Annotated in this window: 121 protein-coding genes, 3 tRNA genes and 6 pseudogenes; 74 read left to right on the top strand and 56 right to left on the bottom strand. The window is 43.5% G+C overall.

Annotation, left to right across the window (positions count from 1 at the left end; translation table 11 throughout):
- Positions 1-6 precede the first annotated feature (6 nt).
- Complete coding sequence (locus tag C9889_RS04220) at positions 7-1,026, bottom strand: S-methyl-5-thioribose-1-phosphate isomerase (RefSeq protein ID WP_129597412.1); 1,020 nt, start codon at positions 1,024-1,026, stop codon at positions 7-9.
- Positions 1,027-1,110: 84 nt separating this feature from the next.
- Between C9889_RS04220 and C9889_RS04215 the strand changes: the two genes are divergently transcribed.
- From C9889_RS04215 to C9889_RS04175, 9 genes are all read left to right on the top strand, one after another.
- Complete coding sequence (locus C9889_RS04215; protein ID WP_129597410.1) at positions 1,111-2,934, top strand: HD domain-containing protein; 1,824 nt, start codon at positions 1,111-1,113, stop codon at positions 2,932-2,934.
- A gap of 9 nt (positions 2,935-2,943) precedes the next feature.
- Complete coding sequence (locus C9889_RS04210; protein ID WP_129597409.1) at positions 2,944-3,696, top strand: tRNA (adenine-N1)-methyltransferase; 753 nt, start codon at positions 2,944-2,946, stop codon at positions 3,694-3,696.
- A gap of 122 nt (positions 3,697-3,818) precedes the next feature.
- Entirely contained in the window at positions 3,819-5,297 is a 1,479-nt protein-coding gene (locus C9889_RS04205) for an aminotransferase class I/II-fold pyridoxal phosphate-dependent enzyme (protein ID WP_129597407.1), read from the top strand.
- Complete coding sequence (locus C9889_RS04200; protein WP_129597406.1) at positions 5,294-6,292, top strand: cobalamin biosynthesis protein; 999 nt, start codon at positions 5,294-5,296, stop codon at positions 6,290-6,292. Before C9889_RS04205 ends, C9889_RS04200 begins: the two co-directional genes overlap by 4 nt.
- 18 nt (positions 6,293-6,310) lie before the next feature.
- Entirely contained in the window at positions 6,311-6,895 is a 585-nt protein-coding gene (cobZ, locus tag C9889_RS04195) for an alpha-ribazole phosphatase CobZ (protein WP_129597404.1), read from the top strand.
- On the top strand, positions 6,892-7,719 hold the full coding sequence (gene cobS, locus C9889_RS04190; RefSeq protein WP_129597402.1) for an adenosylcobinamide-GDP ribazoletransferase: 828 nt from the start codon (positions 6,892-6,894) through the stop codon (positions 7,717-7,719). Before cobZ ends, cobS begins: the two co-directional genes overlap by 4 nt.
- The gene (locus C9889_RS04185; protein ID WP_129597400.1) at positions 7,704-8,321 is read left to right on the top strand and encodes an NTP transferase domain-containing protein; all 618 of its coding nucleotides are present in this window, start codon (positions 7,704-7,706) and stop codon (positions 8,319-8,321) included. Before cobS ends, C9889_RS04185 begins: the two co-directional genes overlap by 16 nt.
- A 13-nt stretch (positions 8,322-8,334) precedes the next feature.
- Complete coding sequence (locus tag C9889_RS04180; RefSeq protein WP_129597398.1) at positions 8,335-8,730, top strand: hypothetical protein; 396 nt, start codon at positions 8,335-8,337, stop codon at positions 8,728-8,730.
- A 346-nt stretch (positions 8,731-9,076) separates the two neighbouring features.
- The gene (locus C9889_RS04175) at positions 9,077-9,805 is read left to right on the top strand and encodes an RAD55 family ATPase (RefSeq protein WP_129597396.1); all 729 of its coding nucleotides are present in this window, start codon (positions 9,077-9,079) and stop codon (positions 9,803-9,805) included.
- An 11-nt stretch (positions 9,806-9,816) separates the two neighbouring features.
- Here the strand turns inward: C9889_RS04175 and radB are convergent, their stop codons facing one another.
- A complete protein-coding gene (gene radB / locus C9889_RS04170; protein ID WP_129597394.1) occupies positions 9,817-10,494 on the bottom strand; it encodes a DNA repair and recombination protein RadB in 678 nt (225 codons plus the stop codon).
- Positions 10,495-10,823: 329 nt separating this feature from the next.
- Between radB and C9889_RS04165 the strand changes: the two genes are divergently transcribed.
- The 5 genes from C9889_RS04165 (at position 10,824) to C9889_RS04145 (ending at position 18,724) form a co-directional block, all read left to right on the top strand.
- Positions 10,824-11,078 (top strand): glutaredoxin family protein, encoded by a 255-nt coding sequence (locus C9889_RS04165; RefSeq protein WP_129597392.1) that lies wholly within the window; start codon positions 10,824-10,826, stop codon positions 11,076-11,078.
- A gap of 166 nt (positions 11,079-11,244) precedes the next feature.
- Positions 11,245-13,473: an anaerobic ribonucleoside-triphosphate reductase gene (nrdD, locus tag C9889_RS04160; RefSeq protein WP_225420096.1), complete on the top strand. Its 2,229-nt coding sequence runs from the start codon at positions 11,245-11,247 to the stop codon at positions 13,471-13,473.
- The gene (locus C9889_RS04155) at positions 13,451-14,269 is read left to right on the top strand and encodes an anaerobic ribonucleoside-triphosphate reductase activating protein (protein WP_129597388.1); all 819 of its coding nucleotides are present in this window, start codon (positions 13,451-13,453) and stop codon (positions 14,267-14,269) included. The genes nrdD and C9889_RS04155 overlap by 23 nt, the downstream gene beginning before the upstream one ends.
- Before the next feature lie 204 nt (positions 14,270-14,473).
- Positions 14,474-15,463, top strand: coding sequence for a thiamine-phosphate kinase (gene thiL / locus C9889_RS04150; RefSeq protein ID WP_129597386.1), 990 nt, complete (start codon positions 14,474-14,476; stop codon positions 15,461-15,463).
- Positions 15,464-15,484: 21 nt separating this feature from the next.
- Positions 15,485-18,724 carry an S-layer protein domain-containing protein gene (locus C9889_RS04145; RefSeq protein ID WP_225419982.1) on the top strand — a complete coding sequence of 1,080 codons (3,240 nt, stop codon included), beginning with the start codon at positions 15,485-15,487 and terminating at the stop codon, positions 18,722-18,724.
- A gap of 43 nt (positions 18,725-18,767) precedes the next feature.
- On the opposite strand, the pseudogene C9889_RS04140 reads toward C9889_RS04145, so the two are convergent.
- A pseudogene (locus C9889_RS04140) lies at positions 18,768-19,294 on the bottom strand (helix-turn-helix domain-containing protein).
- 170 nt (positions 19,295-19,464) lie between these two features.
- Here C9889_RS04140 and C9889_RS04135 point away from each other — a divergent pair.
- From C9889_RS04135 to C9889_RS04125, 3 genes are all read left to right on the top strand, one after another.
- Positions 19,465-20,475: an ABC transporter substrate-binding protein gene (locus C9889_RS04135; RefSeq protein WP_129599405.1), complete on the top strand. Its 1,011-nt coding sequence runs from the start codon at positions 19,465-19,467 to the stop codon at positions 20,473-20,475.
- A gap of 115 nt (positions 20,476-20,590) precedes the next feature.
- Positions 20,591-21,340 (top strand): ABC transporter permease, encoded by a 750-nt coding sequence (locus C9889_RS04130; protein WP_129597384.1) that lies wholly within the window; start codon positions 20,591-20,593, stop codon positions 21,338-21,340.
- Positions 21,341-22,096, top strand: coding sequence for an ABC transporter ATP-binding protein (locus tag C9889_RS04125; RefSeq protein ID WP_129597382.1), 756 nt, complete (start codon positions 21,341-21,343; stop codon positions 22,094-22,096).
- A 1-nt stretch (position 22,097) separates the two neighbouring features.
- On the opposite strand, the gene C9889_RS10360 is transcribed toward C9889_RS04125, so the two are convergent.
- The 6 genes from C9889_RS10360 to C9889_RS04100 are packed head-to-tail and all read right to left on the bottom strand — an operon-like array spanning position 22,098 to position 25,176.
- The gene (locus C9889_RS10360) at positions 22,098-22,328 is read right to left on the bottom strand and encodes a hypothetical protein (RefSeq protein ID WP_225419981.1); all 231 of its coding nucleotides are present in this window, start codon (positions 22,326-22,328) and stop codon (positions 22,098-22,100) included.
- Between the two features lie 47 nt (positions 22,329-22,375).
- The gene (locus tag C9889_RS10355) at positions 22,376-22,537 is read right to left on the bottom strand and encodes a hypothetical protein (RefSeq protein WP_225419980.1); all 162 of its coding nucleotides are present in this window, start codon (positions 22,535-22,537) and stop codon (positions 22,376-22,378) included.
- A 42-nt stretch (positions 22,538-22,579) separates the two neighbouring features.
- A complete protein-coding gene (locus C9889_RS04115; RefSeq protein WP_129597380.1) occupies positions 22,580-23,323 on the bottom strand; it encodes a prenyltransferase/squalene oxidase repeat-containing protein in 744 nt (247 codons plus the stop codon).
- Positions 23,289-23,987, bottom strand: a complete 699-nt coding sequence (locus C9889_RS04110; RefSeq protein WP_129597379.1) for a DUF169 domain-containing protein — start codon at positions 23,985-23,987, stop codon at positions 23,289-23,291. Before C9889_RS04110 ends, C9889_RS04115 begins: the two co-directional genes overlap by 35 nt.
- Positions 23,988-24,022: 35 nt before the next feature.
- A complete protein-coding gene (locus C9889_RS04105; protein ID WP_191985818.1) occupies positions 24,023-24,856 on the bottom strand; it encodes an Mrp/NBP35 family ATP-binding protein in 834 nt (277 codons plus the stop codon).
- Positions 24,857-24,870: 14 nt separating this feature from the next.
- On the bottom strand, positions 24,871-25,176 hold the full coding sequence (locus C9889_RS04100; RefSeq protein WP_129597377.1) for a DUF134 domain-containing protein: 306 nt from the start codon (positions 25,174-25,176) through the stop codon (positions 24,871-24,873).
- A gap of 112 nt (positions 25,177-25,288) precedes the next feature.
- Between C9889_RS04100 and C9889_RS04095 the strand changes: the two genes are divergently transcribed.
- The 12 genes and pseudogenes from C9889_RS04095 (at position 25,289) to C9889_RS04040 (ending at position 35,376) form a co-directional block, all read left to right on the top strand.
- A complete protein-coding gene (locus C9889_RS04095) occupies positions 25,289-26,404 on the top strand; it encodes an ORC1-type DNA replication protein (protein ID WP_072358897.1) in 1,116 nt (371 codons plus the stop codon).
- A gap of 49 nt (positions 26,405-26,453) precedes the next feature.
- Positions 26,454-26,945, top strand: a complete 492-nt coding sequence (locus C9889_RS04090; protein WP_129597376.1) for a LysR family transcriptional regulator — start codon at positions 26,454-26,456, stop codon at positions 26,943-26,945.
- Positions 26,942-27,712, top strand: a complete 771-nt coding sequence (gene xth / locus C9889_RS04085) for an exodeoxyribonuclease III (RefSeq protein ID WP_164999339.1) — start codon at positions 26,942-26,944, stop codon at positions 27,710-27,712. Before C9889_RS04090 ends, xth begins: the two co-directional genes overlap by 4 nt.
- A 316-nt stretch (positions 27,713-28,028) precedes the next feature.
- Entirely contained in the window at positions 28,029-29,171 is a 1,143-nt protein-coding gene (locus C9889_RS04080; RefSeq protein WP_129597374.1) for a C39 family peptidase, read from the top strand.
- Positions 29,172-29,207: 36 nt separating this feature from the next.
- The gene (locus C9889_RS04075) at positions 29,208-30,212 is read left to right on the top strand and encodes a UPF0228 family protein (RefSeq protein ID WP_129597373.1); all 1,005 of its coding nucleotides are present in this window, start codon (positions 29,208-29,210) and stop codon (positions 30,210-30,212) included.
- Positions 30,213-30,829: 617 nt separating this feature from the next.
- Entirely contained in the window at positions 30,830-31,192 is a 363-nt protein-coding gene (locus C9889_RS04070; RefSeq protein WP_129597372.1) for a hypothetical protein, read from the top strand.
- Positions 31,193-31,237: 45 nt separating this feature from the next.
- Positions 31,238-31,576: pseudogene (locus tag C9889_RS04065) on the top strand (DUF6345 domain-containing protein); the annotation flags it as partial.
- Positions 31,577-31,578: 2 nt separating this feature from the next.
- Positions 31,579-32,337 (top strand): hypothetical protein, encoded by a 759-nt coding sequence (locus tag C9889_RS04060; RefSeq protein WP_129597370.1) that lies wholly within the window; start codon positions 31,579-31,581, stop codon positions 32,335-32,337.
- A 30-nt stretch (positions 32,338-32,367) separates the two neighbouring features.
- Entirely contained in the window at positions 32,368-33,027 is a 660-nt protein-coding gene (locus C9889_RS04055; protein WP_129597369.1) for a hypothetical protein, read from the top strand.
- 70 nt (positions 33,028-33,097) lie between these two features.
- On the top strand, positions 33,098-33,529 hold the full coding sequence (locus tag C9889_RS04050; protein ID WP_129597368.1) for a hypothetical protein: 432 nt from the start codon (positions 33,098-33,100) through the stop codon (positions 33,527-33,529).
- A gap of 258 nt (positions 33,530-33,787) precedes the next feature.
- Positions 33,788-34,258: a hypothetical protein gene (locus C9889_RS04045; protein WP_225419979.1), complete on the top strand. Its 471-nt coding sequence runs from the start codon at positions 33,788-33,790 to the stop codon at positions 34,256-34,258.
- Between the two features lie 371 nt (positions 34,259-34,629).
- The gene (locus C9889_RS04040; protein WP_164999273.1) at positions 34,630-35,376 is read left to right on the top strand and encodes a hypothetical protein; all 747 of its coding nucleotides are present in this window, start codon (positions 34,630-34,632) and stop codon (positions 35,374-35,376) included.
- A gap of 167 nt (positions 35,377-35,543) precedes the next feature.
- Here C9889_RS04040 and thsA read toward each other — a convergent pair whose 3' ends face one another.
- From thsA to C9889_RS04020, 5 genes are all read right to left on the bottom strand, one after another.
- Entirely contained in the window at positions 35,544-37,253 is a 1,710-nt protein-coding gene (gene thsA / locus C9889_RS04035; RefSeq protein WP_129597366.1) for a thermosome subunit alpha, read from the bottom strand.
- Positions 37,254-37,414: 161 nt separating this feature from the next.
- Entirely contained in the window at positions 37,415-37,588 is a 174-nt protein-coding gene (locus tag C9889_RS10055; protein ID WP_158008567.1) for a DUF5350 domain-containing protein, read from the bottom strand.
- 202 nt (positions 37,589-37,790) lie between these two features.
- Positions 37,791-38,684: a glycine betaine ABC transporter substrate-binding protein gene (locus tag C9889_RS04030; RefSeq protein WP_129597365.1), complete on the bottom strand. Its 894-nt coding sequence runs from the start codon at positions 38,682-38,684 to the stop codon at positions 37,791-37,793.
- 52 nt (positions 38,685-38,736) lie between these two features.
- Positions 38,737-39,567, bottom strand: a complete 831-nt coding sequence (locus tag C9889_RS04025; protein ID WP_129597364.1) for an ABC transporter permease — start codon at positions 39,565-39,567, stop codon at positions 38,737-38,739.
- Positions 39,564-40,721, bottom strand: a complete 1,158-nt coding sequence (locus C9889_RS04020; protein WP_225419978.1) for a quaternary amine ABC transporter ATP-binding protein — start codon at positions 40,719-40,721, stop codon at positions 39,564-39,566. Before C9889_RS04020 ends, C9889_RS04025 begins: the two co-directional genes overlap by 4 nt.
- 310 nt (positions 40,722-41,031) lie before the next feature.
- Between C9889_RS04020 and C9889_RS04015 the strand changes: the two genes are divergently transcribed.
- Both C9889_RS04015 and C9889_RS04010 read left to right on the top strand, forming a co-directional pair.
- On the top strand, positions 41,032-42,285 hold the full coding sequence (locus tag C9889_RS04015; protein ID WP_129597362.1) for a DNA double-strand break repair nuclease NurA: 1,254 nt from the start codon (positions 41,032-41,034) through the stop codon (positions 42,283-42,285).
- Positions 42,278-44,068 (top strand): ATP-binding protein, encoded by a 1,791-nt coding sequence (locus C9889_RS04010; protein ID WP_129597361.1) that lies wholly within the window; start codon positions 42,278-42,280, stop codon positions 44,066-44,068. The genes C9889_RS04015 and C9889_RS04010 overlap by 8 nt, the downstream gene beginning before the upstream one ends.
- Here the strand turns inward: C9889_RS04010 and C9889_RS04005 are convergent, their stop codons facing one another.
- Both C9889_RS04005 and C9889_RS04000 read right to left on the bottom strand, forming a co-directional pair.
- Positions 44,069-45,001 (bottom strand): PAS domain-containing sensor histidine kinase, encoded by a 933-nt coding sequence (locus C9889_RS04005; RefSeq protein WP_129597360.1) that lies wholly within the window; start codon positions 44,999-45,001, stop codon positions 44,069-44,071.
- Positions 44,998-45,153, bottom strand: coding sequence for a PAS domain-containing protein (locus C9889_RS04000; RefSeq protein WP_225420093.1), 156 nt, complete (start codon positions 45,151-45,153; stop codon positions 44,998-45,000). Before C9889_RS04000 ends, C9889_RS04005 begins: the two co-directional genes overlap by 4 nt.
- 129 nt (positions 45,154-45,282) lie before the next feature.
- Here C9889_RS04000 and C9889_RS03995 point away from each other — a divergent pair.
- Together C9889_RS03995 and C9889_RS03990 are read left to right on the top strand one after the other, a co-directional pair.
- Positions 45,283-45,356, top strand: a tRNA-Lys gene (locus C9889_RS03995).
- 192 nt (positions 45,357-45,548) lie between these two features.
- On the top strand, positions 45,549-45,809 hold the full coding sequence (locus C9889_RS03990; protein ID WP_129597356.1) for a DUF3303 domain-containing protein: 261 nt from the start codon (positions 45,549-45,551) through the stop codon (positions 45,807-45,809).
- 17 nt (positions 45,810-45,826) lie between these two features.
- Here the strand turns inward: C9889_RS03990 and C9889_RS03985 are convergent, their stop codons facing one another.
- The gene (locus C9889_RS03985) at positions 45,827-46,375 is read right to left on the bottom strand and encodes a hypothetical protein (RefSeq protein ID WP_129597354.1); all 549 of its coding nucleotides are present in this window, start codon (positions 46,373-46,375) and stop codon (positions 45,827-45,829) included.
- Between the two features lie 187 nt (positions 46,376-46,562).
- On the opposite strand from C9889_RS03985, the gene C9889_RS03980 reads away from it, so the two are divergent.
- The gene (locus C9889_RS03980; RefSeq protein ID WP_129597352.1) at positions 46,563-46,733 is read left to right on the top strand and encodes a ribbon-helix-helix domain-containing protein; all 171 of its coding nucleotides are present in this window, start codon (positions 46,563-46,565) and stop codon (positions 46,731-46,733) included.
- Here C9889_RS03980 and C9889_RS03975 read toward each other — a convergent pair.
- Genes C9889_RS03975 through C9889_RS03965 form a run of 4 tightly spaced genes read right to left on the bottom strand, consistent with a single transcriptional unit; the run spans position 46,723 to position 48,475 of the window.
- Entirely contained in the window at positions 46,723-47,511 is a 789-nt protein-coding gene (locus tag C9889_RS03975; protein WP_318531521.1) for a sugar phosphate isomerase/epimerase family protein, read from the bottom strand. The two genes, C9889_RS03980 and C9889_RS03975, sit on opposite strands and share 11 nt — an antisense overlap.
- Entirely contained in the window at positions 47,504-47,938 is a 435-nt protein-coding gene (locus C9889_RS03970) for an RNA-binding domain-containing protein (RefSeq protein WP_129597350.1), read from the bottom strand. The genes C9889_RS03975 and C9889_RS03970 overlap by 8 nt, the downstream gene beginning before the upstream one ends.
- A complete protein-coding gene (locus C9889_RS11140; RefSeq protein ID WP_318531520.1) occupies positions 47,925-48,071 on the bottom strand; it encodes a nucleoside/nucleotide kinase family protein in 147 nt (48 codons plus the stop codon). Before C9889_RS11140 ends, C9889_RS03970 begins: the two co-directional genes overlap by 14 nt.
- The gene (locus C9889_RS03965; protein ID WP_318531519.1) at positions 48,068-48,475 is read right to left on the bottom strand and encodes an AAA family ATPase; all 408 of its coding nucleotides are present in this window, start codon (positions 48,473-48,475) and stop codon (positions 48,068-48,070) included. Before C9889_RS03965 ends, C9889_RS11140 begins: the two co-directional genes overlap by 4 nt.
- A 68-nt stretch (positions 48,476-48,543) precedes the next feature.
- Between C9889_RS03965 and dusB the strand changes: the two genes are divergently transcribed.
- From dusB to C9889_RS11130, 9 genes are all read left to right on the top strand, one after another.
- Positions 48,544-49,497, top strand: a complete 954-nt coding sequence (gene dusB / locus C9889_RS03960) for a tRNA dihydrouridine synthase DusB (RefSeq protein ID WP_129597348.1) — start codon at positions 48,544-48,546, stop codon at positions 49,495-49,497.
- 193 nt (positions 49,498-49,690) lie between these two features.
- Positions 49,691-50,236, top strand: a complete 546-nt coding sequence (locus tag C9889_RS03955) for a pyruvate ferredoxin oxidoreductase subunit gamma (protein ID WP_129597346.1) — start codon at positions 49,691-49,693, stop codon at positions 50,234-50,236.
- On the top strand, positions 50,236-50,496 hold the full coding sequence (gene porD / locus C9889_RS03950) for a pyruvate synthase subunit PorD (RefSeq protein ID WP_129597343.1): 261 nt from the start codon (positions 50,236-50,238) through the stop codon (positions 50,494-50,496). The genes C9889_RS03955 and porD overlap by 1 nt, the downstream gene beginning before the upstream one ends.
- The gene (gene porA / locus C9889_RS03945; RefSeq protein ID WP_129597340.1) at positions 50,497-51,711 is read left to right on the top strand and encodes a pyruvate synthase subunit PorA; all 1,215 of its coding nucleotides are present in this window, start codon (positions 50,497-50,499) and stop codon (positions 51,709-51,711) included.
- Entirely contained in the window at positions 51,708-52,586 is an 879-nt protein-coding gene (gene porB / locus C9889_RS03940) for a pyruvate synthase subunit PorB (RefSeq protein WP_129597338.1), read from the top strand. The genes porA and porB overlap by 4 nt, the downstream gene beginning before the upstream one ends.
- Positions 52,587-52,610: 24 nt before the next feature.
- On the top strand, positions 52,611-53,249 hold the full coding sequence (gene nth / locus C9889_RS03935) for an endonuclease III (protein ID WP_129597335.1): 639 nt from the start codon (positions 52,611-52,613) through the stop codon (positions 53,247-53,249).
- Positions 53,250-53,351: 102 nt separating this feature from the next.
- Positions 53,352-53,882, top strand: a complete 531-nt coding sequence (locus tag C9889_RS11135) for a Y-family DNA polymerase (protein WP_318531518.1) — start codon at positions 53,352-53,354, stop codon at positions 53,880-53,882.
- 74 nt (positions 53,883-53,956) lie between these two features.
- On the top strand, positions 53,957-54,037 hold the full coding sequence (locus C9889_RS11420; protein WP_394342248.1) for a hypothetical protein: 81 nt from the start codon (positions 53,957-53,959) through the stop codon (positions 54,035-54,037).
- A gap of 84 nt (positions 54,038-54,121) precedes the next feature.
- Positions 54,122-54,442, top strand: coding sequence for a DinB/UmuC family translesion DNA polymerase (locus C9889_RS11130; protein ID WP_318531517.1), 321 nt, complete (start codon positions 54,122-54,124; stop codon positions 54,440-54,442).
- A gap of 5 nt (positions 54,443-54,447) precedes the next feature.
- Here the strand turns inward: C9889_RS11130 and C9889_RS03925 are convergent, their stop codons facing one another.
- From C9889_RS03925 to C9889_RS03915, 3 genes are all read right to left on the bottom strand, one after another.
- Positions 54,448-54,795 (bottom strand): bifunctional nuclease family protein, encoded by a 348-nt coding sequence (locus tag C9889_RS03925; RefSeq protein ID WP_225419977.1) that lies wholly within the window; start codon positions 54,793-54,795, stop codon positions 54,448-54,450.
- A gap of 156 nt (positions 54,796-54,951) precedes the next feature.
- The gene (locus C9889_RS03920) at positions 54,952-55,491 is read right to left on the bottom strand and encodes a M23 family metallopeptidase (protein WP_129597333.1); all 540 of its coding nucleotides are present in this window, start codon (positions 55,489-55,491) and stop codon (positions 54,952-54,954) included.
- On the bottom strand, positions 55,475-59,083 hold the full coding sequence (locus tag C9889_RS03915) for a hydantoinase B/oxoprolinase family protein (protein ID WP_129597331.1): 3,609 nt from the start codon (positions 59,081-59,083) through the stop codon (positions 55,475-55,477). Before C9889_RS03915 ends, C9889_RS03920 begins: the two co-directional genes overlap by 17 nt.
- Positions 59,084-59,209: 126 nt before the next feature.
- On the opposite strand from C9889_RS03915, the pseudogene C9889_RS11415 reads away from it, so the two are divergent.
- Positions 59,210-59,563 (top strand): annotated as a pseudogene (locus C9889_RS11415) (phosphatase PAP2 family protein); the annotation flags it as partial.
- Here the strand turns inward: C9889_RS11415 and purF are convergent.
- From purF to C9889_RS03895, 3 genes are all read right to left on the bottom strand, one after another.
- Positions 59,480-61,042, bottom strand: coding sequence for an amidophosphoribosyltransferase (purF, locus tag C9889_RS03905; protein WP_225419976.1), 1,563 nt, complete (start codon positions 61,040-61,042; stop codon positions 59,480-59,482). The pseudogene C9889_RS11415 and the gene purF sit on opposite strands and share 84 nt — an antisense overlap.
- 28 nt (positions 61,043-61,070) lie before the next feature.
- A complete protein-coding gene (locus tag C9889_RS03900; RefSeq protein ID WP_072358969.1) occupies positions 61,071-61,241 on the bottom strand; it encodes a 50S ribosomal protein L37e in 171 nt (56 codons plus the stop codon).
- A gap of 79 nt (positions 61,242-61,320) precedes the next feature.
- Positions 61,321-61,539: an LSm family protein gene (locus C9889_RS03895; RefSeq protein ID WP_072358970.1), complete on the bottom strand. Its 219-nt coding sequence runs from the start codon at positions 61,537-61,539 to the stop codon at positions 61,321-61,323.
- Positions 61,540-61,704: 165 nt separating this feature from the next.
- On the opposite strand from C9889_RS03895, the gene thiD reads away from it, so the two are divergent.
- The 3 genes from thiD to C9889_RS03880 all read left to right on the top strand — a co-directional run bounded on the left by thiD (position 61,705) and on the right by C9889_RS03880 (position 65,072).
- On the top strand, positions 61,705-63,033 hold the full coding sequence (thiD, locus tag C9889_RS03890; protein WP_129597327.1) for a bifunctional hydroxymethylpyrimidine kinase/phosphomethylpyrimidine kinase: 1,329 nt from the start codon (positions 61,705-61,707) through the stop codon (positions 63,031-63,033).
- Positions 63,034-63,272: 239 nt separating this feature from the next.
- Positions 63,273-64,379 (top strand): mechanosensitive ion channel family protein, encoded by a 1,107-nt coding sequence (locus C9889_RS03885; RefSeq protein ID WP_129597326.1) that lies wholly within the window; start codon positions 63,273-63,275, stop codon positions 64,377-64,379.
- A gap of 51 nt (positions 64,380-64,430) precedes the next feature.
- Complete coding sequence (locus C9889_RS03880; RefSeq protein ID WP_129597324.1) at positions 64,431-65,072, top strand: MarC family protein; 642 nt, start codon at positions 64,431-64,433, stop codon at positions 65,070-65,072.
- On the opposite strand, the gene C9889_RS03875 is transcribed toward C9889_RS03880, so the two are convergent.
- The 5 genes and pseudogenes from C9889_RS03875 to alaS all read right to left on the bottom strand — a co-directional run bounded on the left by C9889_RS03875 (position 65,065) and on the right by alaS (position 72,746).
- Positions 65,065-65,586: a universal stress protein gene (locus C9889_RS03875; protein ID WP_129597322.1), complete on the bottom strand. Its 522-nt coding sequence runs from the start codon at positions 65,584-65,586 to the stop codon at positions 65,065-65,067. The genes C9889_RS03880 and C9889_RS03875 overlap by 8 nt on opposite strands.
- Before the next feature lie 52 nt (positions 65,587-65,638).
- A complete protein-coding gene (locus tag C9889_RS03870; protein WP_129597320.1) occupies positions 65,639-68,236 on the bottom strand; it encodes a valine--tRNA ligase in 2,598 nt (865 codons plus the stop codon).
- 184 nt (positions 68,237-68,420) lie between these two features.
- Positions 68,421-68,675, bottom strand: coding sequence for a hypothetical protein (locus C9889_RS03865; RefSeq protein WP_129597318.1), 255 nt, complete (start codon positions 68,673-68,675; stop codon positions 68,421-68,423).
- 134 nt (positions 68,676-68,809) lie between these two features.
- Positions 68,810-69,877, bottom strand: a complete 1,068-nt coding sequence (locus C9889_RS03860) for a response regulator transcription factor (RefSeq protein WP_129597316.1) — start codon at positions 69,875-69,877, stop codon at positions 68,810-68,812.
- Between the two features lie 95 nt (positions 69,878-69,972).
- Positions 69,973-72,746 (bottom strand): annotated as a pseudogene (alaS, locus tag C9889_RS03855) (alanine--tRNA ligase).
- A 246-nt stretch (positions 72,747-72,992) separates the two neighbouring features.
- Here alaS and C9889_RS10050 point away from each other — a divergent pair.
- The 4 genes from C9889_RS10050 to surE all read left to right on the top strand — a co-directional run bounded on the left by C9889_RS10050 (position 72,993) and on the right by surE (position 76,273).
- Positions 72,993-73,136, top strand: a complete 144-nt coding sequence (locus tag C9889_RS10050; protein ID WP_164999270.1) for a hypothetical protein — start codon at positions 72,993-72,995, stop codon at positions 73,134-73,136.
- Between the two features lie 239 nt (positions 73,137-73,375).
- On the top strand, positions 73,376-74,959 hold the full coding sequence (locus C9889_RS03850) for a BCCT family transporter (protein ID WP_129597314.1): 1,584 nt from the start codon (positions 73,376-73,378) through the stop codon (positions 74,957-74,959).
- Positions 74,956-75,435, top strand: coding sequence for a hypothetical protein (locus tag C9889_RS03845; RefSeq protein WP_129597312.1), 480 nt, complete (start codon positions 74,956-74,958; stop codon positions 75,433-75,435). The genes C9889_RS03850 and C9889_RS03845 overlap by 4 nt, the downstream gene beginning before the upstream one ends.
- Before the next feature lie 49 nt (positions 75,436-75,484).
- Complete coding sequence (gene surE, locus C9889_RS03840; protein ID WP_394342228.1) at positions 75,485-76,273, top strand: 5'/3'-nucleotidase SurE; 789 nt, start codon at positions 75,485-75,487, stop codon at positions 76,271-76,273.
- Here surE and C9889_RS10045 read toward each other — a convergent pair whose 3' ends face one another.
- Entirely contained in the window at positions 76,274-76,423 is a 150-nt protein-coding gene (locus tag C9889_RS10045) for a hypothetical protein (protein WP_225419975.1), read from the bottom strand.
- A gap of 186 nt (positions 76,424-76,609) precedes the next feature.
- Here C9889_RS10045 and C9889_RS10350 point away from each other — a divergent pair, with 186 nt between their 5' ends.
- Together C9889_RS10350 and C9889_RS03835 are read left to right on the top strand one after the other, a co-directional pair.
- On the top strand, positions 76,610-77,050 hold the full coding sequence (locus C9889_RS10350; RefSeq protein WP_225419974.1) for a hypothetical protein: 441 nt from the start codon (positions 76,610-76,612) through the stop codon (positions 77,048-77,050).
- Positions 77,005-77,898 (top strand): coiled-coil domain-containing protein, encoded by an 894-nt coding sequence (locus tag C9889_RS03835; RefSeq protein WP_225419973.1) that lies wholly within the window; start codon positions 77,005-77,007, stop codon positions 77,896-77,898. Before C9889_RS10350 ends, C9889_RS03835 begins: the two co-directional genes overlap by 46 nt.
- A 23-nt stretch (positions 77,899-77,921) precedes the next feature.
- On the opposite strand, the gene moaA is transcribed toward C9889_RS03835, so the two are convergent.
- Entirely contained in the window at positions 77,922-78,830 is a 909-nt protein-coding gene (gene moaA / locus C9889_RS03830; protein ID WP_129597310.1) for a GTP 3',8-cyclase MoaA, read from the bottom strand.
- Positions 78,831-78,952: 122 nt separating this feature from the next.
- On the opposite strand from moaA, the gene C9889_RS03825 reads away from it, so the two are divergent.
- Complete coding sequence (locus C9889_RS03825) at positions 78,953-80,269, top strand: cobyrinate a,c-diamide synthase (RefSeq protein ID WP_129597308.1); 1,317 nt, start codon at positions 78,953-78,955, stop codon at positions 80,267-80,269.
- A 2-nt stretch (positions 80,270-80,271) separates the two neighbouring features.
- On the opposite strand, the gene larE is transcribed toward C9889_RS03825, so the two are convergent.
- Together larE and C9889_RS03815 are read right to left on the bottom strand one after the other, a co-directional pair.
- On the bottom strand, positions 80,272-81,069 hold the full coding sequence (larE, locus tag C9889_RS03820; protein ID WP_225419972.1) for an ATP-dependent sacrificial sulfur transferase LarE: 798 nt from the start codon (positions 81,067-81,069) through the stop codon (positions 80,272-80,274).
- A gap of 8 nt (positions 81,070-81,077) precedes the next feature.
- Complete coding sequence (locus C9889_RS03815; RefSeq protein ID WP_129597304.1) at positions 81,078-81,803, bottom strand: HesA/MoeB/ThiF family protein; 726 nt, start codon at positions 81,801-81,803, stop codon at positions 81,078-81,080.
- Positions 81,804-81,922: 119 nt separating this feature from the next.
- Between C9889_RS03815 and C9889_RS03810 the strand changes: the two genes are divergently transcribed.
- From C9889_RS03810 to metX, 3 genes are all read left to right on the top strand, one after another.
- The gene (locus tag C9889_RS03810) at positions 81,923-82,258 is read left to right on the top strand and encodes a transcriptional regulator (protein ID WP_129597302.1); all 336 of its coding nucleotides are present in this window, start codon (positions 81,923-81,925) and stop codon (positions 82,256-82,258) included.
- Positions 82,259-82,577: 319 nt separating this feature from the next.
- Entirely contained in the window at positions 82,578-83,882 is a 1,305-nt protein-coding gene (locus tag C9889_RS03805) for an O-acetylhomoserine aminocarboxypropyltransferase/cysteine synthase family protein (RefSeq protein ID WP_129597300.1), read from the top strand.
- Positions 83,879-85,330, top strand: coding sequence for a homoserine O-acetyltransferase MetX (gene metX / locus C9889_RS03800; protein WP_129597298.1), 1,452 nt, complete (start codon positions 83,879-83,881; stop codon positions 85,328-85,330). Before C9889_RS03805 ends, metX begins: the two co-directional genes overlap by 4 nt.
- 24 nt (positions 85,331-85,354) lie before the next feature.
- On the opposite strand, the gene C9889_RS10345 is transcribed toward metX, so the two are convergent.
- The 5 genes from C9889_RS10345 to C9889_RS03780 all read right to left on the bottom strand — a co-directional run bounded on the left by C9889_RS10345 (position 85,355) and on the right by C9889_RS03780 (position 87,944).
- Positions 85,355-85,936, bottom strand: a complete 582-nt coding sequence (locus tag C9889_RS10345; protein WP_225419971.1) for a DNA primase large subunit PriL — start codon at positions 85,934-85,936, stop codon at positions 85,355-85,357.
- Complete coding sequence (locus C9889_RS10340; protein ID WP_225419970.1) at positions 85,917-86,411, bottom strand: hypothetical protein; 495 nt, start codon at positions 86,409-86,411, stop codon at positions 85,917-85,919. Before C9889_RS10340 ends, C9889_RS10345 begins: the two co-directional genes overlap by 20 nt.
- A 3-nt stretch (positions 86,412-86,414) precedes the next feature.
- Positions 86,415-87,152: a DNA polymerase sliding clamp gene (locus tag C9889_RS03790; RefSeq protein ID WP_129597297.1), complete on the bottom strand. Its 738-nt coding sequence runs from the start codon at positions 87,150-87,152 to the stop codon at positions 86,415-86,417.
- 83 nt (positions 87,153-87,235) lie between these two features.
- Positions 87,236-87,550, bottom strand: a complete 315-nt coding sequence (locus C9889_RS03785) for a transcription factor S (RefSeq protein WP_129597295.1) — start codon at positions 87,548-87,550, stop codon at positions 87,236-87,238.
- Positions 87,528-87,944, bottom strand: a complete 417-nt coding sequence (locus C9889_RS03780) for an NUDIX domain-containing protein (protein WP_129597293.1) — start codon at positions 87,942-87,944, stop codon at positions 87,528-87,530. The genes C9889_RS03785 and C9889_RS03780 overlap by 23 nt, the downstream gene beginning before the upstream one ends.
- 65 nt (positions 87,945-88,009) lie before the next feature.
- On the opposite strand from C9889_RS03780, the gene artA reads away from it, so the two are divergent.
- The 3 genes from artA to C9889_RS03765 are packed head-to-tail and all read left to right on the top strand — an operon-like array spanning position 88,010 to position 90,220.
- A complete protein-coding gene (gene artA, locus C9889_RS03775) occupies positions 88,010-88,831 on the top strand; it encodes an archaeosortase A (RefSeq protein WP_129597291.1) in 822 nt (273 codons plus the stop codon).
- A complete protein-coding gene (locus tag C9889_RS03770; RefSeq protein ID WP_129597289.1) occupies positions 88,832-89,533 on the top strand; it encodes a phosphatidylserine decarboxylase in 702 nt (233 codons plus the stop codon).
- A 3-nt stretch (positions 89,534-89,536) separates the two neighbouring features.
- Positions 89,537-90,220: an archaetidylserine synthase gene (locus tag C9889_RS03765; protein WP_129597287.1), complete on the top strand. Its 684-nt coding sequence runs from the start codon at positions 89,537-89,539 to the stop codon at positions 90,218-90,220.
- Positions 90,221-90,245: 25 nt separating this feature from the next.
- Here the strand turns inward: C9889_RS03765 and clpB are convergent, their stop codons facing one another.
- The 3 genes and pseudogenes from clpB to groES all read right to left on the bottom strand — a co-directional run bounded on the left by clpB (position 90,246) and on the right by groES (position 94,892).
- Positions 90,246-92,855 (bottom strand): ATP-dependent chaperone ClpB, encoded by a 2,610-nt coding sequence (gene clpB / locus C9889_RS03760; RefSeq protein ID WP_129597285.1) that lies wholly within the window; start codon positions 92,853-92,855, stop codon positions 90,246-90,248.
- Positions 92,856-92,989: 134 nt separating this feature from the next.
- Positions 92,990-94,599, bottom strand: a pseudogene (groL, locus tag C9889_RS03755) (chaperonin GroEL).
- 17 nt (positions 94,600-94,616) lie between these two features.
- Positions 94,617-94,892 (bottom strand): co-chaperone GroES, encoded by a 276-nt coding sequence (gene groES, locus C9889_RS03750; RefSeq protein ID WP_129597283.1) that lies wholly within the window; start codon positions 94,890-94,892, stop codon positions 94,617-94,619.
- A gap of 167 nt (positions 94,893-95,059) precedes the next feature.
- On the opposite strand from groES, the gene C9889_RS11125 reads away from it, so the two are divergent.
- The 3 genes from C9889_RS11125 to C9889_RS03740 all read left to right on the top strand — a co-directional run bounded on the left by C9889_RS11125 (position 95,060) and on the right by C9889_RS03740 (position 96,327).
- Positions 95,060-95,245, top strand: a complete 186-nt coding sequence (locus C9889_RS11125; RefSeq protein WP_318531515.1) for a hypothetical protein — start codon at positions 95,060-95,062, stop codon at positions 95,243-95,245.
- Positions 95,242-95,466: a winged helix-turn-helix transcriptional regulator gene (locus tag C9889_RS11120; RefSeq protein ID WP_318531514.1), complete on the top strand. Its 225-nt coding sequence runs from the start codon at positions 95,242-95,244 to the stop codon at positions 95,464-95,466. Before C9889_RS11125 ends, C9889_RS11120 begins: the two co-directional genes overlap by 4 nt.
- 66 nt (positions 95,467-95,532) lie before the next feature.
- Positions 95,533-96,327 carry an ABC transporter ATP-binding protein gene (locus C9889_RS03740; RefSeq protein ID WP_129597281.1) on the top strand — a complete coding sequence of 265 codons (795 nt, stop codon included), beginning with the start codon at positions 95,533-95,535 and terminating at the stop codon, positions 96,325-96,327.
- Here the strand turns inward: C9889_RS03740 and C9889_RS03735 are convergent, their stop codons facing one another.
- The 4 genes from C9889_RS03735 to C9889_RS10325 form a co-directional block, all read right to left on the bottom strand.
- Entirely contained in the window at positions 96,328-97,671 is a 1,344-nt protein-coding gene (locus C9889_RS03735; protein WP_129597279.1) for a dihydrolipoyl dehydrogenase family protein, read from the bottom strand. It abuts the gene before it with no gap.
- A 62-nt stretch (positions 97,672-97,733) separates the two neighbouring features.
- Positions 97,734-97,922, bottom strand: coding sequence for a hypothetical protein (locus tag C9889_RS10335; protein ID WP_225419969.1), 189 nt, complete (start codon positions 97,920-97,922; stop codon positions 97,734-97,736).
- Between the two features lie 74 nt (positions 97,923-97,996).
- Positions 97,997-98,548, bottom strand: coding sequence for an ATP-binding protein (locus C9889_RS10330; protein ID WP_225419968.1), 552 nt, complete (start codon positions 98,546-98,548; stop codon positions 97,997-97,999).
- Positions 98,463-99,203, bottom strand: a complete 741-nt coding sequence (locus tag C9889_RS10325; protein ID WP_225419967.1) for an AAA family ATPase — start codon at positions 99,201-99,203, stop codon at positions 98,463-98,465. Before C9889_RS10325 ends, C9889_RS10330 begins: the two co-directional genes overlap by 86 nt.
- A gap of 88 nt (positions 99,204-99,291) precedes the next feature.
- Here C9889_RS10325 and mtxX point away from each other — a divergent pair, with 88 nt between their 5' ends.
- Genes mtxX through C9889_RS03710 form a run of 4 tightly spaced genes read left to right on the top strand, consistent with a single transcriptional unit; the run spans position 99,292 to position 102,282 of the window.
- Positions 99,292-100,134, top strand: coding sequence for a methanogenesis marker protein Mmp4/MtxX (gene mtxX / locus C9889_RS03725; protein ID WP_129597277.1), 843 nt, complete (start codon positions 99,292-99,294; stop codon positions 100,132-100,134).
- A gap of 1 nt (position 100,135) precedes the next feature.
- Positions 100,136-100,720 (top strand): tetrahydromethanopterin S-methyltransferase subunit A, encoded by a 585-nt coding sequence (locus C9889_RS03720; protein WP_129597275.1) that lies wholly within the window; start codon positions 100,136-100,138, stop codon positions 100,718-100,720.
- A gap of 9 nt (positions 100,721-100,729) precedes the next feature.
- Positions 100,730-101,662, top strand: coding sequence for a tetrahydromethanopterin S-methyltransferase subunit H (mtrH, locus tag C9889_RS03715; RefSeq protein WP_129597273.1), 933 nt, complete (start codon positions 100,730-100,732; stop codon positions 101,660-101,662).
- A gap of 50 nt (positions 101,663-101,712) precedes the next feature.
- Positions 101,713-102,282: a hypothetical protein gene (locus C9889_RS03710; RefSeq protein WP_164999269.1), complete on the top strand. Its 570-nt coding sequence runs from the start codon at positions 101,713-101,715 to the stop codon at positions 102,280-102,282.
- Here the strand turns inward: C9889_RS03710 and ilvD are convergent, their stop codons facing one another.
- The gene (ilvD, locus tag C9889_RS03705; protein ID WP_129597269.1) at positions 102,283-103,944 is read right to left on the bottom strand and encodes a dihydroxy-acid dehydratase; all 1,662 of its coding nucleotides are present in this window, start codon (positions 103,942-103,944) and stop codon (positions 102,283-102,285) included.
- Between the two features lie 91 nt (positions 103,945-104,035).
- Here ilvD and C9889_RS03700 point away from each other — a divergent pair, with 91 nt between their 5' ends.
- Both C9889_RS03700 and C9889_RS03695 read left to right on the top strand, forming a co-directional pair.
- A complete protein-coding gene (locus C9889_RS03700) occupies positions 104,036-105,571 on the top strand; it encodes a radical SAM protein (RefSeq protein ID WP_129597267.1) in 1,536 nt (511 codons plus the stop codon).
- Positions 105,572-105,605: 34 nt separating this feature from the next.
- Positions 105,606-106,136 (top strand): FKBP-type peptidyl-prolyl cis-trans isomerase, encoded by a 531-nt coding sequence (locus tag C9889_RS03695; RefSeq protein ID WP_129597265.1) that lies wholly within the window; start codon positions 105,606-105,608, stop codon positions 106,134-106,136.
- Between the two features lie 57 nt (positions 106,137-106,193).
- Here C9889_RS03695 and C9889_RS03690 read toward each other — a convergent pair whose 3' ends face one another.
- The 4 genes from C9889_RS03690 to C9889_RS03680 all read right to left on the bottom strand — a co-directional run bounded on the left by C9889_RS03690 (position 106,194) and on the right by C9889_RS03680 (position 108,750).
- A complete protein-coding gene (locus C9889_RS03690) occupies positions 106,194-107,354 on the bottom strand; it encodes a sugar phosphate nucleotidyltransferase (protein WP_129597264.1) in 1,161 nt (386 codons plus the stop codon).
- A gap of 41 nt (positions 107,355-107,395) precedes the next feature.
- Complete coding sequence (locus C9889_RS03685) at positions 107,396-107,779, bottom strand: OB-fold nucleic acid binding domain-containing protein (RefSeq protein ID WP_129597262.1); 384 nt, start codon at positions 107,777-107,779, stop codon at positions 107,396-107,398.
- A gap of 401 nt (positions 107,780-108,180) precedes the next feature.
- The gene (locus tag C9889_RS10320; protein ID WP_225419966.1) at positions 108,181-108,321 is read right to left on the bottom strand and encodes a hypothetical protein; all 141 of its coding nucleotides are present in this window, start codon (positions 108,319-108,321) and stop codon (positions 108,181-108,183) included.
- Between the two features lie 355 nt (positions 108,322-108,676).
- Positions 108,677-108,750 (bottom strand) — tRNA-Ala (locus C9889_RS03680).
- A gap of 166 nt (positions 108,751-108,916) precedes the next feature.
- Between C9889_RS03680 and C9889_RS03675 the strand changes: the two genes are divergently transcribed.
- From C9889_RS03675 to C9889_RS03655, 5 genes are all read left to right on the top strand, one after another.
- Positions 108,917-108,993 (top strand) — tRNA-Ile (locus C9889_RS03675).
- Between the two features lie 160 nt (positions 108,994-109,153).
- On the top strand, positions 109,154-109,531 hold the full coding sequence (locus C9889_RS03670) for a transcriptional regulator (protein ID WP_129599395.1): 378 nt from the start codon (positions 109,154-109,156) through the stop codon (positions 109,529-109,531).
- A 105-nt stretch (positions 109,532-109,636) separates the two neighbouring features.
- Positions 109,637-109,810 (top strand): hypothetical protein, encoded by a 174-nt coding sequence (locus C9889_RS03665; RefSeq protein WP_225419965.1) that lies wholly within the window; start codon positions 109,637-109,639, stop codon positions 109,808-109,810.
- Between the two features lie 80 nt (positions 109,811-109,890).
- Positions 109,891-111,132, top strand: coding sequence for a 3-isopropylmalate dehydratase large subunit (locus tag C9889_RS03660; RefSeq protein ID WP_129597260.1), 1,242 nt, complete (start codon positions 109,891-109,893; stop codon positions 111,130-111,132).
- Positions 111,133-111,141: 9 nt separating this feature from the next.
- Positions 111,142-111,348: a hypothetical protein gene (locus C9889_RS03655; RefSeq protein ID WP_072560513.1), complete on the top strand. Its 207-nt coding sequence runs from the start codon at positions 111,142-111,144 to the stop codon at positions 111,346-111,348.
- 2 nt (positions 111,349-111,350) lie between these two features.
- Here the strand turns inward: C9889_RS03655 and C9889_RS03650 are convergent, their stop codons facing one another.
- The 3 genes and pseudogenes from C9889_RS03650 to C9889_RS03640 form a co-directional block, all read right to left on the bottom strand.
- Positions 111,351-111,791 carry a universal stress protein gene (locus C9889_RS03650; protein ID WP_129597258.1) on the bottom strand — a complete coding sequence of 147 codons (441 nt, stop codon included), beginning with the start codon at positions 111,789-111,791 and terminating at the stop codon, positions 111,351-111,353.
- A 57-nt stretch (positions 111,792-111,848) separates the two neighbouring features.
- Positions 111,849-112,037 (bottom strand): hypothetical protein, encoded by a 189-nt coding sequence (locus tag C9889_RS10315; RefSeq protein ID WP_129597256.1) that lies wholly within the window; start codon positions 112,035-112,037, stop codon positions 111,849-111,851.
- Between the two features lie 825 nt (positions 112,038-112,862).
- Positions 112,863-113,281: pseudogene (locus C9889_RS03640) on the bottom strand (ISNCY family transposase); the annotation flags it as partial.

Genomic DNA, 113,281 nt, shown 5'->3' with positions numbered 1-113,281 from the left:
GCGCTCTCAGGTCCTTACTTCATCTATCAAAAATGGTGGCCTGAAGATTCCTCTTTCTGTAATTATCGCCTCAATATACTCCATAGGTGTGCTATCAAAAGCAGGATTGATCACCGGTACATCTTCAGGTGCTATCTGTACTCCCTGCATGTAGCGCAATTCATCAGGATCCCGTTCCTCTATCTTCACGCTGTCTTCCCATCCCTTGAAATCAAATGTTGAGGCAGGAGCTGCCACATAGAAAGGAATTTCGTGTTCCATGGCCACGATCGCATGGTTGTAGGTTCCGATCTTGTTGAAAACAGCATCTTCTGTAACGCGGTCTGCTCCGACTATCACCTTGTCCACAAGCTCGTGGCGCATTACATAACCACTCATGGAATCCGATATTAGTTTGACCGGGATGTTGTCCTGCATCAATTCCCAGGTCGTAAGCCGGCCTCCCTGGTTCAAAGGCCGGGTCTCGCATGCGATCACATTGATATCTTTTCCCTGTTCCACAGCGGAGCGTACAACCCCCAGGGCTGTGCCCCAGTCCACACAGGCCAGTCTGCCGGCATTACAGTGGGTCATTACGGTGTCCCCATCTTCCAGCAGGGAAGCACCATGTTTGCCGAGAGTTTTGTTGATCTGTACATCTTCATCTGCAATGGCCTGTGCTTCGTTGAGAGCTATATCCCGTATGCCTGCGGTGTCGTAGGCTTCAGAGACCGCTTTGATCACCCGGTGTACTCCCCATCCCAAGTTTATAGCTGTGGGTCGGGTAGCCAGGATGATCCGTGCGGCATTTTTGAGGTCTTCCAGGAGGCTTTCCATGTCATTTGCACTGCTGAGTTTGCTGGCAAGGGCAATACCATAGGCACCTGCTGCTGCCAATGCGGGTGCTCCCCTGACCCGCAAGGATTTGATTGCTTCACACAGCTGGGCCAGATTTTCACATTCGATTTCCCTGTATTCGACAGGCAACAGGGTCTGATCGATCATTCTCACGGTAGAATTTTCAGCATTCCATTGAATTGTTCTCATTATGTTTCACTCTGATGATAATTAATTAAGTCTGGTTGAGATATTTTACACCTTTATATATATCTTCCACCTAAATACACATCCATGGTCAGTTCAAGGGCTATTCATGATCCTGTGCATAAAACTATCCTGTTGACTCCTCTCCAAAAGGAACTGGTGGAAACTCCTCAGGTGCAGAGGTTACGTTCCATCCAGCAGCTCGGTCTTGTTGATATCGTTTATCCGGGTGCAAAGCACAGCAGGTTTGAACATAGCCTAGGTACCATGCATATGGCATCCCTGATGGCCGATGCCCTGTCTCTGCCGCAAGAGGATAAAGTGAAAGTAGAGGTTGCAGGTCTTTTGCACGATGTAGGTCACTCTGCATATTCCCATGCCGTGGAAGATGTCCTAAAACGCAATCCCGACATTAAGCCACAATACGGTGGTATAATTAGGGAAAATCACGAAGCTTTCAGTGAATATGTCATAAGGAATTGTTTTGCAAACAACGGTAATATTGCAAGAATAGTTGAGGATGAGCTGGGTCAGGATCCTGTTGATTTTTTCGATCAAATCGCCCTCATGGCAACAGGTAAAACTTCTTTTCTGGAAAAGCCCTATCTGGGACAGTTAATATCCGGTGATATAGATGCGGATCGAATAGATTTTTTGCTTCGTGATTCCTATCACACCGGCATATCCCTGGGATTGATAGACGTGGATCAGATTATACAGAACCTGAGCATCCGCAATGGCAATATCGTACTGGGTAAAAAGGATGGCTGCAGTTATGATGAAGATATGACATTGACGGTTGCTGAATCAATGCTCATAGCCCGTGCACATCACTATAATGCTATAGTGCATCATCCTCATACCCAGTCTGCAAGAATTATGTTATTGAGGGCTCTTGAAAATGCTCTGGCTGTGTTCGGGGAAAAGAAGGATGCAGAATCTGTGAATAATGAGGCGGGTTTGTTTTTCACACAGTATAATGATGCGGACTTGATCTATTTCATAAAAACATATGGCAGCGATCAAGCACAACGGCTTATCAGTTCAGTCCTTGCGGGAAATATCTGTGACCCTATTGTGCGATTTAATCAGAAAACTCTCAACCCGGCAACCCGAATGGCCCTGTCTACAATCACCCGGCATGGTGTGGCCAAGAAGATGTTCGAGGAGCAGCTTGAAAAGAGAATAGGGGACGTTTTTGTAGATTTGAGTGTTGCCAGTGGGGTGCCTCGCAGTACAAGGGTTGTTGTGAACGGTGAGGATAGTTTCTTTTACGATGAATCTGCCCTTGCAAACGGTCTGGTCAGGGCAATTTCCAGGCAACTGTCACTGGTTGTTTTTTCTCCTGTTGATGGTATCGGATGCCCAGAAGCTGCACAGCTCAAGGATGTTGTAGGCTATACTGTTGACACCCTGTCTCCTCAGTTGCTGAGATTTATACGTCAGGAAAATTACCTGCCCATAGAGGGGCTGATTTTGTTGTTCTATACCGTTAATTCCATTTTCTGGAAAGAGGAAGATGGTTTTGTCTCAATTCCCCGTTTGCGTAATATAACCTGGATATATCGCATGGTCCAGCGGTTCAGTGAAGATGCAAGACTTCGCAACCTCTTTGACTATAGATTCCATCGTGACTATGGTTTTCCTTACAGCAACAGGGTTTTTGAGGACATCCAGCTTCTCGTGGCAATGGGCATTGTGGACGAAGACCTGCGTTATTATGAAAAGGACAACAGGTTCCACCAGCGCTATGAGTATGTCCTGACGATGCACGGAGTTAAATATGGAAAACAACTTTCAGAAGCCTACGGCCGTGAATTCAGGGAGCTTACAAAGATACTCCGGCAGGATAAACACTCTATCCCCCGGGATATTGTAACTATTCCTGCACGCCGTTATCAACAACCCTGAGGTGTATATGTGAAAGAAAATGAAACGGTGCTTTTGCGCACCCGTCATAAAGACAAATTCCGGGAATACCTGACCACAGTTTCGGGTAAACAGTTCCACTGTGAATTTGGTATCGTTGAGACGGCTGATTTGCTGGATATAAAACCCGGTGGCACCATTGTCTCCCATATGGGTCAGCAATTCTCTGTGATCAGGCCCCGGGCCCCGGATATGTTCAGGCTTGCAAAACGCACGGGTGCACCGATCATGCCCAAGGATGTGGGCCAGATTATTTCCCATGCAGGTATAAATTCTTCTGACAGGGTCCTCGAAGCCGGCACAGGCAGCGGTGTTCTTGCCATTTATCTGGGTTCTGTAGCAAAGGAAGTGATCAGCTATGAGATACGTGAGGATTTTGTGGAGAATGGCCGGGCCAATTTGTCCATGGCCGGCCTATCAAATGTGGAAGTTCGCTGCGGGGATATTGTGGATGTGATGAAGCAGGGCAGTGATTTTTTCGATGTTATAGTACTTGATATTAAAGATTCGGCAGAATCTGTCAGGTATGCCTGTTCTAGCCTGATTGCCGGAGGTTTCCTTGTTGTTTATTCGCCTTTTATTGAACAGGCAAAAGCCGTATATCTGGAAGCAGTGAAGGCAGGATTTTACAGTGTACATACCCTTGAATGCCTGGAAAGGGAGTTGTCTGTATCCGAAAGAGGCACAAGACCCGCACCGTCAAGGGTGGGCCACACCGGTTATCTGACCTTTGCCAGAAAATGATCAAGGCTAGATTTATCTTTTTTATCTTTACATAATGTTTCAGGACTAATTATTTTGGAGCATAGGAAACTCAATTTGATTAATTTAATATAGGTTCTATTCATTAGTTCATTTCGATTAACGTGTCTGGTAAGGGATTATGGAAAAAAGATATTGAATCAATCAGGAAACCTTTAGAAGATGGGCACAGAATTGCTCTGGAAAAAGGTATTAGTGAAACAGCTATAATTGATTTCAGTTCAACATCCAATCCTCTGGGCAGTCCCTTTGATTATCCGGATTGCAAATTCTGCCTGAAGGATATTTTTTCCCGTGTGGAATCCATGTATTCCCAATTCCCTGATAATGAATATTCAGAATTAAGGTCCATTGCTGCCAAATATTTTGGAAATAATATTGCTGCTGATAATATTGTTCCTGCTCTGGGAGTTGAAGATGTAATACGCATGGTATTTTCCTCGGTAATTGAAACAGGGGATACCGTTCTTCTGAACAGGTCTCAGAATCCGGCCGATGAAAAACATTGTATAATCAGTGGTGGGGAAGTGAACTATGTTTGTGAGGAAAATTTAAGAAACATATCTTCAGGTTTGCTTAAAAAGGCAAAGATTATTCTCCTTACCAATCCGGATAATCTTTCCGGCCAGCTTTACTCAAAAACGGATTTAATTTCTCTTCTGCAACGCTGTAATGATCATTCTACCCTGCTGGTGGTTGATGAAAGTCTGTTAGACCTAACGGATACATCTGCCACTTTGGCGGATGAAGTATCTCATGATACCAATCTTTTAGTGATCCGTTCCCTGAAATACACCTTTTCGCTTCCCGGAGCAGGGATTGCTTTTGGTATTACTGATGTGGATTTTGCAACGATTCTGAACAGGGTCTGCAACTGCTGCAATATAGGTGCAATGGATGAAGTAGTTGCTCTGTCTCTGTTGGATATGCCTTCCGATATTGCGAATGGTTATCTAACTGCTTCCAGACAATTCGTCCGGGAAAACCGCGGCTACCTTGTGGAGCGTTTAAGTAAGGTGCGGAAATTCAAAACGCATGAAAGTAATACATCCTTTGTCCTTGTGGATGTAAGCGCTGCAAGCCTAGATTCGGTTGAATTGACTCACAGGCTAGCTGAAAAGGGTCTTCTTGTAAGGGATTGTTCCGACTTTTATTCCATGGACCGTAATTTTATCAGGGTCTCGGTGAGGCCTAAAGAGGATACTGATAGGCTTGTGGAAGCTATAGGGACAGTTGTAGTTGACAGTGCCCGGGATAGTGCCATGGAGAATCTTAACCAGATACTGGACGAAGAACCTGTCAGGCCTCTTGGTGCGAACAGGGTATGTCCCTATTATCCCTGCCATTTCAAAGGGCAGGATTGCACTTTCTGCTTCTGTCCCTTTTATCCCTGTGGGGATGAGCGCACAGGAGGCAGGTGGGTCTGTCGCTCAAGCGGAGGAAAGGTGTGGAGTTGTGAAAAATGTGGCCTGGTTCACCAAAAACCAACTGTCCAGGAACTCCTTGATGTCCTCAAAGGCGAGGGAGAGATGGAGGACAAACTCAAAAAGGCCTGGGATGAGGTAATGGAGCCCTTATTATGATGGATTTTATTTTTGCCGGTTATATGCATATGATTTATGTGCTTTTATTTGCTGTGTTAATTGATCTTGCAGTTGGGGAACCTCCGGCTCGCCTGCACCCGGTGGTCTGGATCGGGACACTGATTGGCATTTTCAAAAAGCACATTCCTTCATCGGGAAGAAAAGCCTATGGTGTTTTCATGGGTCTTTCATGCATTCTTTTTGCATCCCTTATTGCCTATATTGTACTTTTAGTGTCGAGTCAATCCGTGGTTCCTGAACTTGTGGGTATAGTTATTGAAGCCTATTTCCTCAAAAGCACTTTTGCTATCCGCAGATTGTTATTTGCCGGAGAGGAAGTTGCATCATCTCTGGAAGTGGGGGCCCTGGAAGAGGCCAGGAGGCAACTTTCCATGTATGTAAGCAGGGACACATCAAAACTTGGTGGCTCTCATGTATCTTCTGCTGCCATAGAAACCGTGTCCGAGAATTATGTAGATTCTATTCTCTCTCCCCTGCTCTATTATTCTGTAGCAGGTCCCTTCGGTCTGATAGCAGCTTATGCCTTTAAAGCTGTAAGTACCCTTGATTCCATGGTTGGCTACCGGGATGAGGCACACAGGGAAGTTGGGTTCTTCTCGGCAAAGCTGGATGATGTACTTAACTGGATTCCTGCCCGGATCTCCCTGTTTTTCATCTGGGTATCTGCATTTTTCCTGAACATCCTGCCAAAAACTATGTCTTTTGACCTTTCTGGCGCATGCTCCTGCTCAAATGATGATTGCAAGGTTCCGGATTCTCCAAATTCAGGATATCCAATGGCAGCAGTGGCAGGGGCTGTAGGTGTCAAACTGGAAAAACCGGGAGTTTATGTACTGGGAGAGGGACTTGCATCCCCGGGTGCGGAATCTATTAAAAGGGCAAACCGGCTTGTAGAAGGAGCCGCTCTTATATCTATAGCGTGCTTTTCACTTGTAATTTATGTATTTACAATCTTTATATGGAAATTTATATAATATGCTCAAAGTGATACTATGAAAATGTCTGATGTAGAATCCAGGAATACAAAAGGAGAACAGCCCGAAGAAGCTGATACCGGTTATACTTATGATATTATGGATATCCTGAAGGAAGAGGGTATTACTGAAGAGGCACTTGTGGAAGCTTCAATGGGACTTTACACACCTCACCCCGGAATAGAGACACGTGAAAAGGCAGAAGCCCTTTTTATAAGGGAACTTCGTCTTGCGATTTCCGATCCCAACCTTTGCATGCTGATCTATTCCGGTATCCTGCTTGAAAGAGAGGGTCGCAATGGTACACTGCCTAACATAAGTCGCGATTCCTATGAAAGGGACCTGACCTTCCTGATAGCCGATGAGGTACTGGGGATGAGCATTTCCAAATATATCAGTGGGGACAAGGGAATGTTTGAGTTTGTCAGGTTCGACAAACAAAAACCGGGTATACTTGCAGAACTCGGTCCTTTCATGGATGATGTCATCGGCGGACTTATCGGAGGCGTTTCTGCCAATATGTATACCAGGGGAATGGCAGAGATTGACAACTCTAAAAAAGAAGATGATGGAAAACTCGGCGGTGGTGTGATAGCCGGATGAGCGGATTTCTACTCGCAGTCAGGACGGGTTTTGGTTTCTTATCGACAATTCCCGTGGGAATTACCATGGAAGGCCTTGATGAACTGGTTAAACGAAGTTATCTGTTTGTTTTTACGGGTATCATACTGGGTCTTTTGATTGGCATGTTTACAGGAATTGTGGAGTATGTATTTCCCGCCAATATTTCCGCAGCCCTGGTTATTGTTTTTATTTACTATCTAACAGGTCTCAATCACCTGGACGGACTGTCTGATTTTGGTGACGGGTGTACGGCTCACGGCTCTCTTGAAAAGAAGATCAGTGCCCTTAAGGATATGTCGCTGGGTATAGGCGGGGTGGCATATTGTGTCATAGGCCTGGTTTTGCTATATGCCAGTATTTCCTCTCTTCAGCAGCAGATATACATGACAGGGTCCCTATCATCGCTGCCACAGTGGGCACTTTTGCCCCTGTCCCTGCTTGTGGCGGAAATCGGTGCCAAACAGGGTATGCTCACAATAGCAGCTTTTGGCAAATCGATCCATGAAGGCCTGGGTTCCATGGTGATCGACAAAACACACGGCGGTAAATATCTGGCTGGCCTGATAATGGGTGGTATTGTATCTGTTCTCGGGCTGGGTTTAATTGGTTTGATAGGTTTTGTGGCAGCCATATTGGGGGCTTTTGGAGTTCTCAATGTTTCCAACAGGCATTTTGGTGGAGTCAACGGGGATTGTATCGGTACCGCCAATGAAATTGCCAGGCTTACTTCCCTGATTGCCATCACTCTTGCAATAATGGCTATCAATACAGGTTACGGAGGTCTTTCATGGATGCTTTTATAATGGCCGGTGGGCAGGGTTTGCGTCTGGGTATGGGCGAGAAACCCTGTGTCGATATTCTGGGTAAGCCCATGATATGTTATGTTGTGGATGCCCTGGAGGAGTCAGAGAGCATTGGTGATGTTTATGTGACAGTGTCTCCTTTTACACCTCACACCGAAGAAGTTGTACTAAATTGTTATGGGGGTGATGTCGAAACCATTGATACTGCAGGCGATAATTATGTTGGCGATATGGTTTATGCTGTGGAACAGGCAAAAGTTGCAGAACCCCTGATGGTAATCATGTCCGACCTGCCCCTTATAACAGCCAGTCTTATCGATTCCATTGTGGAGGAATATTACAGGTGTGGAAAACCTTCAATGTCGGTATTTATACCCCTTTCCCTGTGTAAAAAGGTAGGTTTGCGTCCGGATACCGTTTTCAACTGGAGTGGAAACCTCATAGTCCCCACCGGGATAAATATCCTTGACGGAAGCAAAATACGGGAGGAGCAGGAATATTATAATTATCTTCTTGAAGATCCTGAAGTAGCCCTGAATGTTAATACTGCAGAGGACCTGCAGCGCTGCACTGGCATTCTGGAAAAAAGACAGAGTAAATAATTCGGGGTTCTCTATGACAAATTGTGTCAATATTAAGGGCAAGGATTATTCTCTGGATACATTAGGGCTGATTGTGGGTACACAGAACCCGGAGATCACAAATTCTTTTGCTGAAGAATATCTCTTGTTGTGTGAAGTTCTGGATAATCCTTTAATTCTTCCTTTTTTCCTTGAAAAATTCTATACTATGGATCTACAGGATCCTGAAAATTTCCGATTGGCACTGTGGAGGGTACAGGTTGATTCAGACCTGCGTATTGGAGAGGATATAAGTAAACATCAGCAACGCAGTTATGTTACACGAACACTGGAAAAATTACTTTTCAGTGAGGTGTTGCTTGAAGTTGTCGCAGAACCGGATGCTTCTGATGAAAGTGGTTTTTTGTTCACTTCCTGGGAAGATACATGAATTTTTATATCAGGAATCCCTTATTTTATACGTAAATAAATCCCATTGTGATAAATCACAGATGGATATTTTTGATATTATGTTCTGATTACATTGTGAGATATTTATCAAAAAAGCAGAATACCCCCCCCCCCTTGCGTAAGCTAGGGGGATGAATGCGTACAAAAAATATAAAAATATTAATTACATAATGTAATGCATAAGTTTACGATAACCAAGTAAACTTAATATATTTAAAACACCGTAGGGACTACGGGTAGAGCCTGTGGACTTGTTTTTCGTTAGGAAAAGGTATGAAGCAGGAAGCATCATGCATAAGTGTGGTGTGGTTCACAAGGTGTTTCAAATGGAAGAGACGACAATTCCTGAAAGGGTTAGTACTGGTGTTAAGGGACTGGATGAGATGCTCAAAGGCGGGTACTTTAAAGGTACTGCAAACGTTGTTTCCGGGAAATCAGGTACCGGTAAAACAATTTTTGGATCTCAGTTCATTTATGAGGGGGCAAAGAACGGGGAGAAGGTGATGTGTATAATCACATCGGAAGAATCCAAATCCATTGTTCGGGAAATGAAAGCATCCTTTGACTGGGATTTCAAGAAACTTGAGGATGACGGCCTGCTTTCTTTTGTCGATATAACCGATCCGGGGCTTCGTCTCCAGAAAAGTGTGGAAATCGCACCCTCAGAGCTTATCAAGAGTTTCAAAAAGCTAATTGAAAGCAAAATAGATGATGTGCAGCCTCAGAGGGTATTCATTGATTCAATTGAGGCCCTTTTCCTTGCCATTGAGTCAAATTACAAACTTAGGACCCTCATAGATGATGTGTTTGGTGTCCTGCGCAGCCGTGATGTAACTTCTGTCATTTCAGTAGGCAAGATGTTTGACCTTGATGAGATGGTGGAATATGGTGCCGATTCAGTTATCAAACTGGAACGTGTCAGGGTGGGTAATAATCTCCAGCGTACCATCTTTGTTATGAAACTGAGGGGCTCAAACACAATCAATGAGGTGCGTGTGCTTAATATTTCGGATAATGGGATGTCGGTGCTTGCCCAGTCTCCGTATCTGGAGTAAATATTCTTATTTTACTCCAGCCCTTCCTGGGTTATTATGAATTCCCTGCTCAATCCTTCCGGACGGGAGCGATGTTTGAGCAGGTTGGCTTTTCTTTTGTTCTCGCCTGTACGCTCAAGCTGAATTATGGTTTTTGACATGTGTTCGACCGTACTGCCACCCACAGGTTTCAGTTTGCCCGTGCCTATGTCTGAATAGACCTGATTTGTAATAACAACTACAATTCCTCTCTTGCGGGCCAGGCCGTGGAGATAGCCTATCTGATTGGCAAGTTCTCTGCGAGTACGGATACTTTTCTCTTCATCTTCAAGGCCAAATCGGTAATACGCAGTTGCTGAGTCCACAATTATAAGTCCGATGTTCTGGGCACTTATTTTTTCTATCTCGTGGATTGCAGAATACTGTTCCTCGAAACTGTGGGGCTCGTAGATGATTATATTCTGGGCAATTTCCCTGGCATTTTCACCTGCTATCTGCCTGAACCGTTCCGGGGAGATTGCTTCAGTATCAACAAGAATTGCTTTTTTCTCATTCTTTACACAATGGACCGCAAGCTGGAGACAGAGGTTTGTCTTTCCGCTTCCGGATTCTCCATATATCTGGGTCACAATTCCTGCTTCGAACCCGCCTCCAAGCAGTTCATCAATGGGTTTGCACCCTGATGTAAGTAAGTCGGTTATATTGTACACCTCAATTGGTTCAAGTTACTGCTATTATTGGTGTTTAGGTTATACATCTTTTGGAAACGTTCTTATTTGTTTGTTACCAGATCGGATAATACAATAAATTCAAAACATTTAGATTATTTTATTGTATATCATATTTGTTACCAGGCACATTTCAGTGTATTCAGATATAGGCTGAAAAAGCATTATAAATGAATGAATCCTATTTCGTATCTACTCACTGTGGGAAGTCAGTCGTTTAGGGGAAATCAAAACCGGATTCATGCTTGTTGATTCCTTTCTATCTTCTCTGGCTCTCCTGATGGTGTTTATTGTTATGAGGATGGAGTATTATGTCTGAAATTATTATCTATACCACCGATGTCTGCCCGAAATGTGCCCGTCTGAAAGCGACGCTAAAAGAGAATAATATACAGTTTGAAGAAGCAGATATGAACTCTGCGGAAGCACTTACAGAACTGCGCATAAATGGTGTCTTTACAAGTGAAGCACCTGTATTGCAGATAAAGGATGAATTCCTTACATCTGACAATCTATTCAAAGGTAGTGATGTGGATATGGATGTCCTTCAGGATTTGCTAAATTAAATGGGGGCTTAATATGGATACTATGGCAGAAGAAATTGAAAGGAAAGGGAAAAATACGGATATAAGCGGTGCCTCTGAGGACACCATCCCTTCGTCCAATATTGTTGACTCAACGTTCGAATCATCTCCACGACAGCAGACTCTTGACGGGAGTTTTGTTTCAATAATGCCTAAAGTCAGGAACACTGACGGACATATGGTTGAATGGGACCGCAATATCGTTGTAAACCAGCTGCTAAAAGAAACCTCTCTCAGTGAACGTTTCCATGGTACGCCGGCTATCACCCGGGATGAGGCTATTGATATAGCAAAGGAAACGGAAAAAAGGATTCGTAGTATGAATCTCAAGTTCCTATCCGGCCCACTCATCAGGGAAGTTGTTAATATGGTCCTGATTGAGCGCAATGAGGTGGAATGGCGTAATATTTCCACCAGGGTAGGTACTCCTGTTTATGATGCCTGCGAGATCGATATGGGTACCGGGTTTGAAGCCAATGAAAATGCCAATCTCCAGGAGAATGCGGAAACCTCCCACAAGAAAAAAGCCGACAAAATTTCCAAGGAACAATATCTTTTACTTCTACCACCCAAACTTTCCGATCTTCACCTGAATGGTGATCTGCATATCCATGACCTGGAATACATGGGAACCCGGGCTTTCTGTCAGGATTGGGATTTGAGATATTTCTTCTATTATGGTCTCATGCCGGATGGTTCCGGTGTCAAGGCCAGTGTTGCCGGTCCTGCAATGAAAGCTGAAGTTGCAGTTCTTCATGCAGTAAAAGCTCTGGGTAGTGCCCAGACTAATTTTGCCGGTGGTCAGGGATTTTATAACTTCCTTACGTTCCTTGCCCCCTTTTTAGAGGGTAAGTCCTACAAGGAGATCGACCAGCTGATGCAGATGTTCGTTTATGAGATGACTCAGATGATGGTGGCCCGGGGAGGACAGCTTGTCTTTTCCTCCGTACAGCTTTCTCCCGGGGTTCCAAAACTCTGGAGAGATAAACCTGTAGTCTACCGCGGACGTGTCTGGGATGGTTCTGATGGTAGTGACGTAAGGGTTTATGGTGATTATGAAAGAGAGGTCCGTCTTGGTTTCCAGGCGCTTATGAATGTCATGCTTGAAGGTGATTACTGGGGTAAACCCTTTAATTTCCCCAAACCGGAGATCTCCATTGAGCCTGATTTCATGGAAGAGGACGAGATGTTCAATCGTGCCCATCCAGAACTTCCGACCTATGATGATCTTTATAACCTGACATTCGAACTTACTGCCAAATTTGGCACTCCTTACTTTGATAACCAGCTTCCTCCTTACAGGGGAGCAGGGGAAGGAATCTCCTGTTACCAGTGCTGTGCCTATCAGTTTTCTGCAAATGCAGAAGATGATGATGAATTTGATGAAAAGCTCAACTTCACGGATGGAAAACACTTTTCCATGGGTTCCTGGCAGGTTGTTTCCCTGAACTGCCCAAGGGCTGCCTACGAGGCAAAGGGTGATGATGAGGAACTATTCGCGAAGCTTAAAGGTTTGATGGACAGGGCAATTGAGGTGTTCCAGACCAAACTCAAATGGATGACTCCTATCATTGAATCCGGCAGGATGCCTTTTGCCACCCAGCAGCCCAAGGACCCGGTTACCGGCAAGAAAGGTACTGTTGCTGTTGATATGGATGGTCTTGTGTTTACCATCGGTGTGGTGGGTATCAATGAGATGGTCCAGTACCATACAGGTTCCCAGATGCATGAGTCAAAAGAGGCTTTCAAGGTTGCAGTCAGGGCAATGACAGAAATGGAAATGCATGCCCGCAAGATTTCAGAGGAACACGGGATAGAGATAGCTCTTGCACGGACGCCTGCTGAAACTACCTGTCAGAGATTTGGTGTTTCAGACCTGCTTCATGATGAGTACAGGGAAAAGGCTGCTTCGGTTCTCAAGGGAGATGTGGAATCCTCACTTTCCAGTCTCAGGGAGACACATGACCTGCCTGTGTATTACACCAATGGTACACATGCACCACCGGGCGCAGACCTGTCCCTGATGGAGCGGATCAATGTGGAGCATGTGTTCTTCCCTATTGTTGATGGGGGTAATATCATGCACATCTGGCTTGGTGAAGGTTCTCCCGATGCAAAGGGACTGAAAGACTTTACCATGCATCTTGCACGCAACACCCAGACTGGCTACTTTGCTTTTACAAAGGATATGACTGTCTGTATGAATGATTTCCATATGATGTCCGGATTGCAGGACCGTTGTGAGAATTGTGATTCAGATAATGTGGAACAACTTTCCAGGGTTACCGGTTATATCCAGTCTGTAGGTGGATGGAATGCTGCCAAGAAACAAGAACTTGCGGACAGGATGAGATATGGCTCCCCGGACATGCGTTAAAGATTTCGAGGTAAATTTCGGGGACTATGTCCCCCTTTCTACCCTCGATTGGCCGGGCAGGGCCTCCGTAGTTTTCTTTTTAAGGGGCTGTCCTTTCAGGTGTCCCTACTGCCAGAACTATTCTATTTTGAATGGTTCAGAGCTGGTTGAAAGTTCCCAGATAAAACAGTTAATGGAAACTTCCCGTCCCTTTGTGAGTTCTGTGGTAATCTCCGGTGGTGAACCTCTGCAACAGGAGCAGGCAGTTTCCGGAATCGCTCAGATTGCCCGGGATATGGGACTTCTGGTCGGGATACATACCAATGGTGTACACGCTGATGTTCTGGAAGGCCTTATTGAAAATGAATTGGTTGATGGGGTTTTCATCGATGTTAAAGCCTCTCTTGAAAATGCCGAGGATTATGGCAGGATGATTGGTTATGGTTCCTATCCTGCTGTGACAATTTCACCGGCAGATGCTGTGAATAATGTGCAACGTTCCATAAAACTGGCTGCAGAGAACAAACTCCTGCAGGAATTAAGGACAACTGTGCTGCCGGGTTTTATGGATAGTCCCGAGGATATTGAATCGCTTGCTTCTTCTATTGTAAAATGTGCTGGCAGGGATATTCCCTATTTTATCCAGCAGGGCGAAACGGAACATTCAATGGACAGGAACCTGAGGGATTTGTCTCCCTTGAGCCGGGATGAACTTTTATCCCTGGGTTATGCTGCAACTTCTTTCCTGAATAATGTCTGTATACGTACAGGCAAAAATGGTACTGAAAAAATAACTTCAAACCAGTCTGTAGCTTAAGTAAGTTCTTTATATGTGCCGGCAGTACCTTTTATAAGGTATGTTTATGAGAAGCATACCCGCTGAATCATTGCCTGTCCTGCAGGTACTTGATCTGCAGGTGTGCTTTCTGGCTTTTTCCGATGCCTTCTGATTTCGTGAACCTTAACATTCGTATTGCTGATATAATGCGAAGGCAGGCATTGGATATTTCCGGAGGTTTCCATGGTATCAACGATAAAGGATATTGATGAACGCGCATTTATCGCACAGCTGGCTTCAGTTTTTGGCAGGGGAAAAGATGAATTAAAGGTGCCTGCCGGAGATGATGATTGTGCGGTCCTTGAATTTGGCGGGGAGTACCTTGTAGTTACTACGGACATGTTGCACCAGAAGACTGATTTTCCCGATACGATGACCCCCTGGCAGATCGGCTGGATGGCTGCTGCGGTGAATTTCAGTGATATTGCTGCAATGGGTGGCCAGCCTCTGGGTTTGCTTGCGGCGGTGGGCTATCCCCAAAACATGTCTCTGGAGGACGCCGGGGAAATTGCCCGGGGAATGCGGGATTGTGCAGAATTCTGCGAAACTTCTGTAATCGGAGGGGATGTGGATTCCCATGAGGAACTTACTATCACAGGAACTGCCCTGGGCAGGGTTTCCAAAGAAGAACTTCTCACCCGCAAAGGGGCAAAACCAGGCGATGTTGTATGTGTTACCGGCACGCTTGGGGCAGCCGGGGCAGCCCTGGAAGCCTATCTGAAAAATATTGATGTTGATGGTGAATTCATGAAACCCCTGCTGGAACCCGTACCCCGGATTGGCGAGGGCAGGATGCTTGCAAAAAGCGGTGCTGTGACCTCTGCCATGGATACCAGTGACGGGCTGGCACTGTCGCTGTATGATCTTGCATCGGTCAATGAGGTGGGTTTTGTCCTGAGGGAAGATTCCCTGCCAATAGACAGGCGTGTTTATGAGATTGCTTCAAGCAAGCAGGAAGCCCTGGAACTGGCGCTGTATTCAGGCGGGGATTTCGAGTTATTGGTGACTATTCCAAGGAATAATTTCAAGGCGTTACAGGCCGAATCTTATTTAACTGTTGTAGGAGAAACTGTTGGCATTGATGAAGGTATTAATTTAATTGGCAAAGATAGGGCAAACTTTGCTATTAATCGAAAAGGTTATTTACATATAGGGACATCTGAACAGATATGATTATACAAAGGAGATTATGGTATGAAAACCGGATTTAAGATTTTATTGATAGGATTGATGATTATTGGAATGGGTTGCGGAGTGGCGGCTGCAGAGTCGGCACCGAATGTCTCATCGTTTTCAGTTTCAGACATTGATACTAATAACGCTACAGTAAATTTCAATGTAAATCAGAGTAATGCTTCTACGCGCATCGCTTACAGTACTTCCCCTGACCTTTCCCCTTTCGATTGGTCTGTTTGGGACAACAGTACTTCCAGCAGTCGCAGTATTTCGTTATCAGGTTTACTTGAAGGTACAACATATTACTATAGTGTCTATGCTCACAATGGCACAAACGATAGTCTTGTCTTTAATACAACAATTGACAGTTTTGAGACTGTTTCCCCAACCGCACCTTCAATTTCCGATAGATCGGCATCCAATATTGGTGGCGACAGCGCTACGATAAATTATGTAGTTAATCAGAGTGATGCACCGACCAGAATTGCTTACGGAACTTCTTCAGATCTTTCTGAAAGGTCAGGTTGGTTTAATGATTCCACAATTCACAATGAGACCATTTCAGATCTGAATGGATCTACGAAATATTATTACAGTGTGTATGCCTACAATGCCAGTAATACAAGTGTCTACGATAATTCATCTATAGACAGTTTCACAACAATTTCTAACTGGGGAGACCGCATATGGGTTGAAGGCGAAGGGCAAGCCAATACTTACATATGGGATGGCCGCAGTTTCTCCGGCTTCTACTATGACCTTGACACAGGCGACACTTCCGAGTCTATGACAATTACGATTGATGTTGATGGTCGGGAGATCGAAGAAAATGACCTTGTGTATAGTACCGAGCCTGTATCCAAGGAATTTGAGTACAATGACTGGGACAATTACCAGATCATAGGCTTCATGGCAGAGAGATATTTTGCCGGCTATAATTCTACTGAGTTTGATGCTGATGATCCGTATACTCTCAGTCTGATGTCAGATGGCATCCTATCAAAGGTTCTGATGGATACGGATGACGATGAATCTGTCTACTCCGGATCATCTCTGGCTCTTGAGGAAGGTTACAACCTCAATATCCAGCAGGTGGACGTAAACGGGGACAGTGTATGGATAAGCCTCACTCAAGATGGAGATGAGGTGGATGATGCAATCCTTTCCTCCGATGAAACCTATGTTTATGAAAAGGATCTTGGAGGCGTGGATGATGTCCCTGTAATTGCCGTACACATTGATGACATATTCAGCGGCACTGAGACAAATGCTGTCTTTATTGACGGTATTTTCCAGATTTCCGATGATTATGTGGAAATCGATGAAGGGGATGATTTTGGTGAGATGGAAATTGACAACGTTGGCGCTAATGAAATCAAGATGTTAAATGAAGATGACATTGATCTTGAAGAAGGTGATATTATTGACATCATGGGTAAACTCAAATTCATAGTAGCAGACGATAATGATGTATTGAGATTTGCACCCTTTGTTGATATGTCAGAACCCGGCACCTATGAACTCAGGGGTACTATTGCTGAAGATGAAGGATTCAGCTGGACGCCTCTTAATTTTGAAGGGTTCTATTATGATATCGATGAAGGATTAAGAAGTGAGTCTTTCAATGTGACTAATTATGATGACCGGAATATAGACGCAGGTAATCTGGTTTATAAATCCACTCCTATAGATGTCGAGTTTGAATATGGTCCTTGGGGTAAATACAATGTTATAGGTTTCATGGCTGAGAAATACTTCGCCGGCTACTCTGATGATACAAGTGATGACATAACAGATGACGATATAAGTCTCATGTCCAACGGCCAGCTTTCAAAGGTCCTTATAGACGATGACGATGAAAAATCGGTCTATACCGGCTCTTCCCTGATACTGGAAGAAGGTTATGCCCTCAACATTCAGCAGATAGATGTTAATGGTGAAAGTGTAATGCTTGAATTGACCAAGGACGGAGATGACGTTGAGTCGGCTATAGTATCCTCCAATGAAGATTATGTCTATGAGAAAGATGTCGGTGATGAGGATGATGTACCGATAATCGTTGTCCATTTCAATGAGGTATTCAGTGGTACTGAAACCAGTGCTGTGTTTGTTGAAGGTATATTCCAGATATCCGAGGATTACCTGGAAGTCGAAGACGGAGACGACTTTGGTGTAATGACAGTTGAAAGTACAACTGGAAGCATTGTCCTTGAAAATGAAGATGACATCGATCTTGATGAAGGAGACACCATTGACATCATGGGTGAAATCAAGTTCAAGGTTGCCGATGACAATGACAATATTCGTTACTACCCATTCGTTGAAGTGGAAACCGAACCCGATGAATCTCTGGACATTGATATCGAGCCAACTACCGTTGTCGAAGGTGAGGAAATCACTTTCACAGTAACCTCCCGTGGGGCTTCTATCAGGGATGCATCGATACTCATTGATGATGAAAAGGTCGGAACTACCTCAGATGAAGGTGTTTTCGAGTATGATGCTGATGATGCCGGTAAATTTACTGCAACTGCTGAAAAGGAAGGTTATGTTTCATCAAAAGGTAACTTTGAAGTAATATCTCCTGAGGATGAAAGTAAGAAGATCAGTATCGAAGTTTCCCCGGAGGAAGTCTTTGAGGGTACGCCGATAACCATCTCTGTGGTCAAGGCAATAGGTTCAGAACCACTGGAGGATGCCGAGGTATTCTTTGATGGTCAATCCCTGGGTGAGACTGATGAGGACGGCATTATATCTTACAATCCAAAAGAGCCCGGTACCCACAAGCTGGAAGCCAGGGTGGATGGATACCTTGATGCAGAATTGAACATCAAGGTCAATGAACTGGCAGCAAATTTCGAATTCAGTAATCTGAGAATCGAGCCATTGCCTGCCACTGCCGGAGAGGAATTCACGGTAATGCTTGACTCGATCAACACGGGTAATGCAGAGGGCAGTTACACGGTCGAGTTATCGATTAATGACAATGTGACAGATAGTCAGGAAATAACCCTCGGACAGAACAATTCCACAACCGTTGAATTCACCTCTACTGCAGGTGAGCCGGGGACCTATCTTGTGGAAGCAGGCGGCCTGTCAACAACCATGGATGTGGAAGAGGGAACCAGTATTGTATTGTATGTCCTTGGTGGCCTTCTCCTTGTAGTTGGTGGAGGTGCAGCCTACGTATTTGCCACAGGTGGAACTGCCAAATTCGCTGAGATCGCAGAATCCCTGCGTTCCATGCTGGGCAGGTAAAGCCAGAATAGGAGCGCTTAGAAAAGCGCTCTTATCTTTTTTTTCATTCCATTTCCATTTTTAGTGCCACATTCTCGATTGCTTCGAGAAGGCTGTCCTTTGGCATAATGGTAGATACAGGTATTTTGATGATTTTTTCCACCGTAGGACTTACAATAGGTGCGCATACAAGTGCCCTTGCCCCTTCCCTTTCTGCCCGCACAGCCGCAATGATCGCTTCTTCCATGGAGGTAGCCGCATATTCTCGTATGGTGCACAGGTTTCCGTGAATTTTCCTTTTTGTCTCTTTAATATTATCCAGTACCGGCCGGATGCTATAACAGCTATGAATTCTCCGCCCTCATGGCCTTCGAGTTTCTTTATGGTTTTCACGATCTGGCGCATCGTGCGTAAATTGGGTTCCCGGTTGCCGGACATAAGTTTGTAAAGGGTACTTGGTGGAATGGAGGAATGCTCGGAAAATTCTATCGCTGTAAGGCCCAGGTCCTCCTTGATGACCTTCAGTAAAGTATGCTGGAACGCTTCATCGGATTCAAATGCTGATTCGATAACTTTGTCTGCAATACTCATTTTCCTATCTCCATTTATTTATAGCATTTAAAGGGAATGATGGATGGTGTATTAATACTTTTAGGACATAATATGACGGTAAAAGGCAAGTTTTAAATAATGTCTCGGTGACATTTACAAAATTGACTATATAGTAGACTATAGTGATAAATATAAACAGGTGGATCATGATGAAAAAAATCAGTAAAATACTAATCCTCATGCTTGTAGTGGCAGGTGCTGTCTTCCTTGCAGGCTGTGCTTCTCAGGATGGAGATGGTACAGAAGAGGCGGCAGACGTGAGCACTCTTAACATAGGTTACCAACCCAGTACCCATCAGCTTTCCTATATGACAGCAAGGGAAAAAGGATGGTGGGAAGAGGATCTTGCTTCCTATGGTGTGGAAGAAGTGAATGAATATGAATTCCCGACCGGTGCTCCTGAAATGCAGGCAATGCTTGCAGGCGACCTGGATGTGGCCTATGTCGGCGCTGCACCATTCGTATTAGCCTTGAGCAATGGTCTTGATGCCAAAGTAGTTGCAGGCGTAAATTCCCAGGGTTCTGATCTTGTATTGCGTCCTGAATTTTCCTATGAAAGTCCCGAAGATCTCAAAGGATTAGACATTGCAACGTTCCCACCGGGTACAATTCAGGATACCATTCTGCGTAACTGGTTGAAAGATAACGGTATTGATCCGGACAAAGATGTTGATATAAAACCGATGGGTCCCGGTGATGCTATCTCTGCAATTTCCGCAGGCCAGATTGATGCTGCATTCCTTCCCCATCCTGCTCCAACTCTGATTGAGCAGGAAGACAACGGCAGGTCAGTTGTACCCTCAGGGGAAATGCTGCCCAACCACTCATGCTGTGTACTTGTTGTAAGTGGAAACCTGATACGCAATCATCCTGACATGGTAACCGAGATTGTAGAAACCCACATAAAAGCCACAGATTATAATCTTGACAATCAGGATGAAGCTGCACAGATATTTGCAGATAAACAGGGATGGGATGTTAATGTGGTCCGTACTTCTATAGATGAATGGGATGGCCAGTGGATTGCTGATCCTGCCATAATAGCAGATTCCACTGTGGATTATGCACAGGTCCAGTATGAACTTGGTTATGTCAATGAAGAATTCACTCAGGAAGATATATTCGACATGAGTTTCTATGAAATGGCCATAACTGAGTAAAATAAACAGCAACCTTTTTAAAGACCTGTTGATAATAGGTCGCCGGAAGTGGAGGCAATTCCTCCACACATTTCCGGAGGAATCATGAAAACCAAACCGGTTTCAAAAAAAAGGCATAGAAATCATTTCTCTGGTAACAGCCATTATAATATGGCAACTTATAGCTGATTTTGTTATCGGGAATACCTTCATTCTTCCAAGTTTTACAGATGTAGTTTATGCTTTCATCAAAATAATCGAAAAGGGAGTTCTGTTAACCGATCTTGCGATAAGCCTGCTGCATTTTGGAATAGGCATCCTTTCGGCTCTGGTAATAGGAATTCCAATCGGGATTGCAATGGGGTGGTTCCATAATGCAGACAGGGTAGCAGATCCCCTGATTGAGATTGTGCGTCCGATTCCTCCTCTTGCATGGATTCCCTTTGCAATCGTGTGGTTTGGCCTGACTCACATATCTGCCGGATTTGTAGTTTTTGTAGGGGCTGTTTTCCCGATTATTATCAATACATTGACCGGTTTCAAGAGCGTTTCAAAAGTTTATGTAGAAGCCGGCAAGGTACTGGGTTGCATGAAAAGCACCTCTCTTATTCGTTATATTGCACTACCCTATTCACTGCCCTCTATAGCTGCAGGCATAAGAATTGCCATGGGTGTTGGCTGGATGTGTCTGGTAGCAGCTGAGATGTTTGGTGTCAGTAAAAACGGTCTGGGATACAAGATATGGTGGCACTATTATTTGCATCAGATGGATTTTGTGCTGGTCTACATGCTCATTCTGGGCTTTTTGGGATTGTTGATAGATCGTGTTTTCCGCTGGTATGTTGACGGAAAATTGCTCAAATGGAGAAAAGGAGTCGTTGTTTAAATGGGCCGACTTGTGATTGAGAATGTGGGACAGAGTTTTGAGAAGGATAAAGGGGAGGCTACCGATGCCCTCAAGGATGTGAACTTTGAGGAAAAGGATGGTGAATTTGTCTGTATCATTGGCCCATCAGGTTGCGGAAAAACCACTTTATTGCGAATTGTTGCCGGCCTTGACAGGGCTGATTCAGGCAGGATCCTGCTGGATGGCGAAACAATAACCTCTCCCGATCCACGCAGGGGTATGGTCTTTCAGGAATACTCCCTGTTCCCCTGGCGTACAGTCATGGATAATGTGACCTTCGGCCTGGATATGAGTGGTATGGATAGGAAAGAATCCAGGAAGATTGCTGAAGAATATCTGAGGCTTGTAGGCCTTGAACAGTTCAGGGACAGTTATCCTTACGAACTTTCAGGGGGAATGCGCCAAAGGATCGCTATTGTCAGAGCCCTTGCAAATGATCCGGCGGTTTTACTTATGGATGAGCCTTTTGGATCCCTTGATGCCCAGACACGCAATAAACTCCAGCAGGAACTGTTACAGATATGGGAATCTAAAAAGATAACAATTCTTTTTGTAACACACAGTGTGGATGAAGCAGTTTATCTCTCCGACAGGATTGCTGTTATGACTTCCCGCCCCGGGCGAATAAAGGAAATGGTTGATGTTGATCTGCCCCGGCCCAGGGACAGGACAAGTACCTCCGCAAATAAACTGCGTAACAGTCTGCTGAAAATGCTCGCTGAAGAAAATAAATAACTCATTCTGGATGTACGATTACTTTCGTACCTGATTCTATACTTTCAACATTGACTTTACCAACAAGTTCCAGTTCTTTTTTTGCCCTTACAAACTTTATACTGCAACCAGGCCTAACCTTCATCCAGCCATCTGTAGTGGCGTGGCCACTGATTGTACAACGATCAAGCACGGTCGCATTCCTGCTGGCATGAATGTCTCCGTCAACCCTGCAATCAGGCCCCAGTATCACTTCTTGTGCATGGAGGCTTCCCCTGATAACTGTACCCTTGCCCAGTTCTACGTTGCCGGCACTTTCAGGTTTTTCCAGAAATTAGTATCTGGTCCTGTAATGAGATTTCCATCCAGGCTTACATTTTGCTCAAAATAGGATTTTTTCCGTAGAATGTAGGTATTGCTCTGTGGATGGAATTTCATGTTGTTCTCATTGTCTTCATTCATGTTTTCAATATTATAGATGGCTTGTATTTTAGCCCTTCTGTTTTAAGCATCGATATACAGAGCAAGAGTAATCAATGACTGTGCAGTAGCCGTAATATCTCCGTTATTTTTGCCCCAGCTACCGTTATCATTTTGTTCTTTTAGTAACCACTTTATAGATTGGCCTATCTCACCTGAGCGACCGGCCATTATAAGTGCCTGCATAACAAGATTGCTGGTTGCTATGAACTTCCAGCCACCATTTTCCTGCATCCGGGACAATAACCAGTCGGATTTTTTCCGGATAAAATCAGTGTGGTCTGTTCCTGTCAGTTCTGATTGTTTCATGAGGCTAATTATTATCAATGCAGTTGTGCCGGGATGTTCCCATGTACTATCAAAATCCTTTATGATTCTCTGGCATTCGCCGGGGCAGGACACTTCGAGATCTGCAAGAGCAATCAGGGCATAAGTTCTATCATATATATCTTCTAATTTGCTATCTTTTTGTTTGGTTTTGATATAATGGGTAACTGCAGGATAATAAATCCCCATTGTGGCAAGGGCTGATACACCTCTGCAAATTTCCCTGAAAGATTGTGGCCTGTGAATCTCTTTTATGAGGGTGGCTGTAAGGGTGTATCCCCTGCCCCAGAGGTATCTGGCTGTTGTGCTTCTGGCATATTCCTTGAGGGTCACAGGCTGATTTTCATCCAGCCAATCAAGCCCTCTTCTTGTTGCATCGTTATATTTAGTATCCTTTGCCTGAATCTTACAATCCCCTGGCTTTCTTGATAGGCTTTTCATAGAGTTTTTCAAGATGCTCTACTATATTTTCAAGAATTGGGCCCGGAATTCCCACAAGCATTTCATTCCTGCCTATATCGGTTGTCCTGCGACATCCGAAACATCCCATGGAAAAATTTACATCTCCGGTCTGGATGGGAATTATAGTTGAATCCACACAGGTGGCCTGGAACGGTGCTGTGCTCAGGGTTACCCTTCCTCCCTTTTCAAAAGTAAACGCTGGTACAATCCAGTAAAGGGTTTCCGGAAGGTCGATCAGGACTACTACATCGGGCTTAAAGTCAGCCTTTTCAAGAGGGCAAACTACTGTTGCCTGCATGGAACATTCTTCGAATTCTGCCCGTTCCTCTATCATCTTAGCAGCTGCTTCAGGTGTATCGAACATGCCGATTTTGGAGTGGAATTCCCCGCTTCTTACATTGTCAGGTGTTTCTAAAAGTCCCAGACTGGAACCGCCCACCACGCATGCATGTTTATCTGCCGGGATCACAAGACATTCGCTTGCCCTTGCTTTCATGATAGACTGGCAATGGCGGGTTTTCTTCTCGGGTTGGTTAAAGTCTGCAGGAATATCTTCGCTCTTTTTAACCAACTTCACGGCTACTGGTTCGTATCTTAGTTGCAGTATTTCCTTGAGTTTGTCACTTATCTCTTTATTTTCCATAAAAATCCCCTGGCCTTTAAAAATAGAATGGAAGATTAGTTGAACTTTTCTTCCACTGAATTAACGATTAAATCGAACTTTTCTTTCCAGATGGATTTATCATCATTAACATATACATCTCCTTTGTCCCCTGATGATGAAACATCGGGTTCGATAGGCAATGTGGCAAGTATGGGCGTGTTAAAATCTTTTGCAGCCTTTTCTACAGATTCACCGCCAAAGATCTGTATTTCTTCATTGCAGTGGGGGCAGATTACACCGCTCATGTTTTCGACCATTCCGATAACGGGTACTTCCAGCATTTCTGTAAATTTCAGGGATTTCCTTACACTTGTAAGTGCTACATCCTGGGGAGTTGTGACAACGATGGCACCGTCGACCTTGCCCAGCAACTGTACTATACTCAATGGTTCATCTCCTGTGCCCGGAGGCAGGTCTATGATCAGGTAGTCCAGCACTCCCCAGTCAACTTCTTCAAGGAACTGTTTTATGGCTGCCATCTTGGCAGGCCCTCTCCAGACCACAGGGGAATCCTGATCGTCCAGTAATAAACCTATGGACATAACCTTGAGGTTATCGGCAACCTGTACAGGCAGGATCCCCTTATCTCCTACTTCAGGTCTCTTGTCAGCAATTCCAAACATTGTGGGAATACTTGGTCCATGAATATCACTGTCAAGCAGCCCGACCCTTTTCCCGCGTCTGGCAAGGACTGCAGCGAGATTTGCGGAAACGGTACTCTTTCCTACCCCGCCTTTGCCACTCATTACCATTAGCTTGTTTTTTATTCCGCGCAGATTCGATACGAGTTTTGGCTCTTCAACTTTGGAATTTACCAGACTTTCAGCTGACTGTATGTTCTGACTCATTTTAATGACTCCATTTATTCAGTAATGTAATTTCCACCTTTGATATCTATGGCCTGCCCTTCAACAAGAGCTCTGGCGACTTTTTTCCTCGCATTTTTCAGTTCTTCCCAGAAAGCCCTTCTGGAAATTCCCATCTCAAGGGCTGCTTCTTCCTGTGTCAGCTCATCCACATCCACAAGCCGGATGGCCTCCAGTTCCTCAAATGCGAGTTCTACTACCTCAACTTCAGACCTTGGTATGCCGCAGGGTTTAAAGCACATAATATTGGGCTCTGCCCTTATCCTGCGGGGGCATTTTGGTCTTCCTCTCCTGCATTTCATAAGTTAACCAATCACCCATAGGTGAGCAAATATATAAAGGATTCCAAATTGCCCTGCAAAAAAGCTATTATATTTACAGGGGAATTTGATAATAGGTTAAGGAGTCAGGTATATGAAAAATAATATGCTTCTCTGGGATGAGACAATTTTCAGAGATCCCATCGTACTGGAGCTGGATTATCTTCCCGAACAATTTATGCACCGGGATTCTCAGTTACAATCTCTCATCTATAGTTTAAAGCCTGCAGTAAAAGGTATGAGACCTATTAATTGTCTTGTTTATGGTCCCCCGGGCACCGGAAAAACCAGTGCTGTATTGAAGGTTTTTGAAGAAATAGAAGCACATACCTCGGATGTGGTCCTGGTTAAGATCAATTGCCAGATGGATTCCACTCGCTTTGCTGTTGTTTCACGCATATATCGCAAACTTTTCAATATAGATCCTCCGTCTTCAGGAGTAGCCTTCAGGAAACTTTTTGAAAAGATAGTCCTGAAACTTATCGAAAAGGACAGGGCAATGGTGGTGTGTCTGGATGATATCAATTATTTGTTCCACGGCGGACATGCCGATGAGATCATGTATTCCATACTGCGAGCCCATGAACAGTATCCCGGTGTGAAAATGGGTGTGATTGCAATTGTAAGTGATACGGGAAAACTTTACAGGTTTGATCCAAAGGTGAGTTCTGTATTCCTGCCTGAAGAGATTGAATTTCCTCCTTATTCTTATGACGAAATAGGAGACATCATTTCTTCCCGAATCCAGCTGGCTTTTTATCCGGAAGTAGTTCCGGATCAAGTCAGAGAGAAAATAGTGAACTATGTCGATGTGACCGGTGATCTGCGTGTTGGTATCGATCTACTCAAGAGATCGGGCCTGAATGCAGAAAAAAGGGCAAGCAAAAACATTTCAGAGGATGATGTGGATAAGGCCTATGAATCATCACGTCTTTTGCATCTGAGGCGTAACATATCCTCCCTTTCAGAAAATGAAAAAGAGATCTTGCGGCTTGTGGCGGAAAATGATGAAATCAAAGCAGGCGAACTTTACGAACTTTTCAATGGCAATAATGAATTGGGATATACCCGGTTTTATGGGTTGGTGAATAAATTAAAAGATTCACATTATCTGGATGTTTCGTTTTCAGGTGAAGGTATGCGGGGCAGAACCCGTATTATTCGTCTGAACTATCCTGCAGATGATGTAATAAAATGCATTAGGGGTTGATATTCTGGAAACCCGTACAAAAGTATGGCTGACACATGAAGGCAAACCTGTGATTGGTGCCGGTAAGGTACGTCTCCTGAAAGCTATAGATGAAGAAAAATCCCTGAAAAAAGCCTGTGAAAAGCTCCAGATCTCCTATAAACATGCCTGGAACATATTGAAGAAGATGAATTTGAGAATCGGACATGATGTTGTAAGGACTGTAAGAGGAGGTAAGGAGCAGGGTACTTTTCTTACAGAGTATGGAAGGGATCTGATAAATCAATATGAGCTGAATCGGGATTATGTTGACAGGATGGTGGAGGAGGATTTATCCTCTGAAAATGTTGGTGAGATCAACAATATTGCCTGTAAGGTCAGGCAAGTAGAATCTTCTGATGGCATCTCCAGAATTCAAATTGAATTTGAGTCTGCAGTATTAACTTCTATAATGGGAGAAAAGGATTTGGAAGATCTGGATATCGATGAAGGGGATGAAGTAATTGCTACTATTCGGGCTGTCGATATAGGTATTTCTCCTGCAAAAAATGAGGGGGAATAAATCTGCGACTGCTTTCCTGGAATGTCAATGGTTTACGTGCAGTTGCTAAAAAAGGATTTCTGGAATGGTTAGATTCTGAATCACCTGATATCCTGTGTTTGCAGGAGACAAAAGCCCGCCCTTCCCAGCTGCCGCCGAATGTCAGGCGCATAGATGATTATTACAGTTATTTCAGTGCGGCTGAAAGGAAAGGTTATAGCGGGGTTGCCCTTTACAGTAAGGTCCAGCCACAAGAAGTTCGTTATGGTTTTGGCATAAACCGTTTCGACCATGAAGGAAGGATTTTAATCGCCTTCTATGATGATTTTGTACTTTTCAATATTTACTTTCCCAATGGTAATTCTTCGGATGAGCGACTTCAGTATAAAATGGATTTCTATGAGGCTTTCCTGGAATATACACAGGAATTAAGACAGGAGGGTTATTCTGTAGTCGTATGCGGAGACCTGAACACTGCTCACAAAGCGATTGATATTGCAAGACCAAAACAGAACGAAAAACGTTCCGGTTTCCTTCCTGTCGAAAGGGAATGGATAGATAAGTTCCTCTCTCATGGTTTTGTCGACACTTTCAGGCTTTTTAATGAAGGGGAAGGTAACTATACCTGGTGGGACTTGAAGACCAGAGCAAGGGATCGTAATGTCGGATGGAGATTGGACTATTTCTTTGTAAGTGATGATATGGAGCTGAATGTAACCGAGGCTTCTATTTTAAGGGAAGTGACTGGTTCGGACCATTGTCCTGTTGGAATTAAGTTTCAATTTTAAGGGGCAACAATGAAGAGGGAATTCTTCTCTGTCATCTTGTTGAGGGTCTGTTTTTGCAGTTCTGGTTTTTCAGAAAGTTATTTTCAGGGACTCCAGTTGTTAATCAAAGTGATTAATATTAATCACTCATATTTAATTGAATTATAACAAGTAATATATACGATCACGTCAAATGAGAGTTTACAATGTGGAGTTCCGATGAATGTTAACCAGCCTGAACTCCACATTGGCCCAGAGGCAGGCTCAAGTTTGCTGTTTACAGTATATAAGCGTAGCTTTACCTCGGGAATAGAATTGAACAAACGAGGTAAATAAAATGAAGAAGAATAATTTAGTACGGATAAGTACCCTGCTGATGGCGCTATTCCTTATATTCACGATAGTGCCAGCAATGGGTGCACAGTCAGACGAGAATTACGATGTCAGTGCAAAAAAGGCTCTTGAACATGCAGATGCTCATGTGGCTTATTTTTCTGCAATTGGTGCGCTGGAATTTGAAGATTGGAAGGATGCAGATATTGATCCCCAACCAGTTGAATTTTACGATATAGACGGCAAAAAGCTACATTACCTGTTTTCTGTATATGATAGCAAACAATTGATAGGTAGAATTGAGGTAAATGCTAACAAGACTCTCGGTTATCCAGTTCAGGCTTTCGAATTTGATCCCAGGCCTTTCGATCAAAATAAGGCAATGGAAAAATCGATTGAAATTGCCAACGACAAATACCCATCCGGGGAAATCCAATCAACCAGAATGGTTGTATACAGTTATCCTAAATTCGGGGCAATGAGTTTAGTAATTGACAAAGCTACAGGAAACAAACATAGAGTAATTGTAGATGCATATTCCCTTGAACTAATACCAGATAAAGAACCAACTGAAAATGAACCGGGTATCTGGTCTGTGTATGACAGTATTTCAGAGGACAAAGCAGGAGAAAATGTAGCTAAATGGGACAGTAGCTCTGAAGTTATAGAATTAATGCAACAACCTTACACTGATGCACAAAAGGACCTTCCAAGAATTGGTTCAAAAGAACTCGATGTGCCATTATACGGACAGGAAGAGAGTTATTATTGTGCTCCTGCAACTGCACAAATGATTGCCAAATATTATGGAGTAACACATACGCAAGATTACATTTTTGGGATAATGGACGGTGATACAGGCGGTTGCACTAATTCTGAGCAATTAACTTATTACAAGGCTTCAAATGGATTGGATAAAGACGGATCATATCATGATGACACACCCGATTTTAATGACGTAGTTTCAGAGATTAATAATGAAAGACCCTTAAAAAGTGCAGTGACAGGGCATGCAAGAGCCTGCATCGGATACCAAGATTATGGAATAAGATATATTTCCATAAATGACCCCTGGCCAGTCAATTCAGGATCAAATCGCTTAGAAATATGGGGAAATGTAGTAAACCACATATTTGTGAAGGACTAATTGTCCTTCCTTTTTCTTTTTAGAAGAGGTTTCAAAATGGGGAAGAATATTCTTTTGTTGATCACAATGATGATTGTTGGGGCAGTTATCCTCTTTCTACCCTCAAATAGCTTTCTACCTTCAGATGACACAGAAGTAGCCGGCATGTTTGTTATTTTTGAGGAAGACGTTACTGAGATTGAAGCCAGGGAGAATTTTGAAGACTATGGCCTGCCCATAGACTATAAACTTGAATACAATATTGATTATCTATGGGAAAAACGCTACATTGTGGCAGACAATGATGAGATGTTGGTGTTAAGGAACAAACTTGAGAATCTTGAAAACCAGTCTGTGAATATGGAGATAGTTGAAAAATCAAACTCTTGTGTAATTCTTTTTGGAAAAGAAGTAAAAGAGAATACAGATTTCATGAATGCATTGGAAGAGCATAATTTGCAACTTAAAACCGGAGTCCAGTGTTATCTTCGTTTTGGTGATAAGAAAAAACCTACCGTTGATGTTGATTACAATACTTTGAAACGAATTGAAGACGATCTTGAGGGGTACAATAAAGTTTTGATTGCTAATTTTGACTATAGCCCTTATACAATAAATGAAAATGAAATAATGGCGGGTGGATTGTCCGTCTGGTTTGAAGAGGGGGTTACAGAACCGGAAATGAGGCAAATTCTTGGAGATTATGATTTGGGTACAGAATATGAACTGAACTATAACACGGAAATAAGCTATTACCTGATGGTTGACAAAACTGAAAGATTACCTCTAATGTATGAATTTGCAAAAGTAGAAAACTGGACTGAATCAAGGTATGTTATTGCAAAAGGAGATTATTACATAATTACGGTTTCAAATGAAGTTATAGTCGATGAGGATTTCCTTGAGATACTTAATAAACACGGTCTGCAATTGAATCAATCTGTTCAGTGCTATGTGCGATTTGATGATGACATTAGATACGATAGTGCAAGAAAACTTGAAAATGAATTGGAAGAAAATGAAAGAATCGTATTTGTTGGCATTGATGATGTTGAGGGGTAAGAAATCGAAGTATTTTGGTGGGAAGGGCAGCCATCTATGTGAAAGAGTAAACCTCTATTTCTTATTTAGGGTGAAGAAATGCAAAGGAGAAAAAACCTGATAACATTTTCTTGACTTGACTTAATTGTATCTTCTCTTGCATTCATTCCACTTTATAGCTATTTCAATTATTATCCTATAACCCGACGTTGACTGTCAAGTCGGGTTATAATATTGTTATTGTTGCTCACATTCCCAAGATTATGCACGCAACAGGAACATTAATCGGCTAATCACATTCATTTTATTGATTATTTCATCTTTTGTAGTAGCTTTGACAATCTTGTAGCACCTGATGGGAAGCACTGGTGCTTTCAAATATTCTGGTTTTTCAGGAATATATCTGTTTCAGCGATTTCAGTTGTAAATCAAAGTGATTAATATTAATCACTCATATTTAGTTGAATTATGACAAATAATATATAGTTTAACATCGAATGAGAGTTTGCAATGTGGAGTTCCGATGAATGTTAACCAGCCAGAACTCCACATTGGCCCAAAGGCAGGCTCAAGTTTGATGTTTACAGTATATAAGCGTAGCTTTGCCTCGGGGTAAATTGAACAAATGAGGTAAAGACATGAACAAAAGAATGAGTGGCGTATTGGTGTTATTCATATGTATTAACATTTTAACAATATCTACTGCAAGTGCATATGAATATTCAGTAACTACTATTGACGAATATGTAATCTTAGGTGACCTTGATCCATGGGGTCAAAATGAATATGAAAGAGTTGAATATTGGCTGCATGATGTTGCAGGATGGACCGAGGAATTCCACGAAAGTGAATATAATGTGGATGAATCGGATTTCGGGACAAGCAACAGTGGATACAAAGGTTTAGATGAAGCAGATTTTCATTTTCATTTTGGCCATGGGGTAGATGACATCGGTACAGAATTAGCATTACGTAATTGGTTGCCGGGCATTAACATTTAAGATGTAAGAGCACAGGATGTTGCTGATAAATGGGATCAGGATAATGAATGGGTATTTCTTCACAGCTGTCACATCTTAGCCGATGAAGATGACTGGGCAGATGCCTTAAGATATTCGCATGGTATTATGGGATTCACGACGGAATCAACGGTATCAACTTCGCTAATAGATAGATTCTTCACAAACACAATTATCAATGATTACAAAATGACAACTTCATTCTATAAAGCAACAAAAGATACCTATGATACAGATGTAACTGCTGCAATCATTACTGATAACATAGATCAATGGAACACTGATCATCTTCATGGGCAAGGTGATATGGAGGCAGATGAATATCCTGACGATTCTAGCTATTGTTATCTTTCATGGGAGTGTTGAGCATGAATTACAAATATTTCGGAGTTATGTTATTAGTCGTGGCTGCAATGGCAGGTTTAATTTTTGTGGCAACCGATGACAATGACTCGGTTGCAAGTTTGGGGCAAACGGAAGACATCATAATAAATACCCAAATACCTGCAACCACGGGACAACTTCCTTTCTACAAAGTGCTTTACGAAGAACTAGAAGAAAAAAGTAGTCCAGATATAATGGATACAAAAGATTCCATTCTGTCTGAAAAAGAATCTCTGGAAATTGCCAGCCAGTTTATTCAAAAGCACGGAGGGCTCCCTGAAGATGCTTATTTTTATGGTGTGGAATCACTCTACCTTAAACAGATCAATAAGAGTAGTGGAGAGCCGGTTGTGGAGGCCGAGTATCCTGTAATGACCGAAGTCACCTATAAAAGAAACATAAATGGGATGCCTGTTGTGGGTCCTGGTGACACCATTACTATTTCACTTGGGGAAAATGGTGAAATAACGTATTTCTCCAAAAGCTGGAGAATGTTGGAAGAAATTGGAACAATGGAAGTGATAAGTGGGGAGGAAGCTATAGAGAAACTGAAAGCAGGCCAGATTATGAGAAATCCTGTAGGAGAAACCAGTCCTGCGGTTGAGATTCACAAGATAGAACTTGGTTATTTCTCAGCTACTCCGGATAGTGAACAGGAGTATTATGAACCAGTGTGGATATTCAGAGGTGTTAACCGCAATGGTGATAACGTAACGAGAATTGTAGGTGGGGTGGCTAAATAATCCTCTATTCCCTTTTTTGAAGGTGATTACATGCAGAGGAAGAAAAAGATTGCAATTCAAGTTTTAATCATATTGATAATCATTTCCACAGTATTTTCCCCGCTTTATAGTGCCTTCAATTATTACCCGACTATAGAAGAAATGGAGGAAGGCTTGTCTCTAGAGTACATCCCGCTTACAAAAATTGGCCAGTTGTGGGCAATCCTGCAAAATCAGAGAGTCAGCCTGAATACAGAAGTTCCTGCAATACCAACAGATAAGTTACCGATATTTCAGGGCAATGCTTCCTCGAGTGTCCTGTATGTTGATTTCGAGGACTCTATTGAGGAATGTGGCAGTTCTGCTGATGATATTTGTTTCCTTGTTACTAATCATAATATAACAAAAACCAGTATCAATACAGGTAGATTAAATTCTATTGAACAGGTAAGGATAGATTATTCAGATGAGCACATTCTCCATCAGGTGAAAAACGGTAACTTCGTCACAGATACAGGTGATTATCCTATGTCATCATTGGGAAGGATTAAAATAGTGGATGTTGAACTCGTTTATTTTGATCTCTTTGATTATTATCCCTATGGATACAAAGATGAAATTACATATTATCCCGCTTGGAAAATCATAGCTGAAACTTCCAATTATGGCGATGAAGTAATTATGATAAAAGCGATGGGAACTCGACCGTGATAAATGGAAATTGAATAGTATTCAGGAAGTGGTTCAATCCACCGTTTTATTTTTTAATTTTGGTGAAAAAATGATACATTTCAAAAAATTAATACTTCCAATAATCATATCTTCAGTAGTCATTATTATTACAACTAGAATAGATTATCTGGGAGACGCATTGCGCCCAATAATTGGGGACTTACTGGCCTTTCCGGTTGTGTTTTTCGGTATGCTCCTTTTACCGTTAGCTCCCATCATATATGGATTGCTTACAGGAGATGAGATCGGGTCCGTTATTATTGGAGTGATACCTGTAGTCGGGCTTTTTCTTGACATATATTTTGGCTTAATCGTATCAGGTGAGTTTATCAGTACAAAGACATTTGCTTATTTTGGAATCCTTGCTATACTGGGTGGTCTGGTAGGATATTTTGCAGCAAGAAAAGAAATAGAGTACAACATTCTTTCGATATGTTGTTTTCTGTTCTGGATGGTAATTTTTGTCAGAGGGATTAATTGATTGAACTCAGGAAAATGCCATTTATCTGGCAATCCTGTATATATGAAGCATTGTGCCTGTAATGTCAGACCAATAGTGATTTGCGGATTAGATGTTGTCATTTATTCATCATCTCAAGTCAAATTGAGAACATAAATTTAAAATAAATTAATATATTCAAGGTAATGAAGATAAAAATAATTTCATTATCTCTTATATTTTTGCTAATTATAAAATTAAAAAATAAAGTAGACAAAGAGAATATCGGAGGAAAAGAACTTGTTTACAGATTTTGTTTGTACTAAAAATATTAAATTTAATGTTATTTGTCTGACTATTTTTTTGCTTATCAGTAGCTTCGCTGGATGTATAGGCCCTGAATCAGTTGAAAAATCTTCTCAGATATCAAATGGTGTTGATACATCTGTAAATGAAGAAGTGGAGGATTTAGATATTAATTACTCTGCGATTGAAGTACTTCCACCTTATGATAAATCGGAGTCTGAATGGCTCAAAACAGATCCTTCTAATATAGCCAAGATTGCACTCAATGACATCCGTGCGAGACAGGTAATTCAGGAAGGAGGAACAATTATGGGTGTGGTTTATTCCTGTCATCCAACTCCAGAGGATTATGACGGCCCAGGATGTGCTCCTGCTTTAAGAATTAGATCAGGAAACAAGATAATTGATTTCTTAATTGATGAAGAAAAAGGAGTAGTCGTTGAGACAGTTACAGAGATAAGATAAAATGGTTCTACTGTTAGTATAGATTGAAAGCTTTGATTCAGTCATATATTGGATATTACAGTTTCAGTAATTATTCAAATGAGGATTTCTACAGAGCCCAAAATACATAGTAAATCCTGAATAAACACAGATCTGAAACTTCTGTGTTTATTCGTGTTTATTTCAACGATGAAGCTATCTTATCTACACTTTTTCCTCTGGGTGTATGCATGAAAAAAATAGAACTAATCGTAGCCTATCTAATTATAATAACATTGGTAGTTACGCCTGCGTTTGCCGAAGATCTCACTCCCCCTCCTGGAGATGGTTTTAGTCGAGCAGAAATCTTTCGTTTGCAACATATGTATTTGATAGAAGAAAATCAAGAAATCATGGATTTTATAAACGCATGTGGGATAAGTGATTATCAAATTGCCTATATAAATCGAACTCATAGGTACAAATACATAATTCCAAAAGAGAAATGTTCGAAAAAATTAGTATTTCTTGAAATAAGCAAAGGAAGAGATGAAAAATGGAAAAGAGAAATTGTATGGGTCCGGCAGATCGGGATGAATGAGACAATTCCTTTCGAACCTGCGGGTCCGCTGGATGATTTTTTCGCTGCTCATCCTGAGGCTGAAGATAATGATACAATAATTTCTTTTATCAACTCCCATGATCCACGGAAATGGAAAGAAATACCCACAGACATGAACCAGACTTCTTCACTTGTTTATCTTGTAGCCAACAGGGATGTTTTCAGGGAACTTATGTTCATGGAACAAAAAGGTAATATCAGATGGGTCAAGACATTCAATGAGTTACAGGTATCCGTGGATAAGGAACAGGCACTCCATATATCTGCAAAGGAGATGAATTCATCGGTATCTCCGATTGACATCCATGTTGTATTCCGGGATTCACATCCTTTCTGGGTTGTGACTTATATAACAGGCCCCGCTGCCACTACCTTTTATATCGATACTGGTGGCGGTGAAGTTTACTATTACCTGAAGGATGCAGAAACTGATGAGCCCAAGCAATCTTCATATAAAGTTCCCGGTTTTAGTGGAATGTTTACTTTGATTGCATTTGGAATGTCTCTTTGGATAGCAAGGGAAAGGGGAAAGAGTTGATCGTGTTGATATATTAATTACACTCAGTGATTGATCTCATGAATAGTCTTGATTACAAGTAATCCAGAAATAATAACGTAGAATCTGAATTATTATTTGGAAAAATAAACAAAAAAAGAAGTTGATGCATAGCCTTGAAAGCTATACATCATATGTTTTGTCTCAAATTACATTCCGCCCATGCCTGGTGGCATACCGCCCATACCTGGTGGCATTCCGCCGCCCATGCCTGGTGGCATTCCGCCGCCCATGCCTGGTGGCATGCCGCCTTCGCCACCGCCGCTTGATGGGGATGGGTTGGAGGATGCAATTACATCGTCGATCCTCAGGATCATTACGGATGCTTCTGCTGCAGCATTGATTGCCTGGGTCTTTATTCTCAGGGGTTCAACGACACCTGCGTCCCACATGTCAATGACTTTTCCACTGTAGACATCAAGACCGGCGGTCTTGGCGCCTTTCTCATGGTGGGAGCGAAGTTCTACAAGCATGTCGATTGGGTCCAGACCTGCGTTTTCTGCAAGGGTCCTTGGGATAACTTCAAGGGATTCTGCGAATGCTTTAACTGCCAGCTGTTCCCTGCCGCTTAGGGATGATGCGTAATCCTGCAGCTGAAGGGCCACTTCTACTTCTGGACCGCCGCCGCCGGATACGAGTTTTTCATCCTCTATGGCTACGCCGACTACGCGCAGAGCATCATGGAGTGCTCTTTCAATATTGTCGACTACATGTTCGGTTCCGCCGCGCAGGAGGATGGATACGGATCTTGGGTTGACACAGCCGGTAATAAAGACCATGTTGTCGCCAGCAATCTTTCTTTCTTCCACGGTCTCGGTCTTTCCAAGATCGTCTGCGGTCATTTCCTCGATGTTGGTAACCAGTTTACCGCCGGTGGAACGTACGAGTTTTTCCATGTCACTCTTTTTGACACGTCTGACTGCAAAGATTCCTTCCTTGGCAAGGAAGTGCTGTGCCATGTCATCAATACCTTTCTGACAGAAGACAACGTTTGCACCGCTTGCGACGACTTCGTCTACAAGGCCTTTGAGCATCTTTTCTTCCTGGTCCAGGAAGGACTGGAGCTGGTCAGGTGAGGTGATGGATATTTCCGCGTCGACTTCAGTTTCTTTGAGTTCGATGGCACTGTTGATAAGTGCAATCTTTGCATCGGTGACTTTCTTTGGCATGTTGGAATGTACACGCTCTTTGTCAAGGATCATTCCTTCAATGAGTTCTGAATCCTCGATGCTGCCACCGACTTTCTTTTCGACCTTTATGTTGTCGATGTCGATGTTTTCGCCATCAGTCTTGTCTGCAATGCTTGCGACAGCGGATACGGCGATTTCGCTGAGTACATCTTTGGAAGCCTCGGCACCCTTTCCTGTCATGGCAGTATTGGAGATGTTTATCAGGGTGTCCTTGTTATCGATTGTAACTTTCTGTGCAAGTCCCTTGAGCAATTCGCCAGCTTTCTCAGCTGCCATCCTGTATCCGGATGCGATGATTGTTGGATGTACATCCTGCTCGATCATGTCCTCTGCTTTTTTGAGCAGTTCACCGGTGATCACAGCAGCAGTGGTTGTTCCGTCTCCTACTTCATCATCCTGAGTCTTGGCTACCTCAACGATCATCTTGGCAGCAGGGTGCTCGATGTCCATTTCCTTGAGTATGGTTGCACCGTCATTTGTAATCACTACGTCACCAAGGGAGTCTACAAGCATCTTGTCCATTCCCTTTGGTCCGAGTGTGGTCCTGACAGCTTCAGCCACAGCTTTTGCAGCCATTATGTTGTTGCTCTGGGCATCCCTGCCCCTGGTTCTCTGATTTCCGTCTCTTAAAATAAAAATTGGCTGTCCGCCAGCCATCTGTCCTGCCATTACTTTTACCTCCGTATTATATACATCAAATTGATATTCCCTGTATTATACAGGTTGTTTGTACATGTTTGTGGTTCTATATAAATATTACTGCAAGGGGAATATCGGTTAGCCTATTGAAAATTATATTCTAAAAATTAGTATAATAAAAAAAAAGAAAATCAGCCAACAATGGCTTTTTGGGATCTTCTTTTGAATCTCCTCTTTGTACCTGCAGAAGAATATCTCTGTGCAGGTGCAGTGTGTGCCTTGTTAGCTCTGGCTTTTTTAACTTTGATTGTGTTGCCTTTGCGTCCTTTTATTTTTACCCATTCAATACTTCCTGTCTTGCCCATAATTATCACTCTCTATTATATTGATTATTTGAATATGTGGATTACTTTAGAGGGAATGCTGGTTATTAAAGGTTGCGGAAAAAGAGGTGAGGATTATCTCCTTAATACTTTCAAAACATTATATCTCAAGCTATCATTCCTGTTTGCTTATTATAAGGATGGTTGGAACGATTAAAAAAACAGGAATAAGGGTAAATTACCCTTATTCAGTTCCAATCCATTCGTTAACTCTGTCAGGATTGTTTTCGACCCACTTTGCAGCGGCGTCTTCGGCATCCATGCCAGATTCCATATCAGCCATTACGGTCTGAATCTCATCATGGCTCCAATTGAATCTGCTGATGATTGCATAGAGTTCAGGTTTTTCTTCCTCGAGTCCCTGTCTTGCAAGGGTCTCTACATTATCTGCTTCTCCGTAGGCCTGCTGTGGATCATCCAGCATCTTCAGGTCATATCTGCCGAATGCCCAGTGAGGTGTCCAGAGGGTGACAACAATTGGTTCCTCGTCTCTGTAAGCACCGTCAAGTGCAGATGCCATTCCAGCACTGCTGCTGGCTTCAAGAGTATAGTCCAGGTCATACATTTCAATTGCATCTTCTGTGTTCTGCATAATACCTGCACCGGGGTCAATACCGGTGATCTTTCCATTGAACTTCTCCTTGTTTGCATTCAGGTCTTCAATGGAGTTAATGTCTTCCATGTAAGTTGGTACTACAAGACTGAGTTTGCAGTCTTCAAGGTTTACTGCGACACGATCCACCTGGTCTCCATACTGCTCCCAGTAATTTGCCTGGGTTTTTGGAAGCCATGCGGATGTTGTAAAGTCAAACTGGCCATCTGCAAGTCCCTGGTACAGTGGTCCTGCATCAACAGCGATTATTTCTACTTCGTAACCGGCCTGTTCAAGGACCTCTTTCATTACGTTGGTACTGGCAATTTCACCATCCCACATAACATAGCCGATACTCGTGGTTTTTTGCTCATCTGCACCATTATCGGTTTCTTCACCTTCGTCTCCCTGCTGGGCACAACCAGCGGCAAAGAGAGAAAGCACTAACAAAATTCCTACTATTACTGCTTTATATTTATTATCCATTTTCTATATTCCTCCTGTGTTAATTGGATAAAAAGAATGAAGGCTTTAGCACTTACTTTGGTGTAAGGTGCTGTGTAAGCCTATCAAGAACAATAGCGATTATGACAATTCCAAGTCCTGCTTCGAATCCAACTCCTATATCAACCCTCTGGATTCCTATCAATACCTGGTATCCAAGGCCACGGGCTCCGATCATTGAAGCAATAACGACCATTGAAAGGGCAAGCATTATACATTGGTTAACACCGGCCATTATTGTCTTCAAAGATACAGGTATTTCGACCTTGATAAGTTTTTGCCATGAGGTTGAACCAAAAGCGTCGGCAACTTCTACAAGTTCTGTAGGCACCTGGGTAATTCCAAGGGTTGTAAGCCTGATTGCAGGGGGCATGGAGAACACAACGGTTGCAATCATACCTGGCACGTTACCGAGTCCAAAGAAGATAACTGCCGGGATAAGATAAACAAATGAAGGCATGGTTTGCATAAGATCCAGAATAGGTCTCAGTACCTTGTAAAGAGTCTCGCTCTTTGCTGCAAGTATACCCAGCGGAATACCTATTATTAGGGCCAGTGCAGCAGACGAAATTACAAGAGCGATTGTTTCCATGGAATATTCCCAAAGGTCCATACTCAGTATCACTATGAATCCAAGGGCAGTGCCTAAAGCAAGTTTCCAATCCTTTCGCCCAACTACGTATGCAATGGCTGCAATCAGCACAACAAACAACAGAGGTGGCATTGCCATCAGTACATCTTTGAAAATATCAATGACAAACCCAAAGAGAGCACTGAATGCATCAAGGATGAAGCCAAAAGTATCACTAATCCAGTAGACTGCAGATTCGACAACACTGCCTATAGGGAGTTGTGGTACTATCATTGTTCTGCCTCCTCCTCCTCTTGTTCTTCATCATCTTCTTCTGTGGTCTTAAGTGCAGCAAGAATACTGCCTCTGACTATCACACCTACAAGCTTTTCATTTTCATTAACAACTGCAATTGGCTGGTCAGTTTCTGCCCGGATTGATATGAGGTCCTGAAGTGGAGTATCGATTGTAGTTTTCGGGAACTCTTTTATGACGACATCTTCCATGGTTTTTCCGGCTTTCTGTGCTCGTACAGCATCATCGACTTTCAGGAATCCCTGAAGGCGCTTGGCTTTATCCACTACGTATATGGAGGATATGCCGTGCTTTTCCATGAGTTTCAGGGCAACTTGTAGGCCAGATTTGAGTGATACAACCGGGTCAGGCCTCTTCATTACATTCTCAGCAGTAAGGATCTTTGTTTTGTCCACACCGGCAACGAACTTGGATACATAATCGTTCGCAGGGTTTGTGAGAATCTCTTCGGCAGTCCCGATCTGGGCAATTTCTCCATCTTTCATCAAGGCAATACGGTCACCGAGTTTGAGGGCCTCATCAAGGTCATGTGATACGAAAACAATTGTTTTCTGCATCTTTTCCTCAAGTTCAAGCAACTCATCCTGCATCTCACTGCGGATAAGCGGGTCAAGGGCACTGAATGCTTCATCCATTAAGAGGATTTCCGGGTCTGTTGCAAGGGCTCTTGCAAGTCCGACCCTCTGCTGCATACCACCACTCAACTGGGATGGTTTACTGGACTCATGGCCTTTCAGCCCAACAGTTTCGATTGCGACTGCTGCCTTTTCATGTCTCTCATCCTTTGAGTAATCCTGTATTTCAAGACCATAGGCAACATTATCGATGATGGTTCTGTGTGGCAAAAGGGCGAAATTCTGGAAGACCATGCTGATCTGTTTTTCCCTTATCAACCTGAGTCTCTCACTGGAGGCCTTTGTAACATCCTCATCGCTAATAGTTATCGATCCGGATGTGGGTTCTATGAGTCGGTTTAGACACCGCAGAAGGGTTGACTTACCGGAACCGGAAAGGCCCATAAGTACAAAAATTTCTCCTTCAGAAACATCAAAACTCACATCATACAGGCCTACTGTATGACCAGTCTTGTTGAAAATTTCATCTTTTGAAAGACCTTCTTCAACATAGGACAAAGCTTTGTTTGGATTCTTACCAAATATCTTTGTTAAGTTGCTGACTATAATTTTCTTCGTTCTTTCCTCAGAAATAAAAATAACCCCTCTTTTTTTAATAGGTTATTTAGTAAAAGATTATACCAATCTTTTTTTGTAAACATACTTCAATATTAAACAGGGAATAATCGTTTGGAATCCAAACGATAAATGCCCTAATTCTTTTTATACTTTATGGTGATAATTTTTTCTATGAAAAGTGGCGCTATCTGCTGAAAATTCCAGTCTATGTGAATAATTATATATTGTTGGGCACCTCATTTAACACTAAATGTCACTTGAACCGATTCACATAAAAGCCATACAAGAAATCGCATCCGGTATTGAAATGGATGTAGAGCAGGAAGATGAAGACAGCGATGCTACTGATCTTCTTGATTTTTTAAAAGAACTAAAATACGGCTCCAGAATTGTTTTGAAATCTATCGGGAGGTTATACAGGGGAAAGGTAGATATGGCCCGTATGTCACAATCGAAAGACCCTGTTGAAAGAACTCTTTCATCTGATAGTGGAAGTACCAACACTTTTCTCTTTGATTCGGGGCTTGCACTGGATTTCTGTCATTGTGCAATGGCTTCCTCGCCGACTGATCTTGACATCCATTCCAAAAGAACAATTGTTGCTGCTACTTACTCCTCTTCTGCAAATGTTACTATCAACACCTCGCAGGACTGGAAATTATTTGATAGGGGCAATGGCAGAAGCCGTCTGGTAAAAATTGAGGCAGGTCTGCTGGAGACCAGGGAAAAACGCCTCGTTCACAATATTGCTCTTTACCTTTCCGAATCCGAACATATTCTCTGGATGAAAGATATTTTTGCAAAAGGGGATTTTTTCATAATGGATGGCCCCATATACCCCAAACAATTAATGTACTGGATGGTTGTGCCTTCTGAAGAAGTCAGAATAAGGTATGATCCTTCGGCATTGAAAATCCTGCAAAATTACATTGATATCATGGACCACGCAATGGATAATAGTCTTCCACTGGTAGGATTTGTGAAAAATCCTGAAGATATGCAGATCGTACAAACGCTAAAAAAGCAGGAAAAGGAGCTGGATATACCCTGGCTGGTAGATGCCCAGTTTTTCAAAAATGTCCTCTATCCTTCTGCTGAAGACTCACGCAATTGCATTACTTATACAAACTGGTTCATGCAACCCAACCAGTTCTATGAGAATATGCTCCAGACCACAAGTCCTTTGATGGATAGTTCTCTTTCCCACAAATATGATGCAGAGGATTATGCATTGACATTTTTTGTGATCTATGTTCCTGCTATGAATGTTCTTTTTAAAGTAGAATCTCCTTATGGTCTGACAAAAGATGATGATATGAGGCACCTGCTCACCCGCAAAGTATTATATGACATTTCAATAGGCGGTATCCCACCGACCCTCTCCAAGGTGGATTCGATAGCAAAGATACGCAAAAAAGAAAGGAAACAGATTCTGGGGCAATTCAATAAACTCAGGGTTGATACGAAATACAACGATATACGCTGGAGTGATACAGATGGATAATGATGACGACATACTTGCTTATGCCACAGGTGATAAGGGGGACCGTGTATCCTCGAAAGAACCGGTTGAAGATTTTGAGGAATATGTTCCTGATACAGTGGATAATCCGGATGGATCATCCTTTGATAATGCGCTGGGTACAATTACAACAGGAATTGACCCACTTGAAATAACTGAATCAGGTGCACGGCTTACTGGTTATATTACTTCTTCGCACAGGCCGAATGTCAGGCTTGGTACATATGTACTGGTTCCCTACGGAGATGAAGATCTGTTTGCAAGGGTCTGGAAACTGCAGTACCTGCAGGAATTTGAAGTGGATGATGCGACAGAGTTGCATTCCCGGCGCATGTTAAAGGCCAATAATACCAATGAGATAGATTACAAATTCCTTGCATATCTTGACCCTCTATGTATCCTGTCTCCCGTAAAGGCAGGCCTAATGCGTCGCATGGCCGACAGGCTTCCCCGTCCCAATACTCCAATACTACCGGTTTCTGAAAAACTCAAGATCCAGACAGGTCTCAACATTCCTACCGAAGGTATTTTTCTGGGACATTTGAGTGTGGGGGGTGAACTTGTCAGGACACATGCTTCTCCTCCAACAGTTGCCTACTATCTGCGCAATGATTATTCAATGGGTGATCCGCTTATGTTCCGTCATATGCTGGTGTGCGGAAGTACCGGTACGGGGAAAACCTTTCTTACAAAGAATATTCTGCGTCAATTCCTGGCATCGGATAACCAGTACATTGTAAGGGGTGAGCAGGGCAGGAAGAAAAACCCGTGTCTTGTGATAATGGATCCACAGGATGAATATTCCCAGTTGTTTGAGGATAATGCGGATATAGGATATGCCGATGAAGTGACCTTTGCAGAAGAGGACGTCTTGCATGGAGGCCATCAGGATACAAGGACATTCCTGGCAAGTGTGGACGGCCAGTCCTATCCGGGTAAATCCCGTGCACAACAAATGGAATTTACAATTCCTTTCGAACTTGTGAGGAATAATTCCTGGTTGATATCAGCAGCTGAATTGACGGAAAACCAGTATATAGGCCTTGAGCTGTTGCTTGAGGATTATTTCAAGACTCCTGCAAATCATACCTATCAGGGATTTACAGGTTTCATTGCGGATGAAGGCACACGTTCTGTTTATGTGGATAGCGGGAAAATCCATGAATCTTCCTATGATGCCATTGTGCGTAAGGTCAAGAACCGCTCTTTCAGCAGGGTATTCGACCAGCCGGCAAAACCGATAACCGAAATACTTGATGAGGTTTTCAAGCCGGGCAGGGTCAGTGTTTTCCCGACTGAATATATAAATAACAGCCGTATCAGGGATCTCATTACTCTCACCTTGATGACGATTGTAGTGGATAACAAACTCAGCACATCAGGCAATGATTCTGTTAAGAAAACCCCTGTATTACTGGCTCTTGATGAAGCACACAGGTATCTTTCCGGTGCGATGTCGGCTCATTCAAGACGTATTGTTTCCAGATTCGCAGATGCAGCAAGGCAGGGGCGCAAGGAAACACTTGGTCTTTTCCTGATTACTCAGGACCCACAGGACATCGATGACACCGTGCTCAAGCAGATTAATAGCCGGATTATTCTCAATCTCTCAAACGACAATGCCATAAATGCATTAAATGTTCCACTGGAATTTGAAAAAAGGATTCCTTATCTTCGCAAGGGACAGATGATAATTCAGAGTCCGGATAACAGTGATATTGTGGAGGTTACCGGTCTGCATAAATGTGTGGTAAAACACGCCTGATCAGGCACGGGGGATGGTGGCCCAGAAAATGCTCCCCTTTCTATCTTGCCTGTCCTCAACACCTGTCTGGCCGCCATGTAGTTCCATTATCTTTTTTACAATTGCAAGTCCAAGCCCGGTTCCTTTTATACTGACAGATGATCCTGCTCTTTCGAATCTTTCAAATATGAGTTCTTTTTTCTCATCGGGTACTCCTTCTCCCTCATCGATAAAACGTATCTTCCACATGCCATTATCTTTTATTATATCGATGGTTATTTGGCCCTTTGCAGGCCCGTATTTTATTGCATTTGAAAGGAGATTGGAAAATGCTTCCTCAATTGATTTGTGGATGTTTGCAGGGTATTGTCCACTGACATTTATTTTCAGGTCAACTTCTTTTTCTTGAATTTCTTCTGCATATTCATTTGCAACTTTTTGCAACATCATGGCAAGGTCTGCTTTTTCGAATTTGATGTCTGTGAGTGTATCAAGTTTTACAAAAACAGACGCATTTTCAATAAGTTCCAGTATCCTGTTTATGTTCCGGTTGATAGTAATGGCCATCTTCTTTTTTTCTGCGTCCTCTTCCCCTTCGATCAGCAACTGTGAGTAACCCTTAATTACTCCTGCAGGATTTTTCAGATCGTGACTTACTATGTCCCCGAATAGCTCTTTGACATGGTAGTTTTTTTCAAGGCTTTTGGCATATTGTTCAAATCTTTTTTCTGCATCCCTTCTCTCTGTTATATCTCTGATTATTGCCATGTCAGCAGGCATGTTGTCGTGTTCTATGTAAGATGCACTGATCTCTACAGGAACCCTTAATCCTTGTTTGCTGAGCATTTCGGTTTCATATCTTTCAGGAATATTGGGGTCCTTTTTGAGCCTGCGATGATATCGTTCGCTGATCATATTGATGCTTTCAGCAGGAAAAATATTTTTGAAATTCATTCCCTTAAGTTCTTCGGATGTATATCGAGAATCTCCCTGAACTTGGGGTTTGCAAATATTATGGCCTCATCCTGGATTATTATTATCCCATCATTACTTTTTTTGACAAGGGTGGAATACATATCCGTAGGATATTGTTTTGATTTATCCATTTCTCCCACTATAACTCCCCACTTCATTTAGCGATAAATTACTTCCTAATAGTGCTATGTACTGTTTTTGTTTTATCTTTTTGCCGAAACGTATATATTCAGGTAATACCTATGAAGGGCCGCACAAATGGGCCGGTAGCTTAGTCAGGCAGAGCGATGGACTCTTAATCCATAGGCCGAGGGTTCAAATCCCTTCCGGCCCGCCTATTTTGTTATTCTTTGCAATTTTCCAAATAATATTCAATATTTTTCTTTCTTCGATTTTGGATTAAAAATAGGCCAAACAACAAAACCTATATACTACTTTCTTAATATTTATTGATAAGGAATGGGGTTCCGTGGGGTGATAGTTAGCCATCTATCTCATTCCTAACTGTAAAGGAGGATTTGAAAATATGTTATATATGGATGTTAGTACATGGGAACCTACTCTCAGCGACAAGGTAATTGAACACTTCAAGGAACTAAAACCACCTGCAGGTATCAATATAATCAAACAGTGGGTTGACCTTACAGGAGGACGTTATTTCATCCTCTACGAATGTGATGATGCAGAAGCCTATGCGGCTTTCAACCTTCCATGGTCCGATATCTGCGAAATAGACAGTGTTCCTGTGATGGAATCGAGCAGATTCATTGCTTTGATGTCAAAATAATAATTTATAAGGGAAGTTCAATCTTCCCCTATAAGTTCTACTTCTTTTTTATCATTGCCGATTTCGATCTCAACGATTCCAGGACGAAATGGGGTTGTATCATACGTATAACTAATATTACCTTCAGGATCGGCTCGGATGACCTGTGAGGCCTTCACATCCATCTGGATCGTTTCGGTATTTTCCTGTGCATCCCCACTGATGTTTATATTGAAGGTGCCGGAAGGCACATTTGTGTCTATGTATGTGGCCACTGACTCTTCAGCATCCCTGTGTTGTCGGAAAGGCATCAACATTTTAACGGTAAATGTCATGTTTTTAACAGGTCTTGTTTGGACTTTAAATTCATTCGGTCCTTCTGGAATGTGCACTTTCCGGAAATCATGGCTGTACCTGCCATCATGTACCGCAACTGCAACATTAAATCTCACGATCATGTTTATGCGTGTGTCGGGCTTAGTATTGCCCGTTATTGTGATATTTTCCCCGGGCTTGAGATGCTTGTGTGATACATCCCACTCAATATCGGAGTCCTTTGTGTCTGGCTTTTCTTCTATAGGTTTCAATATTGAGCTTACAATTTTGTAAAACCCCAAAAATATGTTATATCCGGCTGTTGGAATAAAACTTCCCCCTTATTTATAAGCATAATTGAACGTATGCCAATTTATTCTCTTAGGCCCGTATTCAACGAGTCGTTTATATGTATTATCGGTTATTATCTTATATAAAATTCACAGGAGAGTGAGATTTATGCCCAAGGTTAGTGTGGATATCCCCCAGCAGTTGCTTGATGATCTTAATTGTCACGTAGGGGTAGATAGGAAATTCGTGAGTCAGTCGGATGCTATTCGGACTGCAATACGTAAATTATTGGATAGGATGGATGATGTGGATACAAGGCACGGAAGAGTTAAAGAATAAGATTTGATTTTAGATATTCCATGCATTCGGTTCCATTTTCCAGATTTTTCATCTCTGTAATGAACAACCCTTCATAACCGTCGGCCCTGTCAAATACTTTTTTCCAGTCAATGCAACCCTTTCCAAGAGGGAGGTGTTCATCCCTTTTTTCATGGTTGTCATGTATGTGGGAATGGACCATTACTTCCCTGCAGGAATCCAGAAATTCATCAAGCAGACCCATTGTATTGGCATGGCCGATATCAAGTGTCATGCCAATATTATCCGAATCAACCTTTTCTATTATTTCCAGTATCTCAGCAGGGTATTTTCCGAATATGTGAGGCATATCTGGCATATTCTCCAGTGCGAGCATAATTCCTTCTTCCCCTGCAATCGTGCTTATCTCTTTCAGGGATTTTATCGTATTATCCCAGGCCTTTTCGGGGTATAATGCTCCTTCAGGGGAGAGATAACCAGGATGGATTACTGCGATTTCAGCAAGACCTGATGCCATGTGCAGGCAATGTCCCATCTGCCTTATAATTTCTTTATGTATGCCGGGATTGAGGGTTGCAAGGTTTATGTCAGAAAATGGCAGGTGTATCGTGAAGGTCAGGTTTGTTGTATCCTTTATCTGTTGCACCCTGTCAATGTTTTCAGCAGTAATTTTCTGCGTTCCTTCCTGTACAAGTTCGATTGCTGAATATCCCATCTCTTCCAGTTCATAAGCCCATTCAAGTGGTTTTTCTCCGCCTGCTCTTGCAGAAAATCCGATTGCTGGTGGCAACTTACTCACCTTCTCTTAATGGAGGCATTTCCTTTTCATAAACAGGTTTTCCTTCTTCTGTGGGAGGTACTAACCAGTTAATTATATCTTCCAGTTCCCCTTCATTGCATTCAATTTCCACATGGATCGACCCTAACTCCTCTTCTCCTGCAGGAAAACTGATGCGTCCCACAAAAGCAACCTGTTTATTGAGCATGAAACTTATTTTTTCTTCCGGGCTTTGTATTCCCTTTTCGAGAACGGATCTTGCAGTGTCGAGAATTTCTTCATCCCGCAGCAGGCGGTGGAAGATTTGGAGGTCACGATGGTTGCAATCTATAACTGCGATATTATCATCTAAACAGGGTGTAAGACCACTAATTCTTGTAAGTGCCCCACATACCTTTGAGGCATCCTCTGTTGGATTTATACGGGCCCAAAACTTAACGCTGGCCATTTATTCTTTCCACCGTATCTTTTACGTGTTGTCTGAATTCTTTGAGACTTGCAGTGTTGTCAATGGTTACATCGGCCGTTTCCATTGCCTGGCCCATTCCCCATTTCATTTCCCTTTCATCCCTTATTTTCAAATCTTCGATTTTTGCATATCATCGCTTCTGCATCTTTTACGCACACGCTCAAACCGGTTTTCAATAGGGCTGCTTATAGCAATTAATGAAAATTCCTTTCCAAATTCCTTCTTGAAAGTTTCTACTTCTGCAATCCCGCGGACACCATCGATCACAACAACATCTTTATCTTTTTGTTTGATTTTCGGGATACATCTCCTGGCAACTGCATCCATGCCTTCTTTGTCCCTCAGGTCATTGGCTACCATTCCCGTGTTGCTGTCTGTTGGATCGAGCTGGCGGTGCTTGACCTCTTCCCGGATCACATCTCCCATATTGATTACGTTAAGTCCCATATTACGGATCACTTTTGAGGCTTCGGATTTCCCGGAGGCGGGCATTCCTACAAAGGCTATTATTTTCATGAGTTGCTTCTCCTCTCCTGCCCTATGATATGTTATTATTTATATATCGTTATCCCATAGGACATATCATGCAAATCGGAAAGGTAAGGCTTGGAGGAAACCTTTTACTTGCTCCAATGGCAGAGGTTACCAATCTTGCCTACCGGGTAGTTTGCAGGCGCAGGGGTGCATCTTTTGCTTTTACCGAGATGATAAATTCCGAGGCGATACTGCACGACAATGCAAAATCACATCATATGGCGTTAAGTTGTCCGGATGAGGGTATATTTGGTGTCCAGATATTTGGCAGATCGCCGGTTTCTATGGCAAAAGCTGCCTGCCTGATTGAAAATGAAACATCTCCCTCAATTATTGATATAAATGCGGGCTGCCCGTCTCCCAGAATCCGGAAAACGGGTGCGGGTTCAATGCTTATGGAAAATCCGGATGTGCTGGAAAATATTATACAGTGTGTAGTAGAATCAGTAACTGTGCCGGTGACTGTAAAGATACGCGTATTCAGGGATGTGTCACAGACTGTAGAACTTGCATCAAGGCTTGAAAATGCCGGTGTTTCAGCCATAACAGTCCATGGAAGGACTGCCATGCAACAATATTCGGGGGTGGCGGATCATTTGTACGCTCGCAGGATTAAAGAAAAGTTATCAATTCCTGTTATTGCAAACGGGGATATACGGCACGGTGCTTTTGCTGCCCAGATTCTTGAATATACGGGATGTGACGGTCTTATGATAGGGCGGGCAGCCATGGGGGATCCTGATATCTTCTCAAGGATAGCGGCATTTCTTGAAAGCGGCATTAAGTTTCCTCCTGCCGATTGTGATCAGCGAAAAAGCAGTCTGGAGGAATATCTGAAACTACTGGAAGCCTACGGTTTGGACAAAAAAGTAAATCTGGCAGCACATTCTGCGTGGTTTACCAGAGGCCTTGCAGGTTCCAGATCTTTTCGCAAATCCATCCAGAACGTAAAGAGTAGTGAGGGTATTATTTCCAGGATGGAAATGCTATGCAGGGAGGCCTAATTGTTCTTTTGAGATATTTAATGTAAGTTTTTGTTATCTGTTATCACCGAAAAACTAAATAGGAATTAGCTATTCTACACAATTAAACATTGCATTTATTCCAATTACCATCCAAACGTAATTGTTGATGCATGCGGGTTCGTATCCGCTATCTACAATTATATGTCCATTACGTTTGTTACGGAGAATACAGATGAAAGAAATAAGAATACATGGTCGAGGCGGACAGGGTTCGGTTACAGCAGCCGAACTACTGGCAGGAGCCGCTTTTGAGGATGGCCAGTTCAGTCAGGCATTCCCGGCCTTTGGTGTCGAAAGACGTGGAGCACCAGTACAGGCATTCACAAGGATCAGCGATGCTCCTATCAGGCTCAGGAGCCAGATCTATGAACCAGATTACATAATTGTTCAGGATCCCACACTTATTGAGGTAGTGGATGTTGAAAGTGGGGCAAAGGATGATGGTATTATAATTATTAATTCTGATTTCGCGCCGGAAGATTTCGATCTTGACACCAATGCCCGTATAATGACCGTTAATGCAACAAAAATCGCTCTTGATGTAATTGGCAGGCCTATTGTCAATACTGTTCTTTTAGGAGCTTTTGCAGGTGCAACGGGCGAGGTCAGGGCCAGCTCCATTGTTAATGCGGTAAAGGGGCGTTTCTCAGGTAAGATCGGAGAGAAAAATGCAGAGGCTGTGCAGAAAGCCTATGACTTGATGGCGGAGGATAAATAATGAGTATACAACTCGGAGGAGTCTGTGAACCCGGTACCACGAGGGTAAACAAGACCGGTGCCTGGAGAACTTTCAGGCCTGTCTATGACTACGATAAATGTATCAAATGTAAATTATGTGAATTGCTCTGTCCTGATATGGCAGTACTGCCCCGGGACGATGGATTCTTTGAATTTGATTATGATTACTGCAAAGGATGCGGAATCTGTGCCAATGAATGCCCCAAAGATGCCATAGAAATGGTACTGGAGGAGAAATAAATGACTGTCATACGTACCCTTGACAAGGATAAGATGGATGTGGCTGAAGGTTCCTATGCAGTGGCCCATGCTGTGAAGGTATGCAGACCAAATGTTATTTCCGCATATCCTATCACACCACAGACTCATATTGTGGAGGATCTTTCCCAGTTTATGGCTGATGGTGAAATTTCCAACTGTGAATACATAAACGTGGAATCCGAGTTCTCCGCCCTTTCGGCCCTTGTGGGATCTGCAGCAGCAGGTGCCAGGTGTTATTCGGCCACCACCTCCCAGGGCCTGGAACTGATGCATGAGGTGCTTTTCAACGTATCAGGAATGCGCCTGCCAGTCGTTATGACCATCGCAAACCGCGCGGTAAGTGCTCCTATTAATATCTGGAACGATCATCAGGATTCAATTTCCCAGCGTGATACCGGCTGGATCCAGATGTATGCCGAGGATCTGCAGGAAATCTCGGATATGACTGCCCAGGCTTACAAGGTTGCAGAAGATAAGGATGTAATGATGCCTGCAATGACCTGTATGGACGGTTTCATCCTGTCTCATGTTTATGAGCCCCTGGTCTTGCTGGAACAGGATCTTGTGGATGAATATCTGCCTGCTTATGAACCGGAATTTACTCTCGATCCTAAAAACCCGCTGACCTTCGGTGCCTTTGCAGACCCGACTGCATATACCGAATTCAGGTACCTGCAGCAACAGGCAATGGATAATGCCCTGCCCAAGATAGAAGAAGCTGCCAATGAGTTCTATGAAATATTTGGAAGGTACTATGGTGGCCTTATCGACGAATATGAAACAGAAGATGCTGATATAATCCTTATGGCTATGGGTTCACTTGTGGGAACCATCAGGGATGTCGTGGATAAACTCCGTGCAAAAGGAGTAAAGGCCGGTTTGCTTAAAGTAAGGACTTTCAGGCCATTCCCTGCAGAAGCAATAAAGAATGCTATCAAGGATGCAAAGGTTGTTGTCGCACTTGACAAGAATATCTCCCTGGGACTCAATGAAGGATCCCTGTTTACCGAGACCAAGGCAAGCCTGTATAATACTAAGGTTGATGTCCCGATAGTGGGCCGGATGATCGGACACGGTGGTCGTGACATACCCGAAAAGACCATTGAGGATATAGTGGAGGAAGCTAAAGGCATAATCTCTTCGGGTATCAATACTGAGAGCAAATATGCTGATCTGAAGGAGGAATTGTTGTGAAATCATTGTTTACATCAGGACACCGTGGTTGTGCAGGTTGTTGCGACGCAATGGTGGCCAAGTTTACCCTTATGGCCGCAGGGGAAGACTGTGTTGTTATATCACCTACTGGCTGTCTGGAAGTTATGAGTACTCCTTACCCCGAGACCTCCTGGGAGGTTCCCTGGATTCATTCCCTTTTCGAGAATACAGGGGCTGTGGCTTCGGGTGTGGAGGCTGCCCTTAAAGCAATGGGTAAGAAAGGTGACACCAAGGTAATTGCCCTGGCAGGAGATGGAGCTACTCTTGATATCGGAATGAGATCCATTTCCGGTGCCTTTGAGAGGGGGGATGATATTACCTATGTATGTATTGATAATGAGGCATACATGAATACCGGTGTGCAGAGAAGTGGTGCTACACCCTTTGATGCGTCTACCACAACAAGCCCTGCCGGAAAGATTTCCTATGGTAACCCCAGACCCAAGAAGAACATGCCTGCAATAATGGCAGCTCATGGTTCTCCATACATTGCTACAACTTCCCTGGGTTATCCCAAGGATATGATCAAGAAGATCAAGAAAGCAACCGAGATTGAAGGCCCAACCTACATTCATGCCCATGCGCCCTGTACCACAGGTTGGGGTTTTGACACTTCCAAGACTGTGGAAGTTGCAAAACTGGCAGTACAGACCGGTCTGTGGCCGCTGTATGAAATGGAGAATGGTGAAGTTACAAAGGTGCGCAAGATAGGCAAACAGAAAAAGCCTGTCGAGGATTATCTCAAGATGCAGAAAAGGTTCAAACATCTTTTCAAAATGGAAGGCGCAGAGGAACAACTCAAACTGATCCAGGCACTTGCAGATAAAAACATTGAAGATTTCGGGCTTGAATAAGCCTGAATCTTATTTTCTTTTTCTATGACAGCCAGTAATCTTTCTAATTTCCCTCAAATATGGCAACTTCTTAAAAAGGAGTATCCTGATCCACAGCCTGCTCTGCATTTCAAAAACCCTCTGGAACTGCTTGTAGCCACTATTCTTTCAGCCCAGAGTACGGATGTGCAGATCAATAAAGTTACTAGTGAGTTGTTCAAGAAATACCGTTCGGTTTTTGATTATGCGGATGCGGACATCAGTGAACTGGAAAAGGACATTTATTCCACAGGTTTTTACCGCAACAAGGCCAAACACCTGCAACAGAGTGCCAGAGTTATCATCGAGGATTTCGGGGGTGAAGTTCCATCCACGATGGAAGATCTATTAGAACTGCCTGGGGTAGCTCGCAAAACTGCCAATATAGTGCTTACAAGAGGTTTTGGTGTAAAAGCGGGTATTGCTGTGGACACCCACGTCAAACGTCTTGCTACAAGACTGGGTTTTACTGAAAATAAGGATCCTGTCAAAATTGAAAAGGACCTGATGGAGCTTGTTGACAGGAATGAGTGGGATGATTTTTCCCTGACCCTTATATTACATGGCAGGAACGTGTGTTTTGCCCGCAAGCCCGCATGTGGAGAATGTGTTGTACATCATTTCTGTCCCTCCAGTTTGGTTTGATATCTCTGTATAGTTCATTTTATTCCTATCGATATGTGAAAAATTAATGAGAATCTATTTTTTCCACAAACTATACAAATCTAAAAAACCTCTCTTTTTATCATGTCACGTATTGTTGTCCATGTGGATATGGACTACTTTTATGCTGCTATCGAGGAGCGTGAAGATCCTTCCCTTAGGGGCAGGCCTGTGGTGGTCTGTATGTATTCGGGTAGGGGGGAGCACGGAGGCTCGGTAAGTACTTCCAATTATACTGCCCGCGAATACGGTATAAAATCCGGTATGCCCTGTTCCAGGGCCATTAAACTGAATCCTGATGCGGCTTTTCTTCCTGTAAGGAAAGAGTTTTACACTGAAGTTTCTGACAGTATCATGGAAGTACTGCGCTCTCATGCGGATAGTGATGAATCCTTTGAGCAGATAAGTATAGATGAGGCATTCATCGAAGTTACGGCAAACTGTAACGGTGATTTTGAATGTGCCCTTAAATTGGGTGAAGATATTAAGCAAAAGATTCTGGAAAAAGAACAGCTGACATGTTCTGTGGGCATTGGGCCCAACAAACTCATTGCCAAAATGGCATCCTCTGAAAATAAACCGATGGGCTTACTGTCATCTCACAACATGATGTAAACTCATTTCTGGAAGATCGGACTCCCTCTCAACTCTGGGGTGTAGGGGATGTCACAGCCGCCAGGCTTGAAAAAATGGGCATAAAATCAGTGGGGCAACTTGCTTCTTCGGACATTGTGTCTCTCATAGATGCTTTTGGTAAAAAGAAAGGTTAATGGCTCAAAAAGGCTGCACAGGGGATTGATGAGTCTCCTGTCAGGCAAAGGGAAGGAAGTGAGCAAATTGGCAGGATAGCCACTTTGCCGGAAAATTCATCGGATTACGATTTGATAATGCCAGTTCTGGATAACCTTGCCGACGATGTGATTAAAAAGACCATCGAAAGAGGTGTTTCCTTCCGTCAGGTTACACTGATTGTGATCACATCTGGTTTCAAAACCCAAACTCGTAACCATACCCTCCAGAGAGCGGTTGCTGAAAAAGAAATTCTGGGACAACATCTGGACAAATTGCTAAAAACCTTCCTTGAGGAAAACAAATCGGCCATTCGCAGGATTGGAGTCAGGGTTGCCGGGTTACAGGAAGTATCGTCTCAGACAACGCTTGCTTCTTACTTTTGAGCCAGTTATAGGAGAGATTCGAATGATTTCGCGCCATCCAGTTTATCAGGACTTATGGTATCGTTTTCCAGGATTTCATCTTTGATATTGATTGGAACATCTGCTCGCAGAGCAAGGGCGATACAATCACTGGGTCTTGCATCGAATTCCATTTTAACATCGTTTTTGCTCAAAGTCAGACGGGCGAAAAATACTCCTTCTGTCTTTTCATCAATAAACACGCTTTCAACTTTGCCTTCCATTCTTGAGAGGATGGACATTAAAAGGTCATGGGTCATTGGACGAGGTGTCGTCTCACTGTTCAATGCATTATTTATGGACAGGGCTTCCAGATGCCCGATATAAATCGGCATTATTTTCCGGCCGGACCTTCGAGGATGACAGTTGGTGCTATTCCCTCATCCATTTTCATGAGGTAAACCCCCTTTACATTCACCTGGCAGGTTTCGTCTTCCTCTGGCATGCCTTTACCATGAAATTCAATAATATTAATATCTTATCAATTGATTTCATTTATGCAAATAATGCAGGGGGTTCAGGAGGCCTGGCGGTTTTTTGGAACTGAACCAGTTGCCTCCCAGGTACAATTTATGATCTGTAACAGGGTATTTTTCCCATATTTCAAGATGCAACATGGCAGGATTTTTTTCTTTGAGTGCCTGGATGTACCGGGGTGATGTGCTATCTATCATTGCAGGGTTTAGTACCTGTCCAACCTCTCCAATCTGGTCATATTTTTTGACCCTTGAACTTTTTTCCGGAATGGTCATGCCCATTTCCCCGTATTTGTAATATGTCCCGGAATTTCCCCGTACTATTAGATGGTAGGTTTCATTCCAGTACTCTATCATTGAGGAAGAGGTCATTATTCCAATTTCTACAACTTCTCCCTCCTCTATGGCAAAAACCGGGGTTCCTTTTTCTGCATAAAGGTCAATGCCACAGTGGTGGCGGTCTTTTCTGTCTTCCCAGAAACAACCCGATTCACCATCAGCAGGTATATGGACCGGTACTGGAAGGGGCCAGTTTTTTTCATTCCCTGTTTCCATAGCCTCCTCCTCCAGGAGTTTTAATCATGAATACATCTCCTTCTTCCACTTCTACTTCATCAGCGGCTGAAAGTTCAATAGTTTCCCCTTTCTTCCTTTTTAAGATGTTTTCGCCGGTGCTTGCAGTCTCTCCGCCTGCCATTCCCTTTGGCGGATATTTCCTGTGGCTTGAAAGAATTGCTGCCTTCATTTTTTTGAGAAAACGTATCTTTCTGACCACACCGTTGCCTCCCTGAAATTTTCCCGCTCCTCCGCTACCCCTTCGAATACTGAATTCTTCTATTCTGACAGGAAAACGTAATTCCATTATTTCGGGGTCTGTAATCAGGGAATTAGTCATGTGTGTCTGAACCGCATCTTCTCCATCAAAACCATTGCCTGCTCCCGCCCCTCCGCAGATGGTCTCATAATACTGGAATCTGTCATTGCCGAACGTGAAATTATTCATTGTTCCCTGGGACGGTGCAAGTATACCGAGGGCTCCGTAGAGGCAATCTACAATGTATTGGGAAGTTTCGACATTGCCGGCCACAACAGCTGCAGGATATGAAGGATTAAGCATTGAATTTTCGGGAATGATTATCGTAATAGGCCTGAGACAGCCCGAGTTGAGCGGAATATCATCCTGCACAAGTGTCCTGAATACATAAAGTACCGCAGCTTTGCAGACTGCAGACGGTGCATTGAAATTACTTTTTGTTTGAGGTGAAGTGTGTGTAAAATCGATAATTGCTTTTGTGTTATCCCTGTCAATTCTTAACCCTACTGCAATTTTACTGTCATCATCCAGTATGTACTCGAAGTCTCCATCTTCTAAAACATCAATCACTTTTTCCACTGCCATTTCAGCATTATCCTGTACGTGTTGCATGTATGCAGTAATGGTTTTCAGGGAATAGGTATCAACAAGTTTGCGGAGTTCTTCTATTCCTTTCTGGTTGGCAGCAATCTGTGCTTTGAGATCTGCGATGTTCTGGTCGGGGTTTCGAGGGGGATATGTTGCCTGCTTGAAAAGTTCAACTAATTCTTCTTCCCGGAATTTTCCCTGCTCTGTAAGTTTGAATTCTTCAATAAGAACTCCTTCTTCCTCGATCCTCTTGCTTAATGGTGGCATGGAACCCGGAGCGATCCCGCCGATATCCGCATGGTGGCCTCTGGATGCTACATAAAATTGTGGTTTTCCGTTGCTAATAAGCGGGGAAACTGCGGTTATATCAGGGAGGTGGGTCCCTCCATGATAGGGGGAATTGAGAATGTAGGTATCACCTTCGCTGAAATCATTTTCATGGTTGCGGATTACCTCTTTTACTGCATCTTCCATTGAGCCCAGATGTACCGGGATGTGGGGCGCATTTGCAACAAGGTTACCGCTGCCATCAAAGATTGCACAGGAGAAATCCAGTCTCTCCTTTATATTCACCGAATGGGCTGCATTGCGCAACCTGTATCCCATTTGTTCGGCTACTGACATGAAACGGTTATTGAATATCTCAAGCATAACGGGATCGACTTCAGTACCAATATCCGGCTTGGGTTTTGTTATCTTTTTTTCCAGCAGCAAATGATTGTGTTCTGTTATGGAAGCCTGCCATTTACTTTCCAGTACAATGGTAGTTGTATCTTCCATGATTAAGGCAGGACCGGTAATCCGATTGCCGGGTTTGAGAACATCCCTTGTGAACAAAGGTATCCGGTGCCATTTCCCTTCCATGTAAACTTCCTTTGAAGATGCAGGCTCTGGATTTTTATCTGTTAATAAATGGGTGGTTTCTGCAGGTGTCTGGTTCCTGCCAATAATTTCCACATAAGCAGAATCCACTACCAGTTTTCTATTTTCGCTTACAAAACCAAAACGTTCGATGTGCAGGTTGTGAAACATTTTTGTCATTTCGTCTATAGGGCCGCATGGCACATCAAAAGTTGTTTCAGTACCTTCATATTTCAGGCGGACCCTTTCCACGGTTTCAATGTCAATATTCCTGTCACCTGTGGCAAGCATACGTTCCATTCCTTTTTCAGAAAGGTTCTTTGTGACACCTGCCAGTTCCTTTTCAATCCCTTCTTCAAGGTACTTTTCCAGGGCTTTCTCCTCGATTATCCGTCTGTCTGCAAGTCCCATCCCGTAGGCTGATAGTACTCCTGCAAAGGGATGAATCAGTATTTTTCCAATACCCAGAGAATCAGCCACTAGGCCCGCATGTTGGGCTCCCGCGCCTCCGAAACAACAGAGAATGTAATCTTCAAGATGATATCCTCTTTTCACCGAAATATGCTTGATGGCATTAGCCATATTTTCCACTGCCACTTTCAGGAAACCTTCGGCAACTTCTTCCGGTTTCATGCTTTTGCCGGTTTGCAGCTTTATTTCTTCTGCAAGTTCACGAAAATTTTCCACAACAATGTCCCTGTCAAGGGGTAAATCCGCATTTTCACCGAAAATCCGGGGGAAATTATGTGGACTGATCTTGCCCAGCATTACGTTACAGTCAGTAACGGTAAGTGGCCCTCCTTTCCTGTAACAGGCGGGTCCGGGATCGGCCCCCGCAGAATCGGGTCCTGCCTGGAACCTCCCATCTTCAAAATGCAGGATTGATCCACCGCCTGCGGCAACAGTATGTATTTTCAGCATGGGAGTGTGCAGATGTGTTCCTGAGACAGTTGATTCGAGGGTTCGTTCCATTTCTCCACTGTAATGGGCTACATCGGTGGATGTTCCTCCCATATCAAAACTGATTACGCGGTCAAACCCTGCCATCCTGCAGACTTCTGCCGATCCTACGATACCGCCGGCAGGACCCGAAAGAATACTGTCTTTGCCCCGGAAACTGTCTCCGTCTACCAGGCCGCCGCTGGATTGCATGAAGAAAAGATCAGTCGGGTTTTTCTGGTCATTGAGTTTGTTGCGTACCAGATTTACATAATGTTCCAGCACCGGGGACAGGTATGCATCCACAACGGTTGTTTCTGCCCGGGCAACCAGTTTGCTTAACGGGCTTGTGCGATGGGAGAGGGAAATATTGGTATATCCTACATCATGTGCAATCTTTTCTATTTGCTCTTCGTGAGCAGGATAGCGAAACGAATGCATAAGAGCAACTGCGACAGAGCGGTAGCCTTTATGGTAATGTTCCACAAGCTTCTCTTTAATGTCCTCACAGTTCAGAGGAGTAACTATTGTTCCGTCAGAGCTGTATCTTTGTCTGGCTTCAATAACTTCCTCATAGAGTACTTCGGGTTTTTTGATTTCAAGTGCAAATATACAGGGGCGGTTCTGGTATCCGATTTTCAGGATGTTCCTGAACCTTTCCGTTATTACAAGTACTGTAGGCTCTCCCCTGCGCTCAAGCAGTGCATTCGTTCCTACAGTGGTTCCCATGCGGATAGATACAATTTTTTCTGCAGGAAGGGTTTCATCTTTTTCGAGATTCAACACCTGTCGCATTCCTTCTATAGCAGCATCTTCGTATTGTTCGGGATTGTCGGATAGGAGTTTGTGTGTCAGGAGTTCTCCATCCGGTTTTAGGGCCACTATATCGGTGAAGGTACCTCCCCTGTCAATCCAGAAGTCCCAGGAATTTGAATTATTTTGCATGTTTTCACAGCTACTATCCTGCAAAAATGTTTATATGTGGTTTACAATCTTCTTCCAATGCCATTTTAGGAATTTGATTTACAATTATTTCATTACATAAATTCCATTCAGGCTCTTGATTTTATCATGGTTCCCCTGGCAATAGCGGGAAACCTGTTTATATGGTTGTTAATCGCTGCATTTCTATATATATTTAAAGGTAAACCCTGTGCAGCCTACTACTTGACACTTTTGTTTGCGGTTTGGGCGGTAGTTTTTGCGCTGAAATCATTATTCATGGTTCCCAGGCCAGAAACCGGACGTATCCTTGTGGATGCAGCCGGTTATTCTTTTCCCAGCAGTCACACAGCACTGGCTTTTGGAACCGCCAGTTTTTTGCAGCCGGTTTCAGGCAAATCAGGTTATTTGTTCTGGATAATTGCCATAACGATGGGTATCAGCCGGATAGTGGTGGGTGTACATTATCCTTCGGATGTTATAGCAGGTATTATTCTGGGTTATGCAGGTTTGCTTTTGTATCCTGCATTTGTAAGAAAAGCAAAAAGGTTTAGAATTGATTAAGCCGGGTTTGCCTGCACTGGCATTTTCCCCGGGGATTTCCAGTGGATATACTTCTGTCAGACATCCCATACAGAGATCTTCTTTGTCAAGACCTATGGCTCTGACCAGCCCATCGACACTTAGATAGCCAAGGGAATCTGCGTTTATGGTATTACAAATATTTTCCACTTTGTTGTTGGCCGCAATTAATTCCTCACGGGTAGCCATATCAATACCCATATAGCAGGGGGCAATTATAGCGGGACTCCCAATTCTGGCGTGTACTTCTCTGGCACCTGAGTCTTTGATCATATTGATGATTCTTCGGGAAGTAGTTCCCCTTACAACACTATCATCGATGAGTACTACCTTCTTGTCCTCTATGTTTTCTGCAATCGTGTTCATCTTGAGCCTGACAGCGATTTCCCTCATTTCCTGGCCTGGAAGAATAAAGGTCCTGCCAATATAGCGGTTTTTCATTAAACCTTCCTGATACTGGATTTTGGATTCCCTGGAATATCCGACAGCAGAAGTAATACCCGAATCCGGGACAGGGGAAATAATATCTGCTTCAACAGAATGTTCTTTTGCGAGTTCCCTGCCAATACGTTCCCTTACTTTGTAGACGAGCTGTCCATCAATTACAGAGTCAGGTCTTGCAAAATAGATGTATTCAAAAACACAATGTGCTGCATGTGTGGTATTGTATACCTGATGACTTTCCACTTCACCATCTTTTAATACAACGATCTCGCCTGGTTTAACATCCCGGATAAGTTTGCCGTTTAATGTATCAATGGCCACACTTTCGGATGCAACTACCAGCCCAAGGTCAGTTTTTCCTATGCAGAGAGGTTTGATTCCAAGGGGGTCCCTGGCGGCTATCAGGAGATCATCGATCATTATGACAAGGGAATATGACCCCTCAAGCCTTTTCATCACATTCTTGATAGACTCTACAGGTCCGTGTTTTAGCAGTTCCTTGACCAGAAGGTGGGCAACAACTTCGGTGTCAGAATCGGTTATGAAAATCCTGCCTTCTGATTCCAGTTCGTCCCGCAGGTCGCTGCCGTTTATCAGGTTGCCATTATGAGCAATAGCTACAGTACCACTTTTGTAATTCACAATAAGGGGCTGGCAATTTTCTATGCGCGACTGGCCAGTTGTGGAATAGCGGACATGACCGATACCCACATGACCTACAAGTTTAACAATGTCTTCCCTTGCATAAACTTCCGGGACAAGCCCCATCCCCTTCAGGGTATGGGTTGAACCACCATTGTAAACAGTAATGCCGGTGGATTCCTGACCCCTGTGCTGTAGTGCATAGAGAGAATAGTAAATCTGAAGTGCGACGGTTTTTGATTGGGATTTTGTATCATCCAGTAAAACCCCTACAACACCGCATTCTTCTTTCATTTGCACCTCAGCAAAAGAATAAGAGTGATCAGTATTTGCACTTGCGCTGCCACTTGTAACTTCTCATACGTGAGGTCTTACCAAATCCGCATGATGTGCACTGTTTGGTATGGATGTTAAGAGATACGCTACCGCAACGTCTGCATTTAGCATGTGTACGTTTCTGTCTTTTTCCTCTTGAGGGAGTACCTTTTGACATTATTTATCACCTTGTAATATGGATGGTAGTAATCAGTATTCTGAAGGGTACCATTGATTGCCCTGATTATTCTTATAGGTTACGGAGATACATATACAACATTATCGCCACGGACAACAACGCTGCCAATCTTGCGGACTATTTCTCCTTCCTTGATTTCTTCAGCTTCATCCAGTACCAGATTCATGTGAACGTCATATCCCTGAAGTGTTCCACGAAATTCTCGTGCACCTTTCAATCTTACGATTACGGCTGTGTTTAATGCGTTGTTCAGTATATCCAGAGGTCTGTTTCCCATATTGAATTGCCCCGTAGGTATAAATATTTAAATCTAATTTACCCAAACGAATTTAATTGGATGTTTGCATGTAATAATGTAAATCTCTCATGGTGCAAATACTATATATAAAGCTATCGCAGATATTCTGCATCAGTCAAAGAAATTATCATCAGGTGAAATTATATGAGCAATACAAAGGTAGCCCTTACGATAGCAGGTTCGGATTCCGGCGGAGGTGCCGGCATAGAAGCAGACATTCGTACCTTTTCGGCACTGGGGATGCATCCCACATGCGCCGTTACATGCATCACCTCCCAGAACACAATGGGACTGCAGGATTCAACGGAGGTGCCTCTATCCCATATATCCTCTCAGATTTATGCGGTATGTACGGATATGGATGTAAAGTGGGCAAAAACAGGAATGCTTTCTTCTCCTGAAATTATCGATGTGGTTGCATCTGAGGTAAAGAAGCATCGTCTTAAACTGGTTGTGGATCCGGTAATGACTGCCGAGGCCGGAGGCACCTTGCTTGCAGAATCTGCACTCAGTATCCTGAAGGAAAAATTGTTGCCTCTGGCTTTTGTTGTAACTCCCAATATATATGAGGCAAAAGCCCTGTCAGGAGTTACGATAAACACCTGGGAAGATGGGCAGAAAGCAGCTCGCAGGATAGCAAAGATCGGTGTGGATAATGTAATAATCACAGGAGGCCATTTTGATGCTTCGGATCTGGTCTATGAATCCCACAATGACACATTTACAACAATATCAAGCCGATTTGTTGAAGGGGGAACTCATGGTTCTGGGTGTACCTATTCAGCGGCTTTGCTTGTTTATCTCTCAAATGAATTGAGAGTACCCGAGGCTGCAAGGTGTGCCAAAAGATTTGTAGAAAATGCTATAGCCAGAAGTACCGTTGCAGGGATGGGTGTATCCCCGGTAGACCCACTTGCTTTTCTGCGTAATTCGGCTGCAAAATACCATACTTTTGTAAATACTACCGAGGCCCTGGATATCCTGCTTTCGGAAAAGGCTCTTTCAAAACTTATCCCCGAGGTAGGATGCAATATTGCTATGGCAACTCCGGAGGCGGAAACAATATCCGATGTAGCCGGTGTACATGGTCGTATAACCCGTTCAAAAGGCAAGCCTGTGGCATCAGGTTGTGTTGGGTTTGGTGCCAGTAAACATGTTGGAAGTGTGGTACTTGCTGCTATACATTCCAATCCTGAAATCAGGGCATGCCTGAATGTTAAGTACAGCAAGGAGGTACTTGCTGCCTGCAGCCAGATGGGCTTTGGCATTGCTTCTTTTGAACGCAAGGACGAACCTTCTGAGGTGAGCACAATGGATTGGGGCACGGCTTATGCAATAGAAAAATACGGTGAGGTTCCTGAAATCATATATGATGAAGGCGATGTCGGGAAAGAACCCATGATAAGACTGCTTGGTAAGAATGCTACAGATGTTGTGGATATGGCCCTGCGAATAGTCGAACGAATTAACTGATCGATTTTAGGTATAGGTATAAGTAAATACAGACTTATACCTAATATTGATTATTTCCAGTATCAAAGGGGGAATACTGTATCTCAGTAGGGGTCGATCATTTTTATTCGACGATAGTCATAGTTATATTGACATCGCTGGTGATCCTGCTGCTCCAGTATCTTTTTAAGAAATCTTTGATTTTCAAAGGTGACACTTTCATACGGAATCTTTTCTTTACCCTTATAACATTCTTGGGTATGATGCTGGTTATCTTTTCCCTGCCGATATCCAGTGATTCAAAACAGATCATTGTAAGTGCGATAGGTATTATTGTTGGTGCTACGGTAGCTCTTTCTTCTACCACTTTTGTTTCAAATGGAATGTCCGGTATAATGGTCCGGCTCACCAAACCATTCAATGTGGGGGATTACATAAGAAGTGGTGATATTTTTGGCAGGGTGACGGACAAAACCATCCTCTATACACGCATTCAGTCAGAAGATCGTGACCTGATCACCGTGCCAAATCTGAAAATAATGTCCAATCCCCTGACTACCATACGCTCGTCGGGAACTATAATCTCTACTAATGTTTCACTGGGATATGATGTATGCCGGCAGGATATTGAAAAAGCCCTACTCAAGGCGGCTGATGAGGCAGGCCTGGAGGATCCTTTCGTACATGTTCTTGAGCTGGGGGATTTTTCCGTTACCTACAAGGTGGGAGGTCTGCTGAAAGAGACTAAAGCCTTGCTAACTGACCGTTCTAATTTTAAGAAGGAAGTGCTGGATTCCCTTCACAGGATGGATATTGAAATTGTATCTCCTACCTTCATGAACCAGAGGGTCATGAAGAATGGCAAAAGATTCATTCCTCCTCTGCGGGAAAACAGGGAAAATGAGGAGGAATACCGGCCTGATAGGAACTACATTCCCGAAGTATCCACCGAAGAAATTATTTTCGATAAGGCTATAGAGGCTAAAATGCTGGAAAAGGCCCGAAATACGCTGGAATATTTTGATAATAAAAAGGCAAAAGTGGAAAAACAAATTTCCTGCCTTCCCGAAGAAACTGCCGAAATCCAGCAAAATAATTGGTCTTCTATAAAGGATCGCTTGGGCAACATAGAGCAGATTGTTGAGGCACTGGAAAAAGCTCCGGAACCGGGAGAAATGGAATCATCTCCAGAAGGTCTACTTCACTCCAAGGTGCTTGAACACCTCCGTTCCATCATGGACAGCGTTCTTGAGGATTATAACAAAATGGTGGAAATCATGGAATCCGAGTCCTGTGAGATTGAGGACAAAAAATCCTACGGTTTACCAGAAAGTAAAGAATCTGTCAGTGAAAATGATGTTAATTAACTAACTTATTTAGGATCACTTTTAAATACCAGATTGCTATAGTGGCCGGATATGGACGTTGTATCATTCTTTATCTACTCCTTTGTAAGCATCTTCGTTATCGTGAGTCCGATCGGAGTAGTCGTAACGTTCATCTCACTAACAAGCAGCATGACACAGGAAGAAAAAAACAGTATAGCAACCCGTGCAACCCTTCTTGCCTGTGCGATATGCATTTTCTTTGCCGTTACCGGTCACAGCATCCTCAATGTTTTCGGGATTAGCGTAGACTCCCTGAGGGTGGCTGGTGGAATATTGTTGTTCAAGGTAGCTTTTGATATGCTGCTTTCAAAAGTATCCGGGGAAAGTGTAACGGAAGAGGAAATTCATGAATCCCTCAGCCGTGATGATGTCTGGATATTCCCCATAGCCCTTCCATTGATGACAGGGCCTGCCACAATCACAACCGTAGTCGTGCTTTCGGGTACATCCCCTTTAATTACCTATAAACTGGTGGTATTGCTGGCAATCCTGCTGACATTCGGTATATGCTTTGTGACTCTATATTATTCCCGCCGTCTCTATAAATTAATAGGATACACCGGAGCACATGTTATCACCAGGCTGCTCGGGCTCTTCCTTGCAGCTCTTGCAGTGGATTTTGTAACTCATGGTGTGTGGAATATATACAGTAACCTTGCAGGCTTCACCTGACCGACATTACATCACAGCCGGCATTATGGATTACTCTTTCTGCTACACGCCCCAGCCGGAATGTCCCGTCAGAACCCATGCCTAACGTGCCCATAACAATCAGGTCTACGTTCTTATCAGAGGCAAAATCAAGGATTTCTTTTGCCGGTTTGCCTTCGAGATGTATTTTTTCGACATCTACACCCTTATTTTTCCCGACTTCCTCGACGTAGGAAAGAATATTTTCTGCTTTTTCCTCGAGATGTTTCTTGCGTTCTATTTTCCAGTTTTCGTCGGCAATTTTTGCAAATTCGCGCCACTGGGCCGGAGATATATGTTCTGGAAGGGAAACCTGCATTGCCGCTTTCCAGTCCCTGTGTATTGCTTCCCTGGTAATGCCTACGGGATTCATTTCCATTACATAAAGTGCATAGACCTTTGAACCACATGCACTTGCTAAATCTATTCCCGATTGCACTGCTTTTCGGGCATTTTCGGAACCGTCGGTAGTTATTAATATAGTATTATATACCATTTGTACTCCCTCATAGAAACAAGGGGAGTACTCCAATAAATAAATAGCGAAATCAGCGTAATATTACGGCTATTACATCGCTGACCTCAAGGACATCCACTGTCCTGCCTGCAGATGTGACTTCCTTTATTATTTCCACACTTTCAGGTTCCAGACTTATTTTTTCTCCATCAACCTCAATATCAATGGATCCAGACTCCTTCATCTGTGCAACCCTGGATGCATCCATGTTTTTCAGAGTAGCGATGATACTACCAGCCTGTTTGCGGAATTTTGGTCCGATGATTCCCATGTTGGGTTTCACATCCACAGGCACATGTTCAAATTCGGGTTTTCCTTCTATAACTTCCACTGCAGAATTTGTAGCTCCCTCAAGGTCTGTAACATCATCCATTACAGAATATATCTCGATCTTCTTTAAGGGAGCATTCAGAGCCATCCCTGAATCGGATTTATATCTGCGTATACTGCTTGCGAGGTCTTTTATTATTTCGCCCTGCTTCTCAGAAGTTTCATCGATCATTTCCCTGTGTGCAGAAGGCCATTTTGTTTGGTGGACGCTGCCTGTAGAAATATGGGAATAAACTTCCTCTGCAAAGAAAGGCGCAAAGGGTGCAAGCATGCGGGTCAGAGTTTCCAGGGTTGTGTAGAGGGTGTAGCGGGCTGCTTTCTTTGAAGCTTCATCCTCTCCATATAGTCTGGCTTTGACAAGTTCTATATAGTTGTCCGCCAGAGTTTCCCAGGCAAATCCGCGTATGGATTTGTAGGCTTCATCGAACTGGTAGTTATCCATATTTTCGGTTACTGAAATGATCAGCCTGTTGAGTTTGCTGAGCAGCCAGCGATCAACTGTGCCCAGGCTGGATGTGGCAACTTCAGGGATGTCGGGTAGTACTTCTTCCAGATGGGACATTGAAAAGCGGAAGATACTCCACATTTTGTTAAAGTATCTGGATCCTGACACCACATCTTTCCATCTAAACATTACATCAGAACCCGTAGAACCTCCGATTGCAGCCCACTGGCGGAAAGCATCAGAGCTGTACTGGTCAACGACCTCTTCCGGAGATATAATGTTGCCCCGGGATTTGCTCATCTTGTGTCCGTCTTCTCCGAGTACCATACCATTTATCATTATAGAGTCCCAGGGTTTGGAATCCTGAAGAGCTTTGGAGCGCAGTATGCTGTAAAATGCCCACGTGCGGATAATATCGTGGCCCTGGGGTCGCAGCTGTGCAGGTGATCTCATTTCATGATCTGTAAGCCAGCCTGTAACATGCAGGGCTGTCAGGGATGAGTCCATCCAGGTATCCAGTACATCTTCTTCAGCTTCAAAATCAGTTGAACCACATTCACAGGGTATTGGAGGTTTTGTCTGTGTGGGATCAAGGGGCAACCAGTTCTCTTCTGCAATCAGGGATTTTCCACACTTTTTGCAGTACCACACAGGGATAGGGGCGGCAAAAATACGCTGTCTGGATATGCACCAATCCCATTCCATGGTGTTTGTCCAGTTCTCCAGACGTATCTTCATGTAGTCGGGAATCCAGTTGATCTCATTTGCAGTCTCAAGGATTTTATCATTTTCAATTTTGACAAACCATTGCCTTTCAGAAAGGATCTCTATCGGTGTGTTGCACCGCCAGCACATTCCCACATTCTGGTCAAGGCTGTCCTGATCGTACAGGTAACCCTGCTCTTTGAGATCCCTGATGATTGCATCTTTGCATTCTGAAGATTTCATTCCTTCATATTTGCCGGCAACACCTGTCATAAAGCCATTCCGGTCAATAGCTTTGCGCAGGGGTAGGTTGTGCTCGATCCACCAGCGTACATCCTGTTTGTCACCGAAGGTGCATATCATTACCACACCTGTACCGAATTCGGGATCGACCTCTTTGTCTGCGATTACAGGCACTTCGTGATCAAATAAAGGTACTTTTACATTTTCACCAATGTTTTCTTTATACCTTTCATCATCGGGATTGATTGCCACAGCCACACAGGCAGCCAACAATTCAGGTCTTGTGGTGGCGATTTTGACTTTATCAAAGTTCAGGTAATTCAGTTTTGTGTCCCTTGTTTCATATTCGACTTCCGCAAAGGCAATAGCTGTTTCGCAGCGCGGACACCAGTTCACCGGATGGTCGGCCTGATAGATACGTCCCTGTTTTTGCATCTGGACAAAGGAGCGCTGTGTTTTCACGAAGTATTCAGGTTTCATTGTGATGAATTCGTTACTCCAATCCACCGAAAAACCCAGCATGCGCATTGTCTGGCGCATTTTCTCTATATTTCCAATTGTAAGTTCTTCGCAGAGCTCCCTGAATTCAGCTCTTGGGACCTGGTTTTTAGTAATGTTGTGTATCTCTTCCACCTTCACTTCGGTGGGAAGGCCATGACAGTCCCATCCCTGTGGGAACATAACATTGAATCCCTGCATGCGTTTGTATCGTGCAACAAAATCGATGTAACACCAGTTAAGGGAGTTTCCGATATGGAAATTGCCCGTAGGATAGGGAGGAGGTGTATCTATTATATACTGGGGTTTATTCTCATCTTCCCAATCAAAATGGTACATTGACATGTCCCAGGCATTCTGCCATCTTTTTTCCACTTCTTGGGGGTTATATTCTTTAGGGATCGTCATCAGGACACTCCGATAATTATGATAAATAAGTTTGATATTCAGTACCGGATGGCATAATGTGTGTATATCCGGCAAATCTCGAACAACATCTTGTCTAATCTTATATTAAAGGTTTGCTTATGTGTAACACTGGCTTCTATAGAATAGCATGATCGCAAAGTATGATTTGTGAGCTCAATTTAAGTTATGCAATGAGTGAAACAAAGGTACCTGCTATGATTATTGCCACGATTGATGCGGATAAAAATAGACCGGAGTAAAATATAAGATCTCTGTCATGTTCCTGCACTCCGTACATCAGGCCAAAAATGGTTATAAATATCCCGCCAACAGCTATAGCTATCAGATCACGGTATGCTGTATACAGAAAAAGAATTGCAATGATATAGAGTAATGCTATAAGATATGGGTTGCGATATAATGATTTTTCTTTTTTCATTCAGTCACCTGGGTACTTTTTTCAGATATGGCTGCATTGGGATGCCGGTTACCAGTGTTTAAAAAATTAATGTTTTTGATGGTTGTAATTATAATATTCCAATCACAAAAGCTACAAAAGGAAAGTTTAGTAAATTATTCATTTTCTTCCGGGGGCTTCCAGCCAAAACGTTTCATAACCATCTTTATACGGGCATTAACTTCTCTTTTGTCAAAGGGTTTTGAAATATAATCATCAATACCCAGTTCCATTCCCTTTAGTTTGTCATCTACTTTTGTTTTGGCTGTAATCATGATTATTGCAATGTCTCTTGTGTCCCTTTTCTTTTTCAGGGTCTCAACGACCTCATAACCGTCCATATCAGGCATCATTATATCCAGTAATATAAGGTCGGGAAGTTCTTCTCTTGCAATTTCGATGGCATCTTTCCCGTTATATGCAACTGAAAAATCGTAGGGTTCATCTTTTAGGGACAATTTCAAAAGATCGGGAATATCGGGTTCATCATCCACAATAAGTATGTTTAGCCTTTCTTTTTTGATCTTTTTCTGGATATAGTATAGATCTATTTTTCCCTTTTCCACCACGTATTTCACATCAAGACTTTTCATTCCCATCTCAACATGCATCTCTCCGGTATCCGAGGCATCTATTACAACATCGAAAAAGGATACCAAAGTTCCTTCTTTTTCACCAGCGGAACCTTTATTGAGCATTGATACAGCGCTTCCTTCATGCTGGTGGACATTTGACATGACATATTTCAGGAAATTTTCAACGACCTGGAGATTGTCCTTTGACAGGATATTCATGTCATCAACAACCATTGTTGACCCGGGCATTTCAGAAAAAAGTTTAGAGGTATGTGACCCTATTTTCATATAATCGGTCTGGGAAGAATAGTAAAGGGTATTTTCTTTTTTCTCTTTTGAAGGGTCTTCAATATCTATAAACCACATTCTGCCCAGATAGTCTTCAATTCCCATCCCATAATCTCTAAAATTAGCTATTATCTTGTCTCTTGAGTTTTTCAGACAGAGCCATATTATATTCTTTTGATCATCATTTTCGAGTATGGAATGAATATAAAAATAGATTAACCTTTCACTGGATACGCTTGCAGGAGCCAGAAAAACAGTAGTTTTGTCGGCAAGTCCTTCACGAAAAGTATCCATAATCTCTGCGGTATCTTCGCCGGACATTTCCCTCTACTCCTCCTGATATCTCTATTTGGCGTTTTAGAATATTAATGTTTGGGACTTCTGTTCACATCATAATAAATCCCAAACATTTTTGATTAATCCCGGAGTTGGTCTTCTATCATCCGGCGACCCAGCGCAAGACCTTCTTCAATCTTTGAACTATCCTGACCTCCGCCACGTGCCATCGAAGGTTTACCTCCTCCACCTCCGCCGGTTAGACTTGCTATTTCACGTACGATGTTTCCTACGTTAACCCCTTTTGATACTGCACTGTCACCGGCAGCAGCTGCGATCTTGACACCTTCATAATCACTTATGAGTAATGCAACAATATCATCACTTGAAGCAAGTTCTCCTGCCATTCGGGTAAGTTCATCTGCATCTGCACCGTCGACTCTTGAATGTATAAAGCGAATATCCTTTAGATGTTCAGCATTTTCAATTAAGTGGTTTACGCGGGACTCTGCCAGTTCTTTCTTGAGCCGGGTGTTTTCTTTCTTAAATTCTTTCCATTCAGAGAAGAAACGTTCAATGGTTGACGGTAGTTGTTCGGTAGATACCCTCAAAGTTTCTGCAGAACTTCTGAGGAGTTTATCCCTTGCCTGCAAAGCTACAACAGCAGCTTCGCCGGCTGCATATTCAATACGTTCTACTCCGTCCTGTATCCGTTCTGTCTTCAGAATCTTGATGGTGCCGACCTGTCCGGTAAAGGTGCAGTGGGTTCCTGCGCAGGCTTCAATATCGCTTCCTACATGCAGTACACGAATACGATCGCCTGGTGGTACTCCACCCTGGTAAAGGCTAAATCCATATCTTTTTTCGGCGATACTGCGATCCATCCACTCGCTTATTACTCGCTTGTTCTCCATTACCATCTGGTTTGCAATCATCTCAATCTCATTGATTTCTTCAGGAACAATCCTTTTGTAATGGGAAATATCAAGCCTTGCACGGTCGGCGAATTTCTGTGCACCCGCCTGCCAGATATGTTCTCCCAGCACCTGTCGCGCTGCATCATTTATTATATGGGTTGCAGTATGATTTCTTGCATGTGCCATGCGACGCTTAACATCCACTTTACCCGTAACCATATCACCTTTTCGAATATGAAGTTCATTTTCGATCTCTTCTATGGTATGGATGACCACCCCGTTAAATATCTGGACATCAATCACTTTGAGTAAGGCATCATCTACCATGAATGTGCCATGGTCTGGCGGCTGTCCCCCTCCTTCCGGATAGAGAAGCGTGCTGTCAAGCACTATATTATTGTCAAAAACATCAAGAACAACAGCTTCAAATTCCATTCGGTTTGGTTCATCGTAGAAAAGACGTTTTGTAGGAGGGAGTTTCTTGAGACGATCTGCATAGGGGATTTCTTTTTCCTCTTTCTGTACGGATTTGCTGTGGCGTTCAGCTACAAGGGAGTAAAAATTATCGGGTAGTTCGACTTCCACTCCAACTTCAGATGCAGCTTCTTTGGATATCTCAGCTGGTATGCCATGACTGTCATACATGTCAATAACAGTGTCAAGAGGCATTTTTTCTCCCTTCTTTTTGTAGTGTTTTGCAGATTTTTGTATGAGTTTCTTCCCGCGCTGCAGGGTTTCCTGGAATTTCTTTTCTTCATTATCCAGTATATCGTTTATTACATCAAATCTGTCGGCGAATTCAGGGTATTCAGGGAGATGGTTGATATGCATCTGTATAATATCTGATAACGGGATTTTGATATCAAGGTCCTGCATCATCTTCATTGTGCGTCTGATCACAAGTCTTGCAAGGTATCCTGCTTTGACATTTGAAGGTATAATTCCGTCACCCAGCATGAATGTTATACAACGGGCATGGTCTGCAATGGCATATGCCGTTTCCACGGGCTCCATTATGGTGCCCAGTTTGTCAGCAGTAATTCCTATGTTTGAAGCTACCAGTTTGCGCAATTCCAGCAGGTTTGCTTTTTCGCTTACATCCATCAGGCCTGCAAGCCGGGCGTTCTGGGATAAAATATTTGCATAATCCTCATCTTCCAGCCGATGCTCCACACCTGCCAGTTCCATGAGTTCCCCAACAACCTCCGGGAATATGGCATCGTATACAGTAGGGGTTCCCTGGGATGCCCATACCAGCCTTTCCAAACCATAGCCTGTGTCCACTATGTAATTGTCCATTTTCCTGTAAGTATCACCTTTAATCACGATATCTCCGTCTTTGGATTGCTGGAGATTCATAAACACAAGGGTTGCCACTTCCAGACCACCTATGAGAACTTCAACACAGGCACCGGCGTTTCCGCCACCTGCCCACGGTTCTTCTTTATAGGTTACAGCATAGGGATCTACTCCAAGCTCGTTGAGCAGGCCGTCACAGAGCTGTACTGTCCGGTCTTTCCAGTAGATCTCATTATCCGTTTTGTTGAATGCGTGATGTGCCATCATCTCAAAGGTAGTCAGATGGCGGCCACTTCTTCCTACCGCATCCAGGTCAGAAAGACGAATGCATGGTTGTGATATGGTGAGTGGGTTTGCAGGAGGGGCAACCTGTCCGGAAGTTACAAAGGGCTGGAAATCTGCTATGGAGGCGATAGTCAGATAGATATCATTTCTCCAGCGTGCTATCACAGGATATCTTTCAATACGTGTGTGTCCATTTTTCTCAAAGTAACTAAGATAAAACTCCCTCATCTGTGCAAGATTAAACTTTTCTTGAAGACGGGGTTGCCGATGAATGAATATGGGTCACAGGGTGCATCTCCGCATGTATCCCTGTCTCTGTCACGGGTCCAGAAATAACTGCCACATTTTTGGCACTGTTTTCTGATAAAACCGTTTTCGTAGAAGAAATTTATATCGTATTCCTCTTCAAGCATAATAATCCCAAATTGAATAGTTAATCGTAACAATAGAGCCTTAGATTCTTATGCCTAATGCCCCCATGTTTAAAAATATTTCTCATATATACACTTCTCAATCAGTTATTATTCGATATTTATATTTATTATATCATATTTTTTGAACACAGACATCCATCAATACGCTCTTTTTTGACCAATTTGTGTACATTTGGATTATATGAATGTCCATAAGTAGTTACTTTTATTGAGGAGATGATATTAATGCAGACTATCAATTACATGTCAATGGTTTTCAGGGGTGCAGTAGAAGATTATGAAAAAACCGGTGTTCATCCGTCTGTATTCCTTGATTCAAATGGTGAGCTCCAAATATATCTCTGTGATCCTGTTACAGCGGAAGAATAATTTGAAACTACGTATGGAATGGGTGACTATGAAGTCAATGGAGCCCAGTTTGTGGGTGACATTTCCGAAAATGAGAATATTCACGAAGTGAATTATGCAAAGTTAGTAACTCCATTTTCCCTGAATGATTGAACTCCTTCTTTCCTTTCCTTCCCTTCTTTTTGCATGAATCAGTAAATATATAATCACAACTTTTTGTAATTTGTCTCTGTACCAGTACATTATAGGTCGGAGGCAACATGCAGATAAAAGCAAGTCCCGGGTTTCAGATAAATCCTCATGTTTTTTATGTATCGGCAGTTCTGGTATTATTTTTTGTGGTCATGGGCGTCTTTTTTACAGAAAGGTTATCTGAAATTTTTGGAACGTTACAAAATACGATTGTAGTAAATTTTGGCTGGTTCTACATTCTCTCAGTTGCATTTTTCCTCCTATTTGTTATCTGGCTATATTTCAGTCCCTATGGTTCCATCAGGCTGGGCAAGGATTCGGATCGGCCGGAATATAAGGATACTACCTGGTTTGCAATGCTTTTCAGTGCGGGTATGGGCATAGGGCTGCTTTTCTATAGTGTTGCAGAACCAATTCTTCATCTCGCTTCACCGCGGGATGCCGCACCGGGTACAATTGAAGCAGCAGTTGAAGCGATGAATCTCACTTTTTTCCACTGGGGGCTCCATGCCTGGGCAATATATATTGTTGTGGGGCTTTCCCTTGCATATTTTTCCTACAGGCACGATATGCCGCTGACCATTCGCTCTACAATGTATCCATTGTTTGGTGACAGGATATATGGAATACGTGGAAACATTGTAGAAGTGCTGGCCATCTTTGGCACATTGTTTGGTGTTGCCACTTCACTGGGTCTGGGTGTAATGCAGATTAATGCAGGAATGGATTATCTTGGCCTGATGTCGGTGTCTATAAATAACCAGATATTGCTGATTGTATTCATAACTCTTGCAGCCACTACTTCTGTGATGTCGGGTCTGAACAGGGGAATACGTATATTGAGTCAGGTCAATATCCTGCTGGGTCTTACCCTTGTCATATTCGTCTTTATCGTCGGTCCCTCTGTTTTCCTTTTGAGTTCATATGTACAAAGTATAGGTTACTATTTGCAAAACATTGTTTATCTTACATTCCAGACCGATGCGTTCACTGGCCTGGAATGGCAGAAAATGTGGACCATGTTCTACTGGGGTTGGTGGATCTCCTGGTCACCTTTTGTTGGCATGTTCATTGCACGTATATCGCGGGGCCGTACAATCAGGGAATTTATCAGGGGAGTACTGCTTGCTCCTGCAATTGTAACTTTCATCTGGATTATCGTCTTTGGTAACACGGCAATTCATATGGAGGTTTTTGGCAATGGAGGTATTATAAATGCCGTCCAGACAAGTATTCCGACAGCCCTTTATGTCCTGTTAGATAAATTACCGGGTTCATTGCTAAGTTCGGCTCTTGCAACGATTGTTGTAATGACTTTCTTTGTCACGTCTTCTGATTCGGGTTCTCTTGTGATTTCCATCCTTTCCTCAGGAGGAGATCCCAAACCGGCAATCCCTCTGAGATTGTTCTGGTCCCTGCTTCAGGGTGCTGTTGCAGCTGTTCTCCTGTTGACCGGGGGACTTGTGGGGTTGCAGACAGCTGCTCTTACCACGGCTCTGCCGTTCTGTGTAGTTTTAATTCTGATGTGTTACAGTATATCGAAGGGACTAAAAGCCGAATCTGATGGTTATAGGGTTATAGATTCGGAAAAAAAACCGCCGGAAAAAGCTAAACAACTGGTAAGAGAACTTTTCAGTGGGGGATCCAAATGAACATGTGGGAAAAAAAATTGCGGGATATTTTCCAGACGGAAAAGAAAAATTCCGGGGAAATAACTACGCAGGGAATGAATGTCAGGTTTGCAGAACTCAATATGAGGGATTTTTTCAAACATGTGGTATTTCCTGCCTATGACGACCTGAAAAAGGAAATTGAAAAATATGGCAGAAATGTTGAGGTTAATGTGGATGATACCGGAATGAATTCTGCCTCTCTGACCGTTTATGCCCCTTCCGATAAAAACCCCGATGAACAGGTTGAGGAATTTTATTTTGAGATAAGAGGGCGGGCCTACAAGAAGGCTGGCTTTGCTTTTCCTGAACATGCAGATGAAGAGCAGCCACGTATCCGTAAGGTGGAAATATTACTTCGCAACGGTACTGTCCATGAATGTGATATAGAGAATCTGACACGGGAAGATATCATCGAATGCTTTGTCGCTGAATATTCCAAGTGGAGAAATTACTGATTTATTCAATTCATTACCTTTAAAACCCTTAAGATCAATCTGGCTTTTCATGTCGAAAAAAATTCTGCTGACCAATGATGACGGTGTGTATTCCGCTGGTATACGTGCTGCTTACAAAAGTGTGGATTCACTGGGCGATGTGACGATTGCTGCACCGGCTTTCCAGCAAAGCGGTGTAGGGCGGTCAATTTCTATTTTTGAACCCCTGCGAATCAACCGTACAAAGATTGATGGCGTTGAAGCTCATGCAATAGGAGGCACTCCCACGGATTCAGTGATACTGGGGATCTTTTCGGTTATGAAGGAAAAACCCGACCTGATTGTATCGGGATTCAATATCGGGGAAAATATCAGTACTGATACCGCCACTACCTCAGGCACCGTAGGTGCAGCTCTGGAAGGTGCAAGTTATGGTATCCCGGCAATTGCGGTTTCCATTCAGGTCATAGAACAGGGACTTAAATTCGATGATTTAAGGGACTATGAACATGATTTTGAGGTTGGTATCAAGGTAGTAAACCGGATCGCAAAAAAAGTTCTGGAACATGGAATGCCTGAAAATGTGGATGTTTTGAATGTAAACCTGCCGCATGATGTGGAAGAAGATACCGAGATTGAGATAACCCGTCTTGCAAGGAAGTTTTTCAATATGGAAGTGGAGGAGCGTCATGATCCCAGGGGCAGGCCGTATTACTGGCTGGCAGGTGACATCATACCAGAGGGTGAAGAAGGTACCGATGTGCATGCAGTTATCCAGAAGGGGCACATATCTATAACACCTCTGAGTCTGGATTCAACTTCCCGGGTGGACAATTCGGAAATAGAAAAATTACTTTGATTATTTTTTGATATGGATGTCGATATCTTTCCAGGTCGGGTCGACACCATGCAGACTTTCTGCAGACGCGGCTGCAGTTTTTCCCAGGAATTTCTGAACAAAATCGTTTATTTCTATATTTTTACCATCAACATTGAGTTCGACTTTCATTTTTGACACTTCCCTTTTGTGCATATAGAATGGTTTCCAATATTTATTTTTCTTCGTATCCTTCTCTTTATGTATTAGAGATTCTAATTTGAACCTGATGTCCGGGAGTTGATTTAATATTTATGTTTCAATTCTTCTTCATGCAGAATCTTTTTAAGAAATCACCGTGTTTTTTCATCTGAATATATGGATTTCCTCAAGAAACTATTTGGTAAGAGTAAGGATGAGCCTGAAGAATTACATCTGGAATTTGAAAATCTCCGTGAATGGAGTAAAACCAGATATGAAAGGGAGGCTAACTCTGTAAAACCCCTTATAAGTGATATTTACTCCGTAGTTGACAATAATCTTGAGCAGCTCAGGGTCGACAAAAAGGCCTTCCTGGCCGCAACACCGATTGAATCAGCTGATAAGAAAATGGATAAAATCGGAGATTCAAATCGGGATGTTATTGTTGATAATCTGGATATACTCGATGAGAAAATTATTGTCCCTCACGACAATTCTATAGAGGAGGCCTATACCTTCTATATTGAATCGGTTTCCCATATGGATACTTTTCTGGACAATACCCGAAAAGCATGCTTTATGCAAAAAGCCTCTATCCAGCTGAATATAACAAAATAAACGGTGACCTTGCAAACCTTAACCATGCTTTAAGTGATTTATTTTCGACAATTGAAAAGCCCCGGAATAAGCTGGAAATGATCAGCAATGTATTTGAAGACATTGAAGATATCCATAATCTGGAATCTGAAATAATAGATCGTCGGGATAAAATTCAGGAATTAGAGAATAAGTATACCTCCCTGGATGAAAAGCTGCGGGATGCAAAATCAGATCTTGAAGAGTTGATTGAAGGTTCTGAATATCCACGGGCAGAAGCAATTAACAGTGAAATTGACGATGTCAGGCAACAGGTCCTGAATGTAGAAGCTGATATTAAACGAATGTTCACCCCATTGTCCAAGGCATTATCCAGAATGAAAAAGCAGGATGAAAATGGAATTCATACCCTATCGCCACAAGTGCGCAATATACTTGGTATTGTCATGAAAGATCCTGTCTCAGCGCTGGATCACAATCTGGATCCACTCTATGATGAGTTGATTATGAGGCTAAAAGATGATTCACTTGGTCTGAAGGATAAAAAGAAAGATAAGACCCTTGAACAGGTACATTCAATAAAAACTTTATCTTCTCTCACATCCTTGTATGAGGATAAAAAGAAATACGATAACAGGCTCAAGCAGTTAAGGGGCCAATTGGACCGGATGGATGTGTATCGCCAGAAAACCTCCATGGAGAAGGATATTTCAAAAAAGCAAGATGCACTGGCTTCCATACAGGATAAACTGGAAGATGAAACAAAACATCTGGAATCCCTGAAAGAGCAGCTGGAAAATACAAAATCGAAATTGATCTCACATGTGAATGATGCATTTGAGGAGGATATCGAGATAAATTTCAGGTAACAATCTTACCTGTTATCTTTCAGTTACGTTCCTCTGTAATAAGGCACCCTTTTTTTCACAACTTCCTCCAGCAATCGTGGAATATCTTCTGAATTTGCACCTTTTGTATCCACAAGATTATCATTAACCAACAGGCATGGTTTGAGTTTCCCGTCGGCTGTCACACGCAGACGGTTGCAATTGGCACAGAATTCAGTATTGTCGATGGGTCTTACTACTTCAACTTCAGCACCGTCGATGATGTACTTTTTGCGGCGGTGCATTTTACGTACCCGGACTTCATCGGCCCTTTCTTCAAGCTGTTTTTCAATTCCTTCCACGTCAACCTGATATTTTACAACATCCTGGAAATCCATTAGCTGTATGAGTTGTAGTATGATATTGCCTTTGTGTTTACGGACAAATTCAAGCATCTGGTCGATTTTGTCTTCATTGATCCCTTTGAGCATTACCATGTTCAGTTTTACAGGAGTAAGGCCAACTTCGATTGCTTTTTCGATTCCCCTGAGTACTTTATATACATCACCTGGATTTGCTGCAGTAATCAAACTGTAGTTTTTGTCATCAACACTATCCAAACTTACATTTATCCGGTCCAATCCTGCATCCCTGAGACTCCGGGCTCTCTCTTCCAGCAGTATCCCGTTGGTAGTTGCAGATACATCCTTCAATGGGGGCAGGCTTTTCAGTATATCCTCGAAATCCCTGCGGACAAGCGGCTCTCCGCCGGAAAATTTCACCCTGTCCACTCCATACAGACTGGCTGCTTTGATGATACCAGATATTTTCTGGGCTGACATTTCATCTGCCACTTTCATATTACCCTCATTGTGGCAATAAATACAATTGAGATTACACCTGTCAGTAATCGATATTCTGAGGCTCTTTATAGTGCGTCCGTAGGAATCTGTGAGCTGTTTTTCAGGAGTCATGCTATATCGGTAATTGGTGTTTAATTTGGGATGGTGAAGGGGGTATATAAACTTAAGTTTATCCGGTAACAGTGAAGCTTACTGCCCCATATTTTAAATACCAAATCAAACCAACTTGTCCCATGAAAAAATCAATAGTTATTGCAGGCACACACAGCGGAGTTGGTAAAACAACCGTTTCCATGGGTATCATGGCGGCCCTGACCCGTCGGGGAATGCACGTCCAGCCCTATAAGGTGGGGCCGGATTACATCGATCCCACTCATCATACCGCAATCTGTGGGAGGCCTTCAAGGAACCTTGATACGTTCATGATGGGTGAAGAAGGTGTCAGGCAGAGTTTTCATTGCAGTTATAATGATGCGGATATAGGGGTCGTTGAAGGCGTCATGGGTCTTTTTGACGGAATGAATTCCTCCGATCTTGCAAGTTCGGCTCATGTGGCCAAATCCCTGGGTGTTCCTGTGATCCTTGTAGTCAATGTGCACGGCATGTCCAGAAGTGCTGCGGCTCTCATCAAAGGCTACTCTGAATTTGACAGTGATGTACGTATCGATGGTGTGGTTCTCAACCGCGTGGGAAGTCCCAGACATGCTCAAATGATCAGGGATGCCCTGGGAGATGTGCCGGTAGTTGGTGCCCTGCCCCGTAACCAGGACCTGACCGTCCCTTCCCGCCATCTTGGTTTGCACATGGCTGATGAGCGGGATTATGATCTGGAAAAACTGGGTAATTTCATTGAAGAGAACATTGATCTGGATAGTGTGCTATCCCTGGCAAACGAACCTCTCCCGGCTGCCCCTGAGGAATGCATACCCGACAAGGAGGCCGATGTGACAATAGGCGTTGCAATGGACAGTGCTTTTTGTTTCTACTATCAGGACATGCTGGACTCTTTCCGCAGGTCCGGGGCTGAAATCAAATTCTTCAGTCCGCTTGAAGGTGAAATCCCTGATGTGGACGGCATGTACTTCGGAGGCGGGTATCCCGAACTCCACATAGCAGAACTTGAAAAGTCGCGGACAACTCACAAACTAAAGGACCTTTCAGCAGATGGGATGCCAATCTATGGGGAATGTGGCGGTCTGCAATATCTCTGCACATCCTATGAAATAGAGGACAGGGTCTATAAACTGGCTGATCTTTTTCCTGCCGAGACCGTCATGACGAAAAAATTGCAGGCACTGGGCTACACCAAAGGACATGCTAATTCCCCCATATTCAGGGGAGAAGTACGAGGTCATGAATTCCATTACTCTGTAACAGATTGTGCGTCTGACAGCCGCCTGGCTTACACTATGGAGCGTGGCAAAGGAATTGTTGATGGTATGGATGGTATCTATGAACACAATTCAGTGGCAAGTTACATGCATGCCCACCCCGGCTCATTCCCGGTAGATGATTTTGTGAACAGCTGTCGCAAGTACAAACAACGCTGATCTCAGGTCTCATCCATGCTGCCGCTTCTGTAACCTTTAAGGTCCAGGCAGACATGGGTGATCCCTGTAGTTTTCAGTTGTCTGACCAGTTCATCTTTTTTCAGGACAATTTTCGGTATTTGTTCTGCGGGGACCTCTATACGGGCAAGGGTTCCCCCGTCATGCAACCTCATCCGGCATTGTAAAAATCCCCTTCTGTGCAGAATATCTTCTCCCTGTTCAACTTTTCCAAGTTTTCCACGGTCCAGCATTTCGCCATAGGGTATACGTGAGGCCAGGCAGGCAGACGAAGGCAGGTCCCAAAAATCATATTTTTCCTGTCTGGCAATTTGCCTGATATCCGCTTTACTGATGCCTGCAGAAACGAATGGATGGAATATCCCTTCTTCCCTGCAAGCAGCAAGACCAGGTCGTAATGTATGTGTATCCGATACATTGGTTCCATCGGCAACAATTGTAAACCCAAGGGTAGATGCATATTTTCTTGCAGTATTTATGATCTTTTTTTTACAATGATAACATCTATCCTTTGAATTATTAAGTATGTCCTGGTATTTCAGGGGATTAAAATTCAGTACGTGAAATTCTAAACTGTTTTCATCTGCAATTTTTCTGGCACTGTTAACTGCACTCCTCGGGATAAGGGGTGAATCCAGAAGGATGCAGATGTAATCTTTTACCAGTACTTTCCTGGCCACAACTGCAAGCAGGCTGCTGTCCACACCACCGGAAAAAAGAATTGCCATGGGGCCGGTGTCTTTTATGATCCTTTCCAGTTCCTTTAACTTATTATCAGGCATGTTCTTCCTTAAAGATGGCCGCATTCAGGACAGTCTGACCTGCGACAGATTTTCATTTTCTCCAGTGTCCCATTTTTACCGTCCCACATAACAATGTGTCCGGTATGCAATCCCTCCTCATCAAGGAGGTACTTTATGGCCTCATTTGCCTGCATGGTTCCCACGACACCCGCAGTGCAACCGATGATTGGAAATACTTCTTTCGGGGGTTTTTCAGGGATCAGACATTCGATGCAGGGTGTTTTTCCCGGAATGACTGTGGTGAGTTGCCCGTGGAATCCATGGACGGCACCGTGGACCAGGGGTACTGATTGCCGGATTGCAGCCCTGTTGAGCAACATTCGTGTTTCATAGTTATCCAGTGCATCTATGATTATGTCTGCTCCCTGTATCAATTCATCTACGTTTTCAGCATTGATTTCTGTATTGAAAGCTTCCAGCCTGATACCGGGATTAAGTTCTGCAAGTTTTTCTTCAGCAGACTGGCTTTTGGATTTTCCTATATCCCGATGCCAGTGCAGTATTTGTCGGTTGAGATTGCTTCGTTCGACAGTGTCCTTATCGATAAACCGGATATGGCCTATACCGGCAACGGCAAGGTAATGCATAATTGGTGAACCCAGGCCGCCACAGCCGGCTACCAGTACGGTTGCATTTTTAAGTTTCTCCTGGCCATCTTCACCGAACATCATTATCTGGCGGCTGTACAGTTCTTTTTCAGTATCATCAAGCATCGGTTTTCCTCCAAAATTTTATTGTCGTTTCCTTTTTCATTTTCTGGTTATTTTGTATTCTATGTTTAATAGGTTTATTTCACAATAGTGATATACCTGTAGGTTAATATCAATAGAAAATGAAGCGTGAGAATATGAAAATTGAAACTCCGTGTCAGGTTGTGGTATGGGATGTCCTGCCTGCTATCAGGGCTGCCCTTGCAAAAGAACTGGTGGATAACGGTGTGACCCAGCAGGAAGTGGCCAGGCTTTTCGGGATGGCTCCTTCAGCGGTTTCCCAGTATCTTACTAAAAAAAGAGGTTACAGGATAGAATTTGATGACGAAATAAAAGTTTCCATAGCCAGTCTGGCGGTCGATATCCAGGAGGGTGTGGTTGATGATCTCTCTCACAGGTTCTGTGACATTTGCCGCCAGCTCAGGGCGGATGATGCCTGTCCTGCCGATCAGGAGTGACTTTACCTTTTTTTGTTTATTTCCCAAAAAGTATATCTATAAAGAAGGACAAATCACAATTGTTAATTCACCATTGTGAATTGCAGGCACCATATGGGTGCCTTTATCACCTCTTTATAATTTTCATCTGAAAAATCCATGCTATGTTTTTTCCGACTGGCGAAATTTCAAAAAAGGACTATCCGGGCGTTCCCGGGCGCTACCAGGGTATGGAAACTGAATACCTATGGCCTCAGCAGGGAAAAGATAGACTATCTTTCAGATGCATTTAAGGAAATAGCAGTAAAATATAACCTTAATGTCAATTGAGGTGTAAACAATGAGCAGATCAAATAATTATAATCCGGAGACCCTTTCCATACATGCAGGACAGGAACCGGATCCAACCACGGGTTCAAGGGCTGTTCCGATCTACCAGACAACAGCCTATGTCTTTGATGATACAGAACATGCGGCAAATCTTTTTGCCCTGAAGGAATTTGGCAATATTTACACTCGCCTGATGAATCCTACCAGCGATGTCTTTGAAAAAAGGATGGCTGCTATTGAAGGTGGTACTGGTTCCCTGGCTGTTTCCTCCGGAATGTCTGCCATTTCCCTTGCCCTGCTGACAATTACCCGTCTGGGTGATGAGATAGTGGCTGCTGATAATCTCTATGGTGGGACATACCAGTTATTCAATCATACCTTCCCCAAATTGGGACGGAGCACAACCTTTGTGGATTCCACTAATCCGGAAGCTTTCAGGCAGGCTATAAATGAGAATACACGGGCTGTGTATATCGAATCCATAGGAAATCCCAAACTCGATGTACCGGATTTTGAAGCAATTGCAGCCATTGCCCATGAGGCAGGCATGCCGCTGGTAGTGGACAATACTGTGGGTGTCGGACTTGTTAAACCCATTGAACACGGGGCCGATATAGTTGTCCTCTCCGCCACCAAGTATGTCTGTGGCCACGGTACTTCCCTGGGAGGTGTCATTATCGATTCAGGCAATTTCGACTGGGATAACGGCAAATTCCCTGAGTTCACAGAACCCGATCCGAGCTACCACGGTCTTGTGTACTGGGATGCGTTCAAGGATGTTCCGGAAATGGGTAACGTTGCTTTTGTCCTGAAGGCCCGGGTCCAGTGGTTAAGGGATTTGGGAGCAGCAGTAAGTCCTTTTAATTCGTTCCTTTTCCTGCAAGGACTGGAGACCCTTTTCTTGCGTGTGAAAAAGCATTCTGAAAATGCATTTGAGATCGCACGTTTTCTAAAAGACCATCCGAAAGTTGCATGGGTGAATTATCCGGGATTTGATGATCATATCAGTCATGAAAGGGCTGCAAGATATCTCAAAGGAGGTTTCGGACCGATAGTTGGATTCGGCATCAAGGGAGGACTTGAAGCCGGTAAACAATTCATTGAAAATCTTGAGCTGTTCTCCCATCTTGCCAATATCGGGGATGCAAAGAGCCTTGTTGTCCACCCCGCTTCCACCACCCATCAGCAGCTGACACCGGAAGAACAGGCAAGTACCAGTGTTACGCCTGATTACATCCGTTTGTCCATTGGTATCGAGGATGCAAAAGACCTGATAGCAGACCTTGACCAGGCGTTGAACGAGGTGGATGTATGACCGAAAGGTCCGTAGGTTATGTGGAAACAAAACATCATCGTCTAAAAGAACCCTTCCGGCTTGTGAGTGGTGATGAACTGGCAGAGGTTTCCATAGCTTATGAGACCTATGGCAAACTTAATTCTGATAAATCCAATGTAATTCTTATATGTCATGCGCTAACCGGGGATGCTCATGCTGCTGGCTGGCATGAAGAGGATAAAAAACCGGGCTGGTGGGATATTGTAATCGGGCCCGGGAAATCTTTTGATACCACTAAATATTTTGTAATATGCTCTAACGTCCTCGGGGGATGTAAGGGAACCACAGGCCCGGCCTCCACCAATTCCCAATCCGGTCTGCCGTATGGCCTGTCTTTTCCCCGTATCACTATTGAAGATATGGTAAACCTGCAACACACATTGCTTAATAATCTGGGTATTTCCGGCCTTTATGCCATAGCAGGGGGTTCCATGGGAGGCATGCAGGTTCTGCAGTGGACCGTTTCCTACCCGGATTTCATGAAAAAAGCCATTGTACTTGCATCCACGGCAATTTCCTCGCCCCAGCAGATTGCCTTTAATGAGGTTGCAAGACAGGCAATAATACGAGACCCCTACTGGAATGATGGGGATTATTATGGTGGGGAATTGCCCAAACAGGGCCTTTCCCTTGCACGCATGATCGGACACATCACTTACCTGAGCGATGATTCCATGCATGATAAGTTTGGGAGGGATATCAGGGAAAACGAAATGTTCCAGGTGGAGAGTTATCTACATCATCAGGGTGACACTTTTACCAGCCGTTTTGACCCTAATTCCTATCTCTATCTTACCGGAGCAGTTGACAATTTTGATCTAAGTAATGGTTTTTCCCTTGCAAAAAGTTTCAGCAATATAGAATCAGAATTTATGATTATTTCTATCTCTTCGGATTGGCTTTATCCTTCTTATCAGTCCGAGGAAATAGTTCAGGCGTTGGGTTCCAATGATATAAATGTGCAGTATCGTAAACTCATTTCCCATTTTGGTCATGATGCCTTTTTGCTAGAAAAAGGGCAATTAAATTATCTTCTATCCACTTTCCTGGGCCATCTTACTGTGGGAGATGTCATGTCGGAGGACGTGTCGACTCTCCATGAAGGGTGCACGCTGGAAGAGGCGGCGCAATTAATGATTTTGAAAAATGCAACACATATTCCGATTCTGGAAGCAAGTGGCCGTATTACTGGTATAGTAACTTCCTGGGATATCACAAGGGCTGTTGCCAACAAGATAAGTTCCATCGAAAAAATACTGTCACGGGATATTTTGACATCCCATCCCTATGAAAACCTTTCCAGTGCAGCTCTCATTATGGAAGATAATGCAATCTCGGCCCTTCCTGTGGTTGATGACAGAGGTTGTCTTGTAGGGATCCTTTCCAGTGATACTATCAGTGCAATGGTGGGAAGGGGTGCAAAATGAGACGAGTGCTGTGATTTATGCCAGTTACTCTGTCTCTTTCTTTTCTTTTGTATTTGCAGGCTTTTTTAATTTATTTTTATACCACATTTTCCTGCGATAATAGTTCAGGGGGTGATTGATTCTTTTGCAAAGTTCATCGGCTCCATGACAATTGCCGTAAGTCTTCATGGTACTGCATGAAGGAGGAGTATATTTTGTACCTGAGGAACCGGCAATATGTTCAATCTGGTATCGTGTTTTTTCTTCATCAAAATCCGGGGACACATTGAACATGTTGATTATATCATCCACTGTCATGCCGATACCTGTCAAAAAGGAAGTCATTGCAAAACGCATTGAATGAGCAAGGTTTACCCCCGTGCGAACATTATTGATGGCATGATTGATGCATGGGGGGAACAGTTTACTGTCTACTTCTCCTATCTGTCCACTTTCAATATCGCCTTTCTTTTGCTGGAGTAGTTCTTTCAATCTTGACAGTGCACCTGAACAATCGGTGCAGGTCTTTTCGGGAACTTTGAGAGGCAGGCTGTCATGAATACTTTTTTTAATTGCTTCCTGCAGCAATCGGGCAAAATCTTTTCTTTCAACAAAAAACGTTGCCATGTACCATTCTCTGGTTTATCAGTTTCCACTCAATTGCTTTGAGGGTTGTGGAATATTTCAAGAAATCCGCAAAATGTAAATGGAAGCCTCTTTCGTGCTGTTTGGCATGGATTCCGAATTCTTCTCCTATTTCCCTGAGAAAAAAATCTTCTCTCTCTAACAGCAGGGAATGTGCAGCTTCGGCTTCAGCATGAGAATATTTACGGTTGAGGTAGGAATCGTTCAGGCAGGATACGAGTATTCTTGCATAAGGGTAGGAAAGAAGTTCTGTGAGTACCCGTCCCTCATCTGTATTTGTAAGGGAGGGTTTGCTGATGCCCATGGTCAGAGACTGGATTAATCTTTCCTCGCCCCTGAGTCTGGCTGATTGGAACGCCCTTGAATTTATAAGGCGATCCAGATCAAAATCCAGTTCTCCGACATATTGCGAAGCGGCGGATGTAAAGGGGTACAGTGCAAGTTCTGCCCTTTCCATAATTTACTCAGACTCTATTCTGGGGGCCAGCAGATATCCGACCTTGCCCCTTCCTCCTGCAATTTCAAAATTGATTTTGATGGGGAAATCATTACCTATCTGGAGGGTTACCTCATTGGATTTTGAGGCAGGTTTTGCGATGTCAGAAAGGTAATCCAGGGAAAATAATGATCGTGCAGGTCCCGGAGTGATGCTTATCAGTTCATCACGGGGCATTTCCTGACGCATACGATCTGTGTCGCCTTCTGCTTCCAGGAAGAAGGTTTCTCCTTCAACTCCCATTGACATATGGTCACTTATTTTCTCGGCTGCTTTTATGGTCCTGCTGAATCCTTTACCGTTCACAACGATCTCTGCAGGCAGTTCAAGCTGTGGGATCCTGGGTTCTGCACGGATAGTGGATGGGTCAAGCAATGTAAGTGTATATAATATTCCGCCAATGCTTATGGAGAGTTTCCTGGAATCCTCTTCCAGTTTCATCTTCACTTTGTCCGTTTTTTCTGCGACACCCAATATGTCCAGTACTCTTGTAAGATCTAAGCCAATCTCGCTTTCCTCTGCCTGGTATTCATCAAAGGCATCAGCCTGAAGTTCAAAGCTGACCATGGCAACGTTGGCCGGGTCCACAGCTTTCACGCCGATACCTTCGGGTGAGATGTGTACTCGGGCTTCGTCAACCAATACAGATAATGATTCAATGGAATCTTTCAGAAGTGATGCATCAATTGTTGCCTCTAACATTTTGTCGCTCCGCCTGATTATTTTAAAATCTGAAAATCATTATACGCGACAGGTTATATAAGTTTTTATTTTGTCGGAGGATATCAGTCATATTCTCTCCAGGTGTAACTGCATTTTGTACATTTGAAAAACCTGGTCTCCGATTCATCTGCTGAACGTAGTTGTCGCATCCACCAGTATGCTTTGTTATTTCCACATTCCTGACACTGGGCAAGGGTTGTAGGTAACCCTTCATCGACATTTTCCTCAAGCACTGTAACCTCACGTTCATCACGTTTGGTTTTCGAAACAATGGTTTCTGCGCCTTCTTCCCTGCTTTTCTCATATCCACATTTGCGACACTTAAGGTCCCCGTCACTGGGAAACATCATACTCTTACATTTCGGACAAAATTCCATCAATATCATCTCCTGCATCATTTAGGATCCGCTGGTGGTCAAAAGCGAGCTCTGGCAGGTTGTTGGGATCAAAACATCCAACGTCTGCAGCATCTGTATCTGCCTTTGGTTCGCCTTTGCCTACTGCAAGGTAGGCCACGGATACTGTGTGGCCCCTGGGATCACGGGAAGGGTCTGAATATACACCAACCAATTTGAGTATTTCGATTAGAAGACCCGTTTCCTCCATTACTTCTCTCTTTACCGCTTCTTCTGTGGTTTCACCAATCTCTACAAAACCACCCGGCAGGGCAAACGACCCCCTGTAAGGTTCATTTTTCCTTTTAATAAGTACTATCTTCCCGTTTAATATGATTACGCCATCAACTGTTAGCAGGGGTGTTTTCGGTCTCATTCTGACAAAACCTTAATAGGATAGATACTATATTAAGATTGGATACTTATTAAGGTGCTTCCAAAATGACAGACTACATTTTATTGATAGCAATAGGATTAATGATTCTTTCAGTTATTCTTCCCGGTAAATTATCCTATCGTAAACTGATAGGTGCTTTTGGATGGATTACTTTTGGTGCGCACTGGGCTTACCAGCCAATCCATTACATGGAAATCAATGATTATTTCAATGTATTCCTTACAATAATGATTGCCTGCTTCTGTCTTATGATGGCTTACTCGATGGTAGATGAGTACAGATCAAAGACCCTGCCGGTTATGAATCTGGATATTACTTCAATGGTGACCAGCGCTACTGCAATAGGTTCGCTTTTCTATTTTCCTTTTGCCCAGCTGCCTTCACTTAATTACTGGATTATTGCTACTGTTACGGATAACATCACCTGGGTTCTTGGTCTTCTGGGCTATCAAGTTACTCAGGATTCCTGGAACCTGCTCTCCTACAACGGATATACAGTGGAGATTATCCTTGCCTGCACTGCTATTGAAAGTATTGCCCTTTTTAGCGGCCTTATCGTTTCTGTCAGGGCGCCCGCTTCTAAATTGTTCCAGGCATTTATGGTTTCAGTACCGGTTATTTATATACTGAATATTTTTCGTGATGTTTTTGTAATTATAGCTTATGGGGATCAATGGTTTGGAGCAGAAAGTTTTGAGATTGCCCACCATATGATTGCCAAGATGGGTTCAGCGGTAGCCCTCTTTGTAATTGGTTATGCTGTTTTGAAGATTCTTCCCCAACTCTTCGATCTGATTGATGGACTTGTGTCCCTTTCAAGGTTCAGGTTAAAGGACATTATTGAAAAAATTGCAGGAAACAGGTAAATGCTTGCAAAAGGTTCTCATAGCTGGGTCTTTACGGCCTCATTGCTCACAATTGCAATGGGATTTATGTATGTAACTTCGCGATTGCAGATATTTGACGTTCAATCAATGCAGGATGTGCCTCTGCTGGGCGGAAATACTTTCTTTTTGAGCCTGTTTTCCGGCTGGGAAATATTCCTCTACTCTACTTTTGGGTTTGGCTTGCTGACAGTATTTTTTGTTTTCTTTTTCCGTGATCCTAAGCGGGATTCCCCTCTCTGTAAAAGCTGTATCCTTGCCCCGGCCGATGGTAAAATTTCGGATATCAGGGGCCGTAAGGTTTGCATTTTCATGAACATTAATAATGTTCATGTAAATCGCGCTCCTTTTTGCGGTAAAGTTTTATCTGTAAAACACTTTAAAGGAAGCTATCTGCCGGCATTTACCAAGGATTCCTCACGCAATGAGAGAACAAATATCCTGCTGCAGACATCCGTTGGAAAAATTGAAGTAACCCAGATAGCTGGTTTCCTGGTGCGCCGGATAGTTACCTATGTGGAGGAAGGGGATGAAATCCTGCAGGGAGAAAAGATTGGAATGATACGGCTGGGGTCCCGGGTGGATGTTACTATCCCTGAAGGATTTGATATTTGTGTCAGTAAAGGGGATAAGGTGTATGCGGGCGATACCAAAATTGCAAAAACCCCACATCATGAGAGGTAATGGATGGATATCTTCAAGGACCTGGTCCTGCCGGACATAATGACATTAACAAACGCTGTTTTCGGACTTTTAGCTATCTTCGCAGCCTTTAGTGGACAGATTGAGCTGGGTTTTGTTTTTGTGCTGGTTGCAGCGGTAGCCGATGGGATGGATGGTTATCTGGCACGTACCATCAGTCAGGGTCCAATGGGGGAATATCTTGATTCCCTTGCAGATGCTGTTTCTTTCGGAGTGGCTCCTGCATGCCTGATCTTTTTAGGTATATCAGGTCCTCTGCGATATGCAGCGGGTGTTTTTGCCTGCATGTATCTGGTTTGTGGAATATTGCGGCTTGCCCGTTTCAACACTAAGAAAAAAACGATCCCGGATTTTGAAGGTTTGCCAATCACGGCTTCTGCTGTGGTTTTATCATCCTATGCCCTGCTTGCCCCCCAGTATATCTATAGCTGGGTAATCTTCGGCCTGGTCGTGCTGTTGTGCTATCTAATGATCAGTGATCATCCTTATCCCAAACTCCGCGGTCCCAAGGTCATGGGTGCTGTATCAATGCTATTTTTCTCAACAATACTGTCCTATTTCCTGCTCAATTCCTATATGTGGATATTCTCCACTATCCTGTTTCTGTCCCTGATGCTATATCTGGAATCTCCTATAATGAGAATTCCCAGACAGTATTATGAAAAATAAGTTAATTCAAAAAGAAAAAGGGAGATCATGTATGTTCTTCTCCCTTTCTGACCTCAAAGTTAAGACCACGCTCATCGGCATCGACAACAACAGTATCGGATTCCATTACCTCTCCACTGACAATACGTTTGCCTATCTCGGTTTCAAGTTCGTTCTGGATGACCCTTTTCAAAGGTCTTGCACCGTATGTCTCACTGTAGCCAGCATCCCCCAGGTATTTCTTCGCCCGGTCAGTGATTTCAAGATCGATCCTGCGCTCTTTGAGCCTCTGCACAAGGTCCTCTATCTTGATATCCACGATGTATGTCAGCTGGTCCTTGGTAAGGGCGCGGAATATTGCAATCTCGTCGATACGGTTGAGGAATTCCGGCCTGAAGTGTTTGGTGAGTTCGTTCATGGCCGTCTCCTGCATCTTGCTGTAGGCAACTCCTTCTTCCAGTTTGGAGATGGCGTAATCCACACAGATATTGGAGGTCATGATCACGATCGTATTTTTGAAATCCACAGTCCTGCCCTTTGAATCGGTCAATCTACCGTCATCGAGCAACTGGAGCATGATATTGAATACATCGTGATGGGCTTTTTCGATCTCATCAAACAGGACGACCGAATAGGGATTCCTGCGTACGGCTTCGGTAAGCTGGCCCCCTTCATCATGACCGATGTAGCCCGGCGGAGCACCGATAAGCCTTGCAACTGTGTGTTTTTCCATGTACTCGGACATATCAATGCGGATCATATGATCTTCGCTATCGAAAAGCTCAGTTGCAAGGGCTTTGGCGAGTTCGGTCTTACCCACACCGGTAGGTCCCAGGAAGATGAAACTGCCGATTGGCCGGCGGGGATCCTTTATTCCCGCCTGGGCACGGATCACAGCATCTGAAACGGCTTTTACTGCCTCGTTCTGGCCGATCACTCTTTCATGCAGGCGATCCTCCAGATGCACCAGTTTTTCCCTCTCTCCCTCCATGAGCTTGGTTACCGGGATTCTGGTCCACTCGCTTACTACATGTGCAATATCTTCCTCGTCCACCTCTTCCTTGAGAAGCATATTGGTTTGCTTTTCCTTCAGACGATTTTCCTCTTCCTCGTATTCATGCTGGAGGGGGACAAGAGTGCCGTATTTCAGGCGGGATGCCTTTTCAAAATCGCCTTCTGTCTCTGCCAGTTCCAGCTGGGTCTTGGTATCATCTATCTGCTCTTTGATGCTGTTCAGTTTTGCAATGGTAGCCTTCTCGTTTTCCCAGCGAGTGCGCATTGCGTCGGATTCGGCCCGGATTTCTGAGATCTCTTTCTCCAGGTTCTGCATCCTTTCCTTTGAAGCAGCATCCTTTTCTTTTTTCAGGGCTTCCTTCTCGATCTCAAGTTGCATCAGTTTCCTGTCTGCTTCATCCAGGCTGGCCGGTTTGCTGTCGATGGCAGTCTTGACCTTCGATGCTGCCTCATCCAGCAGGTCTATGGCTTTGTCAGGCAGGAACCTGTCCGAGATATACCGGTCACTCAACACGGCGGCTGCAACCAGGGCACTGTCCTTGAGCCGTACTCCGTGATGGACTTCATATTTCTCTTTCAGCCCTCTCAGGATAGAGATTGTGTTTTCCACATCCGGTGCATTCACCATCACTGGCATGAACCTGCGCTCCAGGGCTGCATCCTTCTCGATGTATTTCCGGTATTCATCAAGGGTAGTTGCACCTATACAGTGCAGTTCTCCCCTGGCCAGCATAGGTTTGAGCAGGTTGCCTGCATCCATTGCACCTTCAGTGGCTCCTGCTCCTACAATGGTATGCAATTCATCGATGAACAGTATAATCTGGCCTTCGGATTCGGCCACTTCCTTCAGGACTGCCTTGAGCCTTTCCTCAAATTCTCCCCGGAATTTGGCTCCTGCTACAAGGGATCCCATATCCAGAGCCACAATACGTTTGTTCTTCATTGCATCGGGGACATCCTTTTTTGCAATACGCTGTGCCAGTCCTTCTACAATGGCAGTCTTACCCACACCTGCCTCTCCGATAAGTACCGGGTTATTCTTCCTGCGGCGGGACAGTATTTCTATCGTATGCCTGATCTCATGATCCCTGCCGATTACCGGGTCAAGTTTTCCCTGGTTGGCAAGTTCTGTAAAATCTATGCCGTATTTTTCCAGAGGTTCATATGTATCCTCCGGGTTTTCTGATGTCACTCTGCGATTCCCCCTGATTTCCTTGATCGCCTGGTTCAGACGCTCTTCATCTGCCCCGAATTCCTCGAGCAGTTCCTTACTGTAGCTGCCCCTTTCCCGGGCCAGGGCTACCAGTATATGCTCTACACTGGTATATTCATCATTCATCTTACTCGCAAGGGATGCAGCATTATCCAGTACCCGGATGGCTTTCTGGGTGAAGTAAACATTCTCGCTTCCCGGACCTGATACCTGCCCAAGCCCTGACATGTGTTTTTCGAGTTGTTCTTTTACCATTGCACTGGAAATGTTCATCTTGTCGAGCAAAGAAGGCACAAGTCCTTCCCTTTGTTCCAGAAGAGAAAGGAATAGATGCTCCGAATCAATCTGCTGATGATAATATCTTGCAGCAATGGTTCGGGAATTTTGTATTGCCTCCTGGGCTTTCTGTGTGAAATTATTCAGGTCCATACTGATCCTCCATTATTCAATTCAATATTTCAGGGCTTTATACTTTTGGAGTGCTTTTCTGAAGACATTCTCCCCCCGAAGTGTAATGCCTCAAAAAAAAAGCCCTGCAAGATAGCAGGGCTTGTCCGGTGCCATCAGATTATTATTGCAGGTGCATTTTCATCCTTTTCCTCATCGTATTCAGCGACAAGGGCTTCGGTGGAGAGTACCATTCCTGCAATGGATGATGCATTTTGTAAGCCGCTTCTGACTACCTTTGTCGGGTCTATCACACCTGCATTGTAAAGATTTTCTACAGTGTCCTTTTTGACATTGTAGCCCACTTCTTCATCAGCTTCGGCTTTAATAAGTGCTATTACTTCGGCACCTTCCTTGCCTGCATTGTGTGCGATCTGGCGTAGGGGTGCTTCAAGAGCCATTTTCACGATATTGGCACCTACCATCTGGTCTTCTTCGAGTTCAATTTTTTCCAGATATGGGATTGCATGGAACAGGGTCACTCCGCCACCGGCAACTACTCCCTCTTCAACGGCGGCTTTAGTGGCATTGAGGGCATCGTCGATTCTCATCTTCCTTTCTTCAAGTTCGGTTTCTGTTGCAGCACCAACTTTGATTACTGCCACGCCACCTCCGAGTTTGGCCAGTCTTTTTTGCAGTTCCTTCTTCTTGTAATCAGCATCAGTGATATTGATCTGGGACTCTATCATTTCCATACGGCTTTCGATGGCATTTTTGTCTCCTTTGCCTTCGATGATAGTGGTCTTCTGCTTGTCCACACTGACCTTGTGAGCACTTCCGAGCATATCTTCGGTGACATCCTCTAGTTTCATTCCCTTGTCTTCACTGACAACAGTTCCGCCTGTAAGGATGGCAAGGTCTTCCAGCATATCCTTCTGGTCGTTACCAAATCCAGGGGCCTTGACAGCACTGACTTTCAGGGATCCTCTCATTATGTTGAGAATAAGGGCTGACTGTGCATCCCCTTCTACATCCTGTGCGACTATCAGGAGAGGTTTTCCTTCCTGTGCGACTTTTTCAAGTACAGGTACTATCTGGTTTACGTTATTGATTTTCTTGTCTGTAAGAAGGATATACGGATTCTCAAGTTCACAAATCATTTTTTCCTGATCTGTTACCATATAAGGTGAGACATATCCTCTGTCAAACTGCATACCTTCAACAACTTCCAGGGTTGTCTCCATTGTTTTGGAGTCGTCCACAGTAATTACGCCGTTGTACCCGACTTTGTCCATAGCATCGGATATCAGTTTGCCTATTTCCTCATCATTGTTGGCAGAAATTGTTCCTACCTGTATGATCCTTTCCTTATCCTTTACTTCCTTGCTCTGGGTCTGCAGGTATTCAACGGCTTTAGCGGTTGCTTTATCGATTCCCCTTTTGATCTCAATAGGGTTGGCGCCCGCCGTAATATTACGTATGCCTTCACTGATCATTGCCTGTGCCAGCAATGTTGCTGTAGTTGTTCCGTCTCCTGTATTATCCTGTGTGCGTGAAGCGACTTCTTTGACAAGTTTTGCTCCCATATTCTCAAACTTGTCTTTCAGCTCGATTTCTTTGGCAATTGTGACGCCGTCATTGGTAACTGTAGGATTGCCTGATTTATCAAGCACAACATTTCTGCCCTTGGGCCCAAGAGTTACTTTAACGGTGTTGGATACCTTGTCGATACCTCTCAGTAAAGCCTGTCTGGCATTTTCGTCGAAGTGATCTGTTTAGTAGTCATTTACATCCTCCGATAATTTATTCCTCAACAATTGCAAGTACGTCCTTGAAATCTATGAATAGGTATTTCTCTCCGTCCATTTCCATTTCATCACTCTGGAATCCACCATAGATGATATGGTCGCCTTTTTTGACCGGTAATTCTTTACCGTCTTCATATGTGCCTACGGCTACAATATTTCCTTCCTTTTTCTCTTTCTGGGCACTTTCCGGGATGTATATTCCTCCGGAAGTGACCTCCTCTTCCTTAATGGGTTTGATAAGAACTCTTTCTCCAACTGGTTTTATGTTCATGCTTTGTCCTCCTGACCTTTTCAGATCGACTCGGTCAGTATGGAATCTTAATGGGAAGTCTATTATTTAAACTTTTTGTTTTTTATGCAGTTCATACGTGTTTTGTAGATATCATGTCTACATAAAACAGTTATTTTTATATACTATTATTTTGTTAATCATCTCTTATGAGCCGGCAGATTGTTTTGGTAAATCTGGAAAAACCCAGGGAGAAAGATCCTGATAAAGATTTGAATTGGTTATGTAATAGTTTTGGTCTGTCTTCGGGAAGGGATATAGAAAACACGGCAAACCAGATCGTAATGACTTTGCTTGATAACATTGCCGAGAATGAACGTGTTTCATCGGAATGATAGCTGAAGCTCTTGGCATAAATCTCTCCCGTGTTAATCACCATGTAAGAAATTTGGTAAAGGCAGGACTTGTTTACCGTGAAAAACGCCTGCTTTATCTAAGGGGGGGAAGCCTGAAGGCAGCAGTACATGAAATGCGCAAAGACTCCGAGCGCATGTTTGATGAGCTGGAAGCCATAGCTTCAGAGATTGACAGGCAAAAAGGTATCAGTAATCGTTGAAAAATACGTTTTTTAATATTCATTTTATAAATTAATGTCTTCAATTTCCATACTGTCGTGTAATAAATGAAAAAGAAAAATGCGAAACCTATGATAATTGAAATGGAAAATGTCACAGTTTGCAAAAAGGGTAACATATTACTGGACAATTTCTCTCTTTATATTAAAAATGGAGAAAATGTTGCAATTATCGGTCCTAATGGAGCGGGCAAATCTTCTTTTATCAAAACGGTTACTGGAGATTTACGTCCTCTTCATTCTGAAAAGACGATTGTCCGCTTATTCGGAAAGGAGCGCTGGGATATTTTCGGGTTGCGCAACAAAATGGGTATAATCAGCGGTGATCTGCAGGACGAATACATGCGTAATATTCCGGGAATCGAGGTGGTAGTATCTGGTTTTTTTAGCAGCATAGGCCTGTATCGCAATCATACTATTACAGGGGATATGAAAAGGCGGGCCCATGAGGTGCTCGGCTTTCTTGGTATTGAACATCTTGCCTCACGTCCCATAAACGAAATGTCAACAGGACAGGCCCGCAGACTACTGGTTGCCAGGGCACTTGTGCATGACCCGGATGTACTGATACTGGATGAACCTACAAACAGCTTGGATCTCAGGGCACGGCATATTTTCAGGCAGTCCATGCGCACTATTGCTTCAAAAGGCAAAAACATAATTCTTGTGACACATAATCTCGAAGACCTGATCCCTGAAATTGACAGAGTGGTCCTGCTCAGCGAGGGAAGGGTATACAGGGACGGGCCAACGGATGAAATATTAACTGCAGAAAACCTGTCTGATATATTTGGAATACAGGTACAGGTTTTCTCTAAAGGTGGTTACTATCACGCCTGGTGATTATCTACGTATCATGGACTGGATTTCTGAACTGACTGTGGGGAACACATAAACCACTCTCTTGAACTGGGAAAGCGTCAATTCGAGCCTAATTGCCATTGCAAAGAGATTAATCACTTCTTCTGAATGGGATCCCAGTAGGTGGGCACCTGCAATTGTTTGGCTTTCTTTTTCTATGATGACCTTTGAGGCTGCATAGTTTTCCGACAGGCGTCTGCTGTTATACCAATGGCTGCGGTCATGCATCAGGACTTCATACCTGTCAGTAGATTGGGACAGGCTAACACCTACACTTGAGAGAGGAGGAAGGGTAAATACCGTGGAAGGAATACCGGTATAATCCACTGTCTTGACATTTCCTTTTATCATATTGTCTGCTGCAGTAGTTCCCTGCAAACTTGCAACAGGGGTTAAAGGAGCTCCCGGCTTTACACAATCTCCGGCTGCATATACGTAAGGATTGGAGACACTTTGCATGTACTCATTTGTCTCCACGAATCCGTCTTTTGTCTCAACATTTGCCTTTTCAAGTTCCATTCCTTCAAGGGCTGCAACCCTGCCGGAACCGTTGACAACCAGGTCACATTCAATCCGCGAGTCTTTGCCCTCACTATCCCTGGTATTCACAGTATATCCTGCTGAAGTACTTTCAACAGAGCTGACCGAGACACCGGTATTGACATTTATGCCGGCTTCCTGGGAAGCTTTTACCAGCAATTTGACCATGTCCCTGTCAAAGTGTTTGAGTACTTCACTTCTTTGTAAGATAGTTACCTGGCTTCCCGCACGTGCAGCGATATGGGCAAATTCAAACGAAATATATCCACCGCCCACAAAAACAATTCTACTGGGCAATTCATCGAGATTGAGAAATTGCTCACTTGTAATCAGATTTTCTTCGCCCTTAATTCCGATTTTTCGGGGTACTGAGCCGGGTGCAATCAGAATGTGTTTGCCCTTAAGGACTGTATCTGCTATCTTGACTTCATTTTGGGAAACAAACTTTGCCCCACCATGATAGGTCTCAATATCCATATTTTTGAATTTTTCTTCCTTGTTGGCGGGGAAATTTTCCACAAATGTTTGTTTAAATTCCATTAACTTACTCCAGTCCACGGAAGATTGTGGCATAATCCCCAATTTGTTGAAACGATTAACCTGTTCAACGGTTTCTGCAACACCCACAAGTACTTTTTTTGGCACACATCCCCGAAGTGCACATGTCCCGCCATATTCTCTGATATCTGTAATCGCGATCTTCATCCCTGCCGCAGCTGCCTTGTTCGCACAAACGGTACCTGCTACACCTGTTCCAATGATGATAATATCATATTCTCTGGCCATTTCCTTCAACCCTCAGGGGAAAATTAGGTAGTTGGAAGATAAATGGCTATCGCAAATATAGTTTAAAAATCGAAAAGAGTCTTCTGGGATTTGGCAGGCTTTGGATTGTCTTTTTCCTTTCCTTCCATTTGATTTTCTTCTGCAGGGTCTTTTTCTGCTGAAAACATGGAATCAAGGGTTGACTGTCCCCTGTCTTTTTCAGGTGCATGCATGAATACGTCGATATCTTCATCTTCCTTTTCATGCATCATTTCCCGGGAAGCATCATAGATTTTCTGGATTTTCTTGGTTACCCTTTTGCTTTCAGTCAGGTAGGCAATCTCATCTACATCGAGTTCAAGAGAATATGCTGTATCAACTGCATAGTCCTCGTTTTGAGTAAAAGTCCGTACATACGAAGCAGGTCTATACGGCAATCCCTGATTGGTTCATTGCAGTGCAATCCAATTTTTGCAGCTATGTTGTCCCTCATGTTTCTTTTGGAGCGCAGTTGGCCCATACGTCTCCACATGGAAGGGGGTTGTAACTTGCGAAAACCGGTATGGGAGTGCTTCTTTGCCATTGCCGTTCCTCCGCTTAAAAGGAAGCCGGCATATCTCCAGAGTACATAGTTCTGCCGCAATCGTACCCTGCCAAGATATGTATCAGCCCTTGAAAGATTATGGTAGGCGGCAGTCATATCTTCACTTAGTGTTTCATCCTTGTCCAGATACTGGTTGGGAAGGTTCTCGTCCACCCACTGAATAAGGTCTTCAGGTGTTTCGTCCAGGGAAAAGGTTGCCCTGTAGGCTTCAACGGGATCTCTGCCCTTGAAAACGTTGGTAAGTACTTTGAAAATAGATTCCTTTGTATCCCTTTCGGCTGTGGTGACATCCACAACTTCTATTTCTTTTTTTATCTGTTGCTGTTGCCTGCAAATCTTTTATGGCACTTCTGAGATCACCGCCTGTATTTTCAGCGATTTTCTCCAACACGCCTGTGCCACATATTATCCCTTCCATTTTGCATATCTTTTTCAGTGCAGGCAGAATGGAACGCTGGGGGATGGAATTGAATTTTATGTTCACACAATGAGAACGCAGAGTTGATGAGAGGGCATACAGGTCATTGGCAATGAGTATAATAGGTTGATTGGATTTCTTGATCACATTCGTAATGGCCCGGGTCCCTCCCCTGTCGGCCGAGCCGTGCATATTATCTGCTTCATCCAGTATTATGAGGCGCTTTTGTATCCCTGTAAGTGTACTCATGCGTGAAGCAGAACCAGCCACCTTCTCGATAATCCCGGCAGTCCGCTGGTCACTGGCATTCATCTCTATAATTTCCCAGCCCATCTCATTTCCCAGGGCATGGGCAGCGGATGTCTTTCCAACACCGGCAGGCCCACTCAATATGGCTGCTTTTTTTTCAGGAACTCCGTGCTCCCATTCTTCTTCCCAGTCACGGAGAGCCTGCAGAGGCTTATTGTTCCCCACAACATCTGCCAGTTTGGTAGGACGGTATTTTTCTGCCCAATCTTGCGCTATTGTCATCTGTGACCTCACCTATATTAAAGCGAAAACTAATTAATAATTGTGTTGTTTGTTGATTGTTAAACTTTGCATATTAATGAGGGTGCCTATGCAGAAAAAGACAGACGGATTGCTGGATATCATACGTACAAAGGCTCTTGATAATTGTCCCCGGGTTGCACTGGGTGTGCGCAATCCTACTTCCAAACTGATCCAGAGTGCAGAAAAAGCCCAGGTTGAAGGCTATGCCCGGGTGGTTCTTGTAGGCGACCAGCGTGATATATCGGCAATCGGAACAAACCTTGAAGTGATCGATACTCCACAACCGGAAGAAGTTCTTGGAAGCCTCCTTGCATCCGGGGATGTTGATGCGGCTGTAAGAGGCACGGCAAAAGCCTCGGGTACCCTGTCTCACCTCAAAGAGGTACTCGGCATTGAGAAATTATACAGGGTTGCTTTCCTGCTAACTCATGACAATACTCCTTTTTTCCTTGCACCTGTGGGTATTGATGAAGGGCACTCTCTTTCCGATAAAATTGAACTTGTACAAAGAAGTGCTGCCTATATCCGCAGGTTTGGTATTGAACCAGAGGTTGGCATCCTTTCCGGAGGACGTATGGGGGACCTTGGCCGTGATGAACGTGTGGATCGCACCCTGGCAGATGCGGATTTCCTGGCAAACCGGTTAAACGATGCGGGAATAGATGCAAAACATTACACAATACTTATAGAGGATGCCATCAGGAAATCTAACTTCATCCTTGCCCCGGATGGCATATCAGGCAATCTTATCTTCCGTTCACTTGTATTTCTGGGTGGGGGCAATGGAATTGGGGCACCCGTCCTTATGGATAGGCATGTGTTTATTGACACATCCCGGGTGGGCGGCCATTATACCCTGGCCATAATGCTTGCCGCAGCTCTTGTTTCTAATAAAAGGGAGGTTGTATAAGTTGGATACAGTTTCAGAGAAATGGCCCGTTACAAAAGGAGATTTCAGTGCAGGCAATCCCAAATCCTGTATCGCTGTGGTAACCCTTGCAAGTTCGATGCCTCTGTTTGAAAAAGCAGCAATCTGGGGAAGTTGCAAAACGGAAAACCTGGGGGCTGAGAAAGTTGTAATGAATGTTGTTTCCAACTGTAATATCAGGTACGTACTTCTCTGTGGTGGTGAATCCCGGGGCCATCTTGCAGGCCAGACCCTGAAAGCCCTTTACGAAAACGGTATTGATGAAGATGGCAGGATTCTGGGTTCAGAGGGGGCGATTCCCTTTATTGAGAACCTGGAGATTGAAACAATTCAGCGTTTTCGCCAACAGGTGGAACTTATAGACCGTACCGGGCTTACTGACATTGATGAAATATACTCGATTGTTGACAATTATCATGATTCGGAGAAACCCTTTGAAGCTTCTCCAATATCCTTTAGAAAAGCTGTCAGGAAATATAAGCCACCTGAATCCATCAGTGCTGATATACTTATCAGTGAAAAAGTGGTTATGGATGCTTTTTCCGGCTTAATTTACGAGATTGCTTGAGGTTTTCAAATGTTCAGGTTCCAAAAAGATCAAAAAATTGCCAATATTGCCGGTGTGAAGATCGGAGGTAATCCCGGTGAACTGCCCACAGCCCTTGCAGGTACAATATTCTACGAAGGACATGATATCGTGGAGGATGCTAATGAAGGGTTGTTTGACCGTAAAATTGCAGAGAACCTGCTCAATTCCCAGCGTGCATCATCTGATGAAACCGGTAATCCCTGCCTGGTGCACATATTCGGCAATACCGGACAAGCCCTACGCAACTATATTGATTTTGTTAGTGAGATTACGGATTCCCCCTTCCTTATCGATTCTCCCGACCCGCTGGCCCGGATGGCTGTGGCAGAATACGTGAGCGAGATTGGCCTCGGGGACAGGGCAGTTTATAATTCCATAAATATGACCATCGGTGAAAAGGAGCGCAAAGTGTTAAAAGATTCAGATATAGATAGCTCCATAGTCTTGGGTTTCAATGCCATGGATTCAGGTTTCAAAGGCAGGATGCAACTTCTGGAGTCCGGTACTTCTTCAATGGACAAAGGCCTGATTGATATTGCTCTGGAATGCGGAATGTGCAATATACTGATTGATCCGGGGATTACTCCTATGGGCAATGGTTCCGGGGTCAGCCTGAGGATTACGCTGGCAGCCAAGGCAAAATGGGGATTGCCGGTAGGTTCGGGAATTCACAACGCCCCTTCTTCCTGGGAATGGCTCAGGGATAAAAAGAAACACGATCCCCTTGTGTTTAAGATGTGTGATATCGCATCTGCCGTAATGCAGCAGGCAGCGGCCGGAAATTTTGTGCTTTACGGGCCCATTGAGAATGCACCCTACATATTCCCGGTGGCTGCGATGTCAGATATCATGATCTATGAATCTGCCGAAGAATTTGAAATAGAACCTGCTTCTTCCCATCCATTTAACAGGTTGATCTGATTATATTGTTTTGTACTAAGTCAATGGTCTATACTAATGAAGTGATTCAGATGAGACAATTGAGAATTGACATTCCTGATAATCTCTTTGCGAAACTGGAATTGATGCCGGATAGTGACAACTTTATATGCAGTTTGCTCGAAGAAGCCCTTGGTCCTGAAAAGACAATGGATAATTCTGGATTGATGGCCCAAAAACTCATGTCAATTGAAAACAGATTGAAATCTATTGAGGATCACATAGCAGGTAATTCCTCGCCAGGTCCAGCGGAGCCTTCTACTGTAACCGATACTTCATCTGCGGATGAAAAGCCTGCGGTGGCTGCAAACCCTGAATCCGGCGAAGTTGGTGAATGGGATAATGATCCGTTCTATACTAAAATGAAAAGGATAAGGAATAATGAAAAAGTGATCTCCGTGGACGAAGCGCCTTCTCCTCTTAAACAGAGTATACTCCAGTACCTTCCTGATGGTATGATAATTAAAAAGCAAGTCCTTATAAGCCTGCTTTCGGTCCGCTATCCGATGGATGAAGTTGAAAAAAATATAGAAGATATGATCGGTGAAGGTGCCATCTCCATTCTGGATAAAGAAGATGGCACCTGCGTTCAACGTAGCTGATTATTCCCTGATAGCGCCCTTGTTGGCAGAACTTACGGACTTCCTGTAACGGGCAAGATAGCCTTTTACTTCTTTTACAAGAGGTTTGAAATTTTCTTTTCTCTTCTGCATCTCTTCTTCATCGATGAGAAGCTCCAGTTTCCTTGCAGGGATATCGATCTCTATCATATCCCCTTCCTCGATAAGGCCTATTGGTCCACCTTCCATGGCTTCCGGGGAAATATGGCCTATACAGGGCCCCCTGGTTCCACCGGAAAATCTGCCATCTGTGATGAGGGCAACTGAATCTGCCAGTCCCATGCCTGCAATTGCCGAGGTAGGGGAAAGCATCTCCCTCATTCCCGGGCCGCCCTTGGGACCTTCATAACGTATTACCACAACATCCCCGGGTTTGATGTTATTATCAAGGATTGCATGCATGGCTCCTTCCTCGCTTTCAAAGACCCTGGCAGGGCCTTTGTGCTGCATCATTTCGGGTTCAACAGCTGCCTGTTTGACCACTCCTCCTTCTGGGGCGAGGTTTCCTTTCAGTATAGCCAGGCCTCCTTCCTTATGGAGGGGCTGATCAAGGGTCTGGATAATCTTCTTATTTATGGCAGGATTTATGATCACGTATTCGTCGATATTTTCTCCAACTGTCTTTCCGGTGATAGTTTTTTCTCCGGGGTTGAGTTTTGATTTCAATCTCTGCATTATTGCATACACGCCACCGGCTCTTTCAAAATCGATCATGTGATATTTGCCACCAGGTCTCAATCCGATGAGATGCGGGATTGAGCGACCCAGGCGGTCAAATGTATCCAAGGGCAGTTCCATATCGAATGCATGGGCAATAGCCGGCAGGTGCAGGGCTGTGTTGGTACTTCCGCCCACTGCCATGTCTACCATGATCGCATTCTCGAAAGATTTCTGGCTGACCACCTTGCGTGCTGACAACCCTTCATCCACCATTGCCATGATACGTTCTCCGGATTCCTTGGCGATGTGGATCTTTTTGGCATCTACCGCATGGGCTGTGGCACAGCCGGGCAAACTCAGTCCCAGCGCTTCGGTCATACATGCCATTGTATTGGCGGTAAACATTCCGGCACATGATCCGGCACCCGCGCAGGATACATTTTCAAGTACCTTCAGTTGCTCGGCGGTGGCTTTGCCGGTGCGGTGTTCCCCGATTCCCTCGAATACGGAGACCAGATCCCTTGGCTCGTCTCCCGAAAAACCGGGCAGCATAGGTCCGCCGGTAACCACGATAGTCGGAATATCAAGCCTACCGGCAGCCATGAGATGGCCGGGGGTGATTTTATCACATGATGTGATCATTACCATGCCGTCCAGACGGTGGCCTTCGAGCATGAGTTCGATCGAATCCTCGATGACTTCCCTGCTGGGGAGGGAATATCTCATTCCTTCATGCCCCATCGCAATACCGTCACATATGCCTATGGTATTGAATTCAAAGGGAACTCCTCCGGCATTGCGTATACCTGCCTTGACGGCTTCGGATACTTTATCAAGATGAATATGTCCGGGAACAACTTCGGTCCAGGAATTCACCACCGCAATAAACGGTTTTTCCATTTCTGAATCTGTAACTCCTGTAGCTCTGAGGAGGGAACGGTTAGGTGCCCTCTCTGTCCCTTTTTTGATACTGTCACTTCTCATGTGGAAACCTCTGGATAAGTATTCCATATTTATGAAACATTAAATATAAGTAAGCTTTCTGTTTGTCCTTATAGGAAGGTCCACGATATCCATGAAAGTTGCAATCATAGACGGTTATGTTGACGAACCCGCATGTTTCGGAGTTCCTCCTTATATTTCTCCCTACATACGCTATATAGCGGGAGCCCTGGTTGAGCGTGGTATCGGTCGGAATGATATATCCTATTTCACAATAGACGGTATCAGGAACAGTAAAAAGGAAGACCTTGCCCTGCTTGGTCGGGCTGATCTTGTGGTTATCCTGTCGGGAATGACCGTCCCCGGCAAATATCTGCGCTCCTCGCCCATCACCCTGAAGGAAATCGAATACCTATGCAGGGCCGCTTCAGGTGTGAAGGTGATCGGTGGCCCTATACGCCTGGGCTACAGCAGTGAAGGGGGCATGGCAGCGTCAGCCCTTGAAATGGCTGATGAAAATGTATTTGTTGCAAGGCAGGACATCGAGGCATTTGTAAATGATATAATTGGCCCCGGCCCTTGCATCGAGGACCCTGATAATGTTGAACACCGGATGCGTACGGTTGGGGAGATTGGCAGATGGGCCAATAAGGGTGCCTTTATAATCAGGAGGCATCCGGATTTCCCGAATATAATGTGTGAGATGGAAACCTACCGCGGATGTGGCAGGGATACACATTGTTCTTTTTGTACTGAATTTTTTTATGGACCATCAACCTACCGTCCCGTTGAGGATGTCGTTGCCGAAGCCGCCAGTCTTTATAAGGAAGGTGCCCTGTATTTCCGCCTTGGCCGCCAGCCTGATCTTTTCACCTATCATGCAGTGGATTGCGGGGATTCTCTCCTAAGGCCAGATCCGCAGGCGCTTGAATCCCTGTACTCAGGAATCCGGAAAGTGGCACCAGGGCTGGAGGTACTGCACATGGACAATGCCAATCCGGCAACTATAGCCACCTATCCGGATGAATGTAGTAAAATCATGAAGACCATTTTGAAATATCACACACCCGGGGATGTAGCAGCCATGGGTATGGAAAGTGCTGATCCCGCTGTAATCAGGGCCAACAATCTCAAAGCAATGCCAGATGATGTATTTGAAGCTGTAAAATTGATGAATGAGATTGGAAGCATAAGAGGCTCCAATGGTCTTTCACATCTGCTTCCCGGGCTTAATTTTGTACACGGTCTTGCAGGAGAAACAAAGAAAACCTTCGGATTGAATTACGATTTCCTGAAAAATATCCTGGATAATGATCTGTTGTTGCGCAGGATAAACATTCGCCAGGTTATGCCTTTTAGCGGTACTCCTGCGGCAGAACAGCAGCTGCCTCTGGCTAAAAACCGGAAAATGTTTTTGAAATACAAGGAAAAGGTCCGCAAGGATATTGATTTACCCATGTTGAAGAGGGTCGTGCCCGAAGGGACTATACTTAAGGATGTGCTTTGCGAGGTATGGGGCGAGGGTTCGGTGGGTACTTTTGGCAGGCAAATGGGATCCTATCCGATACTTGTAGGTATCTCTGAAAAACTTCCTTTAGGCGAATTTGTTGATGTGAGGGTAACAGGTCACGGTTTCAGGTCTATTTCAGCCACAGTAGTTCGTGAATGACAAGTTTTATCATGAATAGTAAATTAGTCGGAGCATGAGAAAACTACTATTTATTTTAGCGCTCGCCGCAATTCTTCTCATAAGTGGCTGTTCGACCCCTGCAGAAGTTGCAGAGGAAGGAGACAATGTCACCGTGGATTATGTTGGTGAGTTTGAAAACGGTACTGTATTTGATACTTCCATAGAAGAAGTTGCTCGGGAAGAGGGCATACACAACCCTGCCAGACCATATGAACCTCTGGGCTTTACCCTGGGAGGGGAAGGGATGATCAAAGGTTTTGACAACGCAGTGCAGGGAATGGCTGTTGGGGATGAAACAACAGTGGAACTTCCACCTGAACAGGCATATGGCCCCTACAAAGAAGAACTTGTCAGGGCAGTACCCCTTGATGATTTGCCCAATAAAACGACACCATTCCAAATAGGTGACCGGCTTTCAACCGCTTATGGCCAGCAGGTAGTTATTGTTGATGTCAATGACACCGCTGCAATGATTGATTTCAATCATCCTATGGCGGGTGAAACACTGAAATTCAACATTACGCTGGTGTCCATAGAAGAATAAAAAGCAACATTAAATGGTTGAATATCCTGAGCGGATATTCAATCACTCTTTTTTAAATTAACCATAATCAGGATTAAGCAGGTTTTCCTGTATTATGGACCCACTTTTGATTGTCAGGTCCGGCCAGATCTTTACATTGGAATGAATCGTCGAATTATTTCCAATATGTACTCTGGGGCCGATTACGGTTCCGTTTTCCAGGCTGCAGTTTTGGCCAACCACTGTATTGTTATCAAGTACAGTACCCGAAGTGTTACAATTACTTCCGATGGTCACATCATTGAATATGTAGGATGAAAGGATTCTGCAGCCGTCCTTGATGACACAGTTCGAACCAATCGTCGTATATGGACCGATCAGGACATTGTCACCTATTGTTGTGTTTTCACCAAGTACAACTGGCCCCACAACTGCTGTGTTGGAACCGATAATCACATTGTTGCCTATTTTGAGGGGTCCGTTGATACGGGAATCCTTGGTGTTGAAATGACCTTCGATGGTTGTTCCAGGCATTGATTCAAGCATCCAGCGCTGTGCCTGGCGATAGGCTGCCGGATTGCCCACATCGGTCCAGTGTCCTCGCACAAGCAAACCATTGATCCTTCGTTCTTCTGCCATCAGTGATGGAAACAGGTCTTTGGCAAAATCGTAGGGCTGGTTTTCCGGGATCCATTTGAATATCTCCGGATCACACATGTATATACCCGTACTTGCAAGATTGCTGAATATTTCTCCCGGGCCGGGTTTTTCAAGGAATCGATTTATACGGTTGTTCACGTCCATATCCGCGATACCAAATTCCCTGGGGTCATCTATGGATAGCAGACCGATTGTAATGATTGCGTCATTTAGCTCATGGAATCGGTACATTGTACGGAGTTCAAGATCCATGACATGATCTCCCCCAACGACCAGGAACGGTTCATCACAGAGGTACTTCTCGGCATTTTTTACACCTCCTGCTGTGCCCAGTTTTGTTTCCTCGTACACATATTCCACATGGACACCGAACATGCTGCCGTCACCCAGTTCTTCCAGTATCTTATCACCCATGTAGCCCAGGGTGATAATTATCTCAGTGAATCCCTCTTTTGCAAGTTGCTCCACAAGGTGTACCACTGATGCTTTGTTGATGATTGGAATATTTGGTTTTGGTCTGTCAAAAGTTAAAGGCCTAAGTCGGGTCCCCTTTCCTCCACACATAATACAGGCTTTCATGTATAGGAATGATATTTTTTATGACTTAAAATTGTACCGATTTACATTTTCTTGATATCGTTTTCGTTTTCCACTATGATTTCCTGTTCCCCTTTATATTCATCCACTTTTCCCTTTATCCTTAATTTATCCCCGACAGTTATCCGTGAATCTATATTCATTGCACCGTTATCTTCCGGTATAAATACAGTTAGCAAATCGGAATTATAATCTATCTGAAGAATCAGGTGATTTCCATTGAATGTGGTTTCTTTACTGTATAGGGTTCCTTCGATTGTCACAGTTTTCCCTACTTCTGTAGAATCTGTTAAGGGCTGTTCACCTGTTTTGTTAAAAGAGTTGGGAAAATAGGTGATATATGCTACAGCCAGGGATAATAGCGCCATTGTCAGCAAAATCGCAATTACCTTTTCTTCCTTTTCCATGCTTAATTTCCCGTTCATCTTATTATGGTTGACCAATGTGTGTGGCCTAGAAATATTTTTGTGTCCATAATTAGTCTTTTATGTGATAGGAGATAAAATTCCATCTGATGGCAAATACTGGAAGGATTCACTGGTTCAATGAGGGGCCTATTGGAAGGGGAACATACGTACTCTACTGGATGCAATCGGTTCATCCCCACATGTGTGGGGAACTCTCTTTAAGTTTACCTCTAAAGTAATTATCAAAATCGTCCCTTAATATTTGTTTTGTTTTTGACTTATCAATCCTGACCAATACTTCACAGTTCTCTAATACAATGTTCTTCGCCATCCACCCAGCGACATAATTGTAAAGTTTGTGTTTATTCCCATTTAAATAAGAACTATGGCATTTTTCTTTCTCAAAAACAATAAAAAAAAGCTTTAGCTCCATCTACACCATTTAATTTTTTGAGCATATATTTTACAAGTTTTGGGCTGGACTTGTTGCCTTTGATTTCATTAGCGTTTTTTAATTCCTTCTTGAATTTGTTTCTTCTCATATTTTTATGATTCGTTTAAGTGGAAATTCATCTTTTACCAATCAAGGCAGCGAAAATCAAATGGTTTGATTGTGAACCAAATCTCCACTTTCGTCAATAAACATATGCAACATGTGAAGAAGGAAATAAATTACAAATATTTAGTTTTTGTCAGCCTGTGTCAATGTGTGGGGCGGGGCTATAAAAGACCGATTCTGCCCACATAAAGGGTATACATAGGGCCACTATGTTTTTTTAATCCTTACAGGTAAAACTTATTCATCAATTAAAGGAATGGGTTTCTATGCGGACCAACTTCCACAAAAGATGATAGTAAAAAATCATTGAACGTTTAGGACTTTCTAAAATATTTAGGTGGACCGGTCGGGATTCGAACCCGAGGCCTCTACCATGCCAAGGTAGCGATCTTCCGAGCTGATCTACCGGCCCACATTTGCAATTCACAGTTGCAATCATTATTAATAAACCTATCGGCATTATTCGAACTCCTTTCATTGCATTTTACCGATTTTTAGCCAAATTAAGGGTTGGCCGAAACATTAAAGTATAAGGATGTGTATTTGAGTGGTTGCGCGATGACAAATCGTGTACCAATGGGCCCGTAGCTTAGCCAGGTTGAGCGCACGGCTGATAACCGTGAGGTCCTGCGTTCGAATCGCAGCGGGCCCACCATCATATCTATTTTTGTACAATTTTGTCTTCTGCTGAATCTATTGTGGTGTCCGTACTTCCATAACTTTATATATTGAATGGATAATATAAATATTAAGTACATATATGAATATTATATACTCTGATGAACATCCCATTCAAATCATTTATCGGTGTTTCCATGGAAGAAGATGACCTATTTTCAATGAATGAAAATCAAAGAGAAATTGCAAAGCTGCTAAGGAGGCTACACCTTTCAAAACCGATTGCAAGGACACTTGCTTGTCTTTCATGTGGCGAAGAAGTTTCCTCCCGCAAAATTGAATCAATGTCACAGCTAAGGCAACCGGAAGTGAGCATTGCTATGAATTTCCTCTTGAAGAAAAAAGGCTGGGTTAAGTTTGAGGAAATAAAACGCAATGAAGGGAAGGGGAGGCCTATCAAAGTCTATAAACTTGCAGTACCCATGGATTCCATTATTGAAAGTATAGAACATGAAATCCTTTCAGAGAACCAGACTCTACTGGAAAATATAAATCGCCTCAAACAATTCTCTTGATTGGCATTTCTTTTTTCATCTGATTCCTTGTTAATTTCCCATTTTGGAATATATATTATATATTCGTCTCATATTTCTGCTCAATTTATATGCCCCAACTGCCAGGTGCAGTATGACCGTTATCAGCCCGTTATAGAAAAGGAGTTTGGCGAGGAGTACGATATGGTTCACATGAACATTGCCCAATTCACCGCTCTGGCACTGGGTGGCGATCCTCTCAAGGTTTGTGGCTTCCAGACCCATTCGGTTGACCTGACTGATTTCCTGGAGACCCTCTGAATATTGGAAAAGATTATTGTGCATAAAATCTATACAGGGTATAAACGTATTTTTCTCAAGAATCTCACAGGTGTTTAATTTTGAGTACTATCAGCGAGAAGATATTCAGCCGGGCAGCCGGCAAAGAGGCAAAGGCCAATGATTTTGTGATAGCTGATATTGATTATGCAATGGCCCACGACGGTACCAGCATTCTGGCAGTCCGCTCTTTCCGCCAGATGGAAGTTGAAAAGGTCTGGGACCCTTCACGTATAGTGATTCCCTTTGATCATCTGGCACCAGCGAATTCCGATACTACGGCAGGTCTGCAAAAGGATATCAGGGGATGGGTACGTCAGCAGGGCATAAACAATTTCTATGATATTGGTAACGGTATCTGTCACCAGGTATTACCCGAGAAGGGTTTTGCAATGCCGGGCAAGTTGATCGTGGGTGCTGATTCCCATTCCTGTACATATGGTGCCTTCGGTGCCTTCGGTACCGGTGTAGGAGCAACGGACATGGCCGAAATATTCGCATCCGGCAAACTCTGGTTCCGTGTACCTGAATCCATCAGGGTTACAGCTGAAGGAAAAATGGGAGAGAGGGTTTATGCCAAGGACCTCACCCTCAAGATCATCGGCGAGGTGACCGCTTCAGGGGCGACCTACAAAGCGGTTGAATTCTATGGTAATGCCATAGAGGATCTTTCCATGGCAGGCAGGATGACCCTTTCCAACATGGCTATTGAAATGGGTGCCAAGGCGGGTATAGTACCTCCCGATTCCACGACCTTTGAATACCTGAAAGACAGGGCAGTCAGTGATTATGAGCCTGTTTATTCGGATGAGGATGCAGATTATGTAGCCGAATATCACATAGATGTGAACTCCCTTGAACCGCAGGTTGCCTGTCCCCATGAGGTGGACAACGTTTGTGGTGTGTCCGAAATTGCAGGCAAAAAACTCGATCAGGCATTTATCGGTACCTGTACCAATGGCCGGCTGGAGGACCTTGAGGCTGCAGCAGAAGTGTTGGAAGGCAACGAGGTTGCTGTGAGGACTATTATAATACCGGCTTCCAGACAGATTATGAAGGAAGCCGCAAGAAAAGGATTAATAGAGATTTTCCTCGATGCAGGCGCTACCATGGGTACTCCGGGATGCGGTCCATGTCTGGGTGGTCACATGGGGGTTATTGGTGAAGGTGAAGTATGTATTTCCACTGCAAACCGCAACTTCCGGGGTCGTATGGGTACAGGTGGCTACATCTATCTTGCTTCACCGGCAACGGTTGCAGTTTCGGCTATAAAAGGTGAGATTACCGATCCGCGTAATGTATGAGATGATACAATGGAAGAAATAAACAGGGATAAACTGAAACATTTGCTTGGGCATTGGATAGAACACAACGAAAACCATTGTGATAGTTTTGAGAAATGGATTCCCCAGCTTGAGGATGCGGGATTCCAGCAGGCTGCAGAATACGTTTCTGCTGCCTCTTCTGAAATGGAACAGTCAACAGATATGTTGAGAAAAGCACTGGAATCCCTTGAGTAACTTCAAGGGATTACCATTACCGCAGTTTTTGCATGTCTGAGAACCTTTTCAGAAACGCTTCCCATAAGATAACGCTCCAGACCTGTACGTCCCAGTGAACCCATGACGATTATGTCTATTTCATTTTCTTTTGCAAAATCCAGTATTTCCTCTGCAGGATTGCCCGTCAAAAGAGCTGTATCAACCGCTACTCCCTGGGGATTTCCCAGTTCTTCCACATACTGAAGGGCTTCCTCCCCTTCTCTTTTTATGTCTTCGTGGGGGATGTCAAAATTTGTGATTCTCGCTCCATAAGGAAGGGTTTTTGATGAAAGTTCTTTCATTACGTGTACTGCAAATACCTTGGCTCCATAGGTTTTTGCCAGCCCAATTCCTTCGGATGCTGCCTTTTTGGAATGTTCTGAGCCATCTGTTGCGATTAAAATCTTTTTTACATTATTCATTAAATTCCCCGCTACATAATAATGAAGGTAGGTTATATTAACATTTGGAAAGGCTCCTCATTCATATATCTTCGAGTAAAGGTACGTCCCAAGCACATAACCCACCAATGCTACAACCAGGGTCCCCGGGGCATAAATAGGAATATTGCCGCCCGCCATGTGAAAAATCAGGTTGACTGTGGCAACATATATCATTACTGTAGTGATCAACACTATAATCTGGAATATCCCTTTTTCGGGTGGCATGTTTGTTCACTATATTAATATTTGCAATCTGTCTATTCATTATTTGCGATGCTGTCTGCCTATAGGCATTTTCCTGCAGAGATGATTAACGCCGTTACGGACTTTTTCCTTATTGAGGTTGCAGTACTTCTAATATTCTTGTTACGGTAGCCGTACTTAATTTGATTCATATCCCAACTTTGACAGTTTTATTTTTGATCAACTGAATATCTCTCTTTTTAGGTTCTATTCTAATCTCTATGTTTCTCTTTTTTCTTCTAGTCGTTCGCTAGCATCTTTTCTTTCTTCCATGCTTGTTTTTATAATTTTATCCATTTTTTGCCCCATTGATTTGACAGTATCACATAAGTCATTGGATTGTGTTTTTTCTGATTTTTGCCCATTTTTTGGACAAAGAATTTGACAGAACTGTTGAATCTTCTAAATAAGCCTCTTAGATCAATTTCATTTTGTTTTCAAGCAAAAAATATCCAAAAATAGCTTAATTGAATTTGACAGATCAGCATTATTCTTATGAAAATAAGGGGTTCAACGAGTAAATTCAGGCCAAGATTCTTGAAAATTGCATCCATTTTAAAGGAAAACCGATGAAATCGGAGTTTTTCACATGAAATTGTTTGAACTGTCAAATAGCTTTTCCTGACAAAAAAATGAAAATTTTGAGTTGAAAGAGAAGACATTCTCTTCAAGAAAGAGTAGAAACTGTCAAACTGGCGATATACATAAATTCAAGGAAAGAGTATCACGTTATGTAAATTCCTGAAAGCAATGAGAGATTATCAAATTAGGTCATAATTCCTCCCATTCTAATTTGATGATATTAAATCACACATATTTTGCAAATGAATTTGTTTGTTTGACCTTATTTTGCAAATTCGCAGTTACAAGCAATTGATATGTCACAAACTTCATAATCGAATACATTTCCTTACTTGCATTCTTCATCCCTCTGATATCAAATTTTACAGTCCATTTTATATTCTTATGTATTCTCTCACATTCTGCTCTTTTTGAATATTCTTCTTCAAATCCCTCATCTTCTATGTTCTCATTCCGCAGGTGCATCCCGACCTGTTTTTTTCTTCCGTTTTCATAGAGAAAACGAAGTTTATTCTCATACTTCATATGAATCGATCCGCCGATTTTCCACATCTTATTGACCCAGTGATCGATTCGTTTCATTGTTCCTTCATTATGGACTTTAGAATCAGAAGAATATGCAATAACAGGTTTTGCCTTCAATT

The sequence above is a fragment of the Methanohalophilus profundi genome, assembly GCF_004137855.1.
Lineage (GTDB): Archaea > Halobacteriota > Methanosarcinia > Methanosarcinales > Methanosarcinaceae > Methanohalophilus > Methanohalophilus profundi.
Note: the sequence above shows the minus strand (reverse complement) of the source record. Positions and strands in the feature narration are given on the sequence as shown.

What these genes read in the sequence shown, in the direction of transcription:
- C9889_RS04220 (WP_129597412.1), bottom strand. Translation starts at nt 1,026, where the DNA reads ATGAGAACAATTCAATGGAATGCTGAAAATTCTACCGTGAGAATGATC.
- C9889_RS04215 (WP_129597410.1), top strand. Translation starts at nt 1,111, where the DNA reads ATGGTCAGTTCAAGGGCTATTCATGATCCTGTGCATAAAACTATCCTG.
- C9889_RS04200 (WP_129597406.1), top strand. Translation starts at nt 5,294, where the DNA reads ATGATGGATTTTATTTTTGCCGGTTATATGCATATGATTTATGTGCTT.
- cobZ (WP_129597404.1), top strand. Translation starts at nt 6,311, where the DNA reads ATGAAAATGTCTGATGTAGAATCCAGGAATACAAAAGGAGAACAGCCC.
- cobS (WP_129597402.1), top strand. Translation starts at nt 6,892, where the DNA reads ATGAGCGGATTTCTACTCGCAGTCAGGACGGGTTTTGGTTTCTTATCG.
- C9889_RS04185 (WP_129597400.1), top strand. Translation starts at nt 7,704, where the DNA reads ATGGATGCTTTTATAATGGCCGGTGGGCAGGGTTTGCGTCTGGGTATG.
- C9889_RS04180 (WP_129597398.1), top strand. Translation starts at nt 8,335, where the DNA reads ATGACAAATTGTGTCAATATTAAGGGCAAGGATTATTCTCTGGATACA.
- C9889_RS04175 (WP_129597396.1), top strand. Translation starts at nt 9,077, where the DNA reads ATGGAAGAGACGACAATTCCTGAAAGGGTTAGTACTGGTGTTAAGGGA.
- C9889_RS04165 (WP_129597392.1), top strand. Translation starts at nt 10,824, where the DNA reads ATGTCTGAAATTATTATCTATACCACCGATGTCTGCCCGAAATGTGCC.
- nrdD (WP_225420096.1), top strand. Translation starts at nt 11,245, where the DNA reads ATGCCTAAAGTCAGGAACACTGACGGACATATGGTTGAATGGGACCGC.
- C9889_RS04155 (WP_129597388.1), top strand. Translation starts at nt 13,451, where the DNA reads ATGGCTCCCCGGACATGCGTTAAAGATTTCGAGGTAAATTTCGGGGAC.
- thiL (WP_129597386.1), top strand. Translation starts at nt 14,474, where the DNA reads ATGGTATCAACGATAAAGGATATTGATGAACGCGCATTTATCGCACAG.
- C9889_RS04145 (WP_225419982.1), top strand. Translation starts at nt 15,485, where the DNA reads ATGAAAACCGGATTTAAGATTTTATTGATAGGATTGATGATTATTGGA.
- C9889_RS04135 (WP_129599405.1), top strand. Translation starts at nt 19,465, where the DNA reads ATGAAAAAAATCAGTAAAATACTAATCCTCATGCTTGTAGTGGCAGGT.
- C9889_RS04125 (WP_129597382.1), top strand. Translation starts at nt 21,341, where the DNA reads ATGGGCCGACTTGTGATTGAGAATGTGGGACAGAGTTTTGAGAAGGAT.
- C9889_RS10355 (WP_225419980.1), bottom strand. Translation starts at nt 22,537, where the DNA reads ATGAATGAAGACAATGAGAACAACATGAAATTCCATCCACAGAGCAAT.
- C9889_RS04115 (WP_129597380.1), bottom strand. Translation starts at nt 23,323, where the DNA reads ATGAAAAGCCTATCAAGAAAGCCAGGGGATTGTAAGATTCAGGCAAAG.
- C9889_RS04110 (WP_129597379.1), bottom strand. Translation starts at nt 23,987, where the DNA reads ATGGAAAATAAAGAGATAAGTGACAAACTCAAGGAAATACTGCAACTA.
- C9889_RS04105 (WP_191985818.1), bottom strand. Translation starts at nt 24,856, where the DNA reads ATGAGTCAGAACATACAGTCAGCTGAAAGTCTGGTAAATTCCAAAGTT.
- C9889_RS04100 (WP_129597377.1), bottom strand. Translation starts at nt 25,176, where the DNA reads ATGAAATGCAGGAGAGGAAGACCAAAATGCCCCCGCAGGATAAGGGCA.
- C9889_RS04095 (WP_072358897.1), top strand. Translation starts at nt 25,289, where the DNA reads ATGAAAAATAATATGCTTCTCTGGGATGAGACAATTTTCAGAGATCCC.
- C9889_RS04080 (WP_129597374.1), top strand. Translation starts at nt 28,029, where the DNA reads ATGAAGAAGAATAATTTAGTACGGATAAGTACCCTGCTGATGGCGCTA.
- C9889_RS04075 (WP_129597373.1), top strand. Translation starts at nt 29,208, where the DNA reads ATGGGGAAGAATATTCTTTTGTTGATCACAATGATGATTGTTGGGGCA.
- C9889_RS04070 (WP_129597372.1), top strand. Translation starts at nt 30,830, where the DNA reads ATGAACAAAAGAATGAGTGGCGTATTGGTGTTATTCATATGTATTAAC.
- C9889_RS04060 (WP_129597370.1), top strand. Translation starts at nt 31,579, where the DNA reads ATGAATTACAAATATTTCGGAGTTATGTTATTAGTCGTGGCTGCAATG.
- C9889_RS04055 (WP_129597369.1), top strand. Translation starts at nt 32,368, where the DNA reads ATGCAGAGGAAGAAAAAGATTGCAATTCAAGTTTTAATCATATTGATA.
- C9889_RS04050 (WP_129597368.1), top strand. Translation starts at nt 33,098, where the DNA reads ATGATACATTTCAAAAAATTAATACTTCCAATAATCATATCTTCAGTA.
- C9889_RS04040 (WP_164999273.1), top strand. Translation starts at nt 34,630, where the DNA reads ATGGATTTTATAAACGCATGTGGGATAAGTGATTATCAAATTGCCTAT.
- thsA (WP_129597366.1), bottom strand. Translation starts at nt 37,253, where the DNA reads ATGGCAGGACAGATGGCTGGCGGACAGCCAATTTTTATTTTAAGAGAC.
- C9889_RS10055 (WP_158008567.1), bottom strand. Translation starts at nt 37,588, where the DNA reads ATGGGCAAGACAGGAAGTATTGAATGGGTAAAAATAAAAGGACGCAAA.
- C9889_RS04030 (WP_129597365.1), bottom strand. Translation starts at nt 38,684, where the DNA reads ATGGATAATAAATATAAAGCAGTAATAGTAGGAATTTTGTTAGTGCTT.
- C9889_RS04025 (WP_129597364.1), bottom strand. Translation starts at nt 39,567, where the DNA reads ATGATAGTACCACAACTCCCTATAGGCAGTGTTGTCGAATCTGCAGTC.
- C9889_RS04015 (WP_129597362.1), top strand. Translation starts at nt 41,032, where the DNA reads ATGTCACTTGAACCGATTCACATAAAAGCCATACAAGAAATCGCATCC.
- C9889_RS04010 (WP_129597361.1), top strand. Translation starts at nt 42,278, where the DNA reads ATGGATAATGATGACGACATACTTGCTTATGCCACAGGTGATAAGGGG.
- C9889_RS04005 (WP_129597360.1), bottom strand. Translation starts at nt 45,001, where the DNA reads ATGAATTTCAAAAATATTTTTCCTGCTGAAAGCATCAATATGATCAGC.
- C9889_RS04000 (WP_225420093.1), bottom strand. Translation starts at nt 45,153, where the DNA reads ATGGATAAATCAAAACAATATCCTACGGATATGTATTCCACCCTTGTC.
- C9889_RS03990 (WP_129597356.1), top strand. Translation starts at nt 45,549, where the DNA reads ATGTTATATATGGATGTTAGTACATGGGAACCTACTCTCAGCGACAAG.
- C9889_RS03980 (WP_129597352.1), top strand. Translation starts at nt 46,563, where the DNA reads ATGCCCAAGGTTAGTGTGGATATCCCCCAGCAGTTGCTTGATGATCTT.
- C9889_RS03970 (WP_129597350.1), bottom strand. Translation starts at nt 47,938, where the DNA reads ATGGCCAGCGTTAAGTTTTGGGCCCGTATAAATCCAACAGAGGATGCC.
- C9889_RS03965 (WP_318531519.1), bottom strand. Translation starts at nt 48,475, where the DNA reads ATGAAAATAATAGCCTTTGTAGGAATGCCCGCCTCCGGGAAATCCGAA.
- dusB (WP_129597348.1), top strand. Translation starts at nt 48,544, where the DNA reads ATGCAAATCGGAAAGGTAAGGCTTGGAGGAAACCTTTTACTTGCTCCA.
- C9889_RS03955 (WP_129597346.1), top strand. Translation starts at nt 49,691, where the DNA reads ATGAAAGAAATAAGAATACATGGTCGAGGCGGACAGGGTTCGGTTACA.
- porD (WP_129597343.1), top strand. Translation starts at nt 50,236, where the DNA reads ATGAGTATACAACTCGGAGGAGTCTGTGAACCCGGTACCACGAGGGTA.
- porA (WP_129597340.1), top strand. Translation starts at nt 50,497, where the DNA reads ATGACTGTCATACGTACCCTTGACAAGGATAAGATGGATGTGGCTGAA.
- nth (WP_129597335.1), top strand. Translation starts at nt 52,611, where the DNA reads ATGACAGCCAGTAATCTTTCTAATTTCCCTCAAATATGGCAACTTCTT.
- C9889_RS11135 (WP_318531518.1), top strand. Translation starts at nt 53,352, where the DNA reads ATGTCACGTATTGTTGTCCATGTGGATATGGACTACTTTTATGCTGCT.
- C9889_RS11420 (WP_394342248.1), top strand. Translation starts at nt 53,957, where the DNA reads ATGGGCATAAAATCAGTGGGGCAACTTGCTTCTTCGGACATTGTGTCT.
- C9889_RS03925 (WP_225419977.1), bottom strand. Translation starts at nt 54,795, where the DNA reads ATGCCGATTTATATCGGGCATCTGGAAGCCCTGTCCATAAATAATGCA.
- C9889_RS03920 (WP_129597333.1), bottom strand. Translation starts at nt 55,491, where the DNA reads ATGGAAACAGGGAATGAAAAAAACTGGCCCCTTCCAGTACCGGTCCAT.
- C9889_RS03915 (WP_129597331.1), bottom strand. Translation starts at nt 59,083, where the DNA reads ATGCAAAATAATTCAAATTCCTGGGACTTCTGGATTGACAGGGGAGGT.
- purF (WP_225419976.1), bottom strand. Translation starts at nt 61,042, where the DNA reads ATGAAAGAAGAATGCGGTGTTGTAGGGGTTTTACTGGATGATACAAAA.
- C9889_RS03900 (WP_072358969.1), bottom strand. Translation starts at nt 61,241, where the DNA reads ATGTCAAAAGGTACTCCCTCAAGAGGAAAAAGACAGAAACGTACACAT.
- C9889_RS03895 (WP_072358970.1), bottom strand. Translation starts at nt 61,539, where the DNA reads ATGGGAAACAGACCTCTGGATATACTGAACAACGCATTAAACACAGCC.
- thiD (WP_129597327.1), top strand. Translation starts at nt 61,705, where the DNA reads ATGAGCAATACAAAGGTAGCCCTTACGATAGCAGGTTCGGATTCCGGC.
- C9889_RS03885 (WP_129597326.1), top strand. Translation starts at nt 63,273, where the DNA reads ATGATGCTGGTTATCTTTTCCCTGCCGATATCCAGTGATTCAAAACAG.
- C9889_RS03880 (WP_129597324.1), top strand. Translation starts at nt 64,431, where the DNA reads ATGGACGTTGTATCATTCTTTATCTACTCCTTTGTAAGCATCTTCGTT.
- C9889_RS03875 (WP_129597322.1), bottom strand. Translation starts at nt 65,586, where the DNA reads ATGGTATATAATACTATATTAATAACTACCGACGGTTCCGAAAATGCC.
- C9889_RS03870 (WP_129597320.1), bottom strand. Translation starts at nt 68,236, where the DNA reads ATGACGATCCCTAAAGAATATAACCCCCAAGAAGTGGAAAAAAGATGG.
- C9889_RS03865 (WP_129597318.1), bottom strand. Translation starts at nt 68,675, where the DNA reads ATGAAAAAAGAAAAATCATTATATCGCAACCCATATCTTATAGCATTA.
- C9889_RS03860 (WP_129597316.1), bottom strand. Translation starts at nt 69,877, where the DNA reads ATGTCCGGCGAAGATACCGCAGAGATTATGGATACTTTTCGTGAAGGA.
- C9889_RS10050 (WP_164999270.1), top strand. Translation starts at nt 72,993, where the DNA reads ATGCAGACTATCAATTACATGTCAATGGTTTTCAGGGGTGCAGTAGAA.
- C9889_RS03850 (WP_129597314.1), top strand. Translation starts at nt 73,376, where the DNA reads ATGCAGATAAAAGCAAGTCCCGGGTTTCAGATAAATCCTCATGTTTTT.
- C9889_RS03845 (WP_129597312.1), top strand. Translation starts at nt 74,956, where the DNA reads ATGAACATGTGGGAAAAAAAATTGCGGGATATTTTCCAGACGGAAAAG.
- surE (WP_394342228.1), top strand. Translation starts at nt 75,485, where the DNA reads ATGTCGAAAAAAATTCTGCTGACCAATGATGACGGTGTGTATTCCGCT.
- C9889_RS10045 (WP_225419975.1), bottom strand. Translation starts at nt 76,423, where the DNA reads ATGAAAGTCGAACTCAATGTTGATGGTAAAAATATAGAAATAAACGAT.
- C9889_RS10350 (WP_225419974.1), top strand. Translation starts at nt 76,610, where the DNA reads ATGGATTTCCTCAAGAAACTATTTGGTAAGAGTAAGGATGAGCCTGAA.
- C9889_RS03835 (WP_225419973.1), top strand. Translation starts at nt 77,005, where the DNA reads ATGCTTTATGCAAAAAGCCTCTATCCAGCTGAATATAACAAAATAAAC.
- moaA (WP_129597310.1), bottom strand. Translation starts at nt 78,830, where the DNA reads ATGACTCCTGAAAAACAGCTCACAGATTCCTACGGACGCACTATAAAG.
- C9889_RS03825 (WP_129597308.1), top strand. Translation starts at nt 78,953, where the DNA reads ATGAAAAAATCAATAGTTATTGCAGGCACACACAGCGGAGTTGGTAAA.
- larE (WP_225419972.1), bottom strand. Translation starts at nt 81,069, where the DNA reads ATGCCTGATAATAAGTTAAAGGAACTGGAAAGGATCATAAAAGACACC.
- C9889_RS03815 (WP_129597304.1), bottom strand. Translation starts at nt 81,803, where the DNA reads ATGCTTGATGATACTGAAAAAGAACTGTACAGCCGCCAGATAATGATG.
- C9889_RS03810 (WP_129597302.1), top strand. Translation starts at nt 81,923, where the DNA reads ATGAAGCGTGAGAATATGAAAATTGAAACTCCGTGTCAGGTTGTGGTA.
- C9889_RS03805 (WP_129597300.1), top strand. Translation starts at nt 82,578, where the DNA reads ATGAGCAGATCAAATAATTATAATCCGGAGACCCTTTCCATACATGCA.
- metX (WP_129597298.1), top strand. Translation starts at nt 83,879, where the DNA reads ATGACCGAAAGGTCCGTAGGTTATGTGGAAACAAAACATCATCGTCTA.
- C9889_RS10345 (WP_225419971.1), bottom strand. Translation starts at nt 85,936, where the DNA reads ATGGCAACGTTTTTTGTTGAAAGAAAAGATTTTGCCCGATTGCTGCAG.
- C9889_RS10340 (WP_225419970.1), bottom strand. Translation starts at nt 86,411, where the DNA reads ATGGAAAGGGCAGAACTTGCACTGTACCCCTTTACATCCGCCGCTTCG.
- C9889_RS03790 (WP_129597297.1), bottom strand. Translation starts at nt 87,152, where the DNA reads ATGTTAGAGGCAACAATTGATGCATCACTTCTGAAAGATTCCATTGAA.
- C9889_RS03785 (WP_129597295.1), bottom strand. Translation starts at nt 87,550, where the DNA reads ATGGAATTTTGTCCGAAATGTAAGAGTATGATGTTTCCCAGTGACGGG.
- C9889_RS03780 (WP_129597293.1), bottom strand. Translation starts at nt 87,944, where the DNA reads ATGAGACCGAAAACACCCCTGCTAACAGTTGATGGCGTAATCATATTA.
- artA (WP_129597291.1), top strand. Translation starts at nt 88,010, where the DNA reads ATGACAGACTACATTTTATTGATAGCAATAGGATTAATGATTCTTTCA.
- C9889_RS03770 (WP_129597289.1), top strand. Translation starts at nt 88,832, where the DNA reads ATGCTTGCAAAAGGTTCTCATAGCTGGGTCTTTACGGCCTCATTGCTC.
- C9889_RS03765 (WP_129597287.1), top strand. Translation starts at nt 89,537, where the DNA reads ATGGATATCTTCAAGGACCTGGTCCTGCCGGACATAATGACATTAACA.
- clpB (WP_129597285.1), bottom strand. Translation starts at nt 92,855, where the DNA reads ATGGACCTGAATAATTTCACACAGAAAGCCCAGGAGGCAATACAAAAT.
- groES (WP_129597283.1), bottom strand. Translation starts at nt 94,892, where the DNA reads ATGAACATAAAACCAGTTGGAGAAAGAGTTCTTATCAAACCCATTAAG.
- C9889_RS11125 (WP_318531515.1), top strand. Translation starts at nt 95,060, where the DNA reads ATGAGCCGGCAGATTGTTTTGGTAAATCTGGAAAAACCCAGGGAGAAA.
- C9889_RS11120 (WP_318531514.1), top strand. Translation starts at nt 95,242, where the DNA reads ATGATAGCTGAAGCTCTTGGCATAAATCTCTCCCGTGTTAATCACCAT.
- C9889_RS03740 (WP_129597281.1), top strand. Translation starts at nt 95,533, where the DNA reads ATGAAAAAGAAAAATGCGAAACCTATGATAATTGAAATGGAAAATGTC.
- C9889_RS03735 (WP_129597279.1), bottom strand. Translation starts at nt 97,671, where the DNA reads ATGGCCAGAGAATATGATATTATCATCATTGGAACAGGTGTAGCAGGT.
- C9889_RS10335 (WP_225419969.1), bottom strand. Translation starts at nt 97,922, where the DNA reads ATGATGCATGAAAAGGAAGATGAAGATATCGACGTATTCATGCATGCA.
- C9889_RS10325 (WP_225419967.1), bottom strand. Translation starts at nt 99,203, where the DNA reads ATGACAATAGCGCAAGATTGGGCAGAAAAATACCGTCCTACCAAACTG.
- mtxX (WP_129597277.1), top strand. Translation starts at nt 99,292, where the DNA reads ATGCAGAAAAAGACAGACGGATTGCTGGATATCATACGTACAAAGGCT.
- mtrH (WP_129597273.1), top strand. Translation starts at nt 100,730, where the DNA reads ATGTTCAGGTTCCAAAAAGATCAAAAAATTGCCAATATTGCCGGTGTG.
- C9889_RS03710 (WP_164999269.1), top strand. Translation starts at nt 101,713, where the DNA reads ATGAGACAATTGAGAATTGACATTCCTGATAATCTCTTTGCGAAACTG.
- ilvD (WP_129597269.1), bottom strand. Translation starts at nt 103,944, where the DNA reads ATGAGAAGTGACAGTATCAAAAAAGGGACAGAGAGGGCACCTAACCGT.
- C9889_RS03700 (WP_129597267.1), top strand. Translation starts at nt 104,036, where the DNA reads ATGAAAGTTGCAATCATAGACGGTTATGTTGACGAACCCGCATGTTTC.
- C9889_RS03695 (WP_129597265.1), top strand. Translation starts at nt 105,606, where the DNA reads ATGAGAAAACTACTATTTATTTTAGCGCTCGCCGCAATTCTTCTCATA.
- C9889_RS03690 (WP_129597264.1), bottom strand. Translation starts at nt 107,354, where the DNA reads ATGAAAGCCTGTATTATGTGTGGAGGAAAGGGGACCCGACTTAGGCCT.
- C9889_RS03685 (WP_129597262.1), bottom strand. Translation starts at nt 107,779, where the DNA reads ATGGAAAAGGAAGAAAAGGTAATTGCGATTTTGCTGACAATGGCGCTA.
- C9889_RS10320 (WP_225419966.1), bottom strand. Translation starts at nt 108,321, where the DNA reads ATGAGAAGAAACAAATTCAAGAAGGAATTAAAAAACGCTAATGAAATC.
- C9889_RS03670 (WP_129599395.1), top strand. Translation starts at nt 109,154, where the DNA reads ATGGAAGAAGATGACCTATTTTCAATGAATGAAAATCAAAGAGAAATT.
- C9889_RS03655 (WP_072560513.1), top strand. Translation starts at nt 111,142, where the DNA reads ATGGAAGAAATAAACAGGGATAAACTGAAACATTTGCTTGGGCATTGG.
- C9889_RS03650 (WP_129597258.1), bottom strand. Translation starts at nt 111,791, where the DNA reads ATGAATAATGTAAAAAAGATTTTAATCGCAACAGATGGCTCAGAACAT.
- C9889_RS10315 (WP_129597256.1), bottom strand. Translation starts at nt 112,037, where the DNA reads ATGCCACCCGAAAAAGGGATATTCCAGATTATAGTGTTGATCACTACA.